The organism is Streptomyces sp. NBC_01003, assembly GCF_045162695.1.
GTDB lineage: Bacteria > Actinomycetota > Actinomycetes > Streptomycetales > Streptomycetaceae > Streptomyces.
Window position 1 is genome coordinate 5,831,354 of the sequence record NZ_CP108707.1, and the last position, 113,536, is coordinate 5,944,889.

The following is a 113,536-nucleotide window of genomic DNA, read 5'->3' on the forward strand; positions in this document are numbered from 1 at the left end:
GTCGGACTGGGCGGACGTGGGTAAGGCTCTTGGTCGCACCGGTGACATGAGGCGGTTCATGTACCACACGGCCTTTCCGCGCCGAGACCTCAAGGTCTTTTCCCGAGGCGTTCGGATCAAGCCTGCCCTCGCTCTGGGCACGCACGTGTCCTTCGTCCGGTACGCAGACCACGGCACGCTCATGATGGGGGACACCGTCGTCACCGAGCGTGAGCTGCAGCATTTCTGTGACGTCCTGCAAAAGCGGGGAATCATGCTGACCGCCGTCCACAAGCATCTGCTGGCACATGATCCGGATGTCTGGTGGGTTCATCTGCATGCTCACGGCCACGATCCAGTCGCTGTAGCTCGCGGTGTACGCGCGGCATTGGACTCCACAAGTACCCCGTCTGCCGAACCCGTCACCGTCTCGCCGCCCGTCGACCTGGACACTGCCTCGATCGATGCCGCCATGGGCGTCAAGGGGGCTGTCAGCGGCGAGATCTACACGTGCACCTACATCCGCCGCGAGACCATCGCCGACGGCAGTTTGGCCTTGCCTCCGGGGCTGGGCGCCACCACCTCCGTCAACTTTCAGCCGCTCGGCGGCGGAAAGGCCGCGGTCAGCGGCGATCTGGTCATGATCGCCAGCGAGGTCCAGCCCGCCCTCGTGGCCCTGCGGCGCGGCGGGGTCGAACTCGTCGAGGTGCATCACCACCACCTCAATGACGACCCTCACCTGTTCTTCGTCCACTACTGGGCTGTCGGCGATGCCGTCAGGCTCGCCCAGGCCATTCGCCGGGCCGTGGGCGTCACCAACGTTGTACCGATGCCTGGAGTCGCCAGCTAGGAGCGCGTCCCAGCAACAGGACTGTCCAACCAACTGTGCACAGTCCCCCACGGCAGCCCGAGGCGGGGTTGTCCCGGTGCCGGACGGACAAGTACCCGTCGATCAGGGCCTGCTGGGCCTCGACGCGGTCTCCCTCGTGCTCCTCGAGCGTGGTGGCGTGGTGCTCGGCCAGTTCGCCGACCGCGTGGATGACCGCCTCGTCGATCAGAGCCTCCTTGGAGGCGAACTGCTTGTAGAAGCCGCCGTGCGTCAGGCCGGCCGCCTTCATCAGATCCGCGACGCTCACGCCCGTGCCCTGTTCGCGGAACAGCTGCGAGGCCCGCTCCATGACCTGCCGGCGGTTCGCCTGTGCCTGTGCATGTGAGACGCGCCCCATAGGGCAACTCCTTTTTGGATGTCGGCCGACATCTATCGTACGGTCTATTTAGATCACTCACATCATCTATTTTGGGCGCTCCCCTTCCCCTCATCCAAGGGCGCGCCCCCTTCACGGGAGACACTTCATGGCCACTCGCCTCGGCCCGGCCGCCGAAGCCGACCTGACCACCGCCTCCTCGACCGCGCCACCGGTCCGGCTCTGGCTCCAGCCGGCCGTGATCGCCCTGGTCGTCGTGGCGGCCTTCGTCGGCTGCTACGTCGGTCTGCAGCGCAACCCCCAGCCGCACCAGGTGCCGGTGGCTGTCGCCGGGCAGGAGCTTTCGGGCGAGATACGCCAGGTCCTCGGTGACAGCGTCGATGTCCATCCTGTCGCCGACGCCGCCACGGGGCGGGCTGAGCTGGAGCGCCGCGATGTCGTGGCCGCGCTCAGCGGCCGCGCGGACTCCGACCGGTTGCGCCTGGAGGTCGGCGGAGCCAACGGGCAGTCGACGACGACGGCCGTCAAGAGCCTGATCGGCGCCTATGCCCACGGGTCGAGCCAGCGCCTGACCACGGTGGACGTCGTCCCGTTCGCCCGTTTCGACTCCCGTGGACTGGCCGGGTTCTACATGGCGTTCGGCGTCACGCTGGCCGGCTTCGTCCTCGCCCAGAACGCCCTCGGGCTCGCGAACCGTCTGCACCTGCGCCACCGGTTCTGGCTGCTGTCCGGCGTCTCTGTGGCCATCGGCATCGTCGCCACCGTCATCGCCGGACCCATCCTCGGGGCGGTGCCCGCGCCGGTGGTGCCGCTGGCCTTCGGCTTGACCCTGCTTGCCGCGGCAGCCGCGTTCACCACCAAGCTGCTGGGCACCTACCTCGGCCCGGTCGGCGTGCCGGTCGCCACCCTTTTGCTGCTCACGGTCGGCAACTCCACCAGCGGAGCCACCATCGGCCCGGACCTCCTGCCCTCCGCAGCTCGCGCCGTCTCCGCCCTGCTGCCGCCGGGCGCGGCCGTCCGCGCCGTGACCGACCTGAGCTACTTCCACGGCGCGCAGGCGGTGCAGCCATTGGCCACCCTCGCGCTGTGGGCGGTGATCGCCGCGGTCCTGGTGAGCCTGCGCCCCCACCTGAGCCGGCGGCGCACTCGAGTGACCACCTGACCCACGGTCAGGGTGAAGGTCGTGCCACAGGCGGGCCACTGCGGTGCCCGCAGGGTCCTTCTCGAACACCGAAGGGCCGGCCGGGAGAAACCCCTCCTGAGCTGGCCCTCCTCACTGGACCCCCGGCAGGATTCGAACCTGCGACACCCGCTTCAGGAGCGAGGGTTGTGATCACAGGCGTAACCCGCGGACTCCCCGTCTCAGGCTGAGTCGGCCGAACCACCCCTGCGGACCCCGGTTCCCCGTGAGTCCCCGTCCGTTCTGGCACGAGAGTGGCACGACAGAGTGCGGCGCCAGGGATGCCTTACATGGCCCAGAACCTGATCGGCCCATTCGCCTGGACGGTGCACTCAGCGCACATCACCTGCTGCGGGACGTCGGCTGATGCCCCTCCAGGCCTGTCACGTACCCAGCGCGCAGGAGGAGAGCCATGAACCGGCGTGTCGTCTACACACGTGGCGGGTCGCCCGCCGACGTCCTGACCGTCATCGAGGAGCCGGAGCCGGCAGCGCCCGGGCGAGGCCAGGTCCTCATCCGCACCACGGCCTTCCCGGTACACCCAGGTGATCTCCACCCCATCGAGACCTACCCGGGGGAGGCTGTGGAACCGGTGACGCCGGGCATTGAGGCCACCGGCGTGGTGGAGGCGATCGGCCCAGGCACGCGCGTGGCACCGGGTGTCGAGGTCGGCGGCCGCGTGACGGTCTTCCCCCAGCCGGGGTCCTGGTCCCAGTGGTTCGTTGCGGATGCCGAGGCGGTCGTCGCCGTTCCAGAAGGGTTGCCGGACGAGGTCGCTGCACAGATGCTGGCGAACCCGCTCACCGCGGTGATGCTGCGACGCGAGGCGCAGGAGCATGTTGCTTTCGGTTACGACGGCCTTCTGGTGCAGACTGCCGCGGGTTCGTCGGTCGGGCGGCTGGTCACAGGCGTGGCCCAGTTCCACAACTTCGCGCTCATCAACATCGTCCGCAGTGAGCGCGGCGCCGCCGAGCTGCGCAAGCGGTTCCCGGATGTGCCGGTGGTGGCGACGGAACATCCGGGCTGGGCCGACGAGGTCCGCAAGGCGGCCGGAGGCCGTCCGGTGAGTGTGGCCCTCGACCCGATCGGAGGGAAGATGGCGGGCAGCCTTGTGGACCTCCTGGCGCCGGGCGGGAAGCTGGTCAGCTACGGAATGATCGCCGAGGAGCCGATCTCGGTGCCTGCGTCGACGCTGGTGAGTAAGTCCCTGACGCTGCAGGGCAAGAACATCATCAGCGGGTGGCCTTCGGAGGCATCCCCCGAGAAGCGGGCATCCGACATCGCCACCGCGAAGCAGATCGCGCTGGCGCTCACGGACCAGTTCGACGTGGCCGCCACGTACGGCCTCGGCGAGCTGGCGGACGCCGTGGCGCACGCGGTACAGCCTGGCAAGGTCGGCACCGTCCTCGTCCGCCCCTGGTAGCGGCGGCGGAGACCGGTGGAGTCTCCATGACTGAGTCAAGGGGACGGGCGCCGACCATCAGCGAGGACGGCGCCCGTGCCGGCCACAGGCTTTGCGGTCCTACGTCATCCTCATCAGGCCGATCATGGGGGGCTTGTGGGGTTGGCCGACCCGCTCCGGTACTCGACCGACCGTCCGCTGAGGTTCGGTGTCGACCGCCTGTGTCCGCCCGAAGTTGCCGGCGTCCGGCACCGTTGATGTCAGCCGTCGATGTCAGGCGACACTGCCTGGTCGGTTACGGACGGCGGTAGGCGGCACGGTCGGTTCCGGGTACCGGGTACCGAGGCCAAGGGTCCCGGGCTCACGTGCCGGGGGAGCGGAAGGCGACTTGCCGACGGGCGGCCTCGTCGATCTCGTCGAGGGTGAGGAGAGGGGTGGCCCGGGTGTGGAGGGCTCCGCTGGCCTTGACGGTGAGGCTGACGGCGGCCATGGAGACCGGGTCGGGGAAGTCGACGATAAGCACGATGTCGTCCTCCCCGAAGGCGAAGTACATGGCCTCGACCTGCCCGCCGAGGTTGGTGACGACATGGTCGACGGCAGCGCGACGGCTACTCGCGCCTTCCTTGAGCAGGCCCTTGGTGCCCTCGGGCGTGTAGGTGGCCTGGATGAGGAACTTCGGCATAGGGATGCTTCCTGCCCATCGTTTGTCCGGTGTGGAATGGCCTTCCCGCTGTCACATCGGCCGCTACGCGCGGAACGGCTGGGTTCACTCGTTAGAACATGAACTTTTCCGCTGACCGCGGCATCATGAATTGCAGTGGTGGCTCTGTCTGCTGACGGCGGGGTGTCAACCGACGGTCGGTCAAGCAGCGGCGAAGAGACCTTCGCCTTCCCTGCACGGGCTACGCGCCGGATTCCACCGGTTGGGCCGGCACGTGAGAGCGGCGAGCCCCCTTTGTCTGTGCCCCGGCAGGATTCGAACCTGCGACACCCGCTTCAGGAGCGAGGTTGGGCGGTTGCTGGGGTGAGCTGCGGTGACGTGTTCCAGGGCAGCTTCCGGCGAGAGCGCCGGGATTGTCGGTGAGTCTCCGTGGGTCCCCGCTCGTTCTGGCACGGCGGTGGCACGGTTTCAGTCGCCCTGGAACCACAGATAGCTGCCGGGAGTGCCTGCGCACTGAGGTAGTTGTGTCCCGCCGCCCGGTCGGGCCTGAGGGCGCCGGTCATTCCGGCCGACCCGATGGACGGCGCGCGGTTGCTCCGTTCGCACGATCTGATGCGCGCCCCCGGCTCAATGCCGGCTGCGGACCGCGAAGACCGGCGACCATCTGTTGGACCGGCCTGCCAGGGAGTCCTGAGCGGTTCGCCCATCATCGAGCCGGATAAAAAGCAGGGCCATTTGACCCATTAATCATTTATATAGATCGTGTCGAATTCTTCCATTTCGGCGAAACCACCCGGAGAGGCCGCAATTCGGTTGCCTTTCTGCGTAATATGCCAGCCGCAGAATCTTATTCTGCGCGGCTGGGAATCTCCATGATCATTCTCCCCAAGGAGTTGCCCCCTCAATGACGCTGAATATCCCTGACGCGCCTCTTCGGCGCACATTTTCCGTGTGGGTCGCGGCGGTGGCGGCCGTGGTGCTCGCCGCTGCCCTCCTCGCGATGTCGCCGACACGCGCACAGGCTGAAGCCAACCCTGTGGGCCTGGGCACAGCGGCCGATTTCGGAGTTCTGGCCGGCTCCACAGTCACCAACACCGGTTCCACGGTGGTCAACGGTCTCAACGTCGGCGTGAGCCCGGGGACGGCCATCACCGGGTTCTTCCCTCCGACCCCGCCCCCCTCCGGCATTGTGACCCCGCCCGGGGTTCAGCATGCTGGCGATGCCGAGGCGGCCCAAGCCAAGGCCGACCTGACCACGGCGTACAACTCGGCCGCCGGACAGACTTCGCCGGATGAGGTGTACACCGACGATCCCCATGAGTTCGGTGACCAGACGCTGATGCCAGGCCTCTACAAGGCGGACGTCTCCGCCGGGATCACCGGCACACTCACCCTGGACGCCGAGAACAACCCCGCTGCCGTCTGGGTGTTCCAGATCGGTTCGACGCTGACGACGGCAGAGAACAGCACAGTGAGTTTCATCAATGGCGCCTCGCCGTGCAACGTGTACTGGCAGGTCGGCAGCTCGGCCACGCTCGGTACCAACTCCACGTTCGTGGGCACCATCCTGGCCCACACCTCGATCACCGCCACCACGGGGGCGAACATCAACGGCCGACTGCTGGCCGGTGCGGGCCCCAGCGGTAACGGCGCCGTGACGCTGGACTCCAACACGATCGGCCTGTCGGGTTGTGGGTCTGCCACGACGGGTGAGACCACGGGCGCCACGACCGGCGCCACGACGGGTGAGACCACGGGCGCCACGACCGGCGCCACGACGGGTGAGACCACGGGCGCCACGACCGGCGCCACGACGGGTGAGACCACGGGCGCCACGACCGGCGCCACGACGGGTGAGACCACGGGCGCCACGACCGGCGCCACGACGGGTGAGACCACGGGCGCCACGACCGGCACCACGACGGGTGAGACCACCGGCGCCACGACCGGCACCACGACGGGTGAGACCACCGGCACCACGACGGGTGAGACCACGGGCGCCACCACTGGCGAGACCACGGGCACCACCACCGGCGAAACGACCGGTGAGACCACCGGCGAAACGACCGGCGAAACCACAGGCAGCCACGACCACGACTGCAAGCCCGATAAGCACAAGGGGTATGGCGACAGCGGCTATGGCGGCAAGGACGACGGCTACGGCTGTGATGCTGCCTAGCGCGATCGTCGGCGCGGCACGGAGCGAATCCCGCACGACCTGCGGTTCGTGAAGGCGTAGCTGCATCACGTGATGGAACCGTCCGGCGGGGTGCCTGCTCGGGGGCAGCCGCCCGCGTGCGGGAGTAGGACAGGCGGCGCGCGGCGCGGATCGTCAACGATTCCGTCGCGCGCCGCCGGTAAAAGTTCAGGAGAAGCAGGTGAGAGAAGTCGAGACGGACAGGCCGGATGGGCCCGTACAGGGTGGCGTGGCATCAGCGGATGCAGACGAATCGGACCGGACCGAGGCTGAGCCGACTGCACAGAACGGGGGCGGGAGCCCCCTTGCGCTCCAAGGGCCTGCAGAGCCGCCCGTCGCGCTGAAGGCCGGAGTTCGCATCGCCGTGGTCCTGTGTCTGGCGACCGCACTGACGCACGTGCTCCTGGTATTCCTGCAGGTGGCACCACCGAATCCGCTCTCCCGGCAGTACAGCCGGCAGGTCAACGCCTGGGTCTTCCCGTTGTTCGAGCAGAACTGGCAGCTCTTCGCCCCGGACCCGGAGTCGGTCAACCGGCAGATTTCGGCAAGGACCATGCACACCGCCCCCAACGGCACCACCCAGGTCAGCGGCTGGTTCGATCTGACCGCCGTCGACACAGCCGCAGTGAAACACGACCCCTTTCCGAGCCACACAGCGCAGAACATGCTGCGCCGGGCCTGGAATTCCTACCTCAAGACGCACGGCAGCGACGACCACCCGCGCTCGCAACGCGCTCTGATGATCCAGCAGTACCTGCGCAACATCGCAGCGGATCGCGTCGCCGCCCATCGTCACGGCGCATTCGAGTCCATCCAGCTGCGGGTGATCATCCTGCCCATCGCCGGGCCGTCCGCAGCGGGCGGCCCCGGTCCCGGCGCGGCCGCACCAAGGCCCGCCGGCACCCGTTACCTGCCCTGGTGGAAGGTGGCCCGCCATGCAGCAGGCTGAGCAGACATCGACTTCGGCGACATCGCCGTCGCGACCCGGACTCGGCGACGAGCGGGCGAGCGCACGCACGCCGCAGCGAATGCCCGTCCGCATCGGTATGCTCCTCACTCTCCTGCTGGAGCGGCCCATCTCCCTGTACGCTGCGGCGGTTCTGCGCATCGGCTACGGGTTCCTCTACCTCGCCTTCCTGCTACGCGAGTTTCCCCACCGCAACGAGATCTGGGGTCCCGGCTCACCGTGGACGCCGGCACTGGCCAGGCAACTCTTCGACCAGACCGGGTGGGCCAGCATCCTCACGCTGTCCGACAGCCGGGCCTACTTCGACGTCTGTTACGCGGCAGCCCTCGTCACCTCCGCGCTGTTCATGTTGGGCTGGCGGACCAGAGCGGTGTCCGTGCTGTTCGCGGTCGTAGTGACGTCGTTCCACGCCAGGGCGATCTACCTGACGGACGGAGGGGACACCCTCATCCTCCTCGTGGTCCTCTACCTCGTCGTCACCGCATGCGGCCGACGCTGGTCCCTCGACGCGCGCAGGACCCGGCTCCGAGCATCCGCCGGCAAGGCAGTCCGGCTTCCGCTGGACCAGGCATCCGGCGAGCTGCGACGCCACCTCCGCGACGCGCGGCTGACAGTGATCACCGTGCTGCACAACTGCGGCATGCTCGTCATCGCCGCACAGGTCTGCTTCCTCTACGGATCCGCAGGCCTGTACAAGGTTCAGGGCGCCGCCTGGGACAACGGCACCGCTCTCCACTACGCCCTGAACCTCGACGTGTTCCAGCCCTGGCCTGGGCTCTCCGCCATGGCGGACGAACACGACGTACTGCTCGCCATCGCCTGCTACCTGACCGTGCTGTTGCAGGTGGCTTTCCCGTTCGTCCTGTTCGGCAGGCTCAAGTACCCCGTGTTGACGATGCTGTTGGGCATGCACGTGGGTATCGCGGTGTTCCTGGGCCTGCCGCTCTTCTCCGGCGCCATGATCGTCGCGGACGCCGCGTTCCTCCCTGACCGCTTCTACCGGTCTCTGGGACGGCTGTGGCGACGCCCCGTCCGGGGCTCGGGATCCGGAGGAATGGCCGACGCGTCCCGGGCGCCCCGCGCACTGGTACCTGCTCAGAGCGAACGGGCCGGCTGAGGCGCCACCCTCACCCCACTCACCCCCAGCTCCCATCCCGTCCGCTCGGCTTTGCCCGGGTCGATGGTGGACGGGACGGGAGCTCCTCAGCGCAAGCCACGACGGCACCCGCGCACGGCGCCCCCTACGGGCAACATTCACGCCGCGTCCGGTGCGAGCCTGCGAGAGCTGATGACGCGGATGGGTCACAGCACGCCTCGTGCAGCGTTGATCTATCAGCACATGGTCAACGGGCGTGACCGAGAGATCGCTGATCGGCTCGGCTCGATGATCCGCGAGATTCGGGGCGACGCGGAGGCTCAGCGGACCTTCTGGCACGCGTGTGGCACGACCGTGATCATGACGAAGGGCCAGTTCGAGAGGATCAAGCCTCCGAACTGGCCCTTCTGTCGGTGCCCCCGGCAGGATTCGAACCTGCGACACCCGCTTTAGGAGAGCGGTGCTCTATCCCCTGAGCTACGAAGGCGGGGATCTGTCAGAAAACGTGTCCGAAAGTCTGCCGAGGTGGGCGGACTGCTCAGGCGTGCTTGGCGACAGGTCGTGGTGGCAGCCCGTGAGGGCGCAGCCACCGCGGTCAGTGTAGCGGGTGGTGCCTGATCCGAGGGCGGAGAGATGCGCGTACGGGCTCAGGCCGCGGGCGCGTGGGTGATCTTGGCTCGGGGGACGGAGTCGCTCAGCCGGGCGCAGCCGATGTGGATCAGCAGGGACCCTCCTGTGGGGCTGGCGGCGGCCGACGTGGGTGTCCGGCGGGATCTGCCTCAGGTGCTCGGTGCGGTCCCGGTTTCGCCGGCTCGCGCCCACTGGCCGGCGAAACCGGCACCGTTGTCACGGATTCAGGTATCCATCAGTGGCAGACCGGGCAGCACCTTCTCGATGGTGATGGGGAAGTCGCGCACACGCACGCCGGTGGCGTTGAACACCGCGTTCGCGATCGACGCACCGGCCCCGCAGATGCCCAGCTCGCCGACGCCCTTCGCGCCCAGGACATTGGCCTTGTCGTCGTACCCGTCAAGGACGACCGCGTCGACGTCGGGGACGTCGGCGTGCACCGGCACCAGGTATTGCGCGAAGTCCCGGTTGACGAAGGCGCCGGATCGCAGGTCGACCACGGCCTCTTCTTCGAGCGCCGCGCCGGCTCCCCAGATCATGCCGCCCATCAGCTGCGAGCGAGCCGTCTTCGCGTTGAGCACGCGGCCCACCGAGAACACGCCGAGCATCCGCCGCAGACGGATCTCGGCGGTGTCCGCGTCGACCCCCACTTCAGCGAAATGGGCCCCGTAGGTGTTGATCGAGTAGTCCGTGTAGTTCGGATCATCGCCCATGAAGCGGGTACCGCCCTCCGCCTCGAACCCTTCCGGACGGTTGCGCGCGACGATCTCGCTCAGCGCCTCGGACGCTCCGCCGACAACCACGTTGCCGTCCGAGAACACGGCGTCTGCCGGGTCCAGGCCATGCAACGGCGAGCTCGTGTCGCCGCGCGCCGCGGCCAGGAGCTGCTCGCGCAGGGCCATACACGCACCATGCACCGCATTGCTCGAGCTGGCGGCGCCCCACGAGCCGCCGGACCCCCAGCTGGTGGGAAACTCGGAACGCCCGAGCTCGATCCGCACCCGATCGGGCGGCAGTCCGAGCCCCTCGGCCGCGACCTGGGTCAGGACGGTGTACGTGCCCGTGCCGAGGTCGGTCATGTCCGACTGGACGACGGCGGTGCCGTCGGCCTCCAACCGCACGCGCACCGCTGTCGGCCCTTGGAAGTGCCCACGGATGGCGGCCGACATGCCGTAGCCCACCAACCACCGCCCGTCGCGCACGCTCGCCGGACTGGCGGGGCGGTGCTCCCAGCCGAACCGGCGCGCGCCTTCGCGCAGGCAGTCGACCAGGTGCCGGTCGCTGTACGGCACGTCTCGCTCGGGATCGACGGTGGGCTCGTTGAGGATCCGCAGCTCGACGGGGTCCATCCCGAGCGCATGCGCCAGCTCGTCCATCGCCGACTCGACCGCCAGCATGCCCGGCGCCTCGCCCGGCGCGCGTACGTCCGTCCCGGGCGGCAGATCGAGCGGCGCCAGCCGGTGGCTGGTCAACCGGTGGGGCGCGGCGTAGAGGCTGCGGGTCGTGGCGGCGGTCTGCTCGGCGTACTCCACGTCGGGGTTGGTGTGCATGGTGACGTCATGGGCGATCGCGGTCAGCTGTCCGTCCTGCTCCGCGCCCAGTCGAACCCGCTGGCTGGATGTGGGGCGGTTGCCGACGAGCTGGAAGATCTGCTGCCTGGTCATCGCGACCTTGACCGGTTGGCGCAGCTCGCGAGCGGCGAGCGCGGCCAGGATCGTCTCGGAATGGATGCCCAGCTTGGAGCCGAATCCCCCGCCGACGAAGGGGGTGACGACGTGGACCCGCTCCGGGTCGATCCGAAGCGTGGCGGCGACCGAGGCCCGCGCCGCGTCGACGATCTGGCAGCTGACATAGACGGTCAGGTCCTCGTCTCGCGGTTCCGCCAGACACGCGTGCGGTTCCATCGGCATCGAGAGCTCGTACGGCGTCGTGTACTGCTGGTCGACCTTGACCGCCGCGCTGTCGAACCCGGCATCGAAATCACCGACCGCGGTGTCGGTGGGGAGACCGGCGTTCACCACCTTCGGGATGTACACCTCGTCTTCCTGCTCGGCGAAGTTGAAACGTCCCCGCCCGCCGGTGTACTCGACTTCGACCAGATCGGCCGCCGCTCGGGCCTGCTCGAAGGTCGTGGCGACGACGAGTGCCACCGGCTCGCCGTAGTAGTGGATGTCGGGGCCGGTCAGCACCGGCTGGGCGCGCCAGTATTCGAAAGGAATGGACTCATCACGGACACCCTGCGTGGGGGCATTGTGATGGGTCATCACCATCTTTACGCCGGGTGCGCGTTCGGCGCTCTCGGTGTCGATCCGGGTGATGCGGCCTTTGCCGATCGTCGCGCCCACGATGAACCCGTAGAGAGGTTGGCCGGCCCCCCACTGCTCGTAGGCGTAGGTGGCCCGGCCTGCGACCTTCAACGGGCCGTCGACGCGGTTCAGAGCTTGCCCGATCATTTCGTCTCCTCAGCTCGCCCGGGCCGCTTGCGCCAGCGTGCGGCACAGCGTGCGCCTGGCCAGCTCGATCTTGAAGTCGTTGTGCCCCTGCCCCACGGCGTCGCGCATCGCGGCCTCGGCGGCGGCGCGATAGGTGGCCATCGTGGCGGGACGGCCGGTCAACGCGGCCTCCGCCTCGATGGACCGCCAGGGCTTGTGCGCCACACCGCCGAAAGCCACCCGCGCCTCGCTGATCGCTCCCTGATCGGTCGAGACGACAGCCGCCACGGAGACCAGCGCGAACTCGTACGACGCCCGGTCCCGCACCTTGCGGTAGATCTGCCGGCCCGACGGGGGCGGGGGCAGGAGCACGCTCGTGATCATCTCGCCAGGACGCAGCACGGTCTCGATGTGCGGCGTGTGGCCCGGCAGCCGGTAGAAGTCTGCGATGGCGACGCGGCGTACCGACCCGTCGGCGTCGAGCAGTTCGATCTCCGCCTCCAGCGCGGTCATCGCGACGGCCATGTCCGAGGGGTGGGTGGCGATGCAGGAGGCATCGGCGCCGAGGATCGCGTGAATCCGGTTGAATCCGCCGATCGCCGAGCATCCGGAACCGGGATTCCGTTTGTTGCAGCCCGCAGCCGTGTCGTAGAAGTAGGGGCAGCGAGTGCGCTGCAACAGGTTTCCCCCGGTGGACGCCTTGTTGCGCAGCTGGCCCGAGGCTCCGGCCACCAGTGCCTCCGACAGCACCGGGTAGCGGGTACGCACTCGGGAGTCGGCGGCCACATCGGAATTCGCCGCCTGGGCCCCGATACGCAGTCCGCCGTCCGGGAGCTCCTCGATGTCCCGCAACGGAAGCCGACTGATGTCGACCAGGTGGCTGGGCTTCTCGATGTCGAGCTTCATCAGGTCGAGCAGATTGGTGCCGCCGCTGATGAACTTCGCGCCGGTTCTGGACACCGCTGCGACGGCGGCCTGTGCGTCCGTCGCCCGCTCGTACGTGAAGGATCTCATTCCGGGTCTCCCACAGCGATGCCACGGATGGCCGCGACGATGTTCGGATAGGCGGCGCACCGACAGATGTTGCCGCTCATCCGCTCGCGGATCTCCTCATCGGTCAACGCGATCCGCGTCGAGGTCACGTCAGCGGTGGCGTGGCTGGGCCAGCCCGCCTCCACCTCGGCGATCATGCCGACAGCCGAACAGATCTGGCCGGGAGTGCAGTAGCCACATTGGAAGCCGTCACGCTCGACGAAGGCACGTTGCATGGGGTGCAGGCCATCGGGATCGCCCAGGCCTTCGATCGTCACGATCTCGTCGTCCTCATGCATCACGGCGAGCGTCAAACAGGAGTTGACGCGCCGGCCGTTGATCAGCACCGTGCAGGCGCCGCACTGCCCGTGATCACACCCCTTCTTGGTCCCGCTCAGGCGCAGGTGCTCGCGCAGCGCGTCGAGCAGCGAGGTCCGAGGATCCACCTCAAGCCGTCGCACCTGATCGTTGACATTCAACTCGATCGCCGAGAGCTGGGCCGTCTCGCCCTGGCTCCGCCCTGCGGCGCCCGTATCCAAATCACTCACCACAGCCCGCCTTCCTCGCTGGGTGCGGGTGTCACCCTGGATATGCGTCGCCCCTGTGGGGCGCACTTCTCCTCAAGATCTCGCAGAAACCGATGCACCGCGCGTCGGAAGGCGCTCAACCGCGACCGCCTCACTCGACCGGGCGCTTCCGCGCGGCAGCCCGGCGCACATCCCGCGCAGCCACTCCGCGGACCGGCGCGGGGCGGCGAAGACGGGCCGGCGGCGTGTCCGTGCAGGAGGTCTCGGGGAAATCCTGGGGAAGCCCCTGTGGCACGCGCCACCGGCGACGTAGCGTCCGTAACGCTTGTAGATCGGGAACGAAGGCCAGTAGATCGGGAACGAAGGCCAGTAGATCGTGAACGAACGCCTGTAGATCGTGTTCGGCCAGTTGGAAGGGGCCTTGTCCATGGAGCCGCAATCAGCCGACCCCGTCGTCGACCTGCTCACCTCGCCCGGTGCCCCCTTCGCCGTCGTGCGGAGCGAGAGCGGTGAGCTCGAGTACGCCGACGGGCCGCGGACCCTGCGTGAATTCGTCGAGACGACCTGGGCCTTCGGGGATACGCCCTTTCTGATCGCCGGGAGTGGGCGGCTCAGCTACGGGGAGTTCTTCGCCGAGGCCTGCGCGCTCGCCCGTCGGTTCGTCGACGTGTACGGGCTGCGGCCCGGTGACCGTGCGGTGGTCGCCATGCGCAACCACCCCGAGTGGCAAATCGCCTTCTGGGCCGCCCAGTTGGCGGGCCTCGTCGCCGTTCCGCTCAATGCCTGGTGGACCGCCGACGAGTTCACGTACGCCCTCGACGACTGTGAGCCGGGCGTGCTCCTCGTCGACGGCGAGCGGCTGGAGCGCGTCGAGCCGTGGCTGGCCCGGAAGGGTGGGCCGCGGCCTTGGACCCTTGTCTTCCACCATGACGGCGACCTCCCCGACGACCGCTTCGAGCGGTACGAGGACCTGCCCGCCGCCGATCCCTCGCTCGGGCCGCCCGATGTCGACGTTCAGCCCGACGACGACGCCACCATCATTTACACCTCCGGGACCACCGGGCGGCCCAAGGGCGCCGTCGCCACGCACCGCGCGCATGTCGGGGCGATCGCCAACCCCCGCTATTTCGCGGCCGTTTCGGCCTTGCGGCGCGGGCAGATTCCCGGGCAGGGGCCCACGCCCGTCGCGCTGCTCACCTTCCCCTTCTTCCATGTCGCCGCGTTCACCGGCTTCTACGCGGCGATGGCGGCCGGCGGCACCCTCGTCCTGCTGCGCAAGTGGGACGCGGCCAAGGCGCTCCAGGCGATCGGGGAGCACGGGATCACCAACTACGGCGGTGTGCCGGCGACCGCGCTGCAACTGCTCGACGCCGCCGAGGCCGCGGGTGACGACATGCCGACGCTCGCCATGTTCAACACCGGAGGCGCCGCCGCGCCGCCCGACCTCGTGGCCCGGCTCACCGCCCGGTTCGGGGAGCGCGTGGAGCCCCGTAACGGATACGGGCTGACCGAGACGCTCGGCGGCGTCACCGCCAACTTCGGCGCGGAGTACCGGGCCCACCCGGAGAGCGTGGGCAGGCCCGCGCCTGCCGTGGAGGTGCGGATCGCCGGGCCCGGCGGCGAGGCTGGCGCCGACGGTGAGGTGGGGGAGCTGTGGCTGCGCGGGCAGTCGGTGATCCGCGGTTACTGGCGCGACGAGGCGGCGACGGCCGCGGCGTTCGCGCCGGGCGGCTGGTTCAGGACCGGGGATCTGGCGACGCTGCGGGACGGGCGGGTCAGCGTGGTCGACCGGATCAAGGACATGGTGATCCGGGGCGGCGAGAACGTGTACTGCGTGGAGGTGGAGGCCGTCCTGCACGACCATCCGGACGTCCTGGACGCGGCGGTGCTCGGTGTGCCGCACCCGGTGCTCGGCGAGGAGGTCGCCGCGGTCGTGCAGGTGCGGCCCGGGTCGGAGCTGGACGCCGACGCGGTCAGGGCACACGTCGCCAAGTCGCTCGCCGCGTTCAAGGTGCCGGCGCACGTGCTCCTGCGGGACGCCCCGCTCCCGCGCAACGCGACCGGCAAGCTCCTCAAGCGGGAGCTGCGCGGACCGGTGGGGGAGGCCGTCCACCCGGCGCCGGGTACCACCCCGGCCGGCTCCGCATAGGCGACGTCACTTCCGCGTGACCAGCACCCGATAGCCGCCCTTCGGATCCGCCCCCGCGACCTTGATCTTCACCCCTGTCTTGGGGTCCTTGAAGGTCTCGCCCGGGGTGAACGCGGCGTCGGAGAGTTCCGCGTGGACGTTCGGGCTGCGGGTGCAGCCGCCGCTGTCCTTGGTGGCGTCCTCGACGGTGATCGGGCCGAGGCCGGTGTCGACGTCGGCGTTGACCCGGTAGATGAGGACGCCGGGCCGGCACACCGTCTCGTCGTTGCCCTTGCGCGTGCGGACCTCGATCGCGAACCCCGTCTTCGCGGTGAGCGGTGCGAAGATGAGCTTCGGGCCGCCCTTGAGGCCGAGCGGGGACAGGGCGTGCTCGCTCGTGCCGTGCGCCGACACGCAGGTGACCTGGTTGTCGGCGAGCCAGCCCAGCTTCCACTTGTGCCAGCCGAGGAGGTCGTTGCCGGCGCCCCAGTCCTCGCTCATGATGTCCCAGTGGCCGACGGCGCCGCCGCCGTCCTGGGTGTAGAGGTCGGGCAGGCCGAAGGTGTGGCCGTTCTCGTGGGGCAGTACGCGGTAGCCGGTCTCGGCGTACGAGCCCGAGCCGTCGTCCTGGCGGCTGTACACGAACGACGCGTTGGCGACGTGGACGCCGTCGGCGACCGGCGCCTCGTGGTTGCCGGCGAACGTCACGGACAGCACGGTGTCCAGGGCGGAGGGGCCCGCGTTCGGGGTGACCAGGATGTTGAGCAGGTCGTAGTCGCGGAAGTCCACGTCCGGGTCGGCCTTGGCCACGATGTCGTCGACCAGGTCGCGGTAGCCGGGGTCGAACGGGGCGCCCCGTTCTATCCCGTACTCGGCGAACGTCTTCGGCATGCGCAGCCAGTGCTTGATCGGCGCCTCCGGGCGGTAGTCGAGCTTCCCGTACGAGGCGGTGCGGAACCAGTCCTTGGTCTGCGGGAAGAACTCGCCGAGGCGGTCGAGCGCGGTGCCCTGGCCGGGGGCGTCGGAGAAGTCGACCATGAGGTTCAGGGCGTGGACGGTGCCCGTGGAGCGTGCGTAACCCGGCTGTGTGGGCACGCCTTCCGACATCTGTACGCCCAGTGCGCCCTGGATCATGCAGGGGTTCAGCGCGGCCGGCCGGGAGAGGGACGCGGGGCCCGAGCCGGACGGGGACGGGGACTGTTCCAAGAGGCGGCCCGTACTCGCAGACGTGGTGACGGCGAGGGCCACGGCGGTGAGCCCCGCGAGCCCCGCGCTGCGCCGGGCCCTGCGTATGCGCTGCCGCAATGAGATCGCCTCACCCTCGGTCCCCGGCAGTCCCGGAAGCGGGCTGCGTCCTTCGATCACCCTGTGACGGGGTGTGCCGGGCCGCTCGTTGAGTGCGCCGATCGTGGGGTTTTCGGCAATGTGGCCCAGGTCACACGAATGGCGGGAAATAACCGGGGAGGCCTTCCCCGTTTAGCCCTGTGTCCGCAAGAAACGGGGACTTGCTCCCCGGAACGAGCAGACCTCGGAGAATGACCGCAACGTCCGCCGGAAGGAGCCAGAACCGTGAGTGCCGCAGCCGCCACCACTGCACCCGCGACGGGGAAGCGCGTGCCCAAGCCGCGCGCCGACGCCCTGCGCAACCGGGAGCGGATCGTCGCTGCCGCTCGCGAGATGGTCGTCGAGTTCGGGGCCGAGGTGCCGATCGACGAGATCGCCCGCCGCGCGGGCGTCGGAAACGCCACGGTCTACCGGCACTTCGCGGACCGCGCCGACCTGCTCCGGCACGTCGTCCTCTCCGTCATGGACAGCGTCACCGAACACGCCGAACGGGCGCTCGCCGTCGCGGACGCCGACCCGGACGCCTCCTTCGGAGCGCTGCGCACGTTCGTGCACGCGGCCGCGGACGAGCGGATCGGCGCCCTGTGCCCGATGCTCACGGCCGGCTTCGACAAGGACCATCCCGATCTGCTGGCCGCCCGCGACCGGCTCGAGGCCGGCACCGAGGGCCTCATGGAGCGGGCCCGCGCGGCCGGGCAGCTGCGCACCGACATCGCCGTCGGAGATCTGATGGTCGCCCTCTCCCAGCTCACCAGGCCCCTGCCCGGCATCGCCTGCCTGGACATCGACCGCTTCGTCCACCGCCATCTGCAGCTGTTCCTCGACGGCCTGATGGCACCGGCCCGCTCGGAGCTTCCGGGTGCGCCCGCGACTCTGGAGGACCTCCGGCAGGCCTGATCCGCCCGCGCCCCGCCGCCGTCGGCTCGCCGGCGGAGCCCACAGACATCTTCAGCAGCTTCCGTAACACCCGATATTTCACGCTTATTCGAGACTTGGAGTGCCGTCGTGGCTACCCCTTTGCCAAAAATGGATCTGCCCAAGGCAGACCCCATGCGCTGGAAGGCACTCGTCTTCATCGCGCTCGCCCAGCTGATGGTCGTGCTCGACGCGACCATCGTGAACATCGCCCTGCCGTGGGCCCAGCAGGACCTCGGCATCTCCGACGGAAACAAGCAGTGGGTCATCACGGCCTACGCGCTCGCCTTCGGCGGACTGCTCCTGTTCGGCGGCCGCATCGCCGACATGTGGGGCCGTAAGCGGACCTTCGTCACCGGCCTGCTCGGCTTCGCCTTCGCGTCCGCGCTCGGCGGTGCGGCCCAGGGCGAGGCCATGATGCTCGGCGCCCGCGCCCTCCAGGGCGTGTTCGGCGCGCTGCTCGCGCCCGCCGCGCTCTCCCTGCTCGCGGTGATGTTCACCGACGCCAAGGAGCGCGCCAAGGCGTTCGGCATCTACGGTGCGATCGCCGGTGGCGGTGGCGCCGTCGGCCTGATCCTCGGCGGCTTCCTCACCGAGTACCTGGACTGGCGCTGGACGTTCTTCGTCAACATCCCGTTCGCGATCATCGCGGCCGCGGGTGCCTACTTCGTCATCCGTGAGCCGGCCGGTTCCCGTAACCGCTCGTCGCTCGACATCCCGGGCGTCGTCCTGTCGACCCTCGGCCTGGTCTCCCTGGTCTACGGCTTCACGCGCGCCGAGTCCAACGGCTGGTCCGACGCCATGACGGTCGGCCTGTTCGTGGCCTCCGCCGTGCTGCTGCTCGGGTTCGTCTTCACCGAGTCCAAGGTCCGCTCGCCGCTGCTGCCGCTGCGCGTCCTGCTCGACCGCAACCGCGGCGGCGTCTACATGTCGCTCGGTCTCGCCGTCATCTCGATGTTCGGCCTGTTCCTCTTCCTGACGTACTACCTCCAGGTCGTCCGCGGCTACTCGCCGGTGACCACCGGCTTCGCGTTCCTGCCGATGATCGTCGGCATGATCACGGGCTCCACGCAGATCGGCGCCCGGCTGATGACGCGGGTCCCCCCGCGGCTGCTCATGGGCCCCGGCTTCCTGGTCGCGGCGCTCGGCATGCTGCTCCTGACGCAGCTGGAGATCGACTCCTCGTACCCGTTCCTGATCCTGCCGGCGCAGCTGCTGCTGGGCCTCGGCATGGGTACGGCGTTCATGCCCGCCATGTCCCTGGCCACGCACGGTGTCGAGCCGCGTGACGCCGGTGTCGCCTCCGCGATGGTCAACACCTCGCAGCAGGTCGGCGGCGCGATCGGCACGGCCCTGCTGAACACGATCGCCGCGTCGGCGACCACCGCCTACGTCGCCTCGCACGCGGCCGGCGCCACCAACGCCAAGCTCCTCCAGGCGCAGGCCATGGTGAACGGCTACACCCACGCCATCTGGTGGGCCGTCGGCATCCTGGCCGTGGCGGCCACGATCGCCCTCACCCTCATCAACACGGGTGTCCCGGGCAGCGCCGCCCCGAAGGCCTCCGGTTCCACGGAGGACGCGCAGGACGAGGTGCAGATCCCGGTGATCGCGCACTAACCCCAACCAGCCCCGAAGCAGATTCAGGGCACTACCGGAGCCAGGGGAGATCCGCCCCCGCCTCCTTCGGCTGAAGTCCCTCGGCGACGATCCTCATGATCTCGCCGAGGGACTTCTGCTGTTCCGGGGAGAGCCGGTCGAAGAGCGCCTGCCGCACGGCGGTGACATGGCCGGGCGCCGTCCGCGCCAGGACCTCGTGCCCCTCGTCCGTGAGGCACGCCAGCTGGCCGCGCTTGTCGGACGGGCAGTCCTCGCGGCGCACCCAGCCGTTCTTCTCCAGGCGCGCGATGGCGTGCGAGAGGCGGGAGCGGGTGATCTTCGCGTTCATGGCCAGCTCGGTCATGCGCAGGCGGCGGCGCGGCGCCTCGGAGAGCTGGACGAGCAGCCCGTAGTAGATGTGCGGCATGCCCGCGTCCCGCTGGAGCTGGCGGTCGAGGTGGTCCTCCAGCAGCGTGGTCGCATGGAGATACGCCTGCCAGGTGCGCTGCTCCTCGTCCGTGAGCCAGCGAGGGGCTTGGGTGGGTGCCGTCGTCATGGGGTCCACTGTACGTACCTCCTTCTTGAAGATTAAACAATTGGGCACTACTCTGTCAGTACAGCTTGAGGTTTCAAGTAATTCGTTCCGGGGTCCCGTCGTCCAGGAGTGTCGCCATGCGTATGCCCGCTCTCTACCTCAGCCACGGCGCGCCGCCGCTCGCCGACGACGACCTGTGGACCGGCCAGCTCGCCGCGTGGTCGGCCGAACTGCCGCGCCCCAGGGCCATCCTGATGGTCTCCGCGCACTGGGAGGAGGCCCCGCTCGCCCTCGGCGCCACCGAGACGGTGCCGCTCGTCTACGACTTCTGGGGCTTCCCCGAGCACTACTACCAGGTGCGGTACGAGGCCCCCGGGGCCCCCGAACTGGCCGATTCCGTACGGAAATTGCTGCACGGCCCCGGCATCCCGGTCCAGGACATCCCGGAACGTGGCCTCGACCACGGGGCATACGTCCCGCTCGTCGAGATGTACCCCGGCGCCGACATCCCGGTCCTGCAGATCTCCATGCCGACGCTCGACCCGCAGAAGCTGATGGACATCGGGCGCAAGCTCGCGCCGCTGCGGGACGAGGGGGTCCTGATCGTCGGCTCGGGCTTCTTCACGCACAACCTCGCCGCGCTGCGGCAGGGCGGGGTCCCGGCCTGGTCTGCCGAGTTCGACGACTGGGGGCACCGCGCCCTGGAGAGCGGCGACGTCGACGCCCTGCTCGACTTCACCCGAAAGTCCCCGGCCGGGCAGCTCGCCCACCCGCGCACGGAGCACTTCGCTCCGCTGTTCGTGACGATGGGGGCGGCCGACGCCTTTGGCGGGCTGGATGGGCAGCGGAGCGTCATTGACGGGTTCTGGATGGGGCTGGCCAAGCGGTCGGTGCAGTTCGGCTAGGTGCCGCTCGGTCAGGTGCCGCTGTTGACCGGGCGCTCGTACCAGGCCACGTCCCAGTAGCGGCCGAACTTGCGGCCGACCTCGCGGTACGTGCCCACGTAGGTGAAGCCGAAGCGGGCGTGCAGGCGGGCCGAGGCCTCGTTCGGCTGGGTGATGCCCGCGTACGCGCGGTGGACGTCCTCGCCCGCGAGCGCCTCGAAGAGCGCCTTGTAGAGCAGGGTGCCGATGCCGCGGCCGCCCGCGTCGGGCGCGCAGTAGGCGCTGACCTCCACCGAGGTGTCGTACGCCGCCTTCGGGCGGAAGGGGCCCGAGGTCGCGTAGCCGAGGATGCGGCCGGAATCGCGCTCCTGGGCAACCAGCAGCCGGTGCCGGCCGTCTTCAAGGTGGGAGAGCAGCCACGGACGGCGCTCCTGCGGGGTGAAGGCGGCCGTGTCGAAGGTGATCGGCGTCTCGCGCACATAGTGGTTGTAGAGGTCGGTGAGCGCGTCGAGGTCTGCTTCGACGCCGGGCCTGACCAGCACTTCTGTGGAATCCGTCACCTTGTGGACCTCTCTGTGTCCGGCCGATCGCGGCACAGGGTACTGCATGATCACGAAAATCGATGGGCACCTTGGGAATTCTGTCCGGATTCCAGTCGTTGTTTCCATCGGATGCAGGGCACCCGGGAGGGTGTGCCTGGCACCACAGGACCACAGGACCTGTCCACCGCAGGCCCCCGCCCACCATCGCAAGGGAGCACGCATGGCAACCCGTGCCGTCGCCCGTCGTAAGTCCGCCGCCTCCGGCGAGACCGACGGCGCACGCAGTGTTCGCGCCGTAGGCGGCGAGATCGCCGACCGCGACCTGGTCGGCATGTACCTCGACGAGATCGCGCGTACGCCGCTGCTCGACGCCGCCAAGGAAGTCGAACTTTCCCAGACCATCGAGGCGGGCGTGTACGCCCGGCAGATCCTCGACGGCGAGGCGGAGAGCGAAGCCGCGGGCAAGGCGTCCCGCGAGGAGCTCGAAGCGCTCGTCGCCGCGGGTGAGCGGGCCAAGGACGTCTTCATCAAGTCCAATCTGCGCCTGGTCGTGGCCGTCGCGCGCCGCTACCCGAGGAGCGGTCTCCCGCTCCTCGACCTCATCCAGGAGGGGAACGCGGGCCTGGTGCGCGCGGTCGAGAAGTTCGACTACCGCAAGGGCTTCAAGTTCTCCACGTACGCGACGTGGTGGATCAGGCAGGCCATCACGCGCTCGATAGCCGACCAGTCGCGCACGATCCGGCTCCCCGTCCACCTGGTGGAGGAGCTGGGCCGCATCCGGCGCGTGCAGCGCGAGTTCAACCGGAAGAACGGGCGGGACCCCGAGCCCGAGGAGATCGCCGCCGAGCTCGACTCCAAGCCCGCTCGCGTCGTCGACGTCCTGGACTGGGCCCGCGACCCGGTCTCGCTGAACATGCCGGTGGACGACGAGGGCGATACCCAGTTCGGCGACCTTCTGGAGGACACGTCCGCCGTGTCGCCCGAGCAGTCCGTCCTCACGCTGCTGCGCAGCGAGGAGCTGGACGACCTCATCGGCCGCCTCGACCAGCGCACGGCGTCCATCATCAAGATGCGGTACGGGATCGACGACGGCCGTGAGCGCACGCTCACCGAGGTCGGCAAGGAGCACGGGCTGACGCGCGAGCGGATCCGGCAGATCGAGAAGCACGCGCTTCTCGAGCTCAAGAAGCTGGCCCGGGACACCGGGTTCGATGCCGCCGCGTGAGGTTCCGGGGGCGGCTGCCCCCGGGCCCCGCGTCCCTTGCCCTCAAGCGCCGGACGGGCCGGTTTTCACCGGCCCGTCCGTAGCGCGGGCGAGACGGCTGCTCAACTCCCTGAGATAGTCCGCCAGTTGGTCCGGCCCGTGCACCGTGAACTCACAGTCCACCAGCGCGAGCCGCAGCGCCAGCCACTCCACCGAGTCGGTCGCCGTCGCGCGCAGCCGGCACGTTCCGTCGGGCTGCGCCTCGGGCGCGCCGAGCGCCGAGGGCAGCCGCGCCACCACGAAGTCCGCCGGCGCTTCGAACGTCACATCGATGTCGTACGAGGGTCGGCCGCGCCCCGACATGGAGCGCCGCAGATACTCCGCCGCGTCCCCCGTCGGCAGCTCCCGCGGAGCGAACCGCGCACCCGTGGCGAACGGCTCCGCGACCCGGTCCACGCGGAAGGTGCGCCAGTCGTCCCGGTCTATGTCGTACGCCACCAGATACCAGCGCCGCCCCGTCGACACCATCCGGTACGGCTCCGTCAGACGGCGTGACTCCGTGCCGTCGCCCGAGCGGTAGCGAAACCTCAGCCGCTCCTGCCCCGCCGTCGCCGACGCGAGGACCGTGAGCGTGTCCGTCGCGATGGACGCCCCGTCCCCGCCGGTCAGCGGCATCGTGGCGGCCTGGAGCGTGGAGACCCGGTGCCGCAGGCGCGAGGGCAGCACCTGCTCCAGCTTGGCGAGGGCCCGTACGGACGCCTCCTCCACGCCCTCGACGGCGTGCCCCGCCCCGGCCCGCAGACCGACCGCGATCGCCACCGCCTCCTCGTCGTCCAGGACCAGCGGCGGCAGCGCCTTGCCCGCGACCAGGCGGTAGCCGCCCTCCGCGCCCATCGACGCCTGCACGGGATAGCCGAGATCACGCAGCCGGTCGACGTCCCGGCGCACCGTGCGCCGCGAGACGCTCAGGCGCGCGGCGAGCTCGCCGCCGGGCCACTCGCGCGGGGTCTGGAGCAGGGAGAGCAGTTGAAGCAGCCGGGCCGGGGTGTCGGTGGTCATGGTGCGTCCCCTCTCGTTCGCGTCCCGTTATCGTGTCCGTCCCGTTCGCGGCGCCCTCGCTCGTGGCTTTCGCGGCGCATTCGTTATCGGGAGATTCCAGGGTGCGCGCCATATAGGACACAGCCTGACCTACATGCCTCCTAGTCTCCCCGTATGACTTCACCCGTGACCACCCCCGACAGGCGACGCTGGTTCGCCCTGGCCATCGTGATGACTGCCGCCTTCATGGACCTGGTCGACGTCACGATCGTCAACATCGCGATCCCGTCCATCCAGCGCGACGCGGGCGCCACCGTGAGCCAGGTCCAGTGGATCACCGCCGGCTACGCGCTGGCGTTCGCCGCGGGCCTGATCACCGGCGGGCGGCTCGGCGACATCTACGGCCGCAAGCGGCTCTTCCTGATAGGGATCGCCGGCTTCACGCTCGCCTCGGCGCTCTGCGGCTTCGCCGCGAACCCCGAGATGCTGGTCGCCTCGCGCATCCTCCAGGGCGGCATGGCCGCGATGATGGTGCCGCAGGTCCTGTCGATCGTGCACGCCACGTTCCCTGCGGAGGAGCGCGGCAAGGTCTTCGGCCTCTTCGGCATGATCGTCGGCCTGGGCGCGGTCTCGGGCCCACTGCTCGGCGCGCTGCTCACCGAGTGGAACCTGTTCGGTCTCGAATGGCGCCCGATCTTCCTGATCAACCTGCCGGTCGGCATCGCCGGACTGCTCCTCGGCCGCAGGTTCATCAGCGAGTCCAAGGCGCCCCGCGCCCTCAAGCTCGACCTCGTCGGCGTCGTGCTGGTCACGCTCGGCCTGCTCATGCTGATCTACCCGCTTACGCGTGGCCGCGAGCTGGGCTGGCCCGTGTGGGGCCACGTCGTGATGGGCTCCAGCGTCCTCGTCTTCGGCGCGCTCGTCGCGTACGAGAAGTACAAGACGCGGCGCGACGGTTCGCCGCTGGTCGAGCTGTCGCTGTTCAAGGTGAAGAGCTTCGCTGCCGGTATCGCCGTGCAGGTCGTCTTCGGTGTCGCGCTCGGCGTGTTCTTCCTGGTGTGGACGATGTACATGCAGGTCGGCCTCGGGTGGACGGCGCTGCACGCGGGCCTGACCGGCGTGCCGTTCTCCATCGCCGTGTCGGCGGCGGCCGGAATCTCCGTACAGAAGCTCGTGCCGAGGTTCGGGCGCAAGGTGCTCCAGGCCGGCGCGCTGGCGATGATGACCGGGGTGCTGCTCTACATCTGGGAGGCCGGGCGTTACGGCACCGGGATCATGTCCTGGCAGATGGCGCTGCCGCTCGTCGTGATGGGCGTCGGCATGGGCCTCATCGTCGCCCCGCTGACCGACGCGGTGCTCTCCGGCGTGCCGCGCGAGCACGCCGGTTCGGCGTCCGGGCTGATCAACACCACGCAGCAGATGGGTACGGCGCTCGGGCTCGGCCTGGTCGCCGTGGTGTTCTTCGGGACGATCGACGACCACCTCGTGCCGGCCGAGGTCGGCCAGGCGTTCATCGACGCGTTCCGCAACTCGCTCTGGTACGTCACCGGCGTGCTCGCCGTGATCTTCCTGCTGATGTTCGCGCTGCCGGGGCGGCCCGCGCAGCACGTCGAGGGGGGCGCGCAGGACGCGGACCCGGCGGCCGGACCGGTGGAGAAGGCGCCGGAACTGGTGTAGTTCCCGCGGGACTTCGAGTGGGCGGGCCCCCGCGCTGCGGCGCGGGGGCCCGCCCATCTGCCGTTCAGTTCGCCGAGCGCATCTCCGCGCGGCTCGCCGTCGTGTCCAGGGTCTGGAGCACCTCGCGCGGATCGCCGCCCCGGACGACCGCCGAGCCGATGTCCTCGCGGATCGCGGCCCGCACGTCGGGCCAGGACGCCTGGTTCACCGGCTGGAACTCCGCCCGCGGCATCTGGTCGATGAACTTCCACAGCGGGCGCTGCGCGGAGTCGGAGCGCAGGGAGTCCGACGCGGAGGCCGTCACGGGCAGCGCCGCCTGGCCGCCCCCGTACGTCCTGGCCGACTTACGGCTGTAGAGGTACGTCAGGAACTCGCCGCACTCGGCCTTGTGGCCGTTCTGGTTGAACGCGAGCAGCCAGTCGCTCAGCCCGACCGGCGCCGCCGCGCCCCCGTCCCGCTGCGGGAACGCCGCGTGCGCGTAGGGGACCTTCGCCTGGTCGGCGGCGCCCATCAGGACCGGGTGGGCGATCATCATGCCGATCTGCCCGCGCAGGAACTGCTCGTACGCGGCCGTCCGGTCGAGGAGCTGCGGCGCGGCGCCCGCCAGGCCCTCGCCGACGAGGCGGTCGCGCAGCCAGGTCAGCGTCTCGATGTTGCTGGTGGTCGCGAAGTCGTAGCCGGTGACGCCCGCGTAGGTGCCGCCGCCGGCCAGCAGCCAGGCGAGGGCCTCGTCCTCGGCGGCCTCGGGGCCGAGCTGGAGCCCGTACGGAGTCTTCACGCCGATCGCCCTCAACGCCTTTGCCGCGGCGTGCAGTTCGTCCCACGAGGTGGGCGCCGAGACGCCCGCCCGCTCGAACAGCTTCGTGTTGTAGAAGAGGCGCGGCGTGCTCGCCATGAACGGGATGCCGTACTGGACGTAGTGGGCCGTCCCCGCCTGCGTGAACGACTGCGTGAAGTCGGCCTGTGTGGGGATGTCGAAGAGCTCGGACACCGGGTAGAGCTTGCGCTGGTCGGCGAACGTCGCGAAGACGTTGGACTGCGCGATGTCCGGCGCCTTGCCGTCCTTCACCCGCTGGGCGAGAGTCCGGTCCAGCTTGGCGAACGGGATCCGCTCCACATGGACCGTGACGTCCGGCTTCACCTTCTTGTACGCCTTGACGACCTGGTCCCACTGGTCGCCGATCGAGGATCCGACGCTCTGGTCGTAGCTCGCCACCATCAGCTTGAGGGAGGCCTTCGACGAGCCGGAACCGCAGCCGCTGAGCCCGTAGGCCGCGGCGCCGGTGAGCCCGGCCGCCTGAAGAAGGAAACGTCGCCGCCGCACTGCTCTCGCCCACCCCTTGGTTGCACGCCAGGTCGGTGGCAGATTCTGCCACATAGGCATACCATGACTTCATGCCCGGTAGCTCTACGACTGAGACGCTGACGGAACGACGCAAGGCCGCCACGCGCCTCGACATCGCCCGCACGGCGGCGGCGCTCTTCGTGGAGGACGGCCTGCGCGCCACCCGCGCCGAGGACATCGCCCGCGCGGCGGGGGTCGCCCCGCGCACCTTCTACCGCTACTTCGCGACCAAGGAGGAAGCGGTCGCCCCGCTCTTCGCCGCGGGAGCCCAGCAGTGGGCGGAGGCCGTTCGCGACGCCCCGGCCGCGCTGTCCGTGCCCGAGGCGCTGCGGCACGCGGTCGCCCGATCGCTCACCGCGGACGACGCGGCGAACGTGGAATCCCTGGAGTGGGTCAGGTCCCTGCTGCGCATGGCGGCGGAGAGCCCGGCTCTGCAAGCGGTGTGGGGCACCGCCTGCCACGCGTCGGAGGCGACGCTGCTCGCGGTGCTTGCGGAGCGGGTGGGGGTGATCGCTTCGGGTGCTTCGGGTGCTTCGGGTGCTTCGGGTGGCGCTGGTGACTCGGGTGACTCGGGTGCTTCGGGCGCTTCGGGTGGCGCTGGTGACTCGGGTGGCTCGGGTGCCTTGGGTGGCTCGGGTGGTGCCGGTGATTCCGATGGCTCTGGCGCTCCTCAGGCCCCCGCCTCGCTCGCCCTGCGCATGGCCGCCGGGGTCGCCTGCACGGCCATTCGCGTAGGCGTGGAGACCTGGGCCGCGAGTGACGCCCCGGCGGACGGCGAGCTCGGGCCCGCGGCGCTCGCCGCGCGCTGCCTCGCCTCGCTGGGCGACTTCCCGTGGGCCCCCGCCTGACCCTCCGTCCACGCCCGCACCTCTCGAACTCCCTTGTTCCACCCTCGACTTCTTCTGGAGCAACCATGAACAACCTCACCGGCAAGACCGTCCTCGTCACCGGCGGAGCCCGCGGCATCGGCGCCGAGATCGCGCGCCGCGCCGTTGAGGCCGGTGCCAACGTCGTCGTCACCGATGTCCTGGAGGACGAGGGCAAGGCCCTCGCCGCCGAGCTCGGCGACCGCGCCCGCTTCATGCGGCACGACGTGACGTCGGAGGAGGACTGGACGGCCGCCGCCGCGTTCGCCACCGCCGAGTTCGGCGGGATCGACGGCCTGGTCAACAACGCGGGCATCTCCACCGGCCAGCCCCTGGAGACGGAGACCGTCGAGCACTTCCGCAAGGTCCTCGACATCAACCTCACCGGCGTCTTCATCGGCATGAAGACGGCCATCAACGCGATGAAGGACAACGGCGGCGGCTCCATCGTCAACATCTCCTCCGCCGCCGGCCTCATGGGCCTCGCCCTCACCGGCTCCTACGGCGCCTCCAAGTGGGGCGTGCGTGGCCTGACCAAGCTCGCCGCGGTGGAGCAGGGCACGGCGAAGATCCGCGTGAACTCGGTCCACCCCGGCATGATCTACACCCCGATGACGGCCCAGCTCGGCATCCAGCAGGGCGACGGGGGCTACCCGAACACCCCGATGGGCCGTGTCGGCGAGGCGGAAGAGATCGCCAAGGCGACCGTGTTCCTGCTCTCGGACGACTCCTCGTACGTCACTGGCGCCGAGCTCGCCGTGGACGGCGGCTGGACCACGGGCCCGACGGTCAAGTACGTGATGGGCCAGTAGGCGCCCCAGGCACCCCCGAAGGGCCCGGTTCTCCGCGAGGAGGCCGGGCCCTTTTGCCTACCGGGTGGGACGTCGGAGGCAAACGGACATGTACGCACCGGAGCGTCAGCAGGAGATCCTCCGCGCTCGCCGACTCCGCCGAATACGGGCAGCGTCACTTCGCCCGAACCGTGCTACTCGGGCCGAATGTCGTCCAGACTGTTGACGATTATTACGGACGGCGGCTGCGCGGGTGCAGGTACCTGAATGAGAATGGGGACATAGGCTATATCGCCGTGCCTGAACTCGGCTTTCGCTGAAAATCGGTAGCATACGATCGCGTTCGGACTGCTGCGCGTCGCATAACACTGAAGCGTCGACTTCGTTGGCGCAGCCTGCGATTTCTGTGACAGGGAACCTGATTCACTCGCTGATGCGCCCCATTCGCCGAGCGCCAAACAGCAGGTGGCTGCGGCTATAACGCTGACACTCCGCAATGCTGCCTTCTTCATCCTCATCACCCCGAAAGCTGCGAGTGAACTGAGTTGTTCTATCGTCGCATGCCGGCAAGAGACGCGCGAGGCGCTTAGGGTCCGTCGCGCGTGAGCGCGTCCTGCGCCTGGCTTCCTCGACCCAATGTGAGGCACCCGGACCGAAGTGGTCCGGTTCGAAGTGCCACTCCGAAGTGCCACTCCGAAGTGCCACTTCGAAGGACGCGCGCCTCAAAACGCCTGGATGGCCGCTGGATAGAAGTGCACACAGGCGACCTATATGGTGACCCCGCATTTACACGCTGTGCCGACACCGTTTCGGGAGCGTTAATTGAATGACCGCTGTCGTAGAGACCCAGGAACTTCAGAGCTCGTAAAGGCTCTTGCTGGAGTTACCCGGATGATGTGCTTCGACCTGGGCGGCCCGATCCGTGCGCGGCCGGCTCTTCACCAGGACCGAGCGCGAGAACGGCCGGCCCGGGTGCTCGGCGCCTCGTTCATCACGGAGGGTGCGCGATCCCGTTCGCCGCGGCGGACCCGCTGCGCGTCATCCCCGCCTCGATGGCGGCCGGCGCGGTAACCGGCGCCCTGTCGATGGCCTTCGGCTGCACCCTGCGCGCCCCGCACGGCGGCATCTTCGTGGTCCTGAAGGGGATGCGGAAGTCCGGCCCCGAGGGCGGGGGGCGGGTGACGCATCCGCGGTGAAGGAAGACGAGCCGAAGATACATACCGGTAGCCGCCTGACAGTTCGGAACTGTCCACTCATGCGAGATACGTCACGGTCCGGGATCAAAGTCCCGGACCGTGGTGTTGACTGGGCCCATGCCTGAGCACCTGTCGTACTTCCAGCAGATAGGCGTGGCGTTCCTCGCGGCCGCCACCGTGGTGTGGGTGGTCGGTCTCGTCCGGCTGGTCCGCCATGTGGGCTGGGGCGCCGAGCGGCCCCTCGCCTCGCTGCCGGGGCAGGGCGGGCCGCCCGCTCTGGAGTCCGCGCCGCTGACGCCGGACGAGCGCGACGCGTTCGCGGGACTGGTACGGCAGTTCAGCCGCCGATAGTTGCCGGCCGGGGGCTGTACGCGGCTAGCCGCAGCTGGGGCGGGAGCGGTCGGTGGCGCGGCGCTTCATCGCCGCGCGGGCCTCGTCCTGTGTGGCATACACCTCGCACATGTGACGGCCGTCCGGCGTCGCCGTGTGCTCGATCTCCCAGAGGCTGATCTCGCTGCCGTCGTGCAGCAGGAACGCGTGCTCGTACAGCGTGAATCCGAGGCGCGGGCGGCCGAACGCCTGCGTGATCTGGTGCGCGCACGCGGTGTGCAGGAGCCCGGCCGTGCCGGGTCCCGGGCGGTCCTCGTTCTCCGCACGGCGCAGCAGGCGGCGGGCGTGGTCCGCCGAGTCGTCGGCCGCGTAACTGCGGCGCGGCTCGGGGATCGACGGGAGCTGGAGCGGGAGCGGCAGCTCGAAGTCGGGGGCGGCCTCGCGGGGCAGCGGGAGGCGGTCCGTCGCCAGGTGCAGGTCGTCCTCCGAGGTGTACACCTCGTGCTGGGTCCCCCGGCCGGGCAGCGTGTTGTGGACGAGCTCCCACAGGGTGAGCGCGCTGCCGTCCGCGAGCAGCCACGTGTGCCGGTACGTCTCGCGGTGCAGGCCCGCGCTGTGGTGCGCGGAGTGCAGCGAACTGTCGTACGCGAGCGCGCAGTCGAGGCGGGCGAGCGCCTCGTCGGGCAGCTCGAAGGAGTTCAGGGCCCGGCCCAGCAGGCGTCCGAGGTGCTCATCCGGCTGGTGCGTGCCGTCCGGCTGACGCGACTCGTGCGACTCGGGTGGCTCGTACGCTGCGGTGTCGTACGGAACGCTCAAGGCATCTCCCGGCGTTGCTACATGTCACCTTGTGGGTGCATACCGTAGCCCCTAGGTCGGACATCATGTCCTCGAAATCAGAAACGAGCGGGCCGCGCGGGGAAGTTCCCGCGCGGCCCGCTCTTGTGCCTGCTTTTTTCGGCGGCCCGCTGTTCGGGTGCCTGCCTTTCGGCGGGCGCCCGTGGGGCTCAGGGCGGGCTCAGGCCGCGCTGCCCGCCGTCCACTGGCTCCACGACATGTTCCAGCCGTTGAGGCCGTTGTCGGGCGCGATGGTGGTGTCGGGGGAGTGTTCGACGGTCACCACGTCACCGACGAGCGAGTTGTCGTAGAACCACTTGGCGATCGTCGCGCCGCCCGCGCCCTGGACGTCCGCGAGGCCGATGCAGCCATGGCTGGTGCCGGAGCGGCCGAAGGGCGGATTGCCCTTCGGGTACCAGTAGTTGCCGTGGATGAATGTCCCGGACGAGGACAGGCGCATCGCGTGCGGGACGTCGGGGATGTCGTACTCGCCGCCGAAGCCGACCGTCGAGCCGTTCATCCGGGTCTGCACGAACTTCTCGGAGATCACCATCTGCCCGTTGTACGTGGTGTGCTGGGCGCTGCCGGCCGAGATCGGGATCGACTTGATGGTCTTGCCGTCCCGCACGACCGTCATCGTCTGGGTGTTCACGTCGACTGTGGAGACCTGGGAACGGCCCACGGTGAAGCTGACCGTCTTGTTCTGGACGCCCGTCACGCCGTTCGCGCCCTCCACGCCGTCCAGGTCGATCTTCATCGTGACCTTGGAGCCGGCCTTCCAGTACTCCTCCGGGCGGAAGTCGAGCCGCTGCGCGCCGAACCAGTGGCCCACGATCTGCTGGCCGCTGCTGGAGGAGACCGTGATGTGCGACTGCACGGCCTTCTTGTTCGTGATCGCCTTGTCGAACGTGAATGAGACCGGCATGCCGACGCCGACCGTGGTGCCGCCGTCCGGCGTGTACGTGCCGATGAAGCTGCCCGACGTGGTGACCGTCGTGAAGATCGAGTTGGCGGCGGCGGGGCGGCCCTCGGAGTCCTTCGCGGTGGCCGAGATGCGGTACTTCGTCCCTCGCTCCAGCTGTTCCTTGGGCTTCCACGCCGAGCCGTTGGCGGTGAGCGAGCCGGGCACGGTCTTCCCGCTGTCGGGCTCCGTCATCGTCACGTCGGTGAGCTTGCCGGACTTGACCTTCACGCCCGTCGCGTTGATGGACGCGCCCGTCGAACCGTCCTTGGCGGAGATCGTGATCTGAGCGGCGGACGAGCCCTTGTCCTTGCTGTCGCCGTTCTTGCCGTCTGCGTTCTCCGCGCTGGCGTTGCCGCCGCAGGCGGTGAGGGCGAGCGCGCCGACGGCGAGCGCGGCCGTCGCCACCAGGACCCGCCGCGCGGTGTTCCTGCGGCCCCGCTCGGGCTGCCGGGGATGCTGCTGGTGCGCGGCTGTGTCCGGGGTTGTCACGAGATGCTCCAGGATTCGTCAGTTACTCCAGTGTGGGTAGAGAGGGAGAACTGACCGGAAAGGTTCCTTCGGGGCGATGTGAACGGAGACACAGGTCACGTCAGGAACCGGGCGGGCCGCCCGCTACGTGAGGCCTGGGCTCCGTAAGTCATGGGGCGCCCTGGGTGTCTTGGCGCGCCCCGTGCCTCAACTCCCGTACAGATCCCGGTACGAGAGGAACGTCCCGCCCGGCCCCCGCACCGAATCCGCCGTGAGCACCGCCCGCACGATCGCCCGCGTCACCATGTCCGCGCCCGCCGCGAGGATGTCGTTCAGCGCGAGGGGGTTGGCCTCGTCGAGCGGGCGGGCGCCGGTCGCGACGGCGAAGACGGTGTCCCCGTCGTTGAGGAGATGCACCGGACGGACGGCTCGCGCGATGCCGTCGTGAGAGGTGCCCGCGAGCTTGTGCGCCTCGGAACGGGTGAGCACCGCGTCCGTGGCGACGACGGCGAGCGTGGTGTTCATCGGCGGCGGCGCCTGTCCGGCGGCCTCCTCCTTGGCCTGTGCGATCCGTTCCCGCGCCGCCGCGTGCGCCTCGGGCGAGGGGTGCGGGTACGGGTGCGGGTGCGGTTCGCCGTTCCGCGCGGAGGCAGAGGCGGAGGCAGAGGCGGAGGCGGAGTCCGGGTCGAAGAGCTGCCCGTAGAGCGCGCCCGTCGCCGGATCGACCGCGGAGCCCACCGCGTTGGCCACGACCAGCGCCGCGACCGTGATGCCCGAGTCGAGCACCGTGCTCGCCGTGCCCACGCCGCCCTTGAGCCCGCCGATCACCGCGCCCGTGCCCGCGCCCACCGAACCCTCCGCCACGGGCGAGCCCGGTGCGGAAGCGGCCGCCGCCTCCACCGCTACGCGGCCCGTCGCCGCGTCAGGCCTGGCCCCGAACTCCCCGCCGCGCCTCAGGTCGAAGACGCACGCGGCGGGGACGACCGGCACCACCTCGCGCGGCCCGGCCCCCACCCGTACGCCCCGGCCCTGCTCCTCCAGCCACGCCATGACACCCGACGCGGCGTCCAGGCCGTAGGCACTGCCGCCCGTCAGGGTCACGGCGTCGATGCGCCGGACCACGTTGCGCGGGTCGAGCGCGTCCGTCTCTTTCGTGCCCGGGCCGCCACCGCGCACGTCCACGGCAGCGGTCATCCCGCCCTCGGGCGCGAGCACCACCGTCGTCCCGGTCAGCCAGCCGCCCTCGCCGGTGCGGGTGGCATGACCGACCCGCAGGCCGGCGACATCGGTCAGGGCATTGCGCGTGGGCGTCGTCATACGGCATGCGTATCACGTGAGTTGGGCCCCGGGGCCGCCTCCGCGCGGGCCCCAGTGCCGGGCGCCGGGCCGCGTGCGCGGCCGTGATCCCCGCGGCCGTCAGCGTGATCCCCGCCGCCTCGGCTCGCGCAAAGCACGAGCTCGGCCTGCACACCGCCCTCGGCACCTCGGGCTTCCTCGGCGTGCGCGCCACCGACGCGCTGCCGCGGGGTGTCGACCTCGTCCTGCTCGACCGGCACCTCGGGCTTCCTCGGCGTGCGCGCCACCGACGCGCTGCCGCGGGGTGTCGACCTCGTCCTGCTCGACCGGCACCTCGGGCTTCCTCGGCGTGCGCGCCACCGACGCGCTGCCGCGGGGCGTCGACCTCGTCCTGCTCGACATCAAGTCCTGGGACCCCGAGACCTACCGCAAGGTCACCGGACGCCCCCTGCGCCCGAGCCTCGACTTCGCGTATCGCCTCGCCGACCTCGGCAAGAACGTCTGGGTGCGCTTCGTCCCAGCGCCCGGCCTGACCGACGAACCGGAGAGGAGCGAGGGCGTCACTGCCTTCGCGGGCTCCCTCCGCAGCGTCTCCCGCGTCGACGTCCTGCCCTCCCACAGGCTGGGTGAGCCCAAGTGGCAGGGCCTCGGCAAGCCCTTCCCGCCGCACGACACCCCGACGCCCACCCGCGAGCAGCTGGCCACGGCCAGGAACATCTTCACGGAGCACGGCCTCACCACGGTCCGAACGGCCCGCACCTCGGCAGCCGGCCCCCCGACGGACGTACGCTGGAGGCATGAGCACCGCCCCCGCCCCCGAACCGCGCGATCCGAAGAACGCGCTGGTCTTCGACGATCCGCTGAGCACGCAGTCCTCGGACGACACGGACCGAGGGTGGGGCGAGCGGCCCACCACCGGCGGCGACAGCGCCGCCGACCTGGCACGCTTCCTCGACGAGAAGCCGCCCCACCACCTCTGAGCCGAGGCTACTGCTCGCTGTGCCCAGAGCCGCGCTGCGCCACCAGGGCGTCGCGGATCTCCTTCAGGACCTCCAGCTCGGACAGCTCGACGACCTCCGCGGCGCCTTCCTTCGCGGCATCCCGGGCCGCCTTCTTGGCCAGGTACTTGGCCATCGGCAGCACCATCAGGAAGTACACGACCGCGGCCGTGATCAGGAACGTGAGAGTGGCGCTGAGCACCGTGCCCCACAGGATCTCGATGCCGTCGTCGCCCGGGCACGTGCCCTTCAGGCACGACTTGTAGCCGTCCAGGTCCTTCGTGCCGAATGCGCCGACCAGCGGGTTGATGACGCCCTTCACGACGGCGTTCACGATGTTGGTGAACGCGGCTCCGATGACCACCGCGACAGCAAGGTCGATCACATTCCCGCGCATCAAGAAGGCTTTGAAGTCCTCCCACACGCTCGGCTTCTTCTCGCTCACCAGAAGGCCTCTCTTCACTTGTGCAGGACGTGGAGCAAACAGTTCCGCAACCTACGACAGCGCCTGGCGGGCCTGTCCAATTCGCCAACTCGAACGAGGGACTTGACTTCGAAACCGTGCGGACCGGCCCGTCCGGGGGCCCGAAAATGATCACCACAGCGTCACCGCCAGCCGCGAGGTGGCACCGGCCCCGGCGATCCGCGCCGCCGTCGCCCGAGGCACGGACAGCACGACCAGCGCACCACCCTCCGCGACAGCATCGCCGGCCGACTCGGGCGACTCCGGTACGGAGCTGACCCGCGCCCCCGCCGCCACGACCCTGCCCCCTTGGCCGCCGGAGCCCTGCCCATCACCGGCGCCGACGCCGGCTCCCGCGCCCGCCGCCACGACGTCGACCCGGTCGCCCGGCCGCAGCAGCCGCACCGCCGCCGCGTCCGCGATCCGCACCGGCGCGGACACCATCACGACCGACCGCCGCACCCGCTCCCGCCCGGACGCGGACTCTGCGGAGCCGGACCCGGCGCCGGACGACCCCGCCCCAGATGACCCAGCCCCTGAAGGCCCCGCCACCACCACCGCCGCCGTCACGGCGAGCCCCGCGGCGACCGCCCGCCGCCGGTGCCGGCCCGCACGGCGAGCCCGCCACCGCCCACCGCGCACCCGCAACGGCGCGAAATGCGGGACCTCGCACGTCGGGGGAGTGCTGAACGGGGACATGGGCGACCACCACCTGGATCGAGAGGCATCGAAAGTCTCGGAACGCGACGCAAGCTCGAAAGCTCGCCTCGCGCTCCACGATCCAGGCCCGCGTCGATTCCCGCTGAGCCCCGTGTACTACTCGCCGGTTGTGGACAACTCCCTCACCTGAAGGCGAAGTTCAGCCACCCTCCCCGCTGGTTACGGCAGCACGATCCCCGGATCCATCCCCCCGAGCGCCCTCATGCACAGGCAGTCCCGCTCGCCCTTCGCCGGCAGCTCCGCCACCGCGTCGAAGAGCACCGCCCGCAGCCGGTCCACATTGGCGGCGAAGACCTGGAGGACCTCGTCGTGCGAGACGCCCTCGCCCGACCCGGCGCCCGCGTCGAGGTCGGTGACCAGGGTCAACGACGTGTAGCAGAGCTCGAGTTCACGCGCGAGCATCGCCTCGGGGTGGCCGGTCATGCCGACCACCGACCAGCCCTGGGAGGCGTGCCAGCGGGACTCGGCGCGGGTCGAGAACCGCGGCCCCTCGACCACGACGAGCGTCCCGCCGTCCACCGGCTCCCAGTCGCGTCCGCGCGCCGCCTTCACGGCGACCCGGCGCCCGGCCGGACAGTACGGGTCGGCGGGCGACACGTGCACGACGTTCGGCACACTCCCGTCCGCCAGCGGCTCCCCGTCGAAGTACGTCTGCGCGCGGGCCTTCGTCCTGTCCACGAACTGGTCGGGCACCAGGAGCGTCCCCGGTCCGAGCTCGGGCCGGAGTCCGCCCACGGCGCACGGGCCGAGAACCTGCCGGACGCCCACGGAGCGCAGGGCCCAGAGGTTGGCGCGGTAGTTGATGCGGTGCGGCGGCAGATGGTGGCCGCGGCCGTGGCGGGGCAGAAAGGCGACCTTCCGGCCCGCGATCTCGCCGAGGAAGAGCGAGTCGCTCGGCGCTCCGTAAGGGGTGTCGACCTGGACCTCGGTCACGTCGTCCAGGAACGAGTAGAAGCCGGAGCCGCCGATGACTCCGATCTCGGCCGCGACCTGTGTGTTCGCCTTGTTCGCCGTGCCCGGAACTGTATTCGCCATGTCCGGCACAGTATCCGCCCGGGAACGCCGAAAACCCTGTCGTCACAGGACGACAGGGTTCCGTAAGAACTTGGCCGAAGCGGCCGAGCGGCCTTAGGCGGCGGAAGAGCTCGAGGACGAGCTCGAAGAAGAAGACGAAGCGGAGGCCGAGGACGTCGACGCGGAGGACGACTTGGAGTCCGAGGACGAAGACTTCGTGTCCGAGGTGGTCGACTTCGCGGACGACGACGCCGGCGAACTGCTCGACGAGGAGCCGCGGCTGTCGTTGCGGTAGAAGCCCGATCCCTTGAAGACGATGCCGACCGCCGAGAACACCTTCTTGAGGCGTCCGTCGCAGCTCGGGCACACGGTCAGGGCGTCATCGGTGAACTTCTGCACCGCCTCGAGGCCCTCGCCACACTCGGTGCACTGGTACTGGTACGTCGGCACTTGCTTCCTCCTGGCACTCTCACTCGATGAGTGCTAACGACAATCCATAGTGACGTATTCCGCGAGATCAGTCCACTGACACGGGCACTCGGTGACCGATACCACGTGCCACGGTCCGGCCGGTCGACGGCGGGACGAGGCGGGACCGCAGGGTCGCGAGGAGCAGTACGGCGAGCACTGTGCCGCCCATCGGGACGAGGAATCCGGCGCCGTCCCAGAGGCGGTCCTCCAGCTGGCCGGCGACCGTGACGGCCGCTGCCTGGCCGAGCGCAACCGCGCCCGTGAGCCACGTGAAGGCCTCGGTGCGGGCGGTCGGCGGGACCAGCTTCTCGACGAGCGTGTAGCCCGTGATCAGGGCCGGGGCGATGCACGTGCCCACCAGCAGGCCGATCCCGGCGAGCAGCAGCACCGACTGCGCGGCCCAGAGGCCGGAGGCGGTCACGGCGAGCGCGGTGTAGGCGAGCAGGAGTCGGCGCTGCGGCGCGATCTTCCAGGCGACGGCTCCGCAGACGATGCCGGAGAGCATGTTGCCCGCGGCGAACGTCCCGTAGAGGACACCGTTCAGGCCGGGCTCGCCGATCGACTCGGTGAAGGCGGCCAGGGCGACCTGCATGCCGCCGAAGACGGAGCCGATGCCGAGGAACGCCACGATCAGGACGCGTACTCCAGGGATCCGCAGCGCGGAAACGTGCTCCACGCGTGCGTGGATCTCGCCGGCGGTGCGGGAGGGCTGGGGCTGCGTGCCGCGCTGCGCGGCGAACAGGAGGCCGCCCACGAGCGTCAGGGCCGCCTCGGTGACGAGACCGGCGGCGGGGTGCACACCGGTACACAGGGCGGTCGCGAACAGCGGGCCGAGGACGAACGTGAACTCGTCCGTGACCGACTCGAAGGCGGCGGCCGTGGTCATGAGGGGCGAGCCCTGGAGCTTGACGCCCCAGCGGGCCCGCACCATGGGACCGATCTGCGGGGTGGAGGCGCCGGTCGGGACCGCCGCGACGAACAGGGCCCACAGGGGGGCGTCGGTGAGCGCGAGCACCGTCAGCAGGAGCACGGACGCCGTGTGCAGCAGGACGCCGGGCACGAGGACGTCGCGCTGCCCGAAGCGGTCGGCGAGCTTGCCCGTGAAGGGGGCGAACAGCGCCATGGAGACGCCGGTGGTGGCGGAGACGGCGCCGGCGGTGCCGTACGAGCCGGTGGTGTGCTGCACGAGCAGGACCGTCGAGATGGTGAGCATCGCGAACGGCTGCCGGGCGGCGAAGCCGGGGAGCAGGAACGTCCAGGCGCCGCGGGTGCGCAGCAGTCGGCCGTATCCGGGGCGCTTGTCGGTGACCGTGGCCGTGTAATTCTCTGGCACGGCCCTTGCCTTTCTGCCGCCTGGTAGCGCTGCCCCGGTAGGGGTGTGCGCCGAGAGCCGTCCTCATGCGCCGGGAACCGAGTGATACCGGGGTCCGCGCCAGGAGGGCCTGGGCCATGCAGGGTATGCAAGGGAACCGCGGCCGCTTTGCGGTCGCGCCGGCTCTACATCAGGCAGAGTCGGTGGAACTTCAAGTGTGTACCGACCATGCTAACGGCCGGACGGGCCGCTTTCTTCCGCGTAGCGGAACTTCATCCACCGGTCATCGACCCGCCATCCACCCGCCGGCTCCCTCCCTGAGCCCCGGCGCCCCTGCTCTCCGCGTACGCGCTACGGCGCTACTGCGCCCGCCGTGCGCGTGCCGGGCCGCCGTTTCCCGCCAGCCATCCGGCCAGCTTGCCGCCCTGTGCCACGGCCCGCAGCCGGGCCTCGGCCTTGTCCCGTACCTGGTCCGTCGCGACCACGAGCAGTTCGTCGCCGTGCCGCAGGACGGTCGTCGGCAGCGGTACGAAGGACTGCTTCTCGCGCACGACGAGCGTGACGGCGGCGCCCGGGGGCATTCGCAGCTCGCTGACCTCGACGCCGTGCATCCGGGACTCCTTGGGGATCGACACGGACAGCAGATGTCCGCGCAGCCGCTCCAGAGGCGCCGATTCGATGCCGAGGTCGGCGGCGGAAGCGGAGTCGCTGCCCAGCCGCAGCTTCCGGGCGAGCCAGGGCAGCGTCGGTCCCTGGATGAGCGTGTAGACGACGACGAGGACGAAGACGATGTTGAAGATCCGGGTGCTGTCCTCGACGCCGCTCACCATCGGGATGGTCGCCAGGATGATGGGCACCGCGCCGCGCAGTCCGGCCCAGGACATGAGGGCCTTCTCCTGCCAGGGCATCCGGAACGGCAGAAGGCTCAGGACGACACTGAGGGGGCGCGCCACCATCGTCAGGACGAGGCCGATGAGGATCGCGGGCCATGCGTCGTCCACGAGGTCGTGCGGGGTGACGAGCAGGCCGAGCAGGACGAACATGCCGATCTGCGCGATCCAGCCGAGCCCTTCGGCGAAGCCGCGGGTGGCGGGCCAGTGCGGCAGTTTCGCGTTGCCGAGGACCATCGAGGCGAGGTAGACGGCGAGGAACCCGCTGCCGTGGGCCATGGCTCCGGCGGCGTACGCGGTGACGGCGATGGCCATGACGGCGATCGGGTAGAGGCCGGAGGCGGGCAGCGCGACGTGCCGCAGGCCGAGGGAGCCGAGCCAGCCCACCGCGATCCCGATCGCGGCGCCGATCGCGAGTTCGAGGGCGATCTCGCCGATGAGGGCGTACCAGTGCTCGACGGATCCCGCCGTGGAGAAGGCCACCACCAGAATCACCACAGGGGCGTCGTTGAAGCCGGACTCGGCCTCGAGGACGCCTGTCACGCGGGACGGCAGCGGCACCTTGCGCAGCACGGAGAAGACGGCCGCGGCGTCCGTCGAGGACACCACCGCGCCGATGATGAGCGCATGCCGCCACTCCAGGCCCACGACGTAGTGCGCCCCGGCGGCCGTCACACCCACGCTGACGGCGACGCCGACCAGCGACAGCATGACGGCGGCCGGCAGCGCCGGTTCGATCTCTTTCCACTTCGTGCCGAGGCCGCCCTCGGCCAGGATCACGACGAGGGCCGCGTAGCCGATGACCTGCGTCAGTTCGGCGTTGCTGAACGACACGTTGCCGACGCCGTCCTGACCCATCGCCACCCCGATGCCGAGGTAGAGGAGCAGGCTCGGCAGACCGCTGCGCGAGGAGATGCGCACGGCTGCGACGGCGATCAGCAGGACCAGCGAACAGACGAGCAGGAGCTGGTTGAGGTGGTGGACAGTCAGGGGCTGTTTCCTTCCTCCGAAGGTCGTACGGGATGGCCCGTACGGATGTACGGGACGCTGCGGAACGACCAGGTACTTCGTTACCTTACCTAACCGTTAACGCTTTCTTGACGCCCTCCAGGGTGACCTCGGGCGGGTTGGGGCCCCGGGTTCTTGACACCGCGTCCGAGGCCGCCGTGCCCTGCGCCTATGGTTGCTCCAGCGCTCCGTGACCCCACAGCCCGCCTGCAGCCCGCTCTGCCGCTCGCGAAGGACAGCAAGGACAGCGATGCCCTCGAACACCAACGCCTCTTCCGGCCATTCGTCCGGCAAGAAGAAGAAGGGGCGCAGAGCCCGACTGATCGTGATCGTGCTGGTCCTGGCCATTGTCGCGGGCATCGGTTACGGCACGTACTGGAGTATCAGTACCGTGCGTGACTCCTTCCCGCAGACAAAGGGCTCGATCAAGCTCGACGGGCTCTCCGGTCCCGTGGACGTCAAGCGGGACTCCTACGGGATCCCTCAGGTCTATGCCTCGTCCGACGAGGACCTTTTCATGGCCCAGGGCTATGTGCAGGCACAGGACCGCTTCTGGGAGATGGACGTCCGCCGCCATATGACCTCCGGCCGGCTCTCCGAGATGTTCGGCAAGAGCCAGGTCAAGACCGATGAGTTCCTGCGGACGCTCGGCTGGCACCGGGTGGCGCAGAAGGAGTACGACTCCAAGCTCTCGCCCGAGACGAAGAAGTACCTCCAGGCGTACGCCAAGGGAGTCAACGCCTACCTCGCCGGCAAGGACGGCGGGGACATCTCCGTCGAGTACGCGGCGCTCGGGTTCACCAACGACTATGCGCCCCAGAAGTGGACGCCGGCCGACTCCGTGGCCTGGCTCAAGGCGATGGCGTGGGACCTGCGCGGCAACATGCAGGAAGAGATCGACCGCTCCCTGATGACGAGCCGCCTCGGCCCGCAGCAGATCGCGGACCTGTACCCGGACTACCCGTACGACCGGAACAAGGCCATCGTCCAGTCCGGCTCCTACGACAGCGCGACCGGCTCCTACGGGGAGGGCTCCGGCGGGTCCGGAAATCAAACCGGCACGGGAACAGGCACCGGAACGGGTACCTCCACAGGCACCGGAACCGGCACCGGCACCGGCACGCAAGGCGCCACCGGCACCGGTCTCGCGGGCAACACCGAGGCTCCCGACGGCCTCCAGAGCCAGCTGACCGGGCTCTCCGACGCCCTGGACCAGGTCCCCGCGGCCGTCGGCCCGAACGGCAACGGCATCGGCTCCAACTCGTGGGTGGTCTCCGGAGCGCACACGATCACCGGGAAACCGCTGCTCGCCAACGACCCGCACCTGTCGCCGCAGCTCCCGTCGGTCTGGTACCAGATGGGCCTGCACTGCCGGAGCCTGTCGGCCTCGTGCCAGTACGACGTCACGGGCTACACGTTCTCCGGGATGCCCGGCGTGATAATCGGCCACAACCAGGACATCTCCTGGGGCATGACGAACCTGGGCGCCGACGTCACGGACCTGTACCTGGAGAAGCTCAACAGCGGCGGCGGGTACCAGTACGACGGCAAGACGGTGCCCTTCGAGACCCGCAAGGAGACCATCAAGGTCGCCGGCGGCGACGACAAGACCATCACCGTCCGCGAGACCAACAACGGTCCGCTGATCTCGGACCGGGACGACGAGCTGGTCAAGGTCGGCAAGAAGGCGAAGGTCGACGCCGCTGCCCCCGACCGGGGTGACGGCTACGGGGTCTCGCTGCGCTGGACCGCGCTGACCCCCGGCAAGTCCATGGACGCCGTCTTCGAGCTGAACAAGGCGAAGGGCTGGACCCAGTTCCGCAAGGCCGCCGCCGACTTCGAGGTGCCCTCGCAGAACCTGATCTACGCCGACACCAAGGGCAACATCGGCTACCAGGCACCCGGCAAGATCCCGGTCCGGGGCAAGGGCGACGGTTCGCTGCCCGCGCCCGGCTGGGACGCCGAGTACCGCTGGAAGAGCTACATCCCGCAGTCCGCGCTGCCGTACGAGTACAACCCCAAGCGCGGCTACATCGTGACCGCCAACCAGGCCGTCATCGACAAGGACAAGTACCCGTACCACCTCACCTCCGACTGGGGCTACGGCACGCGCAGCCAGCGCATCACCGATCTGATCGAGTCGAAGATCGCCGGCGGCGGCAAGATCTCCACCGACGACATGCGCACCATGCAGATGGACAACAGCAGTGAGATCGCCAAGCTGCTCGTGCCCAAGCTGCTCAAGATCGACGTCTCGGACAAGTACGTCCGCGAGGCGCAGAAGCTCCTGGAGAACTGGGACTACACCCAGAACCCGGACTCGGCGGCGGCCGCGTACTTCAACTCGGTCTGGCGCAACATCCTCAAGCTGTCCTTCGGCAACAAGCTCCCCAAGGAGCTGCGGGTCGAGGGCCAGTGCCTGAGCGTGGAGCCTGCCGGTGACACCGGCCCGGCGGACGAGGACCGGCGGGTGCGCGAGTGCGGCGAGCGCGACGCGGACTCGGCGCAGCCGGACGGCGGCGACCGCTGGTTCGAGGTCGTCCGCAAGATCATCAACGACGAGAACAACGACTGGTGGAAGGCCCCGGCCACCCGCACCGACGCCGAGACCAAGACCCGTGACCAGCTGTTCGCGCGGGCCATGGAGGACGCGCGCTGGGACGTCACGGCCAAGCTCGGCAAGGACGTCGACACCTGGAGCTGGGGCCGGCTGCACCAGCTGAGCCTGAAGAACCAGACCCTCGGCACGGACGGGCCCGGCTGGCTCCAGTACGTGCTCAACCGCGGCCCGTGGAAGCTCGGCGGCGGCGAGGCGGCCGTGGACGCGACCGGCTGGAACGCGGCCGGCGGCTACGGCGTCATCTGGGTCCCGTCGATGCGCATGGTGGTCAACCTCGCTGACCTCGACAAGTCCAAGTGGATCAACCTCACCGGCGCCTCGGGGCACGCGTTCAGCGCGCACTACACCGACCAGACGGAGAAGTGGTCCAAGGGCGAACTCGTCCCGTGGGTCTCTTCGGAGAAGGCGGTCGGCAAGAACACGAAGGACACCCTGGTGTTGCGGCCCTGACGACGGGCGACACCTTCTGAAAGGGCCCTCCACGCACGCGTGGAGGGCCCTTTCACGTTCCTGAGGGCAGGCCGCTCGTTCCTGAGGGCAAGCCGCTCGCCAGGCCGCTCAGCGAGCCCCTCACCGGAAGCGGCGCACTCCCGAAGGCGTCACCACGGCGTGCACGGGACGGTCGTGCGGCTCCTCGGGGACGCGCTCGACGACCTCACCGTCGTACAGGAGCACCACGAGCGCCGGATCCGCGTCCGCGCGCCCGAGCCGCGCGAGGACCCGGTCGTACGAGCCGCCGCCGCGGCCGAGCCGCATGCCGCGCCCGTCGACGGCGAGGCCCGGCAGCAGCACCGCGTCGGCCTCCACGACGGCCTCCGTGCCGAGCGGCTCCCCGGAGGGCTCCAACAGGGCCATCTTTCCCGCATGTTGCACGCGCGCCAGGGACCCCTGTCCGTCGTAGGCGCCCCAGTCGAGGTCGTTGTCGTCGAGGAGTACGGGAAGCAGGACGCGCACCCCGCGCGCGTGGAGCGCGTCGAGCAGTGCGCGGGTGCCCGGTTCACGGCCTACGGAGACGTACGCCGCGACGGTCCGTGCCCCGGCCAGCTCCGGAAGTTCAAGGGCCCGAAGGGCGAGCGCCCCGGCCGCCGTCTCGACGTCATCGGCGGGCAACCCGGATCTCACCTGGAGGAGTTCTGCCCGCAACGCGTTCTTGTCAGCCTTTGACAAACACATAGCCAGCTCACAAACCCCTCATATAGGCACCAAGTTAACTGGAAGCCAATCTTCCGCCCAGACGCTACGGATATGGTTCACCGCATGACTGAGTCGCACCCCAGGATCAGCAAGGCTGTCATCCCCGCCGCGGGCCTCGGCACCCGGTTCCTGCCGGCCACCAAGGCAACGCCCAAGGAGATGCTGCCGGTCGTCGACAAGCCGGCGATCCAGTACGTCGTCGAGGAGGCCGCGGCTGCCGGTCTCGACGACGTACTGATGATCACAGGCCGCAACAAGCGGCCCCTGGAGGACCATTTCGACCGCAATTACGAGCTCGAGTCGGCTCTCCAGAAGAAGGGCGACGCCGGCCGCCTCGCCAAGGTCCAGGAGTCCAGCGACCTCGCGACCATGCACTACGTCCGCCAGGGCGACCCCAAGGGCCTCGGCCACGCCGTCCTGTGCGCGGCCCCGCACGTCGGCCAGGAGCCCTTCGCGGTCCTCCTCGGCGACGACCTGATCGACCCGCGCGACCCCCTGCTCGCCCGCATGGTCGAGGTCCAGGAGCAGCGCGGCGGCAGCGTCATCGCGCTCATGGAGGTCGAGCCCTCGCAGATCCACCTCTACGGCTGCGCCGCCGTCGAGGCGACCGAGGACGGCGACGTCGTCAAGATCACCGGCCTGGTCGAGAAGCCCGACCCGGCGGACGCCCCGTCGAACTACGCGATCATCGGCCGCTACGTCCTCGACCCCGCGATCTTCGACATACTCCGCCGGACCGAGCCGGGCCGCGGCGGCGAGATCCAGCTCACCGACGCCCTCCAGCAGCTCGCCGACGACGAGAAGGCCGGCGGCCCCGTCCACGGCGTCGTCTTCAAGGGCCGCCGGTATGACACCGGGGACCGCGGCGACTATCTGCGTGCCATTGTCAGACTCGCGTGCGAACGTGAGGACCTGGGCCCGGAGTTCCGGACCTGGCTTCGCAGTTACGTCACCGAGGAGATGTAGCACCTTGAGCAGCACGACCACGCACGTCACCGGTCAGGAGCACGTCTGGTCGGTGGCGGAGCACCTGGAGGACATCCTCGCCACGGTCCGCCCGCTGGAGCCCATCGAGCTCCAGCTCCTCGACGCACAGGGCTGTGTCCTCGTCGAGGACATCTCGGTGCCCGTCTCGCTGCCCCCCTTCGACAACAGCTCGATGGACGGGTACGCGGTCAGGGCCGCCGACGTGGCGGGCGCGAGCGAGGACTTCCCCGCGGTGCTCACGGTCGTGGGGGACGTCGCCGCGGGCCGGGCCGGGCTGCTCCACGTGGGGCCCGGCCAGGCCGCCCGCATCATGACCGGCGCCCCGCTCCCGCCCGGAGCCGAGGCCGTCGTCCCCGTCGAGTGGACCGACGGCGGCCTGGGCGAGGGCCCGGTCTCCGGGATGCGCGCCCACAGCGCCGCCCCCGAGGGTGCCTCCGGCGAGGTCCGCGTGCACCGCCCCGCCGAGGCACGCGCGCACGTGCGCGCCAAGGGCAGCGACGTGAAGGTGGGCGACCGCGCCCTGGAGGCCGGCACCGTCCTCGGCCCGCCCCAGATCGCCCTCCTCGCCGCGATCGGCCGCGGCACCGTACGAGTGCGCCCGCGCCCGCGCGTGGTCGTCATGTCCACCGGCAGCGAACTGATCCAGCCGGGCGAGGAGTTGGCCGAGGGCCAGATCTACGACTCCAACAGCTTCGCCCTCACCGCCGCCGCCCGCGACGCCGGAGCGATCTCCTACCGCGTCGGCGCGGTCGCCGACGACGCGGAGACACTGCGCTCCACCATCGAGGACCAGCTGATCCGCGCCGACCTCATCGTCACCACGGGCGGCGTCAGTGTCGGCGCGTACGACGTCGTGAAGGAGGCGCTGACCTCCGTCGGCGACTCCGAGGACGAGACCGGCATCGGCGCCGGCAGCGGCGTCGAGTTCCGCAAGCTCGCCATGCAGCCGGGCAAGCCCCAGGGCTTCGGCACCATCGGCCCCGAGCACACCCCGCTCCTCGCCCTGCCGGGCAACCCCGTCTCCTCGTACGTCTCCTTCGAGCTGTTCGTACGCCCCGCGGTGCGCACCCTCATGGGCCTGCCCGCCGCCGATGTCCACCGACCGTCGGCCCGCGCGGTCCTGAAGTCGGCCAAGGCCCTCAGCTCGCCCGCCGGACGACGCCAGTTCCTGCGCGGGACGTACGACGCCGAGGCCGGGACCGTCACCCCTGTGGGGGGCACCGGATCCCACCTCGTCGCGGCGCTCGCCCACGCGGACGCGCTGATCGTCCTGCCCGAGAAGACCACGTCGGCCGAGCCCGGTGCGGAAGTGGACGTGGTCCTCCTCGGCTGAGCGCGCCGTCCGCGCGATACCGTGTCGCGCACAGCAGGCCGCGCGCCGCACCGCGGCCCACGGACCGGGAGCGCCAGAGCACCATGAGCAGTTCGCAGGACCGACTGACGCACATCGACGAGGCGGGCGCGGCCCGCATGGTCGACGTGTCCGCCAAGGACGTGACCGCGCGCACCGCCCGTGCCAGCGGCCGCGTCCTCGTATCGCCCCGTGTGGTGGAGCTGCTGCGTGGCGAGGGAGTGCCCAAGGGCGACGCCCTCGCCACGGCGCGCATCGCCGGGATCATGGGTGCCAAGCGCACCCCGGACCTCATCCCGCTCTGCCACCCGCTGTCGGTGTCCGGGGTGAAACTGGACCTGTCCGTCGCCGACGACGCGGTCGAGATTCTCGCCACGGTGAAGACCACGGACCGCACGGGCGTCGAGATGGAGGCCCTGACGGCCGTCTCGGTGGCCGCGCTCACGGTGATCGACATGGTGAAGGCCGTCGACAAGGGCGCCGTCATCACGGACGTACGCGTCGAGGAGAAGACGGGCGGCAAGTCGGGCCACTGGACCCGTCCGGAGGCCGGGGAATGAGCCCCTACCGCGCTCTCGTCGTCACCGCCTCCAACCGCGCCGCCGCCGGGGTCTATGCCGACACCGGCGGCCCGCGGATCGCGAAGGGCCTCGAAGCCCTGGGCTTCCAGGTCGACGGGCCGCAGGTCGTGCCCGACGGGGACCCGGTGGCCGAGGCGCTGCGGGCCGGCGTCGACGCCGGGTACGACGTCATCCTCACCACCGGCGGCACCGGCATCTCGCCCACCGACCGGACCCCCGAGGCCACCCGCAGCGTGCTCGACCACGAGGTGCCGGGCATCCCCGAGGCCATTCGCGCGTTCGGACGGGAGAAGGTGCCCACGGCCGCGCTCTCCCGAGGCCTCGCCGGCGTCGCGGGACGCACGCTGATCGTGAACCTGCCCGGGTCGGCCGGCGGCGTCAAGGACGGCCTCGCCGTACTGGGTCCCCTGCTGACCCACGCCGTCGACCAGCTGCGCGGCGGCGACCACCCCAGACCCGACGGGGGTGCGAGCTGAACACCCCATCCTGGCCGGTCGAGCTGACGGACGGTGACGTCTGCCTGCGCCCGATAAAGCTGCGCGACCAGCGGGCCTGGCGCGAGGTCAACCGCCGCAACCGCGACTGGCTGCGCCCCTGGGAAGCGACCATCCCGCCGCCCACGCCCAGCGGCCCCATCGCCCACCGTCCGACGTACCGTCAGATGGTCCGCCATCTGCGCGCCGAGGCGAGCGCGGGGCGCATGCTGCCCTTCGTCATCGAGTACCAGGGGCGCCTGGTCGGGCAGTTGACGGTGGCCGGGATCACCTGGGGCTCGATGTGCTCCGGCCATGTCGGCTACTGGGTCGACGAGTCGGTGGCCGGGCGCGGAGTGATGCCGACTGCGGTGGCGCTCGCGGTCGACCACTGCTTCCGCACCGTGGGCCTGCACCGCATCGAGGTCTGTATTCGCCCGGAGAACGGGCCGAGCCGCAGGGTCGTCGAAAAACTCGGATTCCGCGAGGAAGGGCTGCGGCCCCGCTATCTCCACATCGACGGCGGCTGGCGCGACCATCTCGTCTTCGCGCTCACCGCTGAGGAGGTCCCAGAAGGCCTCCTGAGCCGCTGGCGTCACAAGCGTGGCGGCAACGCCGCTGGTCCGGGTGGTCCGAGCACCGCGGAGCGGCCGGGCACTTCGCCAAAATAAAATAAGTGTTCGAAATTGATCGGAGATCGTCCGGCGCAGGCATTAAATTCGCTCGACGGGCGGCGCGTTGATGCCTCAGTCGGAAAAAAAGTTCGAAATATCAGCCAGATCGTGCGACACACCGGCGCAATTGGCGGATGGCCTCACGCAAACCCCTCTACCGTGTGAGGCGTGAGCAGCAGCGGCCTCATCTACGCAGTCATCGTCGGGGCCTGGGCCGCCTACTTGGTGCCGATGTGGCTCCGTAGGCAGGACGAGCTGAACGAGGCCCGTCCGACGGAACGCTTCAGCACCGCCATCCGGCTGCTGTCCGGACGGGCGGGCATGGAGCGCCGATACGCCAAGGACCTGCAGGCGCGCTCGCCCGAAGGGGAGGAGCAGCGCAGCGACCCGTCCGTCCCGGACGCGGCCACCGACTCGGTGGACGTCCGGGCCTTCGCCGCGCCTCCGGTCCGCGGCGAGCGCAGGAGCGAGAACCGGGAGGCCCGCCACGAGCGGCACCCCGGATCCGAACCCCGCCCCGAGCCCCGGCCCCAGCCCAGGACCTCGCCCGCCCGGCAGACCCCCGACCGCCGGGTCTCCGCCCGGACCGCCCACGGTGAGCCGACGCACGACCGGCCGAACCGTGACCGGCCCGCCGGCGACCCGCACACGAACGGCAGGTCGGCAACCGGACGCGGCCCCGACCGCCAGCCGTCGGACCGCCAGCCGTCCGACCGTCCGCAGTCCGAGCGCTCCGCGTCCGAGCGGCAGGCCGCCTCGGCCGACGCCGCCGCCCGTGCCCGCCGCTCCAAGGTGCTCGCACGCAGGCGCCGTACGACCGTCATGCTCTTCCTCGCCTTCACGGCCGGCGCGGTCGTCGCCGCCGTCGGCGGGCTCGCGTTCCTGTGGGCGCCCGCCGTGCCCGCCGTGCTGCTCAGCTCGTACATCTTCTATCTGCGGGCCCAGGAGCGGCGTCGCTTCGCGTACACGATGGACCGGCGCCAGGCCGAGGTCGCGGCGCAGCGGCTGCGCGAGCGGCAGCCCCGCAGGCGGCAGCCCGCCGCGGGCCGGGCCGCCGCGGAGGAGGCCGAAGAGGGGCCTGCGCCAGAGGTGGCGACCGACCCCGGTCTTGAGGCGCTCGCGGCCGACCGGCGCGCGCTCGTCGAGCAGACCGACCACGCCGAGTGGGTCGACCAGCAGCGCGAGCGCCAGCGCGGCCCCGGCCACGGCGACAGCTGGGATCCGGTCCCGGTGCCCCTGCCGACGTATGTGACCGCCCCGGTCGCCCCGCGCGCCACGGGCAGCGTCGACCTCGGCGCCCCCGACGCGTGGAGCTCGGCCCGCTCCAGCACGGCGGGTGCGGCGCAGCAGGAGCCGGACGGGCGCACCGGCGAGGAGCCGGCAGCGGCGTCCGGGGACTGCGACGGCGCGGACGAGACGGGGGACGAGCGCTGTGACGCCCGCCGGGCCGCCTCCGCGCGCCGGTCGCGCGAGCGCGGCCGTACCCCGCTCTTCGACCAGTACGACGACGGCGGCCGCCCCCGCGCGGCCAACGAGTGAGACCCGTTCGGAACCACCCTGGCTGACCAGCCAGGACCGGATTTCCGAGCACCCGGATCGGGATGCTAGAGTTTCACTCGTTGCAAGGGCCTGTGGCGCAGTCTGGTAGCGCACCTCGTTCGCATCGAGGGGGTCTGGGGTTCAAATCCCCACAGGTCCACCGCAATTAAGAGCCCCACCGGATTCGTCCGGTGGGGCTCTTGCCTTGCCTGCTCGCTCCCTCCCCGTGGCACCCTTTGCGCGATGTCGCGCGCGTCACAGTGCCTTGGCGAAGCAGCGGCTCAGTTCCTCGAAGCGGTAGTGGCCGAACTTGGTGCAGGGCGTGTAGCCGCTCGACGCGTAGAGGGCGATGGCCTCCGGCTGCTTGAGGCCCGTCTCCAGAACCATGCGGGAACGGCCGGCTGTGCGGGCGTCGTCCTCCAGGGCCGCGAGTATGCGCCGGGCCAGACCCAGCCCTCGCGCCTCCGGTGTGACGTACATCCTCTTCAGCTCGGCGTCGCCGTCCGAATATCCCTCGTCGTTCTGGTCCTGCGTGCGCCAGCCGCCGGTGGCGAGCGGGGTGCCCCCGTCGTCGTACGCGATCAGGTAGAGGCCGCGCGGGGTGTCGAACATCGTCGGGTCGAGTGGGGTGACGTCGCCTTCGTCGCCGTAGCGCTCGGCGTATTCGAGCTGGACGCGGTCGTTCAGCTTGATCGCATCGGGGTGTCCGAAGGAGACGCGCTGGAGGGTGGGCGCCATGGGCTGGATAGTCATGCCAAGTATCGTATCTCTATGCTGACGGATGCGGCCGTTCGTTTTAAGTGTGCCGGTATCGTGCCCTGGTGCTGACTGTGACGAGTGTCAACGTGAACGGGCTGCGGGCCGCCGCCAAGAAGGGCTTCGTGGAGTGGCTGGCCGGGACCTCCGCGGATGTCCTGTGCCTCCAGGAGGTGCGGGCCGAGCCGGAGCAGCTGCCCGAAGAGGTGCGCGAGCCCGACGGGTGGCACGTCGTGCACGCCCCCGCCGGTGCGAAGGGGCGGGCCGGTGTGTCCCTCTACACGCGCCGCCGGCCGGAGCGCGTGCAGATCGGCTTCGGGTCCGAGGAGTTCGACGGGAGCGGGCGGTACGTGGAGGTGGACCTCCCCGGTGTCGTCGTCGCCAGCCTCTATCTGCCGTCCGGTGAGGTCGGGACCGAGCGGCAGGACGAGAAGATCCGCTTCATGGGCGAGTTCCTGGCCTATCTGAAGGGGCTGCGGGAGCGGGCCGCCGCCGAGGGCCGCGAGGTGCTCGTGTGCGGCGACTGGAACATCGCCCACCGCGAGGCCGACCTCAAGAACTGGAAGGCCAACAAGAAGAACTCCGGCTTCCTCCCCGAGGAGCGCGACTGGCTCGGACAGGTCCTCGACGAGGCCGACGGCGGCTACGTCGACGTGGTGCGCTCCCTGCACCCCGACGAGGAGGGTCCGTACTCGTGGTGGTCGTACCGGGGGCGGGCCTTCGACAACGATTCAGGGTGGAGGATCGACTACCACCTTTCGACGCCCGGGCTCGCCGGACGGGCGGTCAAGGGGTTCGTCGAGCGGGCCGCCACGCATGACGAGCGCTGGTCGGACCACGCGCCGGTGACGGTCGTCTACGAGTAGGCCCTTCAGGCGGGAGTGGCACCGGAGTCACGAGCAGGCCTGCGTCACAAAGTCCGGTAGAGGGCTGTCCCCGCGTCCGAGTGGCGTGGCAGATTTTGGCGCGCGCGTGCATGGTGAATGATCCGAGGGGTCAACCGGCAACCGTACGGGGGGACTTCATGGTCGCGTTTCCTTCCAGGCGTCGTGTGCTGCTCGGGGCTGCCGGGGCCGGGTTTGCGGCTGTGGTGGCGCCGGGGGTGGCTCGCGCGGTGGCCCTGGGGGCGCCTGCGGTCATGGTCACCGAGCAGGCGAGCAAGCGGGTTCTTGTGCTCGATCCCGGGCGGTCCACCTGGGATCCGGCGGCCGATCCTTCCTGCGTGCGGTGGGAGTTCTCGCCGGTCGGGGATCCGCGGTACCGGGATCTCGTGCCGGACGAGAGCTGGGTGTACCCCGCCGAGGCCAAGGTGCGGATGCATCGCGGGCGGACGTATCTGCTGACCACGGCGTCGTTCGGGTTCGCGGCCGTCGTCTCGTATCCGTCGGGCCGGCGGTACTGGGGTGCGACGCTCGGGCCCGGCGACGATCTCTTCAACCCGCACAGCATCGAGATCCTGCCGGACGGGAACGTGGCCGTCGCGTGCAGTACGGGGGCGCTCGTAAGGCTCTACGCCGCGTCGCTCGGTCCGCGCTCGGAGCGGTTTGCCGAGGTGACGCTGAAGGGCGCGCACGGGCTGCACTGGGACGCCCGGCGTGAGGTGCTGTGGGCGCTCGGGGATGACGAGCTGGTCGCGTATCGGGTGGGTGGCAGTCGGGTGCGGCCCGCGCTGACGCGCCTTTCGTCGGTGGGGCTGCCGGTCGCCAAGCCGGGGAAGTCGCCCGGCGGGCACGACCTGTTCCCGGTGGCGGGGCGCCCGGGGCGGCTGTGGGTGACGACGAGCGCTTCCGTGTTCCAGTACGACATCGCGGGCGGGGCCTTCGTGCAGGACTTCGCCGGTGCGGCCGAGATCGCGCGGCCCGGGGTGAAGGCGATCGGGAACGATCCGCGGACCGGGCAGGCGCTCAGCACCGTGCCGGAGAGCGGCCTGGGTGAGACGTGGTGGACGACGAAGGTGAGCGTGCACCGGCCGCCGGCCTCGTACACCCTCGTCAACGGCGGGATCTACAAGGCGCGTTGGTGGTTGCCGAGGTAGGCGGAGGTCTGCCTACTCTTCCGGCTTTCTGGCCAGGGTGCGGTCCAGGGCCAGGGACAGTTCCGCCTCGACCACGCTCTTGGCGAGCGGGCGCAGGCGCTGGAGGTCCTGTTCCGACGCGTGGGAGAGGACCAGGTCGGTGAAGAGTTCGGCCAGGTCCTCCGCGTGGGCGCGGACGCGCTTGGCGGCCGCGAGGACGTCGGCGAGCGGGACACCCTCGCGGACCAGGGCGGCCGATACGTCGAGCAGGCGCCGGCTGACGTGCACGATCTCCTCGCCGTCGACGCCGACGTAGCCGAGGTCCATCGCGGCTTCGAGGTTGTCCGGGGTGACCTGGCCCGCGAAGTAGTCGGCCAGCTCCTCGGGGGTGAAGCGGACGGGGGTCTCCTCGGACGGTTCGCCGAGGCCGAGGAGTTCACCGACGTCGCGGCCGCGGTCGAAGGCCTCGGAGAGTTCGGCGATGCCGCTGAGGGTGTGGCCGCGTTCCAGGAGGGCGGCGATGGTGCGCAGGCGGGCCAGGTGGCTCTCGTCGTACCAGGCGATGCGGCCCTCGCGGCGCGGGGGCGGGATCAGCTTGCGTTCGCGGTAGAAGCGCAGGGTGCGCACGGTGATGCCGGCCTCCCGCGCGAGCTCCTCCATGCGGAACTCCCGGGTGCCGGGGTCTTTCGCCGTCGCCCTGGCCACGTCCTTCGCCACTTCCTTCGCCACATGAGAACCCTATGTTGTACCGCCGGTAACTTTCGTGGTCCCGACCCCTACCCATCAGTACGCACCTGCTCTACGCTCCCCATTGCGCCAGTGTTCACTGGCAGGGTCGCGCGGCAGGGAGGCGCCGGGATGACTGAGCACGAGCATGAGCACGTACGGGTGGCGGTGATCGGGTCCGGGTTCGGCGGCCTCGGGGCCGCGGTCCGGCTGCGGCGCGAAGGCGTCACCGACTTCGTGGTCCTGGAGCGGGCGAGCGCCGTCGGCGGCACCTGGCGCGACAACAGCTACCCGGGGTGCGCGTGCGACGTGCCCTCCCATCTGTACTCCTTCTCCTTCGCGCCCAACCCCGACTGGCCGCGCACCTTCTCCGGCCAGGAGCGCATCCGGGACTACCTGGAGGGCGTCGCCGACACCTTCCGGCTGCGCCCGCACATCCGCTTCGACCACGAGGTGAAGCAGGCGCGCTGGGACACCGAGAAGCTGTGGTGGGTGGTCGAGACCTCGCAGGGGACGCTCACCGCCGACGTCGTCATCTCGGCGACCGGCCCGCTGTCCGACCCGAAGATGCCGGACATCAAGGGCCTCGACGCCTTCCCCGGCAAGGTCTTCCACTCCGCGCGCTGGGACCACGACTACGACCTGCGCGGCAAGCGCGTCGCCGTGATCGGCACCGGCGCCTCCGCCATCCAGATCGTGCCGGCCATCCAGCGGGACGTGGCGAAGCTGACGCTGTTCCAGCGCACCCCGCCGTGGGTCATGCCGCGCGCCGACCGCGCCATCACCGGCGCCGAGCGCTGGCTGCACCGCCGGCTGCCGTTCACCACGCAGGCCCGCCGCGGACTGCTGTGGGGCATCCGTGAGCTCCAGGTGCAGGCGTTCACGAAGCGGCCCAACGAGCTGGGCCTGGTCGAGCAGCTGGCCAAGCGCAACATCCACCGGTCCATCAAGGACCCGGCCCTGCGCGCCAAACTCACGCCGAACTACCGCATCGGCTGCAAGCGCATCCTGCTGTCCAACGCCTACTACCCGGCCCTCGCGCAGCCGAATGTCGACGTCGTGGCCTCCGGGCTCAGCGAGATCCGCGGCTCCACGCTGGTCGCCACCGACGGCAGCGAGGTCGAGGTCGACGCGATCGTCTTCAGCACCGGCTTCCACGTCACGGACATGCCGATCGCCGACCGGGTCGTGGGCGCCGAGGGGCACACGCTCATGGAGTCCTGGAAGGACGGCATGAAGGCGCTGCGCGGCGCGACGGCGGCCGGGTTCCCGAACTTCATGACCGTCATCGGGCCCAACACCGGCCTCGGGAACTCCTCGATGATCCTGATGATCGAGTCCCAGCTGAACTATCTGGCCGACTACGTACGCCAGTTGGACGTGCTCGGCGGCCGCGTCGCGCTCGACCCGCGTGCGTCTGCCGTGAACGCGTGGAACCGCCGCGTGCAGGACCGGATGGAGCGCACGGTGTGGAGCTCCGGCGGCTGCAGCAGCTGGTACCTCGACGAGAGCGGCGTGAACACCACGCTGTGGCCGGGCACGACGACCGAGTTCCGGTCCGCCACGCGCCGGGTCGACCTCGGCGAGTACGAGGTGGTCCGGGCGCCGGCGGCCAAACCGGCCGCGGTACCCGCAGCACGTACGAAGAAGGGCCGTGGTGGCAAGGTGGAGGCGGGAGCGGCATGAGCAGGCTGATGCATGTGGTGAGTGGACCCTACGCGCCGCCGGCGGCCGCGCGTGAGCTGACGGCGGTCTCCGCCGACGGCGCCCGGCTGCACGTCGAGGTGCACGGAACCGTCGACGATGCCGCGGCGCCCACCGTGGTGCTCGCCCACGGGTGGACGTGCTCGACCGCGTTCTGGGCCGCGCAGATACGTTCCCTTGCCGCCGACCACCGGGTCGTCGCGTACGACCAGCGCGGCCATGGGCGCAGTCCGGCGGCGCAGGCCCCGTACTCGACACAGATGCTCGCCGACGACCTGGAGGCCGTGCTCGGCGCGACGCTCGCGCCGGGTGAGAAGGCCGTGCTCGTCGGGCACTCCATGGGCGGCATGACGATGATGGCCGCGTCGCAGCGGGCGAAGTTCCGCGAGCACGCGGCCGCGGTCCTGCTGTGCAGCACGGGCAGTTCGCGACTGGTGGCCGAGTCGGCCGTGCTGCCGCTGCGGCCCGGGCGGCTGCGGACCCGGATCACGACGGCCGTGCTCGGTGCGAGGGCGCCGCTCGGGCCCGTCACGCCGCTCGGCAAGAAGGTCCTGCGCTACGCGACCATGGGCCCGGGGTCGTCGCCGGACAAGGTCGAGGCCTGCGCCCGCATCGTGCACGCCTGCCCCACCAAGGTGCGCCACCACTGGTCGCACGTCCTCGCCGAGCTCGAACTCGACGACGGTGTGGCCGAGTTGCGGGTGCCCACGGCGGTCATCGCGGGTACCGCCGACCGGCTCACACCCGTCGTGCACGCACGTCGCCTGGCGGCGACGCTGCCGGAGTGCGTGGGGCTCACCGAACTCACCGGTCTCGGGCACATGACGCCCGTCGAAGCACCCGACCTGGTCACCGAGCGTATCCGCGAACTGGCCGAGTACGTCACGAACGACGAGACGAACGACGAGTTGAAGGGAGCGGCATCCGCATGAGCAGGGTCAGTCTCGAAGGACAGGTAGCGGTCGTCACGGGCGCCGCACGCGGCGTGGGCGAGCTGCTCGCGCGCAAGCTGGCGGCGCGCGGCGCCAAAATCGCGCTGGTCGGCCTGGAGCCGGACGAGCTGAAGGCAGTGTCCGAACGCCTCGACACCGACAGCGACTTCTGGCACGCCGATGTCACCGACCATGTCGCGATGGCGCAGGTCGCCGAGGAGGTCAAGCAGCGCTTCGGCAAGGTCGACATCGTCGTCGCGAACGCGGGCGTCGCCAACGGCGGCCCGTTCCTCGACTCCGACCCGGTCGCCTGGCGCCGCGTCATCGAGGTCAACCTGATCGGGTCCGCGGTCACGGCGCGGGCGTTCCTGCCGGTGCTCATGGAGAGCCGCGGGTATCTGCTCCAGATAGCGTCGCTCGCCGCGATCACGCCGGCGCCCATGATGACCGCGTACTGCGCGTCGAAGTCGGGCGTCGAGGCGTACGCGCACAGCCTGCGCGCCGAGGTCGGCTACAAGGGCGTACGGGTCGGGGTCGGGTATCTGTCGTGGACCGACACCGACATGGTGCGCGGCGCCGACCAGGACGACGTGATGCGCGAGCTGCGGCAGCGGCTGCCGTGGCCGTCGAACAAGACGTATCCGCTGGGCCCGGCCGTGGACCGGATCGTGGCGGGCATCGAGCGGCGGTCCTCGCACGTGTACGCGCAGTGGTGGCTGCGGGGCATGCAGGGCATCCGCGGATATCTGCCCGGGGTCATCGGGGCGGTCGGGCAGCGCGAGATGCGGCGGTTCGAGCCGCGCCTGAAGAGCGTCTCGACGGGGCTCGTCGGGGCGGGCGGCGCTGCTGACGAATCGGTAAGGGGTGGCTGACGGTCCCTCAGCGGCTCTGACCTGCGGTTTCGAGGGTTGAGTACGGTCCGTCACTGATCGAAATGCGCGCTCTGTCCTGGCATGTAACTCTGGTCGAGGCCCGACCCCCTCACCCAAAAACGGGAGTGAAATCGCATGGGCATGAAGGACCAGTTCCAGGACAAGGCCGAGCAGCTCGCCAACCAGGCCAAGAAGCGGTCCGGTCAAGGCCAGGACCGCCGGGACGAGGCGAGCACGCGCTCTCCGCAGACTCAGGGCGGCGTTCGTGAGCGTGGCTCGCAGTCCGAGGACTCCGAGCGCCGGCGGCAGGAAGCGCAGCACAGGGTCGATCAGGACTACGACGCCTGACGCTTCGCTTCGCTGAGCCAGTAGTACGAGGGCCACCCGGGACGCCGGGTGGCCCTCGTTGTTTGGTGTGTGGGCCGGCGCCTGAACGGTGCTTCAGCTGCCCACAGTTGTCGGTGACTGATGGCGCGAGTGGTCGGGGTCAGCGCGGCGGGAGCTTCGGTCGGGCGTGGTTCGGGGTGTTCGTGTAGTCCGGGGGAGTTTTGGCCGGGGATGCCACCAGGAGGTCCAGGGCCAGATAGACCGCGTCGTCGAGTTGGGCGTGGCGGCCCTCCGCCCAGTCCAGGGGGGTGCGCAGGACCTCGAAGTCCGGTTCCACGCCCTTGTTCTCGATCGACCAGCCGTACTCGGGGAACCAGGCCGCGTTCATGGGGACCGTGATGACCGTGCCGTCGCCGAGTGTGTGGCGGCCCGTCATGCCGACGACGCCTCCCCAGGTGCGCTGGCCCACGACGGGGCCGAGCCCGAGGAGCTTGAACGCCGCGGTGATCATGTCGCCGTCGGACGAGGTCGCCTCGTCGGCCAGGGCGACGACCGGACCGCGCGGGGCGTTCGACGCGTACGAGACGGGCTGGGCGTCGCGGGTCAGGTCCCAGCCGAGGATCTTGCGGGTGAGCTTCTCGATGACGAGCTCGCTGATGTGGCCGCCCGCGTTGCCGCGCACGTCGACGATGAGGGCGGGCCGGGAGACCTCCATGCGCACGTCACGGTTGAACTGCGCCCAGCCGGAGCCGCCCATGTCGGGGATGTGCAGATAGCCGCAATGGCCGCCGCTCAGCTCCCGTACCACCGCGCGGCGCTTGGCCACCCAGTCCTGGTAGCGCAGCGGGCGCTCGTCGATGAGGGGGACGACCGCGACGCGGCGGGGGCGGCCGTCTCCCTCCGCGGGCCGGAACGTCAGCTCGACCGTCGTGCCGCCCGAGCCCGCGAGCAGGGGGAACGGGCCGGTGACCGGGTCGACCGGGCGCCCGTCGACATGCGTGAGGACGGCGCCCTCGCGGATGCCGCTGCCGGCCAGCGGGGAACGCGCCTTGGAGTCCGACGAGTCGCCGGGCAGGATACGGACGAGCTGCCAGCCCTCGTCGCGGTGCACGAAGTTGGCGCCGAGGAGGCCCTGGGCGCGCTGGTAGTGGGGCGGGCCCTCGTTGCGGCGGGCGGCGGCGACGTAGGCGTGCGAGGTGCAGAGTTCGCCGAGCACCTCGCGCAGCAGGTCGGCGAACTCGTCCGGGGACGCGACCCGTTCGACGAGCGGCCGGTACTGGGCGAGCACCGCGTCCCAGTCGACGTGGCACATCTTCGGGTCCCAGTAGTAGGCGCGGATGATCCGGCCTGCCTCGTCGTACGCCTGGCGCCACTCGGCGGCCGGGTCGACCTCGTGCAGGATGCGGCGCAGGTCGATCCAGACGGTGCTGTCGCTGTCGCCGGCCTCGGTGGAGGGGACGGCCCGCAGGTCGCCCTCGTCGACGACGACGAGGCGGGTGCCGTCGCCGCTGACCGCGAACCAGTCGAGGTGGGTGACGAGTTCGGTCTTCTTGCCCTTGCTGAGGTTGAAGTACTCCAGGGTGGGGCGGCCCGAGGTGTCGGCCGGGTTCACGAACGTCTCGCCGAGCGCGCCGGAGATCGGCCAGCGCAGCCAGACGAGGCCGCCGCCCGAGACCGGGTACAGCGCCGAGTACTTGGAGGCCGAGACGGGGAACGGCACGACACGGTTCGCCAGGCCCTCGATCTCCACGCTCGGCGCCCCGTCGGCCCCCGAGTCCTCGGTCGGGTCGAGCCCGCCGGCGGCCGTGCGCCCGTGGGGTGAGAGGGCGAACGGGGAGGGCGTCGCGGACGACAGCGGTACGAGGTAGGGGCGGCAGCCGAGCGGGAAGGACAGGTCGCCCGTGTGCACGTCGTAGACCGGGTCGAAGCCGCGCCAGGAGAGGAAGGCGAGATAGCGGCCGTCGCGCGTGAAGACCGGATTCTCGTCCTCGAAACGGCCGTTGGTGACGTCGACGATCGTCCGGTCCTTGATCCGGGCCATCTTGATCTGCCGCAGGGAGCGCCCGATGCCCGGGTGGGACCAGGTGAGCCAGGCGCCGTCAGGCGAGAAGGCCAGGTCGCGCACGGGCCCGTTGATCGACCGGATCAGCTCGATGACCCCGTCCCCGGTCTGTTCCCCTCCCCCTTCTTCTTCCTCCTCGGCCGTGTCGATGAGCAGCAGGCGGCCGTCGTTCGACGCGATGGCGAGGCGCTCGCCGTCCGGGTCGCTGACCATTTCGAGGACCCGCCCGAGCTCCCCGGACGCGAGGCGGCGCGGCTCGCGCTCACCACTCGCGCGCGGCAGGTACGAGATCTCGATCGCGTCCTCGCCCTCCGCGTCGGTGACGTACGCGACCTGCCCGCCGGAGCCGAGCATCTCGGGCTGCCTGACCCGCACGCCCGGGGTGTCCGCGATGGTCCGGGCGGGGCCGTCGCGGTGGGTGAGCCAGTACAGGCTGCCGCGGACGACGACGGCGCTGGCCCGGCCCGTCTCGTCGACGGAGAGCCCGTCGACGTGATGGGCGGCCGGCACCTGGTAGGGGCGGCGCCCGACGCGCGGGCCGCCGAGGCGCACGTCCAGCTTGCGCGGCACGGAGCCGGCGGAGAGGTCGTCGATGATCCAGAGGTCGCCGGCGCACTGGTAGACGATCCGGGTCCCGTCGCTGGAGGCGTTGCGGGCATAGAACGCGTCGTGGTCGGAGTGGCGGCGCAGGTCGGAGCCGTCGGGCAGGCAGGAGTACACATTGCCGATGCCCTGGTGGTCGGAGAGGAACGCGATGCGTCCCGCCACGAACATCGGTGCCTCCAGATGCCCGTCCAGGTCGGCGACGAGCTGCTCGCCGTGCAGCCACAGGCGGCCCTGGGCGCCGCCCCGGTACCGCTTCCAGGCGGCCGGCTCGTGCGGGGGAGTGCCGGTCAGGAGCAGGGTCTTGCGCTCGCCGTCGATCTCGGCGACCGCGATGTCGGAGACGGGGCCCCAGGGCAGCCTGCCGCCGGGGGAGCCGTCGGTGGGGACGTCGTAGGCCCAGGTGAAGTACGAGAAGGGCTGGCCGTGCGAGGCCACCGCGAGGATGACGGTCCGCCCGTCCTTGTCGGGCGGTGTCCAGCCGCGGACCTGGGTGTCCGTACTGCCCCAGTAGGTGAGCCGCCGGGCGGGTCCGCCGTCCACCGGCGCAAGATGGATCTCGGGGTCCAGGCTGCGCCAGGTCGTGTACGCGATGTGGCGGCCGTCCGGTGAGAACCGTGGGCTGCTCACCTTGGTCCGGTCGACCGTGACCCGCCAGGCCCGGCCCGGCCGGTCGAGCGGGGCGACCCAGAGGTCGTCCTCGGTCTCGAAGCAGAGCCGGTCCTCGTGCAGATGGGGAAACCGCAGGTACGCGTTGTCGCTCACCTACCCATGCTTTTCCGCTGAACGGCCCCCGGCAACTTGTGGTTCGCCCGCTTGCGGGTGCGGCTTGTGGCGCAGGACACGTACGAAACGGTTTCGTTTCGTTAAGCGCGGTCGTACAGTACTTCTGTACGAAACGGTTTCGTACGCACTGTCTGGACCGGAACAGGAGTGACCCATGGCTGAAGCCGCGACGACGCGTCGCAGCCGGATCACGCCCGAGCGCGAGGCCGAGCTGTACGGCGCCGTGCTCGAACTGCTCCGCGAGGTCGGTTACGACGCCCTGACCATGGACGCCGTGGCCGCCCGCACCCGGTCGAGCAAGGCCACGCTCTACCGCCAGTGGGGCAGCAAGGCCGAGCTGGTCGTGAAGGCGCTGCGGCACCAGAAGCCGTCACGCCTGAGCGAGATCGACACCGGGTCGCTGCGGGGCGACTTCCACGCACTGGTCCTCCGTGAGGACGACTGCGAGATGGCCCAGGGGTCCGCGCTGATGCGTGGCCTGGCCATGGCGGTCCACGAGAACCCGGATCTCCTGCGCGCCTTCCGCGAGCTGCTGATCGAACCCGAGATGGAGGAGCTCCGGCATGTGCTGGCGCGCGCCGTCGACCGGGGCGAGATCCGTGCGGACAACCCGGCGCTCGACTACGTCCTCCACATGATCGTCGGCGCCTTCACGGCCCGGACCCTCATCGACGAACAGCCGCCCACCCAGGCCTTCGTCGCCTCCTACATCGACGCCGTGGTCCTCCCCGCTCTCGGCGCCTGACCTCTCCACCCAAGACCCGTCACACCCAAGTTCCTGACGCGACCGCTCACGTCGTCGGGCTGATCCCTCCTGCCCCCATACGACTGACGGGGAGTACGCCCTCGTGGCCACGTTCCTCTACAAACTCGGCAAGCTCGCCTTCCGCCGAAGGCACTTCGTCGCCCTGATCTGGGTGGCGCTGCTCACCCTCGCGGGGGTGGGCGCCGCCTCCGCGCCCACGGCGGCGTCCAGTTCCTTCTCCATCCCGGGGACGGAGGCCCAGAAGGCCTTCGACCTGCTCGACCAGCGCTTCCCGGGCTCCAGCGCCGACGGCGCCACCGCGCGCGTCGTCTTCCGGGCGCCCGACGGCGAGAAGATCACGTCCGCGGCCAACAAGGCCGAGGTCACCAAGACCGTCGCGGACCTCGGGTCCGGTTCGAAGGAGGTCGCCGCGGCGGCCGACCCGTTCGTCGCGAAGACCGTCAGCAAGGACGGCACGATCGCGTACTCCTCGGTCTCCTACAAGGTCTCCTCGATGGAGCTGAAGGACGCCGACCGGGACGCGCTCCAGAAGACCGTCGACGAGGCGCGCGACTCAGGGCTGACCGTCGAGGTCGGCGGTGACGCGCTCCAGGCCATGCCGGAGACCGGCGCCACCGAGATCATCGGTGTGGCGATCGCCGCCGTCGTCCTCGTGATCACCTTCGGCTCGCTCGTCGCGGCCGGGCTTCCGCTGCTCACCGCGCTGATCGGCGTCGGCATCGGCGTCTCGTCGATCACCGCGCTGGCCAACGCGCTCGACCTCGGCACCACCACCTCGACGCTGGCCATGATGATCGGCCTCGCGGTCGGCATCGACTACGCGCTGTTCATCGTCTCCCGCTTCCGCGCCGAGCTGGCCGAGGGCCGCGACCGCGAGGAGGCGGCCGGACGGGCCGTCGGCACCGCGGGATCCGCCGTGGTCTTCGCCGGTCTGACCGTCGTCATCGCCCTCGTCGGGCTCGCCGTCGTCAACATCCCGATGCTGACGAAGATGGGCATCGCCGCCGCCGGCACGGTCGCCATCGCCGTCCTCATCGCGCTCACCCTCATCCCGGCGCTGCTCGGCTACGCCGGCATTGGGGCCTCCCCTGCTCGAGCGAAGCCGAGAGCTTGGGGAAGGGTCCACGGCCGCAAGGCCCGTAAGGCCCAGGCCGCCGAGAAGAAGCCCGAGCCGAAGACGAACATGGGCACCCGCTGGGCGCGCTTCGTGCTGCGCCGGCCGGTGGCCGTGCTGCTCACCGCGGTGGTCGGGCTCGGCGTGATGGCCGTGCCGGTGTCCTCGCTGGAGCTGGGCCTGCCCGACGACGGGGTCCAGCCCACCGACACCACGCAGCGCAAGGCGTACGACCTGCTCTCCGAGGGCTTCGGGCCCGGCTTCAACGGTCCGCTGGTGGCGGTCGTCGACGTGAAGCACTCGCAGGACCCGAAGAACGCGGTCGCCCGCGTCTCCAAGGACATCGCGGCGACCGACGGCGTCAAGACGGTCACCCCGCCCGCGTTCAACAAGGCCGGTGACACGGCGACGATCACCGTCGTGCCGTCGTTCAAGCCCAGCTCCACGCAGACCGAGGACGTCGTCCACACGATCCGCGACAAGGGTGCGGACATCAAGGCGGACACCCGCGCCGAGGTCCTGGTCACCGGCACCACGGCCATGAACATCGACGTGTCGCAGAAGCTGAACGACGCGCTCGTGCCGTACCTGGCGCTCGTCGTGGGCCTCGCGTTCCTGCTCCTGATGGTGGTCTTCCGGTCGGTCCTGGTCCCGCTGAAGGCGGCGCTCGGCTTCCTGCTCTCGGTGGTCGCCGCGCTCGGCGCCGTCGTCGCGGTCTACCAGTGGGGCTGGCTCGGCTCGCTGTTCGGCGTGGAGCAGACCGGGCCGATCATGTCGATGATGCCGATCTTCATGGTGGGTGTGGTCTTCGGCCTCGCGATGGACTACGAGGTCTTCCTCGTGACGCGCATGCGAGAGGCGTACGTCCATGGGGAGCGGCCCGCGCAGGCCATCGTCACCGGCTTCCGGCACGGGGCCCGGGTGGTCACGGCGGCGGCCGTCATCATGATCGCTGTCTTCGCGGGCTTCATCGGCTCAAGCGAGCAGATGGTCAAGATGATCGGCTTCGGGCTCGCGATCGCGGTGTTCTTCGACGCGTTCCTGGTGCGCATGACGATCGTGCCGGCCGTCCTCGCGCTGCTCGGCAAGCGGGCGTGGTGGCTGCCGAAGTGGCTCGACCGGATCCTGCCGAACGTGGACGTGGAGGGCGAGGGCCTGAAGGCGGTCTCCGGCGACGACTCCGCGGAGGAGGACCGGGAGCTGGTCCGCGTGTGACCGGGTCCCAGCCTTGACCGGCAGTTCGACCGGCTCTCAGTGAGCCACCGGGGTGGCGGCCGTGTACGTCCGGCGAAGGAAGCGCACCAGTGCCTTCTTCTCGAACTGCACGACCGCCACCCCTTTCGGCGAGTGGAACTCCATGACGGCCTGGACGCGGCCGCACGGCCAGATGTGGACGTCGCCCACGGTGGTCGGGGCGCGCAGCCCCTGTTCCAGGAGCTCGCGGGTGAAGTACCAGTCACCCTCTTCGGGGACGGTGACGTGGATGCGGCCGTCGTAGCTCAGGACCGCGGGGACTGCCGGCGTCTCGTCGGGGGAGTCCGTGACGATGTGGGCTGGTGCGTACTGCTCGACGTCAGACATCGGAGACTCCTCGCCGTCTTTTGTGCGTACTGTCATCTAATGTCCCATATAAGCCATATGTCCGGCTATGCATCCAGGGTTTGATTCGGTCTTAATCGTGCGCCCAGCGCTCTTGCAACCAGTTCGCAACAAGGCACTATCATCGAACGGTCAACCAAGCCTGTCGTGTGCCCCGAAGCGGAGCTTTCACCCATGCATGTCCCCGACGGATTCATCAACGCCCCCGTATCGGCGGCCGCAGGTGTCGTCGCCGCGGGCGCCGTGGCCGTCAGCCTCCGAGGCGCGCGGCGCGAACTCGACGAGCGGACGGCCCCCCTCGCGGGCCTGGTCGCCGCGTTCATCTTCGCCGTGCAGATGCTGAACTTCCCCGTCGCGGCGGGCACCAGCGGCCACCTCCTGGGCGGCGCACTGGCCGCGATACTCGTCGGCCCCTATACCGGCGTCCTCTGTGTGTCCGTGGTGCTCCTGATGCAGGGCGTGCTCTTCGCCGACGGCGGGCTGACCGCGCTCGGCGTGAACATCACCGACATGGCGATCACCACGACCGTCGTCGCCTACCTCGCCTTCCGCGGCCTGGTGAAGGTGCTGCCCCGGGGGCGCCGCTCCATCACCGTCGCCTCCTTCGTCGCGGCGCTCCTGTCCGTCCCGGCCGCGGCCGTCGTCTTCACCCTGATCTACGCGATCGGCGGCACCACCGACGTCTCGATCGGCAAGGTCGCCACCGCGATGGTCGGCGTGCACGTCCTCATCGGCATCGGCGAGGCCGTCATCACCGCGCTGACCGTCGGCGCCGTCGTCGCCGTCCGCCCCGACCTCGTGTACGGCGCCCGCGGCCTGCACCGGCCGCTCAAGCTCCGCGTCGGCGGGGAACTCGTCGACGCCCCGGACACCGCGCCCGCGCCCGTCGCCGCACGCTCCCACCGCAAGGTCTGGATCACCGGTCTCGTCACCTCCCTCGTCCTCGCCGGCTTCGTCTCCTTCTACGCCTCCGCCAACCCGGACGGCCTGGAGAAGGTCGCCCACGACAAGGGCATCGACACGAAGACCGAGAAGCACGCCTCCGACGGCTCCCCGCTCGCCGGCTACGGCGTCAAGGACGTCGGCGACGCCCGGCTCTCCGGCGGCCTCGCCGGCGTGATCGGCGTCGGCGTCACCGTCGTCGCGGGCAGCGGCATCTTCTGGGTGCTGCGCAGGCGCCGCACCGCGGACACCTCCCCGAGCGAGATCACGGAGACCGTCTGACATGGGTGCGGGGCACGCGCACAAGCTCTACCGGCACGGGCACTCGCCCGTGCACGGCCTGCCGCCGCACACCAAGCTCGCCGCCGTCTTCTGCTTCGTGATCGTGGTCGTCTCCACGCCCCGCGAGGCGATGTGGGCGTTCGCCCTGTACGCGGTGCTGCTCGCGGCCGTCGCGTACGCGGCCAGGGTCCCGGCCGCCTTCCTCCTCAAGCGGCTCCTCATCGAGATCCCCTTCGTCGCCTTCGCCGTCCTCATGCCGTTCGTGGCGCAGGGCGAGCGCGTGGATGTCCTCGGGATGTCCCTCAGTGTCAACGGCCTGTGGGGCGCCTGGAACGTCCTCGCCAAGGGCACCCTCGGCGTCGCCGCGTCCGTCCTGCTCGCCTCCACGACGGAGCTGCGCGAACTGCTGCTCGGCCTGCAACGGCTCAAGCTGCCGCCGCTCCTGGTCCAGATCGCGTCGTTCATGATCCGCTACGGCGATGTGATCACCGACGAGATGCGCCGCATGAAGATCGCCCGGGAGTCGCGCGGCTTCGAGGCGAGCGGCGTGAAGCACTGGGGCGTCCTCGCCAAGTCCGCCGGAGCCCTCTTCATCCGTTCCTACGAGCGCGGCGAGCGCGTGCATCTGGCCATGGTCAGCCGCGGGTACGCCGGATCGATGCCGGTCATCGACGACGTGAGCGCGTCCCGCACGCAGTGGTCGTACGCCCTCACCCTCCCCTGTGCCGCTCTTGTCGTCTGTCTGCTGGGATGGCTGCTGTGACTGTTTCCCCCGCCTCGCTCTCGTCGCCTTCCCTCGCCTCTCTCGAGGTCAGCGGCCTCGCCTACGCCTACCCCGACGGGCACCAGGCCCTCTTCGGCGTCGACCTGACCATCGGCCGCGGTGAGCGCGTCGCCCTGCTCGGGCCCAACGGCGCGGGCAAGACGACCCTCGTGCTGCATCTCAACGGCATCCTCACCGGCGGCGCCGGCACCGTGACCGTCGCCGGTCTGCCCGTCGGCAAGCAGCACATGGCCGAGATCCGGCGCAAGGTCGGCATCGTCTTCCAGGACCCCGACGACCAGCTCTTCATGCCGACCGTCCGAGAGGACGTGGCCTTCGGTCCCGCCGCGGCCGGGGTGAAGGGGCCCGAACTCGAGGCCCGCGTGCACAAGGCCCTCGCCCAGGTCGGTATGGCCGACTTCGCCGACCGGCCGCCGCACCACCTCTCCTTCGGGCAGCGCCGCCGCGTCGCGGTCGCCACCGTCCTCGTCATGGAGCCCGAGATCCTCGTCCTGGACGAGCCCTCGTCGAACCTCGACCCGGCCTCGCGCCGCGAACTCGCCGACATCCTGCGGTCGTTGGACGTCACCGTCCTGATGGTCACGCACGACCTGCCGTACGCGCTCGAACTCTGCCCGCGCTCGGTGATCCTCAGCGAGGGCGTGATCGCGGCCGACGGGACGACCGGCGACCTCCTCGCCGACGAGGACCTCATGCGCGCCCACCGCCTGGAGCTCCCCTTCGGCTTCGACCCGAAGTCCGTGAAGGTCTGAGCGGCCGAGGAATCCTCAGCGATCCATGGCTGTTGCACCCGATGTGAGTGACATGAACGGCACAGTGGCCACCGGGTTCGAACCGGTCAGGGACGCCTTCGCGCACAACTTCGCCGCGCTCGGCGAGCGCGGCGCGGGCGTGGTCGTCTACCGCGACGGACACAAGGTCGTCGACCTGTGGGCCGGCACCCGCGACGTGAGCGGCGGCGCCCCCTGGGAGCGCGGCACCGCCCAGATCATGCGCTCCGCCACGAAGGGCGTGGCCGCCGCCGCGCTGCTCCTCCTGCACCAGCGGGGAGAGCTCGACCTGGACGCGCCGGTCAGCGCCTACTGGCCCGAGTTCAAGGAGCACGGCAAGGAGCACGTCCTCGTCCGTGACGTCCTCGCGCACCGCGCCGGGGTGCCCGCGCTCGACCGCCCGCTGACCCCCGCCGAGGCCGCCGACCCCGACACCGGCGCCGCGGCCGTCGCCGCCCAGGCCCCCGCCTGGGAACCCGGCACCGACCACGGCTATCACGCGCAGACCTACAGCTGGCTCACCGGCGAGCTCGTGCGCCGCGTCACCGGCCGCACCGTCGGCGCCTGGACCGCCGAGCACATAGCCGCCCCCGTCGGCGCCGACCTCTGGGTCGGGCTGCCCGACGCCGAGGCGCACCGCGCCGGTCTCATCGGCCCCGTCGAACCCCCGGCAGTGCCCGGCGGCGGCCTGCGCACCCGCCCCAGGAAGAACGTCGCCGACGCGTACTCCGACCCCGGCTCCCTCACCCGCCGCGCCTTCGGCGCCATCGCCCCCGCGCCCGACGAGAACGCCCCGGCCTACCGCGCGGCCGAGCTCCCCGCCTCGAACGGCGTCGGCACGGCGGAGGGACTCGCCCGTTTCTACGCGTCCCTGATCGGCGAAGTCGACGGCGGTACCCGCCTGTTCACACCGGACACGGCTCAGGCGGCCCGCACGGAGGCGTCCGAGGGCGCCGACCGGGTCCTCGTCGTCCCGACCCTCTTCGGACTCGGCTACATGCTCCACGGGGTCGCCTCCCCCCTCCTCGGCCCCGGCTCCTTCGGCCACCCCGGGCGGGGCGGTCCGCTCGGCTTCGCGGACCCCGAGTCCGGGATCGCCTTCGGGTACGTCACGAACGGCATGCAGAAGGGCGTCACCGCCGACCCGCGCGCTCAGGCGCTGGTACGGGCCGTGCGCGCCTCGCTCGCCGGATAACCGCCGTGTGCCCCGGACGCGCGCCGGGTAGCGTCGGCCCATGAGGCGCTTCGAGGGGTACGGGGTCATGATCACCGGCGCGGCGCGCGGCATCGGCGCCGCCACCGCGCACAGGTTCGCCGCAGAGGGGGCGCAGGTCGCCGTCACCGATGTGGATCCGCAGGCAGCCGAGAAGACAGCTGCCGGGATTCGCGAACAGGGCGGCGCGGCAACGGCGTTCACCTGCGACGTCTCGTCACGCGAGTCGGTGGAGGCGGCGGTCGCGGCCGTCGTGGAGGAGTTCGGCCGCCTCGACGTGCTCGTCAACAACGCCTACGCGTGTGCCCCGGACGCCGCTCTCTTCGAGGACGAGCCCGACGAGGTGTGGGCCCGCGACCTCGACATCACGCTCACCGGCGCGTACCGCTGCTGCCGTGCCGCGCTGCCGTACCTGGTGGCGTCGGGCCGCGGCGCGATCGTGAGCATCGGATCCGTCAACGGCCTTCAGGACTACGGCAATCACGCGTACAGCGCCGCGAAGGCGGGACTCGGTTCGCTGACCCGCACCCTCGCCGGGCACGCGGGCCCGCGCGGCGTCCGCGTCAACCTCGTCGCGCCGGGCACGGTGCGCACCCCCGCCTGGTCGGGCCGGGGCGCCGCCCTGGACGCCGTCAGCGGCCTCTACCCGCTGGGGCGGGTCGGTGAGCCGGAGGACATCGCGGCGGCCGTCACGTTCCTCGCCTCGCCGGACGCGGCATGGATCACCGGGGTCACACTCCCGGTCGACGGCGGCCTGACCTCGGCGAGCCTGGGATTCCGCGCCCAGCTCCAGTGACGCACCGCTCAGCCCGCGGTGTGCAGCATCAGCCCGATCCCCGCCACCATCAGCCCCGCCGCCACCATCCGCGGCGTCCCGAAGCGCTCCTTGAAGAACACCGTCCCGATCGCCGCGCCCACGATGATCGACGACTCGCGCAGGGCCGAGATCGGGGCGAGGTCCGCCCGTGTCTGCGCCCACAGGACGAGCCCGTACGCGGACACGGACAGCGCAGCGCCGAGCAGCCCGACCGCCGCGAACGGCCGCAGCCGGGCGGCCAGTTCACCGCGCCACGTCCAGGCCGCGTAGACGGGGACGCCGAGGCCGCCGAGCATCATCAGCCACGCGATGTAGCCGAGCGAGTTCCCGGAGGCGCGCACGCCGAGGCCGTCCACCACCGTGTACGCGGCGATGGACACGCCCGTCGCGACGGCCGCCCCCACGGCCGCCCAGTCGGGCCTGCGCCCAGAGCCCCGTATGCCCCACAGCGCGAGCCCGGTCAGGCCCGCGCACGAGACCGCGACGCCCGCCGCCTGCCAGCCGTCGGGGATCTCGCCCGCGAACACCGCGGCGAGCACGGTCACCACGAGGGGCGCCGTGCCGCGCGCGATCGGGTACGCCTGGCCGAAGTCGCCGAGCCTGAACGACCGCATGAGCAGGGCGTAGTAGGCGACGTGGAGGAGTGCGGAGAAGATCAGATACGGCCAGGCCGCGGCGTGCGGGAACGGCACGAAGGGCGCGCACACGAGCCCGATGAGCGCGCCGCCGCCCGAGATCAGCGTGAAGCCGACCAGCTTGTCGGTGATGTGGTGGGCGATCGCGTTCCAGCTCGCGTGCGTGACGGCCGCGAGGAGCACGGCCGCCGCGACGAGTGGGGTCACTGAGCGCTCTCGCGCACGTCCACGAGGGTCGCACCGGCGTGTGTGATCAGCGACTTGGGGTCCATGGGGAACACGGCGTACGGGGTGCCGGCGGCGGCCCACACGGTGTCGTGGTCCAGGAGTGAACGGTCGGCGAGGACCCGGGTCCTGGTGAGGTGTCCGAAGGGCGGGATGCCGCCGATCGCGTATCCGGTCGTCGCGCGCACGACGTCCGCCTTGGCGCGGGTGACCTTCTCGGCGCCCAGCTCGCGCCGGACCAGCTCCACGTCCACCCGCGACGCGCCGTCCATCAGCACAAGCACCGGAACATTGTCCGCGGCGAAGATCAGCGACTTGCAGATCTGGCTGAGTTCGCAGCCGATCGCGGCCGCGGCCTCCTGCGCGGTCCGGGTCGCCTCCGGGAAGCGGCGGACGAGCGGGAGTACGTCGGCCAGGCCCAGCTCGGTGAGGGCCTCGGCGAAACGGGGGTGCGCGTGGGTGGCGGCGGATGCGGCAGGTTCCGGGGTGCTCATGGCGGCACCGTAGCGCTCCGTGTACCCGCCACGCGACCAGGTATCGCCCCGACGTTCAGTCCCCGGCGAGCAGCATCTGCCGCACCACGGGACCCGCCGAGTCACCGCCGTGGCCGCCCTGCTGGACGACCGCCGCCGAGGCCAGGTCACCGCGCCAGGCCGTGAACCAGCCGTTCGGCTCCTTCTGCCCGTCGACCTCCGCCGAGCCGGTCTTCGCGCCCATGTCGGTGCCGAGCCCCGACATCGGCTCGACCGCCGTACCGGCGACCGCCGTGTAGTGCAGCAACTCGCGCAGGGCGCTCACAGTCGACGGGGACAGCTTGCGGGACGCCGTGGCGAGCGTGCGGTGGTCGAATTCGGGCGAGACGAGGTAGGGCTGCTTGAACTCGCCCGTCTTGGCGGTGGCGACGACCGACGCCATGTTGAGCGGGTTCATCCGCACCCCGCCCTGCCCGATCAGCGAGGCCGCCATCTGCGCCTGCGACTGCACCGGGACCGCGCCGTCGAAGCTGGGCACGCCGATCGACCAGTTGTCGCGGCCGAGCCCGAAGACCTCCTGCGCCTGCTTCGTCAGGTCGCCGTCCTCCAGCTCCTTGGCCTGGCTGATGAAGGCGGTGTTGCACGAGCGCGCGAAGCTGGCCCGGAACGTGCCGTCCTTGATCTCGAACTTGTCGTCGTTCTGGAACTTCCAGCCGCCGTATGTCACGTACTTGGGGCACGGGTGCTTCTTGTCGACGCCCGCGAGGTTCTTCTCCAGGAGCATCGACGACGTCACGATCTTCATCGTGGAGCCGGGCGCGAGGGAGCCCTGGAAGGCCGTGTTGAAGCCTTCGGGGCGGGAGTTGGCGACCGCGAGGATCTCTCCGGTCGACGGCTTGATGACGACGACCGAGGCTTTCTCCCGCTTGGCGACCTCGCGTTCGGCGACGGCCTGCGACGTCGGGCTGATCGTCGTACGCAGGGTGCCGGGCGTGCCCTTGGCGAGCGTGACGAGCGTCTTGTCGGGCGTGTGCTCGCTCTCCTTGCCGCTCTCCTTGTGGACGACGCGCAGCTCGATGCCCGCCGTGCCGCCGGCCTTCTTGCCGTACTTCTCGCGCAGCCCGTCGATGACGGTGCCGAGCGAGGGGTACTCGGCCGCGGTCAGCTCGTTCCCGGAGCGGTCCGTCGCCTTGATCGGGGGGTCACCGGCCGCGCCCGTGACGAGCCGGTCACCGTCCTTGAGGTCCGGGTGCACGACGGACGCCTGCCACCCGACGAGCGGCTTGCCGTCCTTCACCCTCCGCACGACGGTCAGTTCGGAGCCGTACGCGAACGGCTTCGACTTTCCCCCGTACGAGACGGTCGCCGACACCGCGAACGGCATCTTCGCCCCGGCGCGCTTCCCGGGCGTCAGCTTCACCCCGGACAGATGGGCGTCCTTGCCGTACGAGGTGAGGGCGGCCGTCGCCGCGGTGGCGTCGTCCGTGGCGGCCGCAGCCTTCGCGGTGTCGCCCGCGGCCCAGGCGGTCAGGAACCGGTCGGCCGCGGTGCGGACCTCGGCCGCGGTGACGGGACCCGTCTTGACGTGGGGCTTGTCGTCGGCCGCGGTCGTCCGGTCCGAGTCGCCGCTGAAGAGGGCGTAGGCGCTGACTCCGGCGCCGAGCACCACGACGGCGACCACGCCGCCGATCACGGCCGCGTTCGCCTTCTTGCGCTCGGGTTGCCTGCCTCTGCTGCCCACCGGTCCTCCGTCGTTGCCTGTCTGCCCGGTCCACTGGGTTCCTCGCGGACGGCTCAGACTAAGGCGTCTTGATAAGTGCCCCCGACGTCGGCTCAGCTACCCGCCCGTAGCACCGCCGCCACGATAGGGCCCGCGGCGTCGCCGCCGTGGCCGCCCTCCTCGGTGACCGCGGCCGCCGCGACATCCCCGCGGTAGCCGGTGAACCAGCTGTTCGACTTGGTCTGGCCGGTGACCTCGGCCGAGCCGGTCTTGGCGCCGATCTCCGGGCCGAGACCCGCCATGACCTGTGCCGCGGTGCCGACCGTCGCCGTGCGGTACATCATCTGCCGCAGTTGCGCGGCGGTGTTCGGGGGCAGGCCGCGGGCGGTGGCGAGCTCCCGGTCGTCGACGGAGCGCGGCACGATCACGGGCTGCCGGAAGACGCCCGTCTTCGCGGTCGCCGTGACGGACGCCATGTTCAGCGGGTTCATCTGGATCTGGCCCTGCCCGATGGCGTTGGCCGCGCGGTCGGGTCCGCCGGACGCCGGAATCTTGCCGTCCGCGGACGCGATGCCGGTCTTCCAGTTGTCCTGGCCCAGACCGAAGCGGTCCTGCGCCTCGCGCGTCAACGACTCGTCCGTCAGCGGCTTCTCGTCGATGAGCTTCACGAACGCCGTGTTGCACGACCGCGCGAAGCTGTCCGCGAGGTTGGCGCCCTCGTTGGCCTTCATGCCCGGAAGGTTGTGGAACGTCTGGCTCTGCCAGGTCGCGGTGTCCGGGCAGGGCGCGGGGCTGCTGACCGACGCGACACCGTTGTCGATGAGCATCGCCGTGGTGACGATCTTCATCGTGGAGCCGGGGGCCTGCTCGCCCTGGAAGGCGGCGTTGAAGCCGTCCTGGCGGTGGTTGGCGACCGCGAGGACCTGGCCCGTGCTCGGCTGCACGGCCACCACGGACGACTCGTCGAAGCTCTTCACGGCCTTCTCCGCCGCCGCCTGCGCGGTCGCGCTGAGCGTCGTGTGCAGCTCGCCGGCCCTGCCCTTCACGAGCGTGAGCAGCGTCTTGGTCCCGGCGTCCTCGTTCTCGGGCTGGATGTACGTCTCCACACCCGCGCGGCCGCCGGCCGAGTCGCCGTACTTCTCGCGCAGCTGGTCCAGGATCGGCCCGAGCGAGGGGTACTTCTCCTTCGTCAGGACGGCGCCCGAGCGGTCCACGGCCTCGATCGGCGGCGCCGAGGCCTCGCCCGTGACGAGGGTGTCGCCCCTGCGCATGTCCGGGTGCACGACGGACGCCTGCCAGTCGACCAGCGCCCGGCCGGTGTTGAGCCCCCGCACGACCTTCAGCGACGAGTCGTACGAGAGGGTCTTCTTCTTCCCCTCGAACGACACCGTGGCCTTCACCTCGAACGGCACCTGCGCCCCCGAGGGCGCCCCCGCCGTCAGCGTGGTCTGCGTGACGTGCGCGTCGTCGTGCCAGCCGGTCAGCGCCGAGAGCGCAGACTCCGCGTTGTTCGTGTACGTCGACGCGGTGCCCGGGTCGGACTTCGCCCACGCCGCGAGGAACTTCTGCGACACGTCCTTGATATCGTCCGCCGTCGGCGGCCCGGTCCTGCGCGGCGAGGGTGCCCCCGCCGTACTCGATCCGCCCGAACCGGTCACGGCCGTCACCACGTTGTACGCGCCGTATCCCGCGCCCCCGACCATGATGGCGAACACCCCGCCGATCACAGCCGTCTTGGCCCCCTTGCGCATGCTGCGTCCCCTCCCCAGGTTCCGGTGGGGAACTTTAGGCGGCAGCCGTGCCCGGTGTGACGAGAGTGCGCAGATGTTGTCCGAACTTGTCCGAACGGAGACCGCTTGCGCGGGGTCGGGTCGTCCGAGGTCAGACCCAGGAGTCCAGCCACATCCGGGACTGCCAGGAGTGGAACGGGATCGCCTGGCCGGTATAGATCGGCCAGAAGTAGACGAAGTTCCACACGATCAGCAGCACGAGCACGCCCGCGCCCGCCGCGCCCACGACTCTGCGCCGCTCCCCGGAGCCCGGTGGCCCGAGGATCGCGCCGACCAGCATCGCGACGGCGAGACAGAGGAAGGGCACGAAGACGACCGCGTAGAAGAAGAAGATCGTGCGTTCCTGGTAGTTGAACCAGGGCAGATAGCCCGCGGCGATGGCGCACGCGATGGCTCCCGCCCGCCAGTCGCGGCGGAAGAACCAGCGCCACAGCAGATACAGCACGGCGAACGCCGCCGCCCACCACAGCAGCGGGGTGCCGAGCGCGAGGACCTCGCGGGCGCACTTGTCGCCCGCGTCGGCCGGGCAGCCGTCCTTGCCGGGCAGCGGGGACTCGTAGAAGTACGAGACCGGCCTGCCGTCGACGAGCCAGCTCCACGGGTTCGACTGGTAGATGTGCGGGGAGCTGAGCCCCACGTTGAACTTGTAGACCTCGTGCTCGTAGTGCCACAGGCTGCGCACCCAGTCGGGGAACAGCCAGGTCCAGGAGCCGCCCCGGCCGTCGGTCGCCGCCCAGTTGCGGAAGTAGCCGCCGGTCCCGTCGGCAGGAGAAAGGATCCAGCCGAGCCAGGACAGGACGTATGTGCCGACCGCGACCGGCACCGTCGACAGGAACGCCCAGCCGAGGTCCCGCTTGAGCACGGTGACGTACGGCCGGCCGGCCCCGGCGACGCGGCGCGCGCCGACGTCCCACAGGACCGTGAGGATGCCGAACGCGGCCACATAGATGAAGCCGTTCCACTTCGTGCCCGCGGCGAGACCCAGGCACAGGCCGGCCAGCAGCCGCCACGGGCGCCAGCCGAGGCGCAGCGTCTCGGCGATGTGCACGTCGGGGCGCGGCACGCCGTCCTCGCCCCTCGGGAGCGCGGCAGCGAGCTTCCCGCGCGCCTTGTCACGGTCCACGACGAGGCAGCCGAACGCGGCGACGACGAAGAACACGAGGATCGAGTCGAGGAGCGCCGTGCGGCTCATGACGAACGCGAGGCCGTCCACGGCGAGCAGCAGACCGGCCAGGCAGCCGAGGAACGTCGAGCGGAACAGCCGCCGCCCGATGCGGCACACCAGCAGTACGCACAGCGTGCCGAGCACCGCCGTCATGAACCGCCAGCCGAACGGGTTGAATCCGAACAGCCACTCGCCGATCCCGATGACGTACTTGCCGACCGGCGGATGCACGACGTACGCGGCGTCGTGCGGGATCGGCACATGACCGTCGGTCTTGAGGATCAGGTCGTTGGCGTTCTTGTCCCAGTTGACCTCGAAGCCGCGGTGGATCAGCGCCCACGCGTCCTTCGCGTAGTACGTCTCGTCGAATATCACGGCCTTCGGGCTGCCGAGATGCCAGAACCGCATCAGGCCCGCGACCAGCGTCACGAGCAGCGGACCGAGCCAGCCCGACCAGCGCGTCACGCCCCGCGCGACACGGTCGGAGAGGCCGAGCGTCGTCCACAGCCGCGACGACGGCGGCGCGTACGGCGGCACGAGCCGCGTGCCCACGTCGCCTCTGGGCCGCGCCACGTGACCGAACCGCCGCAGCCGGCGCTCCCACGTCGACGGCTGCCGCCCCTCGCCGGGGTTCTGGCCCGGCGGGGCGCTGGTCGAGGGCGAGTGCGGCGAGGACGCAGTACTGGTCACCGCGCCATCGTAGGGAACGTCCTTGTGCGAGTCCCGTGTGCGGCCCGACCGAGTCGGCCGGTCCCCGCCCCTGCGAGGATGGATCCGTGACATCAAGCCCAGAATCCCCCGGAACGCTCGTGCTCGCGGGCACGCCCATCGGAGACGTGTCGGACGCGCCGCCCCGGCTCAGCAAGGAGCTGGCCGGCGCCGACGTCATCGCCGCCGAGGACACCCGCAGGCTGCGGCGCCTGACGCAGGCGCTCGGGGTGACCCCGGGCGGGCGCGTCGTGTCGTACTTCGAGGGGAACGAGTCCGCCCGCACGCCCGAGCTGGTCGAGGCGCTAGCGGGCGGGGCCCGGGTGCTGCTCGTGACCGACGCGGGGATGCCGTCCGTGTCCGACCCCGGGTACCGGCTCGTCGCGGCCGCCGTCGAGCGGGACATCAAGGTCACCGCCGTGCCCGGTCCGTCCGCGGTGCTCACCGCGCTCGCGCTGTCCGGGCTGCCCGTCGACCGGTTCTGCTTCGAGGGCTTCCTGCCCCGCAAGGCCGGCGAGCGCATGGGCCGGCTCAAGGAAGTGGCGGAGGAACGCCGCACCCTCGTCTATTTCGAGGCCCCGCACCGCCTCGACGACACCCTCGCCGCGATGGCCGAGGCATTCGGCGCCGACCGCAGGGCGGCCGTGTGCCGCGAGCTCACCAAGACGTACGAGGAAGTGAAGCGGGGCCCGCTCGGGGAACTCGCGAAATGGGCCGCTGAAGGCGTACGCGGCGAAATCACCGTCGTCGTCGAGGGTGCCCCGGAGAAGGGCGCGGAGTCACTCGACGCCTCCGAGCTGGTACGCAGGGTGCAGGTGCGCGAGGAGGCGGGGGAGCGGCGCAAGGAAGCAATCGCCGCCGTGGCCGCCGAAGCGGGGCTACCCAAGCGCGAGGTCTTCGATGCCGTGGTGGCGGCAAAGAATGCCGCTCGGGGCGCCCCATCGGAGGGCAAAGGACTATCGTGAAAAGCAAAGCGCAGGCCGAGCATCGGGCCTCTTCCGATAAGGAAAGGCCAAATCGGATCCAATAGTCGACAGGCCTGATGCGATCGCGCCGGGAGAAGCGTCCACTGGTTGAAGGGACGCACCCGTCCCACGCTTCAGGGTGGATGTAATGCCCCGCCCGGAGGTGCCTTGTCCAGCGGACAAGAGGAGCAGGCATGAGTGAGATCGCAGGCGCCGTACCGACACCGGCCGGTGCTGCCGCACCCCAGATACCCAACCGGAGCGCGGCCACAGCCATCGCCCACGAGTCGTACGCCTTCGCCTGCATGCGGTGCGGTCACGGCTGGGAGCAGAGTTTCGAGATCGAGCACCACATCGACGGCGACGGCGCCGAGTTCGTGATGTACGTGGTGGGCGGCGAGCGCGTCCCGTCGCCGCTGACCCGGCCCACGTGCCTCAACTGCGGCGGCCATGTCGTACGGATCATGAGGGCGGGGCGGGTCTCGTCGATCCGCGGCGTGATGGAGCGCGAGGGAATCATGCCGGGGGAGCAGCGCGAGGGCGAGGACCACCCCGCGAAGGGCCACCCTGCGAAGGACCACCCCGCCAAGGACCACCACTGGCACCTCTCCGACCTGCTGCATCCCTTCCAGAACCGCAAAACCGACTGAGCACCGACCAAGCGCCGACTGAGCACAGGCTGAGCGGTAACCGCACCCCGACGACCCCGGTGACCCCGGCTTCGTAAAATCGGGGCATGAGCTCTGACCGTTCGAAGGACGTCACCCCGCCGCCGCTGCCCGCGCCCCTCACGGTGCCGGTCGCCGACTCGCACACCCACCTCGACATGCAGTCGGGCACGGTGGAGGAGGGCCTCGCCAAGGCCGCGTCGGTGGGTGTGACGACCGTCGTCCAGGTCGGCTGCGACGTGAACGGGTCCCGCTGGGCCGCCGACACCGCGGCCGCGCACCCGAGCGTGCACGCCACCGTCGCCCTGCACCCGAACGAGGCGCCCCGCATCGTCCTCGGCGACCCCGACGGCTGGTCGCGGCAGGGGGAGCGGCCGGCCGGTGGCGACGCGGCCCTCGACGAGGCGCTCGCGGAGATCGACCGGCTCGCGGCCCTCCCGCACGTCAAGGGCGTCGGCGAGACCGGACTCGACCACTTCCGTACGGGACCTGAAGGCATCGCCGCGCAGGAGCGCTCCTTCCGGGCCCACATCGAGATCGCCAAGCGGCACGGCAAGGCGCTCGTGATTCACGACCGCGACGCCCACGACGACGTGCTGCGGATCCTCAAGGAGGAGGGCGCCCCCGAGCGCACCGTCTTCCACTGCTACTCCGGAGACGCGGAGATGGCCCGGATCTGCGCCGAGAACGGCTACTTCATGTCGTTCGCCGGGAACATCACCTTCAAGAACGCGCAGCCCCTGCGCGACGCGCTCGCCGTCGCCCCGCGCGAGCTCGTCCTGGTCGAGACCGACGCGCCCTTCCTGACCCCCGCGCCCTACCGCGGACGGCCTAATGCCCCGTATCTCATTCCGGTCACGCTGCGCGCGATGGCCGCGGTGAAGGGCCTCGACGAGGACGCCCTCGCGGCGGCCGTCTCCGCCAACACGGCCCGCGCCTTCGGCTACTGAACGACCACGCTCCCGGGACGGCGCCCGGCGGGTGAGGCCGGCAACGCGTCGCGACACAGCGTAGTGGCGATGCTTTGGAGAGTGACGATGCTCCGCTAGGTTCTCCTCGCCCGATCCGGACCCAGGAGCGTCGTCGTGAGCAATTCGCCGTACGGGACGTATGAGCCGCAGGAAACGCTCGACGCGCTCGGGACATACGAGCCGCCGCCCGGCCCGCAGCCTTACGGGGACGCCTACCGCCCCGGCTACGAGTCGATGGAGACCCAGCCGGCCTGGCAGGTGCCCGAAGTACTGCTGCCGCTCCAGTCCGCCCCGGCCGCGGGGCGCGCCGAGGCCCGCAGGGCGGCCCGGCGCAGGAAACGGCCCGAGCGGCCCGAGACCCTCAGACGCCTGCTGCCGCAGGCCCTCGTCGTCGTGTTCCTGGCCGGCGGCACCACCGCGTTCGTCGCCGCCGACAAGGCGGTCCAGCTCAGCGTCGAAGGCAGGCCGCGCACCCTGCACACCTTCGCGGACGACGTCAGTGAGCTGCTCGCCGACGAGGGGGTCGACGTCGGCCCGCACGATGTCGTCGTGCCCGCCCCCGGCACCGCCCTGGCCAGCGGGGACGAGGTCACCGTGCGTTACGGCAGGCCCGTCCACCTCACCATCGACAGGGAGCGCCGCCGGGTGTGGACCACCGCGGGCACCGTCGACGGCGCGCTGCACCAGCTGGGCGTGCGCGCCGAGGGCGCTTACGTCTCCACGTCCCGCTCCCGCCGCATCGCCCGCGACGGCCTCGCGTTCGACGTCCGCACGGAACGCAGCGTCACGGTCATGGCCGACGGGCGCGAGCGCACCATCCGTACCAACGCCGCCACCGTCCGGGACGCCGTGGACGAGGCGGGCATCTCGCTGCACGGCCAGGACACCACGTCCGTGCCGCAGGACAGCTTCCCGCGCGACGGGCAGACGATCACCGTCATGCGGATCAAGGGCAGCAAGGAGGTGCGCGAGGAAGTCATCGAGTACGCCGTGGAGCGCACCCAGGACCCGACGCTGTTCCGCGGCACCGAGGTCGTCGAACGGGCGGGCCGCCAGGGCGCCCGCCGCGTCACCTACGCCCTGCGCACCGTCAACGGCGTCAAGCAGAAGCCGCGCCGCATGAGCGCCGAGGTCGTGCGGCGGCCGCGCAGCCAGGTCGTGAAGGTCGGCACCAAGCCGCTGCCGCCCTCCGTCGCAGGCGCCGACGGCCTGAACTGGAGCGGGCTCGCCCGGTGCGAGTCCGGCGGGCGCCCCGCCGCGACCGACGCCACCGGCACCTACGGCGGCCTCTACCAGTTCGACGTACAGACCTGGCACAGCCTGGGCGGCGGCGGCCGGCCCCAGGACGCGTCCGCCTCCGAGCAGACGTACCGGGCGAAGAAGCTCTACGTGCGGCGCGGCGCGAGCCCCTGGCCGCACTGCGGGGGCCGCCTGCACGGATAGGGCCTGTCGGTCGGATCAGGCTGGGCTCGCGGGGTCCGGCAGGCACTCCCCCGAGCTCTCGGCTCCGCTCGAGCAGGGGGACCCCCATGACCCCGCTCCCTGATCCAGCCCGATCCAGACGAAGGCCCCGGGCTCCCGCGGGGCCCCGCGGTCCGGTCGGGACCCGGCCGCGGCGCCCCGTACCCTGAGACCGTGAGCACCACTGATCCCCAGGGCCCCCTGCTTGGCCCCGCCGACATCCGCGAACTGGCGGCAGCCCTGGGCGTGCGGCCCACGAAACAGCGCGGCCAGAACTTCGTCATCGACGCCAACACGGTCCGCCGTATCGTCCGCACCGCGCAGGTCACCCCCGAGGACAACGTCGTCGAGGTCGGCCCAGGCCTCGGCTCGCTGACCCTGGCGCTCCTGGAGGCGGCGGCCCACGTCACCGCCGTCGAGATCGACGACGTGCTCGCCGCCGCGCTGCCCGCGACGATCGGGGCCCGCCTCCCGCAGAAGAAGGACGCCTTCTCGCTCGTCCACTCCGACGCGATGCAGGTACGCGAACTGCCGGGCCCCGCGCCCACGGCGCTCGTCGCGAACCTGCCGTACAACGTCGCCGTGCCGGTCCTGCTCCACATGCTCGACACCTTCCCCACCATCGAGCGCACGCTCGTCATGGTGCAGGCCGAGGTCGCCGACCGCCTCGCCGCCGCCCCCGGCTCGAAGGTCTACGGCGTCCCGTCGGTCAAGGCCAACTGGTACGCGGACGTGAAGCGCGCCGGCTCCATCGGGCGGAACGTCTTCTGGCCCGCGCCGAACGTCGACAGCGGCCTCGTCGCCCTGGTCAAGCGCGCCGAACCCGTGGCGACCACCGCCTCCAAGCGCGAGGTCTTCGCCGTGGTCGACGCGGCCTTCGCCCAGCGCCGCAAGACCCTGCGCGCCGCCCTGTCCGGCTGGGCCGGATCGGCCGCCGCCGCCGAGGCCGCCCTGGTAGCGGCCGGTGTCTCCCCGCAGGCGCGCGGCGAGGCCATCACGGTCGAGGAGTTCGCACGGATCGCGGAGAACAAGCAGTGAGCGTGACGGTACGGGTCCCCGCCAAGGTCAACGTCCAGCTCGCGGTGGGCGCCGCCCGCCCCGACGGCTTCCACGACCTCGCCAACGTCTTCCTCGCCGTCGGCCTGCACGACGACGTCACGGCGACCGCGGCCGGCGAACTGACCCTCACCTGCGAGGGCCCCGGCGCGGACCAGGTCCCCCTCGACCGGACGAACCTGGCGGCCCGCGCCGCGATCGCGCTCGGCGAGCGGTACGGGATCGAGCCCCGCGTCCACCTCCACATCGACAAGGACATCCCCGTCGCCGGCGGCATGGCGGGCGGCTCCGCGGACGCGGCCGGCGCGCTCGTGGCCTGCGACGCGCTGTGGGGCACCGGCGCCACCCGGGACGAACTCCTGGAGATCTGCGCCGAGTTGGGCAGCGATGTGCCGTTCAGCCTGGTCGGCGGGGCGGCGCTCGGCACCGGACGCGGCGAGAAGCTTCAACTCCTCGATGTGGGCGGGGAGTTCTGGTGGGTGTTCGCCGCCGCCGACGGGGGGCTCTCGACGCCCGCCGTGTACGGGGAGTTCGACCGCCTCGCCGAAGGCCGCGCCGTCCCCGAGCCGGAGGCCTCGCCCGCCCTGCTCGACGCGCTGCGCTCCGGCGACACGACGGCGCTGGCCGCGACGCTCACGAACGACCTCCAGCCCGCCGCGCTCTCCCTCTTCCCCGCGCTGAAGGACACCCTCGACGCGGGCACGGCGGCGGGCGCCCTCGCGGGCCTGGTCTCCGGCTCGGGCCCGACCACGGCGTACCTCTGCGCGGACGAGGCGTCGGCGCAGGCGGTAGCCGCTGCCCTCACGGCGTCCGGCACCTGCCGCTCCGTACGGGTCACGACGTCTCCCGCGCCGGGCGCGACGGTCGTCCAGCGCTGACGCAGCCGGATGTACTCACGGGTAACTGAGTACGTCCGCGCTGCCGGCCACCACGGGCGCTGCGGCACCGTGGTCGCCATGACCACCGACACCACGAGCGCCCGGCACCGGCGCCGCAGACGCCGCATCGGCAGCGCCGTCGTCCCGCTCGGCGCGATCGCCCTCGTCGGGCTGCACTCCGCGCTCGCCACCCGCGGTCACCTCCTGCCCCCGCCCGCCGGTGGCGGCTGGCAGGGCAGGGTCGTACGGCCGCGCGAGGTCGCCGCGGTCCTCAGCCGGGCAGGCGCAGGTCCCCGCAGCCGTGCCGCCCGACGGCGCGCCGCACGAAGGCCCTGAACGCGGCCGTCGCGAACTTCTCGTCGTGGGGCGCGCCCCCGCACCCCCGTCCGTCCCGCCCGTGTCCGGGCCGTCACAAGAAGGCGCACGCTGTCGGACCCCTCGCGGCGACTACGCTGGAAGACTGATCCATCCCCTTGTCAGGAGCGAAATGGCAGTCAACCTGGTCAATGTCGAGGCAGTCAGCAAGGTGTACGGCACCCGTGCCCTGCTCGACGGCGTATCGCTCGGCGTGTCCGAGGGGGACAGGATCGGTGTCGTCGGGCGTAACGGCGACGGCAAGACCACCCTCATCCGGATGCTCGCCAAGCTGGAGGAGGCCGACACCGGCCGCGTCACCCACAGCGGCGGCCTGCGCCTCGGTGTCCTCACGCAGCACGACTCCCTCGACCCCGAGGCGACGGTCCGGCACGAGGTCATCGGTGACCTCGCCGACCACGAGTGGGCGGGCAACGCCAAGATCCGCGACGTGCTCACCGGCCTCTTCGGCGGACTCGACCTGCCCGGCTTCCCGCAGGGCCTCGACACGGTCATCGCCCCGCTGTCCGGCGGCGAGCGCCGCCGCATCGCGCTCGCGAAACTCCTCATCGGCGAGCCCGACCTGATCGTCCTCGACGAGCCCACCAACCACCTCGACGTCGAGGGCATCTCCTGGCTGGCGGGCCACCTCCGGGCCCGCCGCTCCGCCCTCGTCTGCGTGACCCACGACCGCTGGTTCCTCGACCAGGTCTGCACCCGCATGTGGGACGTGCAGAAGGGCGACGTCTTCGAGTACGAGGGCGGCTACAGCGACTACGTCTTCGCGCGCGCCGAGCGCGAGCGCATCGCGGCGACCGAGGAGACCAAGCGGCAGAACCTGATGCGCAAGGAGCTGGCCTGGCTGCGCCGCGGCGCCCCGGCCCGCACCTCCAAGCCCCGCTACCGCATCGAGGCGGCGAACGAGCTCATCGCCGATGTGCCGGAGCCGCGCGACAAGAGCGAGCTGATGAAGTTCGCAAGCTCCCGGCTCGGCAAGACCGTCTTCGACCTCGAGGACGTCACCGTGCAGGCCGGGCCCAAGGTCCTCCTCAAGCATCTGACCTGGCAGCTCGGCCCCGGCGACCGCATCGGCCTCGTCGGTGTGAACGGCGCCGGCAAGACCTCCCTCCTGCGGGCCATGGCGCAGGCCGCCCGCACCGGCGGCGAGGAGCAGCCCGCGGCCGGCCGCGTCGCCGTCGGCAAGACCGTGAAGCTCGCCTACCTCTCCCAGGAGGTCGCCGAGCTCAACCCCGAACTGCGCGTCATCCAGGCCGTGCAGCAGGTCCGCGACCGCGTCGACCTCGGCAAGGGCCGCGAGATGACCGCGGGCCAGCTCTGCGAGACGTTCGGCTTCAACAAGGAGAAGCAGTGGACGCCCGTCGGCGACCTCTCCGGCGGTGAGCGCCGCCGCCTCCAGATCCTGCGCCTCCTCATGGACGAGCCGAACGTCCTCTTCCTCGACGAGCCGACGAACGACCTCGACATCGAGACCCTCACGCAGCTGGAGGACCTCCTCGACGGCTGGCCCGGCTCCATGGTCGTGATCTCCCACGACCGGTTCTTCATCGAGCGCACCACGGACCGGGTGTTCGCGCTGCTCGGCGACGCCACGCTGCGGATGCTGCCGCGCGGCATCGACGAGTACCTGGAGCGCCGCCGCCGGATGGAGGAGGCCGTCGCCGCCTCGATGACGGCCGCCGCCCCGGCCCCCGCCACGGGCACGCCGGACAAGACGGTGTCCGCCGCCGACGCCCGCGCCGCGAAGAAGGAACTCCAGAAGATCGAGCGGCAGCTGGACAAGATGTCCGAGAAGGAGACCAAGCTGCACGCACAGATCGCCGATAACGCCACGGACTTCGCGAAGGTGGCCAAGCTGGACGGCGAGCTGCGCGAACTGGTCGGGGAGCGCGAGGAGTTGGAGATGCGCTGGCTCGAGCTTGCGGAGGACGCGTGAAGCTCCCGTAACAGACCCATCACGGGCCGGTGCTCCCTTGGGAACAGGGGAGCGACCGGCCCGATGTGCTACTGCACAGGGTGATAGAAAGGGCGCTCTAGGTTGCCTGAGAACGACCAGAGAACGTCCTGAAATCGACCAGGCGAGCAGACACATCAGTGAAGACGGGGGGAGCGCTGATGACTCAGCCGCCCAACCAGCCGCCGCAAGGCGGCTTCGGAGCACCACAGGATCCGCAGCAGCCACCGGCCCAGCCGCCGCAGCCTCCGGGCCGGCCGCCGCAGACGCCGCCGGCCCCGCAGCCCGGATACGGCTACCCGCAGCAGCCGGGCCCGTACGGCCAGCCCCCGCAGGGCGGCCCCTACGGTCAGCCCCAGCAGCCGGGTCCCTACGGACAGCCGCAGCAGCAGCCCGGACCGTACGGCCAGCAGCCCCAGTACGGCTATCCGCAGCAGCAGCCCCAGTACGGCTACCCGCAGCAGCAGCCTCCGTTCCCCGGTGGCCCCGCGGGCCCGGGTGGCGGCGGCAAGAACCCCTTCAAGGGCCGGACCGGGATCATCGTGGCCGCCGCCGTGGCCGTCGTCGTGATCGCCGGCGGTGTGGTGTGGGCGGTCGTGGGCGGCGGTGACGACAAGAAGAAGGACCCCGTCGCCGACAAGAGCCAGGACCCCAAGCCCACCGGCTCCGCGCCGGTCGACCCGGGTGACGGCTCCGGTGACGGACGCGACGGCAAGGAGGACCTCAACGCGGGCCGCCAGGCCGGTGAGTCGAAGGTCCTCTGGTACAAGACGGCCCCCAAGGCCCCCGGCGACGGCGCGGACGCGCCCGGCATGTGGGTCACCGACACGCTCGCCGCGAAGGCGGTCTACAACGAGCTCGTCGCGTACAACATCTCGGACGGCAAGCCGAGTTGGCCGACCATCAAGCTCCCGCAGAAGATCTGCGGCGCCAGCGTGCAGAAGTCGGACGACGACAAGGTCGCCATCGCGTACATGAGCGGTGTCACCGACCGCGCCAAGTGCAACCAGGTCCAGCAGATCGACCTGAAGACCGGCAAGAAGGACTGGGAGAAGAAGATCCCCGAGGGGGACCTCTTCGACGGCACCGGCAGCGGTGTCGAACTCACCTACGCGGGCAGCACGTTGATGGTCGGCCGCCAGATGTCCGGCCTCGGCCTGAGCGTCAGCGACGGCAAGCAGCTCTTCGAGAAGAAGAAGTACGGCGCGGCCTGCTTCCCCGGCGCCTTCGCCGGCGGCGAGCGCCTCCTGGCCGTCTCCTCCTGCGGTGCCTCCACGGACAAGGAGCACGACGAGATCCAGGAGCTGGACCCGGCGACGGGCAAGGCGAAGTGGACCAAGCCGTTCCCCAAGGGCTGGAAGGTGGCCCGCGCCTACTCCGTCTCGCCGGTCGTCCTCTACCTCACCAACGAGGACAAGAAGCAGTGGAACATCACCACGCTGAAGAACGGCAGCAGCGCGGTGCGTTCCGAGGTCTCGGTCGACGAGGACTTCGCGCCCGAGTGCGGCTGGGCCATCCTCGACCGTGACCTCCAGGGCTGCACGGGCGTCGCCGCCGACACCAACACGCTGTACCTGCCGACCAAGGCGACCAGCGGCAGCGCCAACGAGGTCGTCGCGATCAGCCTGGAGAACGGCAAGGAGCGCTGGCGCGCGAAGTCGCCGGTGGCCCAGAACATGCTGCCGCTGAAGACCGAGGGCGGCGCCGTGATCGCCTACGTCAACGCCTCGTACGACGCCGGAGGCAGGGTCGTGTCGATCGCGACGGCGGGCTCGCACGCGCCGAAGACCCTGCTGCAGAACCCGGCGGGAACCGCGCAGATCGAGAACGGCTTCTACTCCAAGGCGGTCGACTACGTCGACGGGCGCTTCTACATCTCCACGACGCGCCTGTCCGGCACGGCCAAGGGCGAGGAGAAACTGATGCTGGCGTACGGCAAGTGACCGCCGCACCCCCAGTGACCGCCCACCGCACCGCCGCCCGCTCCTTCTCCCCGTCACCCGAGGTACAGACGTCATGACGCAGCCGCCCCAGCCGCCCAACGAGCCGCCGCAGGGCCCGCCGCAGGGCCCCCCGCCGGTGGGCTTCGGCAAGCCGCAGGATCCCCCGTCCGGAGGGTTCGGCGCACCGCAGGATCCCCCGCCCGGAGGGTTCGGCGCGCCCACGCCGCCGCCCCCGCCCGCGCAGCAGCCCGGCTACGGCTACCCGCAGGCGCCCCAGACCCCACCCCCGGCCCAGCCGCCGACGCCGCCGCAGGGCCAGCCCGGGGGCTACGGCCACCCGCAGCCCCCTGCCCCCAACTACGGCTACCCGCAGGCCCCTCAGGGCCAGCCGCCGACGCCCCCGCAGGGCTACGGCTACCCGGGCCAGCAGCCGCCGCAGTACGGCGCCTACCCGCCGCCCGGCACCGTGCCCATGCAGGCGGCGGGCGGCGCCGGCAAGAAGATCAGCTCCCAGATGATGATCATCATCGGCGCTGTCGTCGCGGTCGCCCTGATCATCGGCGGCGGCGTCTGGTACTCGGCGTCCTCGGGCGACGACAAGACCGACGCCAGCACCGCGGGCCCGACCGGTGGCACCGGCGGCAAGGGCGGCGACGAGAACAAGGGCGGCTCCGGCGGCACCACCACCGGCGGCGCGAGCAAGGAGAAGGTCCCGGGGAACACCAGCTCCCAGGTCCTCTTCCAGCTGCCCCAGCACGAGGTGCCCAAGGACGAGGTGTTCAGCACCAAGGGCTCCTGGCTCACGGACACGACGTACGCCAAGGCGGGTGTGGGCGAGATCAACGGCTACGCCGCGGACACCGGCAAGAAGTCCTGGACGCTCCCGCTGCCCGGCCAGACGTGCGGCGGGGCCCCCGAGGTCACCCAGGACGGCCTGAGCGCGGTCATCAGCGAGGAGGCCCCGCGCAAGCCCAAGGAGTACGACTACCAGCCGTGCACCAAGATCACGGTCTTCAACGTCGACACGGGCAAGAAGCTGTGGACGAAGAGCGTCGGCACCGGCGGGCGTGACATCCCGTTCAAGGAGCTGTCGATCACCGGCTCCACGCTGGCGGCCGGCGGCGGCTACGACGGTGGCGCGGCCCTCGACATCAAGTCGGGCAAGATCCTGTGGCAGCCGCAGGCCGGCTCCTGCGAGGACCTCGGCTACCGCGGCGGCGAGCAGCTGGTCGCCGTCCGCAAGTGCGGTGACTACGGCGACGAGAAGCACCAGGTGCAGCTCCTCGACCCGGCGACGGGCAAGCCGAAGTGGACCTACAAGATCCCGGCCGACGTGAACGTCATCTCCGTCGTCTCCAGCAAGCCGGTCACCTTCGTGATCGCCACCGGCGAGGAGGTCGAGATGTCGGACCTGTTCTCCCTCGACGACACCGGCAAGCTGCGCGCCAAGGTCTCGCTGGAGAAGGACCGTTACGACTTCGACTGCGACGTCAGCGCGATGCACGGCTGCCGCGGCATCACGGTCGGCAACGACCGCGTCTACATGCCGACCCGCGAGCACGACGGCGGCGGCACGTCCGGCCAGACCAACGAGATCGTGTCGTTCTCCCTGGCGAACGGCCAGCTCACCGGTGACCGCGTCGACGGCGGGGAGTACACGCTCTTCCCGGTCCGCATGGACGGCGGGAACGTCCTGGCGTACAAGGACGGCCCCTACGACAAGGGCGCCGAGATCGTCACGATCGACCCGAAGACGCTGAAGCAGAAGACGCTCCTGGTCACTCCGGCGACGGAGACCGTGACCAGCGTCATCAGCAGCATGACCCCCACCCAGTCCGAACTGCTCTACACCAACGGCAGGCTGGCCATGGGCAAGGAACTCATCTCCAAGCCGTATTCGGCGGACGAGAAGGAGTACGAGGCCGTGGTCTTCGCGGCGAAGTAACTCCGGAGCCGCTCATCGCGGACTCAGGACGGCCCCGCACCCTCACCGGGTGCGGGGCCGTCGGCATATGCGCCCGCCGCCGAGAGATTCCGGCATTCCGGGTCACTTCTCACCAGTAGGGGAAGCGCAACGCCGAACGAGCGTGTAGCTTCCGGGAGATGGAGGAGGTCGGGGAGTCGGGGGGCTTTCCGCACCGAGGGGGTTCTGGGGGTCCCACGGGATCCCGGGGGATGTGGGGGGGTGGCTCTATGGGTGTGCGGCTCATGGTGGTCGACGACCATCGACTGCTCGCCGAGGCGCTCGCCTCGGCTCTCAAGCTGCGCGGGCACCGGGTGCTCGCGGCGGCCGCGCCCGCCGCGGGAGCGGCCGAGCTGGTGATCCAGCGGGCGCCCGAGGTCTGTCTCATCGGTACGGCGACGCCCGCGGAGCCGGGCATCTTCGACCCGATCGTGCGTATCAAGCGGGAGCGCCCGCAGGTGGCGGTGGTCGTCCTCGGGCCCGTGCCGTCACCGCGCGGGATCGCGGCGGCGTTCGCGGCCGGCGCCTGCGGCTACGTACGGCACGACGAGCGGATCGAGGGGGTCGAGCGCGCCCTGATGAAGGCGCGGGCGGGCGAGGCGGCCGTGGCGCCGCAGCTCCTACAGGGAGCCTTCAGCGAGCTGCTCAACCCGGCCGCGCAGCCCGACGACGAGGGGCAGCGGCTCCTGCAGATGCTGACGCCGCGTGAGGTCGAGGTCCTGGTCCGCGTCGCGGACGGCGAGGACACCCGGCTCATCGCGGCCGGAATGGGCATCGCCCCGAGCACGGCCCGTACGCATGTGCAGCGGGTCCTGATGAAGCTGGGCGTCGGCTCGCGCCTGGAGGCGGCGGCGCTGGCCGCGCGCACGGGGCTCCTCGACCGGGCGGGGCCGGTCCCGGCGGCTCCGGGCGTGCCGGATCCGGAGTCCTGAGCTAGAGTCGGTCTCGTGCTCGTCACCGCGACTCGTGGTGTGCGGGCCGTGCGTCGGTGGTCCAAGGAAAGGCGCCCCGCTTCCTGCGGGGAGATGCAGGTGCAAGGCCTGCTCGGCGCTCCACTCCAAGTCCCGTCCCGCTTCGGCGGGGCGGGACTTGTTTCGGTTACGGGGTGGGGCTCCGGTTCGCTTGCGGGCAGTTCCGGAACCATGCGGCCGAAGACGGCACGGGCATGGTCGGAGGTCTGCGACAAGCCCGGCACGTGATGGATGACCACCTCGTGCAGGAACAACGCGTGGTGCTCCGCTTCGGCCACGTCGGGGAAGACCGGCGGCGGTTACCCCGCGGTACTCCTCCCGCCGGCCGCGCGTGCGATCAGTGGCCATCACCACCAGGGCGTCGATCAATTGCCCGTCGCCGCAGGCGGAATGAGAGGCAGGCCTTCGGAGCTCGAAAGGGCCGGAGGCCACCACCCGTGGATGATGGCCTCCGGCCCGGGGCGAAGGGCTTACGCCTCGCCGTCCTGCGGTACCGGCGGAGCCGTCGGCCGCAGCTTCAGCCACACCAGGAAGAACAGCCCGAGGGCGAGCATGCCGAGGCCCGTCCACAGGTTGATGTTGATGTTCTCGGCCTTCTTCAGGTCGGCGTCGGACGCCGTGATGCCGGCGATCGTGACGATGACCCCGTACACCGCGAACAGTCCGCCGATGATGCGCCGGATGTCGAAGAGCCGCGCCGCCGTCGCCGACTTGCGTTCCAACTCGGAGACTTCGTTCTGGAGTTCAGACATGAGGGTTCGCGCCTCCGATCAGAGGGAGAAGGGGACGTAGCACAGCGCGGCGAGGACGATCGCGCCCCAGCCGAGCAAAGCGGGCTTGCGGTACCAGGCGTCGTCGCCCTCGGCGGGCGGCTCCTCCAGGCCCGGCGCCGTCGTCCCGTACACGAGGCCCGCGAGCTCGGCCTCCGGCTTGGGCGCGGTGAACAGCGTGACGACGACCATGACGACCGCGCCGGCGACGAAGCCGACGATCGCCGAGACGAAGTTGGCGCCCTGGTCGGTCGGGATGTCGATGACGCCCTGCTTGTAGATCCAGAAGTAGTTGACCATCGCGGCGGTCGTGCCCGCGAGCAGGCCCCACACGCCGGACTTCATCGAGGCGCGCTTCCAGAACATGCCGATGATGAAGACGACGAACATCGGGACGTTGAAGAAGGAGAACAGCGTCTGCAGGTAGCCCATGATGTTCGAGAACGACGAGGCGATGAACGCCGTGCCGATCGAGGCCAGGACGCCGACCGCCGTGATGAGGCGGCCGAACTTCAGGTAGTAACCGTCGGGCTTGCCGGTCTTCACGTACTTGGCCCAGATGTCGTACGTGAACACGGTGTTGAAGGACGACACGTTCGCCGCCATGCCCGCCATGAACGCGGCGAGCAGACCGGTCACCGCGATGCCGAGCACGCCGTTGGGCAGCAGCTCCTGCATCAGGTAGGGGATCGCGTCGTTGTACGTCAGGTCCGAACCGGCCATGCCGATCTTCGGCACCAGCACCGCGGCGACCATGCCCGGGATCATCACCAGGAAGACGATGAAGATCTTCGGGAACGCGGCGATGAGCGGGGTGCGCTGAGCGGCCGAGAGGTTCTTCGCGGACAGGGCGCGCTGCACCTCGGCGAAGTTCGTCGTCCAGTAGCCGAAGGAGAGCACGAAGCCCAGGCCGAGGATGATCGTCAGCCAGTTCGCGCCGAGCGGGTTGGCCTCACCGATGCCCGTACCGCCCCAGGCCGAGAGGAAGTTGTCGCCGTGCGCGCTCTTCAGGGAGTCGGTCATGCCGCCCCAGCCGCCGACCCGCTTGAGGCCGATGATGCAGAGGGGGATGAGCGCCGCGAGGATCACGAAGAACTGGAGGACCTCGTTGTAGATCGCCGAGGAGAGTCCGCCGATGGTGATGTACGCGAGCACGAACAGGCCGGCGACGACGATGGCCAGCCACTGCGGCCAGCCGAGCAGCGCCTCCACGACGATCGACAGGGCGTACAGGTTCACGCCCGCGATCAGGATCGCCGCGAAGGCGAAGAGTATGGAGCTCAGCAGGTGCGCGCTCTTGTCGAACCGCTGGAGCAGGTACTCGGGGACCGAGCGCACCTTGGAGCGGTAGTAGAAGGGCATCATCACGAGGCCCAGGAAGACCATCGCCGGGATGGCGCCGATCCAGTACCAGTGGACGACTGAGACGCCGTACTGCGCGCCGGTCGCTGCCATGCCGAGGATCTCGGTGGCGCCCAGGTTGGCTGCGACGAACGCCAGACCGGTGACCCAGGCGGGCAGGGAGCGGCCCGAGAGGAAGAAGTCGAGGCTGGTCTTCACGGAGCGCCGGGCGGCGAAGCCGATGCCGAGGACCACGACGAAGTAGATCGCCAGGATCGCGTAGTCGAGGCCGTTGGTGGGCAGCCGGAGCCCCGCGGCCAGGGTTTGTGTGGGGGACAGCATGGAGAACTCGCTTCGTTGCGCGAACTGATCAGACCGGAACCTACGCGTCTATGTTCAATAAATGAACACTTCTGCTGAGGTTCTTTGTTTGATTGTGATGCGAGTGACACGCCACGCACCGAAGGATGCGTCCGCGGCCTTGACCATCCCGTTGAAGCGTGCTTTGTTATGTTTGATTATGTTGAGTTGATGCGAATGAGGAGCATCGGACGTGAAGAAGACGTCGACCCGGCTCGCCGACGGTCGCGAGCTCATCTACTACGACTCGCGTGACGACGTCGTGCGGGACGCGGTGGACCGGCGTCCGCTGGACCCCGTCGCCTGCTCCTCGCAGGTCCGCCGCGACCCCCTCCTCGGGGACAGCGTCGCCATCGCCTCGCACCGCCAGGCCCGCACCTACCACCCGCCGGCCGACGAGTGCCCCCTGTGCCCGTCCGAGGGCGACCGGCTCAGCGAGATCCCCGACTCCTCGTACGACGTGGCGGTCTTCGAGAACCGCTTCCCCTCGCTCGCCGGGGACGCCGGGCGCTGCGAGGTCGTCTGCTTCACCTCCGACCACACGTCGTCCTTCGCCGACCTCACCGAGGAACAGGCCGGACTCGTCCTGGATGCCTGGACCGACCGCACCGCCGAGCTGTCCCACCTGCCCTCCGTGGAGCAGGTGTTCTGCTTCGAGAACCGCGGCGCCGAGATCGGCGTCACCCTCGGCCACCCGCACGGCCAGATCTACGGCTACCCCTTCACCACCCCGCGCACCGCCCTCATGCTGCGCTCGGTCGCCGAGCACAAGGAGCAGACCGGCGGCCGCAACCTCTTCGACGACGTGCTCGCCGAGGAGCGCACCGGCGAGCGCGTCGTCCTCGAGGGTGACCACTGGGTGGCGTTCGTCCCGTACGCGGCCCACTGGCCGTACGAGGTGCACCTCTACCCCAAGCGCCGCGTGCCCGACCTGCTCGCCCTCGAGGACGGCGCGCGCACAGAGTTCCCTCAGATTTATCTGGAACTCTTGAGGCGCTTCGACCGGCTCTTCGGAATGGAGGAGTCCCCGACGCCGTACATCGCCGCCTGGCACCAGGCGCCGTTCGGCACCTTGGACGACTTCCCCGGCGTCCAGCGGGACGACTTCGCCCTTCACCTCGAGCTTTTCACTATCCGCCGCACTTCCGGCAAGCTGAAGTTTCTCGCGGGTTCCGAATCCGGCATGAGTGTGTTCATCAACGACGTGCCGCCGGAGACCGCGGCCGAGCGACTGCGAGAGGTAGCGAGTACATGAGCGGGAAGTACCTGGTCACCGGCGGTGCGGGATATGTGGGCAGCGTGGTCGCGCAGCACCTGGTCGAGGCGGGGCACGACGTCACCGTCCTCGACAACCTCTCGACCGGGTTCCGCGAGGGCGTGCCCGCCGGGGCGACGTTCGTCGAGGGCGACATCCGCGACGCCGCCAAGTGGCTCGACCCGTCCTTCGACGCCGTCCTCCACTTCGCCGCGTTCTCCCAGGTCGGCGAGTCCGTCGTGAAGCCCGAGAAGTACTGGGACAACAACGTCGGCGGCACCATGGCGCTCCTCGCAGCGATGCGCTCGGCGGAGGTGCGCAAGCTCGTCTTCTCCTCCACCGCGGCGACGTACGGGGAGCCCGTCAGCACCCCCATCACCGAGTCCGACCCCACCGCCCCCACCTCCCCGTACGGCGCCTCCAAGCTCGCCGTCGACCACATGATCACCGGGGAGGCGGCCGCGCACGGCCTGGCCGCCGTGTCGCTGCGCTACTTCAACGTCGCGGGCGCCTACGGCAGCTGCGGCGAGCGCCACGACCCCGAGTCGCACCTCATCCCGCTCGTCCTCCAGGTCGCCCAGGGCCGGCGCGACGCGATCTCCGTCTACGGCGACGACTACCCGACGCCCGACGGCACCTGCGTGCGCGACTACATCCACGTCGCCGACCTCGCCGAGGCCCACCTGCTCGCCCTCGACGCCGCCCGCCCCGCCGAGCACCTCATCTGCAACCTCGGCAACGGCAACGGCTTCTCCGTGCGCGAGGTCATCGAGACCGTCCGCCAGGTGACCGGCCACCCGATCCCCGAGGTCACCGCCCCGCGCCGCGGCGGCGACCCGGCCGTCCTCGTCGCCTCCGCCGCCACCGCGCGCGAGCGCCTCGGCTGGAACCCGTCCCGCGCGGACCTCGCGGGAATCGTCGCCGACGCCTGGGCCTTCGCCCAGGCACGCCAGGAGGGGTAAGTCATGTCTGTCGCCTCGCAGTTCAGCGATCTGTACGGATACGAGCCCGAGGGGGTCTGGGCCGCGCCCGGACGCGTGAACCTCATCGGCGAGTACACCGACTTCAACGAGGGCTTCGTGATGCCGCTCGCGCTGCCGCACACCGCGGTGGCCGCCGTCGCGCGCCGCACCGACGGCGTCCTGCGGCTGCACTCCGCGGACATCGACGCGCCGATCGCCGAACTGCGGGCCGACGAACTGACCCCGCTCTCCGAGTTCGGGCAGGGCGGCTGGGCCGCGTACCTGGCGGGCGTCGTATGGGCGCTGCGCGAGGCCGGGCACACCGTCACGGGCGCCGACATCCACCTCGCGTCGACCGTGCCGACCGGCGCGGGCCTGTCCTCGTCGGCCGCACTCGAAGTCGTCACCGCGCTCGCGCTCAACGACCTCTTCGAACTGGGGCTCACCGGGCCCGAGTTGGCGCGGATCGCGCAGCGTGCCGAGAACGACTTCGTGCGCGTGCCCTGCGGGATCATGGACCAGATGGCGTCGGCCTGCGCCACCGAGGGCCACGTCCTGCACCTGGACTGCCGCGACCTGTCCACCCGCCAGGTCCCCTTCGACCTGGCCGCGCAGGGCCTCCAGCTGCTCGTCGTCGACACCCGCGTCAAGCACGAGCTGGGCGACGGCGCGTACGCGGAGCGCCGCGCGGGCTGCGAGGAGGGCGCCCGCGCGCTCGGGGTCTCGCACCTGCGTGACGTGTCGTACGCCGAACTGCCCGCAGCACTCGCCAAGTTGGCGGACCTGACCGACGAGCGGGTCGTGCGCTACGTCCGCCACATCGTCTGCGACGACCACCGCGTCGAGCGGGTCATCGAGCTTCTCGACGCCGGTGACGTACGGGCGATCGGCCCGGTCCTCACCGAGGGCCACGCCTCGCTCCGCGACGACCTGCGCATCTCCTGCGCCGAGCTGGACCTGGTCGTGGACACCGCGAACGCGTCGGGCGCGCTCGGCGCCCGGATGACCGGCGGTGGCTTCGGCGGCTCCGCGATCGTCCTGGTGGAGGAGTCGGACGCGGACGCGGTGACGAAGTCGATCACGGAGGCGTTCGCTTCGGCGGGCTGCACGGCCCCGCGCGTCTTCCCCGCGGTCCCGTCGGCGGGAGCCCACAAACTCACCCCAGCCGCTTGGTGAGCGTGAACTCCTTGATCCCTGGCGGGTAGTCGGGGCTGTGCCCAATGGTGCGCTCCGCGCACGGGCGCACGATTCGCGGCGTGGGCCGGGTGTGTTCACCCCAGCCGCTTGGTGAGCGTGAACTCCTTGATCCCTGGCGGGTAGTCGGGGATCACGCACATCAGCTCGTAGCCGTGCTGGCGGTAGAAGCCCGGCGCCTGGAAGTCCCATGTTTCCACTCGGGCGCCGTGGCAGGCGCGGTCCTCGTGGGCGATGCGTTCCGCCTCCGCGAGGAGGCGGGAGCCGAGGCCCTTCGCGCGGTGGCGGTCGTCCACCCAGAGCAGGTTCACGTGAAGCCAGGTCGCCCAGGTGTGCCCGTCCAGGCCGCCGGCGATCTCGCCGCTCTCGTCCAACGCCCAGACCTGGAGCGGCACTTCACGGTCGTCGGGCGTCCCCCGCAGCGACCTGAGCTCCGCCGACGCCGCGGTATTCGCCTCCCGCAGCCGGAAGTGAAGAAGATCGCGCCGCTGTTTGTCGACTTCTGTCTCAATACGAAACATACGCCTCACCATAAACGCGCAGGCCAACCAGTTCTGCAAATTGCCTTCCGCTCCTGGCCCGCGGCCCTACTCTGAGCACAGCGCCGGTGGGGGCCGGTGCTGATCAGGGGGCGAGACAGCCGGGTACGACGCCCGGAGCGGGGGGGGCGGTACGAGCACGGCGGCGGCCGTGCGGCCGCGACGACCTGCCTCTTCGGGCGCCGTACCCGTGCCGGACAGCCTCCCGGCGCCGGGGAATCCCCTGCTCCGCGAGGAGCTTGGGGGAGGGGGTTATACACGTGGTTCGCATCCGAGTCCTGGTCGTCGACGACCACCGCATCTTCGCCGAGTCGCTCGCCGCGGCTCTCGCCGCCGAGCCCGACGTGGACGTGTCCGCGGCCGGCAGCGGCCCCGCCGCACTGCGCTGCATGGACCGCGCGGCGGCGGAAGGGCGCCGGTTCGACGTCCTCCTCGTCGACGCCGATCTGGGAGCGGCCCTGCACGGCCCGCGCCCGGCGACGGCAGCGCCCGACACGGCGCCCGGCCAGGACGGCCTGGTCGACGGGATCTCCCTGGTGGCGGGCGTCCGTTCGGGCCAGCCCACCGTACGGACCGTGGTGCTCGCCGAGAAGGACGACCCGCGCCGCGCGGCCCTCGCGCTCCAGGCGGGCGCCTCCGGCTGGGTCGCCAAGGACTGCTCGCTCTCGCGGCTGCTCACGGTCATCCGGGGCGTCCTGCGCGACGAGACGCATCTGCCGCCCGCCCTGCTCACGAGCGTTCTGCGGGAGCTGACCGCGGCCCGCAAGCACCGCACCGACTCCGAGCGCCTGGTGGAGTCCCTGACGCCGCGTGAGCGCGAGGTGCTGCGCTGCATGGTCGCGGGCCTCGGCCGCAAGGCGGTCGCCGAGCGCCTCTTCCTGTCCCCGCACACGGTCCGTACACACATGCAGAACGTGCTGGGCAAGCTCGGGGTCCACTCCACGCTCGCGGCGGTGGCGCTGGCGCGCAGGGCCGGGGTCGGGCCCGCGGACCTGGAAGCGGCGTCCTAGGAAGAACCCGTACGACGGGGGCCCAGGGACTGACGGTCCTAGCCGGGGATGTTGTCGAACGGCGCGGTCAACTTCCGCAGCAGGCCCGCCAGTTCGCCGCGCTGGGTGCGGGACAGCTCCGCGAGGATCGCCCGCTCCTGCGCGAGGAGGCCGGCGAGCGCCTGGTCGGCGCGGTCCTGCCCCTCGGTGGTCAGTCGCACCAGGACGCCGCGTCGGTCGCTCGGGTCGGGGAGGCGCTCGACGAGACCCTTCTTGGCGAGCCGGTCGATACGGTTCGTCATCGTGCCGGAGGTGACGAGGGTCTGCGTGAGGAGCTGTCCGGGGGAGAGCTGGTAGGGGGCACCGGCCCGCCGCAGGGACGTCAGTACGTCGAACTCCCACGGCTCCAGCTGGTGCTCGGCGAAGGCCAGGCGCCGGGCCCGGTCAAGATGACGCGCCAGCCTGCTGACCCGACTGAGCACCTCTAGGGGCTCCACGTCGAGGTCAGGGCGCTCTCGACGCCACGCTGCGACCAGCCGGTCGACCTCGTCCTCCATGACGATCAGTCTAGTGGGTCCCTCGACATGAAGTCTCTTGAATTCAACTATCTTGACATCGAGATAAATCCGGGAGGATCCTGGCCGCCATGAGCACACCTACCTGGGACCCCCAGCAGTATCTCCGCCACGCGGACCACCGCACCCGTCCCTTCGCCGACCTCCTCGCCCGCGTCAAGGGCGACCCCGCGAGGATCGCCGACCTCGGCTGCGGCGCGGGCAACGTCACCGCCCTGCTCGCCCAGCGCTGGCCGAAGGCGAGGATCACCGGCTACGACAACTCCCCGCAGATGCTGGAGAAGGCCGCGGCCCACGCTACCGACCTCCTCGACTTCGCCCCCGCCGACGCGGCCACCTGGACCCCCGCCGAGCCCTTCGACCTGATCGTCTCCAACGCCCTGCTCCAATGGGTCCCCGGCCACACCGACCGCTTCCCCGACTGGCTGGCCGGCATCGCCCCCGGCGGCACGTTCGCCTTCCAGGTCCCCGGCAACTTCGACGCCCCCAGCCACGTACTGATGCGCGACCTCGCCCGGTCGGCGCGGTGGCGGGACCGGCTCGGCGACACACTGCGCCACGCGGACGCCGTCCACACCCCCGAGCAGTACCTGAACCAGCTCACCGCGCTCGGCTGCGACGCGGACGTCTGGGAGACGACGTATCTGCATCTCCTCCAGGGCGAGGACCCGGTCCTCGACTGGGTCAAGGGCACGGGCCTGCGCCCCGTCCTGACCGCCCTCGCGGACGACCCGCAGGCCACGGACGAATTCCTGACCGCCTACCGCGCCCAGCTCCGCACCGCATACCCCGCGACACCGCAGGGCACGGTCTTCCCCTTCCGCCGCCTGTTCGCGGTGGCCCGCAAACCGGCGGACGCCTGATGCTCCGGGCCCTGGACCACGTACAGCTCGCCGCCCCCGCGGGATCCGAGGACGCGCTGCGCCGGTTCTACGGGGACGCGCTCGGCATGACGGAGTCGCCGAAGCCCCCGGCGCTCGCGGCGCACGGGGGCTGCTGGTTCGAAGCGGGCCAGGTGCGGCTGCACCTGGGAATCGAGCGGGCCCCCGCCGGAGGCGGAAGCGGAAAATGTCGCAGTCGGCCGGCCCGCAAGGCCCACCCGGGGCTGCGGGTCACGGGGATCGAGACGTACGCGGCGCGGCTCGTGGCGCACGGCGTGAGGATCACCTGGGACGGGGACCTGCCGGGCCACCGCCGCTTCTACGCCGACGACCCGGTGGGCAACCGGCTCGAATTCCTCGAACCGGTCGCGCCCTGAGCCTGCGTGAGCCGAGACCCGGTCCGGTGGCGGGACACGCCGCCTCAGTGCGCATACATATCATCACGAAGCATGTGTTATTTGGTTATGAATACACATACGCGACGCAACGTGATCGCTGCCTCGCTCGCGGCCGTCGGTTCGGCAGCCCTGTCAGCCTGTTCCGGTTCCGGGGCCGACTCCGCGGCTCCTCACTCCGGGTTGACTCCTCACCCGGAGTCCGCTCCCCGTCCCGAGCCCGGTTCGCACGCGCGGACCGGGCTCTCAGACCACGGCAGACGCCCCTTCGTCCCCAAGGGGCCCAAGGGATACGTGAACCCGTCCGATCCCGAGGTTCTCGCTGCCGAGCGGGCCCGCGGGTCCGGCCCCCTCCGCAGGTACACGCTCACCGCCGCCGAGACGTCCCTCGACCTCGGCGGGCCGACCGTCAGGTCATGGGCGTACGGCGACTCGCTGCCCGGCAGGGAGGTCCGCATCACCGCGGGCGACGTCCTCGATCTCACGCTCGCCAACCACCTGCCCGTGGCGACGACCCTGCACTCGCACGGCGTCCGTATGCGCTGCGACATGGACGGCGTACCGGGCCTGACCCAGAACTCGATCCAGCCCGGCGCGGACTTCCACTACCGCTTCGCCGTGACGCACCCGGGCACGTACTGGATGCACTCGCACTCGGGACTGCAACTCGACCGCGGTCTGTACGCCCCGCTGATCGTCGAGGACCCCCGTGAGCCCTTGTCCTACGACAAGGAGTGGGTCGTCGTCCTCGACGACTGGGTCGACGGCGTGGGCGGCTCCACCCCGGACGGCGTGCTCGCACAGCTGCACCACGGCAGCGCGCGAATGGGCATGGACATGGGGGAGGGCGCCGAGGGTGACGGTTCCGGTCGCGACAGGTCCGGCGGCGCGCACACCTCGGGCCGCGGCAGGCCCGCCGGCCCCGACCGCGTCCTACGGCACTCCGGCAGCCGTCTGCTGCACAGTGTGGGCGGCAATGTCGACTACCCGTTCTACCTGGTCAACGGCCGCCTCGCGCAGGCTCCTTCGGTCTTCCGGGCCCGCCCCGGGGACCGCGTCCGGCTGCGCATCATCAACGCCGGGGGCGACACGGCCTTCCGGGTGGCACTGGGTGGCCACACGATGACGGTGACGCACACCGACGGCTACCCGGTCGAACCCATGGAGACGGACGCGTTGCTGCTCGGTATGGCCGAACGCTACGACGTGCTGATCACCGCGCAGGACGGGGTGTTCCCGCTGGTCGCGTTGGCCGAGGGTAAGGGCGCGAAGGCCCTGGCCGTCCTGCGCACCGGCAGCGGGGGCGCCCCCGGGCCCGGCGTACATCCGCAGGAGCTCGACGGCCGGATCGTGCCGGCCACACGCCTCGTGCCCCAGGATTCCGTAGCCCTCAGCGACCGCCGACCGGACCGCGAGATGCGCATCAAGCTGACCGGCGGCATGAGGAGATTCGACTGGGGCTTCGATCACCGGCCCTACTCCATCGAGCAACGCCGCCCTATCCGGAAGGATGAGCGGGTCCGCCTGGCCCTCATCAACACCACCGACATGTGGCACCCCGTGCACCTGCACGGCCATACCTTCGCCCTCAGTGGCATCGACGCATGCGGAGCCCGCAAGGACACCGCCTACGTGCGACCGCACCGCAAACTCGTGGTCGACTTCAACGCCGACAACCCGGGCCTGTGGATGCTCCACTGCCACAACCAGTACCACTCCGAATCCGGGATGATGACCATCCTCGGCTACCAGAAGTGACGGCGAAGTCCCGGACCGCAAGGTGGTCTAAGCCTTGCGCCGCCCGATCAGGTGCGGGTTCGCCTCCATGCCGTCCAGGCCGTGCCACGCCAGATTCACCAGGTGCGCCGCGACCTCGGCCTTCTCCGGCTTACGGGCGTCCAGCCACCACTGGCCCGTGAGCGCGACCATGCCGACCAGCGCCTGCGCGTACAGCGGCGCCAGCTTCGGGTCGAAGCCGCGGTTCTTGAACTCACGGCCCAGGATGTCCTCGACCTGCGTCGCGATGTCGGAGATCAGCGAGGCGAACGAGCCCGTGGACTGCGGGATCGGGGAGTCGCGGACCAGGATGCGGAAGCCGTCCGTGTACTCCTCGATGTAGTCGAGGAGCGCGAAGGCGGCCTGCTCGCACAGTTCGCGCGGGTGCCCGGCCGTCAGGGAGCTGGTCACCATGTCGAGGAGCTGGCGCATCTCACGGTCCACGACGACCGCGTACAGGCCCTCCTTGCCGCCGAAGTGCTCGTACACCACCGGCTTGGAGACCCCGGCCTTCGCCGCGATCTCCTCCACCGACGTGCCCTCGAAGCCCTTCGCGGCGAAGAGGGTGCGACCGATCTCGAGCAGCTGCTGGCGGCGTTCCGCACCGGTCATCCGGGTGCGGCGCGCGCGCCGGGGCTTGTCGTTGCCGGCTGGGCTCGCAGAGTTCGGATCGGTCGCCACGGGCTCCATCATGCCGCGTCAGCGGCCTGCGGCTTGCGGCGGGACTCGATCCGCTCCTTCGACGGCCAGCGCACGTCACGCGCCCAGCCCAGCTGCTCGAACCAGCGGATCAGCCGCGCGGACGAGTCCACCTGGCCGCGCATCACACCGTGCCGCGCCGACGTCGGGTCCGCGTGGTGCAGGTTGTGCCACGACTCGCCGCACGACAGGACGGCCAGCCACCACACGTTGCCGGACTTGTCACGCGACTTGAAGGGCCGCTTACCGACGGCGTGACAGATCGAGTTGATCGACCACGTGACGTGGTGCAGCAGCGCCACCCGCACCAGCGAACCCCAGAAGAAGCCCGTGAACGCGCCCCACCACGACATCGTCGCCAGGCCGCCGATCAGCGCCGGCAGAGCCAGCGAGAGCATCGTCCAGTAAATGAACTGACGCGAGATCGCCCTTATGGCCGGATCATTCACCAGATCGGGTGCGTACTTCTCCTGCGAAGTCTGCTCCTCGTCGAACATCCAGCCGATATGCGCCCACCACAAGCCCTTCATCAGCGCGGGCAGCGTCTCGCCGAACCGCCACGGCGAATGCGGGTCACCCTCCGCGTCGGAGAACTTGTGGTGCTTGCGGTGATCCGCCACCCAGCGCACGAGAGGACCTTCGACCGCCATCGAGCCGGCGACCGCCAGAGCGATCCGCAGCGGCCGCTTCGCCTTGAAGGAACCGTGCGTGAAATACCGGTGGAAGCCGATCGTGATGCCGTGGCAGCCCAGGTAGTAGAAGAACACCAGGAGGCCGAGGTCGAGCCAGCTCACACCCCAGCCCCAGGCCAGCGGCACCGCCGCGACCAGCGCCAGGAACGGAACGGTGATGAAGAGCAGCAACGCGAGCTGCTCCAGCGAACGCTTCTGCTCACCGCCGAGCGTGGCGGAGGGCAGCGGAGCGCCGCTCGAATCGCCCGACGACGCCTCCGGGGCGTCATCGATCAGATCGGGGCTTGGTGTCATGGGGCGTCCCCTGGGGGGTCGAGGGTTGCGAGAGGGCCGAGAGCCGGGGAGTCGTGCTGGGTACTTTTACTACGCGTCCGTAACCTACGGCGTCGTAAGTATGGCAGCGCGCAGGCGAGCGGCAAGAGGCCCGCAAACGGCCCTCACGGACGGACACCTATCCTTGGAAACGGTCGGACAGCGCGGTCCGCTCTGTATCTCCACCCGGGATTCATACCCGGTTCCCCGGGTTTCCCTCCCAGACGTGCTTCAACACTGCAAGGAGCCGCACCTGTGAGCAGTGCCGACGACCAGAGCCGTGAGGCCACATCCAGCGCCGAGCTGCGCGCCGACATCCGCCGACTCGGCGACCTCCTCGGCGAGACGCTCGTACGCCAGGAGGGCCCCGAGCTCCTCGAACTGGTCGAGAAGGTCCGCCGCCTCACCCGGGAGGACGGCGAGGCCGCCGCCCGCCTGCTCGGCGACACGGAACTGGAGACCGCGGCCAAGCTGGTCCGCGCCTTCTCGACGTACTTCCATCTGGCGAACGTGACCGAGCAGGTGCACCGTGGCCGCGAGCTGCGCGCCCGCCGCGCCGCCGAGGGCAGCCTCCTCGCCCGCACCGCCGACCGGCTCAAGGACGCCGACGCGGAGCACCTGCGCGAAACGGTCCAGCACCTGAACGTACGGCCGGTGTTCACCGCCCACCCGACCGAGGCCGCCCGGCGCTCCGTCCTCAACAAGCTGCGCCGCGTCGCCGAGCTCCTCGAGACCCCCGTCATCGAGGCCGACCGCCGCCGCTACGACACCCGCCTCGCCGAGAACATCGACCTGGTGTGGCAGACCGACGAGCTGCGCGTCGTACGCCCCGAGCCCACCGACGAGGCGCGCAACGCGATCTACTACCTCGACGAGCTGCACGCCGGCGCCGTCGGTGACGTCCTAGAGGACCTCACCGCCGAACTGCAGCGCGTCGGCGTCACCCTGCCCGACGCCACCCGCCCCCTCACCTTCGGCACCTGGATCGGCGGCGACCGCGACGGCAACCCGAACGTCACACCCGCCGTCACCTGGGACGTCCTGATCCTCCAGCACGAGCACGGCATCAACGACGCCCTGGAGCTCATCGACGAGCTGCGCGGCTTCCTGTCGAACTCGATCCGCTACACCGGCGCCACCGAGGAACTCCTCACCTCCCTCCAGAACGACCTGGAGCGCCTCCCGGAGATCAGCCCCCGCTACAAGCGCCTCAACTCCGAAGAGCCCTACCGGCTCAAGGCCACCTGCATCCGGCAGAAGCTGGAGAACACCAAGGAGCGCCTCGCCAGGGGCACCGCGCACGTGGACGGCCGCGATTACCTCGGCACCGGCGAGCTCCTCCACGACCTCACGCTCATCCAGACGTCCCTGCGCGAGCACCGCGGCGCCCTGTTCGCCGACGGCCGGATGAACCGCACCATCCGCACGCTCGCCGCGTTCGGCCTCCAGCTCGCCACCATGGACGTACGCGAGCACGCCGACGCCCACCACCACGCGCTCGGCCAGCTCTTCGACCGGCTCGGCGAGGAGTCCTGGCGCTACGCCGACATGCCCCGCGAGTACCGCCAGAAGCTCCTCGCCAAGGAGCTCAGGTCCCGCAGGCCGCTCGCCCCCTCGCCCGCCCCCCTCGACGCCGCGGGCGAGAAGACCCTCGGCGTCTTCCACACCGTCAAGCGCGCCCTCGACGTCTTCGGACCCGAGGTCATCGAGTCGTACATCATCTCGATGTGCCAGGGCGCCGACGACGTGTTCGCCGCCGCCGTCCTCGCCCGCGAGGCCGGACTCATCGACCTGCACGGCGGCTGGGCCAAGATCGGCATCGTGCCGCTCCTGGAGACCACCGACGAGCTGCGCGCCGCCGACGTCATCCTCGACGAGATGCTCGCCGACCCGTCCTACCGGCGCCTCGTCGCCCTGCGCGGCGACGTCCAGGAAGTCATGCTCGGCTACTCGGACTCCTCCAAGTTCGGCGGCATCACCACCTCCCAGTGGGAGATCCACCGCGCCCAGCGCCGGCTGCGCGACGTCGCCCACCGCTACGGCGTGCGCCTGCGCCTCTTCCACGGCCGCGGAGGCACCGTCGGCCGCGGCGGCGGCCCCTCGCACGACGCGATCCTCGCCCAGCCGTGGGGCACCCTCGAGGGCGAGATCAAGGTGACCGAGCAGGGCGAGGTCATCTCCGACAAGTACCTCGTGCCGTCCCTGGCCCGCGAGAACCTCGAACTGACCGTCGCCGCCACCCTCCAGGCGTCCGCGCTGCACACCGCGCCCCGCCAGTCCGACGAGGCCCTCGCCCGCTGGGACGCGGCCATGGACGTCGTCTCCGACGCCGCGCACGCCGCGTACCGCAAGCTGGTCGAGGACCCGGACCTGCCGACGTACTTCCTCGCCTCCACCCCGGTGGACCAGCTCGCCGACCTGCACCTGGGCTCGCGGCCCTCCCGCCGCCCCGGCTCGGGCGTCTCGCTCGACGGCCTGCGCGCCATCCCGTGGGTGTTCGGCTGGACCCAGTCGCGGCAGATCGTGCCCGGCTGGTTCGGCGTCGGCTCCGGCCTCAAGGCACTGCGCGAGGCCGGCCTCGGCACCGTGCTCGACGAGATGAGCGAGCACTGGCACTTCTTCCGCAACTTCCTGTCGAACGTCGAGATGACCCTCGCCAAGACGGACCTGCGGATCGCGCGGCACTACGTCGACACGCTCGTCCCCGACGAGCTGAAGCACGTCTTCGCCGACATCGAGGCCGAGCACGAGCTGACCGTCCGAGAGGTACTGCGCATCACCGGCGGCCAGGAACTCCTGGACACACAGCCGGTGCTCCAGCAGACCTTCTCGATCCGTGACGCCTACCTGGACCCGATCTCGTACCTCCAGGTGGCCCTGCTCAAGCGCCAGCGCGACGACGCGGCCGCCGGCAACGAGCCGGACCCGCTGCTCGGACGGGCACTCCTGCTCACCGTCAACGGCGTCGCGGCGGGCCTGCGCAACACCGGCTGATCCGGTCCCGCACGACGACGAAAGCCTGAAGGGCGCCTCCCGACGGGAGGCGCCCTTCAGGGCTTTCATCCGCTACGGACAACCGGCGCGAGGCGGGCCGCTCAGCTCTGCCGGCCGGCCGCCCTGCGACGCCGCACGAGCAGCGCGCCACCGGCCGCCACCAGCAATGCGGCGACCGTGGCCAGCAGGCCGACGGGCGCGCTGCTGCCGGTCTCCGCCAGATCGCCGCCCGTCTGAGAGGACGGCTTCGAGGACGCCTGCGACGACGGGGCCGTCGACGCGGGCTCGACCGCACCCGGCGACGCGGAGCCCGACGCGGACGCGCTGGGCTGCGCCGTCGTGCTCTCGGCCGGGGACGCGGACGGCTTGCCGCCCGGGTTCTCGTTGCCGTTGTCCGAGGAGCAGTCCGTCCAGAACACCTTGTGCTTGGCCGAGCCGTGCTCGCCGTCGAAGTTCCAGAACAGCTTGTAGTGCCCGTCGGGCAGCGACAGATCGTCGGTGCGGCCGTGTCCGTCCGAACCGAGCGTCAGCGAACCGGACTTGACCGTCTCGCCCTTCGCGTCGGCGGTCGGCGCCCAGGCCTCGATGTGCCAGTCGACCGCCTGGCCGTCGTCGAAACCGAAGGCGTCGAGGTAGAAGGTGCAGACGTGGGGCTCGTTCTTGCGGAGTTCGTCCCCGGTCGTGGCATCGTGGATCTTCACGGTGCCGTTGTCGCCGTGGGCGCCGGTGGCGTATGCGGAAGGGGTGAGCAGCAGCGCGGCGGAAGCCGCCACTGCGATCGCGCCTGCGGATGTGAGGGTGCGCATGGGCCGTCCATCTTCGGATGAGATGCGAGTGACAGGAAAGCCTGTGGGGGGCCTGAGAGATAGGCGCTCAGATTCCTGTGGCCGTGACACCCCGTCAAGCCAAAGTTCGCCCCGTGTGTGCTGTCTGTAGCGCCATGCCGGAAAAGTCACGCATAACGATCGGAGAAACCCGGGCCCTCGCGGGCGGTACGAGCCTTCACGCCGTCAGAACGAGAGCGCCACGAACGACGCCGTCAGGAGCACCCCGCCGACGCACGCCGAGATCCACGCCAGCCTCTTGCGACGCAGCCCGCCCGCGATCACCACCGCGGCCAGCAGCAACGCACCGCCCAGCGGGACCCACGCGTGGAAGAACCCCGCAGCCCCCGTGCGCACCACCTCGCCCGTGCCAGGCTTCACCACCACGGGGATACGCGCGCCCTTCTTCTCCGTGATCGACCGGTCGATGACGACACGGGCGCGGGGCTGCGAACCCGGCGACAGAGGGGCGTAAGGGCCGGTGCACGTGTCGTCGGTGCACCGCGTCACCGTCATCGTGCCGCGCTCACGGCCCTTGCTGAGCATCACGTGCTGCGCCGACGCCCAGGACGCCCGGACGCCCGCGATCAGGATCAACAGGGCCACGATGGCCATCGCGGCCCGCCGGGTGTACGAGAGCATGGCGGCGATCCTTGGCCATGGCCCCGCGAAGAGTCAAGAAAAGCGGGCAGGTCCCGGTCGAGATGCCCGTGACCTGCCGAGATGCCCGGTCAACTCACTCGACAGGTCAGGAGTTGTACGCGCTCTGCGCCCGCTCCAGACCCTCCGTGACCAGACACTCCACCGAGTCCGCCGCCCGGTCCACCAGGTAGTCCAGCTCCTTGCGCTCCGTCGACGAGAAGTCCTTCAGAACGAAGTCCGCCACCTGCATACGCCCCGGCGGACGCCCGATCCCGAACCGCACCCGGTGATAGTCCGCACCCATCGACTTCGTGATCGACTTCAGACCGTTGTGCCCGTTGTCGCCACCGCCCAGCTTCAGCCGCATCGTCCCGTAGTCGATGTCCAGCTCGTCATGGATCGCCACGATGTTGCCGACCGGCACCTTGTAGAAATCCCGCAGACCCGTCACCGGACCACCCGACACATTCATGAACGACATCGGCTTCGCCAGGATCACCCGGCGGTTCTGCGGACCCGGCGCACCGATCCGCCCCTCGAGCACCTGCGCCTGAGCCTTCCCGGCCCGCTTGAACTTGCCGCCGATCCGCTCCGCGAGCAGATCGGCCACCATGAAGCCCACGTTGTGCCGGTTCATCGCGTACTCGGGCCCGGGGTTCCCGAGACCCACGATGAGCCAGGGGGCAGTGGCATCGGTCGTCATCGGGACCGCGTCTCCTCACGTACAACAGACGGACACGAACATGAAAAAACGGGGTGGCGGGCCGCAGTGGCCCGCCACCCCGTCAAGCAGAGCGTACGGCTCAGGCCTCGGCGCCCTCGGCCTCGGCGGTCTCCGCAGCCGGCTCCTCGGCCTGCGCGGCCAGGATCTGGATGACGACCGCGTCGGGGTCCGTGACCAGGGTCGTACCGGCCGGCAGCGTGACGTCCTTGGCGTGGATGGCGTCGCCGCCCTCCAGGCCCGCGATGGACACGGTGACGGAGGTCGGGATGTGCGTGGCCTCGGTCTCGACGGAGAGCGTGTTCAGCACGTTCTCGACGAGGAAGCTGCCCGGAGCCAGGTCGCCCTCGGTCTCGACCGCAACCTCGACCGTGACCTTCTCGCCCTTCTTGACGGTCAGCAGGTCGACGTGGACCAGGTAACCCTTGATCGCGTCACGCTGGACGGCCTTCGGGATCGCCAGCTCGGTCTTGCCGTCGATGTCCAGGGACAGCAGGACGTTCGCGGTACGCAGGGCGAGCAGCAGCTCGTGGCCCGGCAGCGTCACGTGAACCGGCTCGGCGCCGTGACCGTAGATGACACCGGGAACCTTGTTCTCACGGCGGACGGCGCGGGCAGCACCCTTGCCGAACTCGGTACGGATCTCGGCGGCAAGCTTGATCTCAGCCATGTGCACTCCTCGTAGAAGAAGGGGATGGGGGTCCCCCCTGCTCGAGCGAAGTCGAGAGCTTGGGGGCGGTCACCCGGCCACGAACGGGCCTGCTACGAAGAGCGCGTCGATAACGGACCGCCGCACATAACAGTGCGGCCTCCCTCGCCGAGCAACTCCGTGAGTCTACCCGGCGGGAAGGCCGCCCCAAAATCGATCTAGAAGAGCCCCAGAGCCCTCAGAGCGACTACGCCTGCTCCTCGAACAGGCTCGTCACCGAACCGTCCTCGAAGACCTCACGCACCGCACGCGCGATCGTCGGCGCGATCGACAGCACCGTGATCTTGTCCAGCTCCAGCTCACCAGGCGTCGGCAGCGTGTCCGTGAACACGAACTCGCTCACCTTCGAGTTCTTCAGACGATCCGCCGCCGGACCCGAAAGCACACCGTGCGTCGCCGTCACAATGACGTCCTCCGCACCATGCGCGAACAACGCGTCCGCCGCGGCACAGATCGTGCCACCCGTGTCGATCATGTCGTCGACCAGGACACACACGCGCCCCTTCACATCACCGACGACCTCGTGCACGGTGACCTGGTTCGCCACGTCCTTGTCACGACGCTTGTGCACGATCGCCAGCGGCGCGCCGAGACGGTCGCACCAGCGGTCCGCCACACGCACACGGCCGGCGTCCGGAGACACCACCGTGAGCTTGGCGCGGTCGACCTTCGCCCCCACGTAGTCCGCCAGGATCGGCAGCGCGAACAGGTGGTCCACCGGGCCGTCGAAGAAGCCCTGGATCTGGTCCGTGTGCAGATCGACCGTCAGAATGCGGTCCGCACCCGCCGTCTTCATCAGGTCGGCCACCAGACGCGCCGAAATCGGTTCACGTCCACGGTGCTTCTTGTCCTGACGGGCGTAACCGTAGAACGGCACGATCACCGTGATGGAGCGGGCCGACGCACGCTTCAGCGCATCGATCATGATGAGCTGCTCCATGATCCACTTATTGATCGGAGCCGTGTGGCTCTGAATCAGGAAGCAGTCGGCACCGCGAGCGGACTCCTGATAGCGGACATAGATCTCGCCATTGGCGAAGTCGAATGCCTTGGTCGGAACGATCCCGACACCGAGAGCGTGCGCGACCTCCTCGGCAAGCTCGGGGTGGGCGCGGCCGGAGAAGAGCATCAGTTTCTTCTCGCCGGTCGTCTTGATCCCGCTCACAGCACTTGTCTCCTCAGACGCGTTCTTCCGCCGCTGCGCCCGCTCGTCCCATTAGCAGCGAGGCAGCCGAATCGTGTGCACCTATCACGGTACGCCGTGTCGGACGCACCTGTTTCCGGTCAGCCTTCGCTGCCGGCCCCCCGGGACGCCTCCTCAGCCGCCTTCGCAGCCGCACTCCCCGGACGCTTACGGGCCACCCAACCCTCGATATTCCGCTGCTGGCCACGGGCCACGGCCAACGAACCCGCCGGCACATCCTTCGTGATCACCGACCCCGCAGCGGTGTACGCACCGTCCCCGACCGTGACAGGTGCCACAAACATGTTGTCCGAACCCGTCTTGCAATGCGACCCGACCGTCGTGTGGTGCTTGGCCTCGCCGTCGTAGTTCACAAAGACGCTCGCAGCACCGATGTTCGTGTAGTCACCGATCGTCGCGTCACCGACGTAAGAGAGATGCGGGACCTTCGTGCCCTCGCCGATCGTCGAGTTCTTCGTCTCGACGTACGTACCGATCTTGGCCCTGAGACCCAGGCGGGTACCGGGGCGCAGATACGCGAACGGGCCGACCGACGCCCCCTCGCCCACCTCCGCGCCATCCGCCACCGTGTTGTCGACCCGCGCCCCCGCACCCACCCGCGTGTCCGTCAGCCGCGAGTTCGGACCCACCTCGGCACCCTCACCCAGCCACGACGCACCCAGCAGCTGCGTACCCGGATGCACGATCGCGTCCCGCTCGAAGCCCACCGTCACATCGACCCACGTCGACGCCGGATCCACGATCGTCACACCCGCCAGCATCGCCCGCTCCAGGAGCCGGTCGTTCAGCGTGCGACGCGCCTCGGCCAACTGCACACGGTTGTTGATACCCGCGATCTCACGGTGGTCGGCGGCGACCGAGGCACCCACGCGATGGCCCGCCTCCCGCAGGATGCCGAGCACGTCCGTGAGGTACTCCTCGCCCTGACTGTTGTCCGTACGCACCTTGCCCAGCGCATCCGCCAGCAACGCACCGTCGAACGCGAACACACCCGAGTTGATCTCACGAATCGCATGCTGCGACTCACTCGCGTCCTTGTGCTCGACGATCGCCGTCACCTCACCCGACGCCCCGTCCCGCACGATCCGGCCGTAACCGGTCGCATCCGGAACCTCGGCCGTCAGCACCGTCACGGCGTTCCCGTCACCGGTGTGCGTCGCCGACAGATGCTTCAGCGTCTCGCCCGTCAGCAGCGGAGTGTCACCGCACACCACGATCACCGTGCCGTCGACAGCGCCACCGAGCTCCTCGAGCCCCATACGCACGGCATGCCCCGTACCGTTCTGCTGCTCCTGCACGGCGGTACGGGCGTCCGGATCGATCCCGGCGAGGTGCTCACGCACCCGGTCCCGCTCGTGACCCACGACGACGACCAGGTTCTCGGGGCTCAACTCCCGCGCGGCGGCGAGCACATGCCCGACGAGCGAGCGCCCACTGATCTCATGCAGGACTTTGGGTGTGGCCGACTTCATACGGGTGCCCTCACCCGCTGCAAGAACGACGACGGCGGCCGGGCGGGGGCTGTTGGCGCTCACGGGTGTGCCCTTCGGCTTCGGATGCTTCATGGGGGGACATCCGCAGGATACCGGGGCGTTGTGGGGCGGAAATGGGGGCGGGGCCCGACCTGGTGGTCGGGCCCCGCCTCACCTGTGCTCCCGGGGAAGGAATCGAACCCTCATTCAATGGACCAAAACCATTTGTCCTGCCATTAGACGACCCGGGATGGTTCGTCCGCTATGTCCGAATCTGACGATCCGTACCGCGCGCGGACAACACTATGCCGTACCACCAGCCTTCAATGCGACGGTACAGATCGGCCCCCTGGAGAACGCGCACGAGCAAGCAGCCGTGATAGTCCGCGCCCACACGCTTGCGGTTGGTCTTCGGGTTGTGCTTTTTGAGTGAGGTCTTGCCGAACTGCGAGGGGTCGGCGCCGACCAGGGTGGCCCAGAACTTCTCGGCCGTCGCGATGTCGGCGGTCTCGTGGATCTGTACGTGGAACCTCAGTCGCTCCGGGTTGACTCCAAGGAGGCGGAGCCACGCCAGGTAGACCTGGATCATGTCCGGATCGCTGTTGACGAAGTCGACTCTTTCCTGGCGGCGATAGGCCTTCGCCTTCGAGCCCTCGGACCAGTAGAGCCCGACTCCCACCAGGAACAGCTCGCGGTCGGACAGGGTCCCGACCTCGTCGGCCGCCGCCTGCCTGGTCTGCTGGCGTCCTGCTTCCCGGCGCTGGAGGGTGGCTTCCCAGCCGCGCCTCGCGATCGCCGAAGCCTCCTCACGAGTGCGCTTGCGTTCCGGCTTCGGCAGATCCCGTACCCAGAGCGAGATCGAACCCTTCGAGCATCCGAGCTCGACCTGGATCTGGTCGTACGTCCATCCCTGGAGCCGTAGCTCCCGTGCCCGGTCCCGTAGGTCGTCCTTTGCGTTGGGGCGCTTCGTCCATTCCGGCGCGGGCTCACCATCGAGCAATCGGTTCAGGATGTCGTTGTTGTCGATGAAGAGGCGGTCCCGGATCTGGCGGCGGCTTAGCCCCTCCCGCCGCAGCGCGACCGCCCGCTCCCGCAGTCCCTCGAAGTCCGTGTATTTGCCTGTGGTCTGTGTCATAGGCACAGGCTCGTTCGGGATGGGGGCGGGTGGGTCGTATTTGCATATGGACCAACAGTTCGAGGGATACCGGCTGGTTTCGCTTCTGTTCGATTGGTGCCCGTGGCAGAGGGCTGTCGCGGAAACTCACCGGAAAAGGGGCACTCCCCGCCCGTAGGCTGGACGGCATGACCACGACGGGGGAAATGCACCGGACGGCCGGGGGGCCGTGGTGGTGGGAGCGGCGGCGTAGTGCCGTGCTCGATGTTGGGCTGGCCGTCGCGTCGGCGGTGGAGTGCGGGGTGGAGGGGGTCGGGTTCGCGCGGGACGCCGGGGTGCCGGCGGCCGTGGGTGTTGTTTTCGGGGTGCTTGCCGGGGCGATGCTGGTGCTGCGGCGGCGGTGGCCGATCGCGGTGGTGCTGATCGGGGTCGCGGTGACTCCGGCCCGGATGGGTGTGCTGCTGAGCGTGGTGGGTCTGTACACGCTGGCCGCGTCCGAGATGCCGCGGCGGATCATCGGTGCTCTGGCGGGGATGTCGTTCGTCGGGACGCTGATCGTGTCGGTGGTGCGGGCGCAGCAGGACGTGGGGCACGGGAATCTCGTGCGGGTGGGGGACTGGTTCGTTCCGTTCGTCGCCATCACGACGTCGTTGGGGGTGACGGCTCCGCCGTTGCTGCTGGGGCTTTATGTCGGTGCGCGGCGGCGTCTCATGGAGAGTCTGCGGGAGCGGGCGGATTCGCTGGAGCGGGAGCTTCAGTTGCTTGCTGAGCGGGCGGAGGAGCGGGCCGAGTGGGCGCGGGGTGAGGAGCGGACGCGGATCGCTCGGGAGATGCATGACGTGGTGGCGCACCGGGTGAGTCTGATGGTGGTGCATGCGGCGGCGTTGCAGGCGGTGGCCCGTAAGGATCCGGAGAAGGCCGTGAAGAACGCGGCGCTGGTGGGGGATATGGGCCGGCAGGCGTTGACCGAGTTGCGGGAGATGCTCGGGGTGATGCGGTCGGGTGGCGGTGGGCGTGAGCCTGGTGCGGGGGTGCCGTTGGCGGCGGTGGGTGTGGCGGCTGCGGCCGCGGCGTCGCGGGCTGTCGATGAGGAGGACGGGCCGTCTCTGGGTGATCTGGATGAGCTGGTGGGTCAGTCGCGGGCGGCGGGCATGGTGGTGGAGCTGCTGGTCGAGGGTGATTCGCGGTCGTATGTGGCGGCGGTGGAGCAGACGGCGTACCGGGTGGTGCAGGAGGCGCTGACGAACGTGCACAAGCATGCGGCGGGTGCGAAGACGTATGTGCGCCTGGCTCACCGGGTGTCGGAGTTCGCGATGCAGGTGGAGAACGAGCCGCCGGATGTGGATTCGGCGGCGGGTGTGCGGCTGCCGAGTGGGGGGAACGGGCTGGTCGGCATGAAGGAGCGGGTGACGGGCCTGGGTGGCGTGTTCGTGTGCGGGCCGACGGATGCGGGTGGGTATCGGGTGTCTGCGGTGTTGCCTGCGGCTTAGCGCTTGCGGTGGGGCGAGGCTGCCGGTGGTTCGCGCCAGCGTGGGCGTGGCGGGGCCGCGCCGGGATGTGCGTGCTCGCTGTTCTGCGGGGTGTCGTCACCGGGCCGGTCACCCGCGTGTGGTGCCGGCGGCTCCGCGCGCACATCCCGGTACATCCTCTTGTGTCTCGTACGTGCGTGGCGGCCGGTGGGGCCCGGGGGCGTTTGCCGTTGTGCGCCGGTGCTCTAGGCGGTCAGGCGGGTGGGCCGGGTGCCGTTGATGAGGGTTTCCAGGGCGTGGTCGATGTCGGGGCCGAGGTACCAGTCGCCGCTGTGGTCGAGGGCGTAGACGCGGCCTTCGGTGTCGATGGCGAGGAGGGCTTCGGAGCCGGATTCGGCGCCGAGGGGGCAGACCTCGGTGTCGAGGGCGCGGCCGAGGTCGCCGAGGGTGCGGGCCATGTGGAGGCCGTGGAGTGGGTCGAGGTGGGGCTGGGCGGGTGCTATCTGGCGGCCGGGGCCCTGTGGGGTGAGGTGGAGTCCGCCGAATTCGGCCCAGGCCTCGACGGCGGCGGGGAAGACGGTGTGGCGGTGGCCTGCGGGGGATACGTGGGTGCGCAGGGCGTCGGCCCAGAATTCGGCCTGTTTGATGTCCCAGCGGCCGGGCTGCCAGCCGGCGGCGCGCAGTGCGGCGTCGACGGGTGCGGTGAAGCGGGTGCGGTCGGCGGTCATGTGGGGTGGCCTCGTCCTGTTCTGCTGCTGCCTGCGGTGGTGCGTGGGTGTTCTGGTGCCGGTCAGCCGGTGGTGTCCGTGGCCGGGTCCACGACGTGGACGCCGAAGTGGGCGGTGAGCGCGGCGCAGGCGCGGCAGGGGCGGGCGAAGCCGCCGTGCAGGGGGTCGCCGTCCTCGCGGATGCGGCGGGTGGTGAGTTTGGCGTGTTTGAGGGCTTTGCGGGCTTCGCCGTTGGTCATGGGTTTGCGGCGGGCTCGTTTGGAGCGTTCCTCGTCGGCGGCCGTGAGGTGGCGGGAGATGAGGATCGTTTCGGCGCAGCGTCCGGTGAAGCGGTCGCGCTGGGCGCTGGTGAGGGTGTCGAGGAAGTCCTGGA

General features: G+C 70.3%; 99 protein-coding genes, 5 tRNA genes and 2 pseudogenes (2 of these 106 cut by a window edge). 58 read left to right on the plus strand and 48 right to left on the minus strand.

Annotated elements, in window-relative coordinates; all coding sequences use genetic code 11:
• A protein-coding gene (locus OG698_RS26735) for a DUF1259 domain-containing protein (protein WP_406111294.1) crosses the window boundary here: on the plus strand, positions 1 to 829 show its 3' portion. 11 nt of this gene lie to the left of the window's left edge; the window shows 829 of its 840 coding nt (coding positions 12-840); its start codon lies off the left edge, out of view; it ends in the stop codon at positions 827 to 829.
• A gap of 52 nt (positions 830 to 881) precedes the next feature.
• Here OG698_RS26735 and OG698_RS26740 read toward each other — a convergent pair.
• Positions 882 to 1,205, minus strand: a pseudogene (locus OG698_RS26740) (TetR/AcrR family transcriptional regulator); the annotation flags it as partial.
• A 127-nt stretch (positions 1,206 to 1,332) separates the two neighbouring features.
• On the opposite strand from OG698_RS26740, the gene OG698_RS26745 reads away from it, so the two are divergent.
• The gene (locus OG698_RS26745) at positions 1,333 to 2,346 is read left to right on the plus strand and encodes a hypothetical protein (protein ID WP_406105925.1); all 1,014 of its coding nucleotides are present in this window, start codon (positions 1,333 to 1,335) and stop codon (positions 2,344 to 2,346) included.
• A 117-nt stretch (positions 2,347 to 2,463) separates the two neighbouring features.
• On the opposite strand, the gene OG698_RS26750 is transcribed toward OG698_RS26745, so the two are convergent.
• Positions 2,464 to 2,527 (minus strand) — tRNA-Ser (locus OG698_RS26750).
• 249 nt (positions 2,528 to 2,776) lie between these two features.
• Between OG698_RS26750 and OG698_RS26755 the strand changes: the two genes are divergently transcribed.
• A complete protein-coding gene (locus OG698_RS26755) occupies positions 2,777 to 3,787 on the plus strand; it encodes a zinc-binding dehydrogenase (RefSeq protein WP_406105926.1) in 1,011 nt (336 codons plus the stop codon).
• A gap of 340 nt (positions 3,788 to 4,127) precedes the next feature.
• Here OG698_RS26755 and OG698_RS26760 read toward each other — a convergent pair whose 3' ends face one another.
• Positions 4,128 to 4,448 (minus strand): GYD domain-containing protein, encoded by a 321-nt coding sequence (locus tag OG698_RS26760; RefSeq protein WP_266677195.1) that lies wholly within the window; start codon positions 4,446 to 4,448, stop codon positions 4,128 to 4,130.
• A gap of 279 nt (positions 4,449 to 4,727) precedes the next feature.
• Positions 4,728 to 4,818, minus strand: a tRNA-OTHER gene (locus tag OG698_RS26765).
• 513 nt (positions 4,819 to 5,331) lie between these two features.
• Between OG698_RS26765 and OG698_RS26770 the strand changes: the two genes are divergently transcribed.
• The 3 genes from OG698_RS26770 (at position 5,332) to OG698_RS26780 (ending at position 8,708) form a co-directional block, all read left to right on the plus strand.
• Positions 5,332 to 6,606 (plus strand): ice-binding family protein, encoded by a 1,275-nt coding sequence (locus OG698_RS26770; protein WP_406105928.1) that lies wholly within the window; start codon positions 5,332 to 5,334, stop codon positions 6,604 to 6,606.
• A 415-nt stretch (positions 6,607 to 7,021) separates the two neighbouring features.
• Positions 7,022 to 7,573, plus strand: a complete 552-nt coding sequence (locus OG698_RS26775) for a DUF5819 family protein (RefSeq protein WP_406105929.1) — start codon at positions 7,022 to 7,024, stop codon at positions 7,571 to 7,573.
• A 97-nt stretch (positions 7,574 to 7,670) separates the two neighbouring features.
• Positions 7,671 to 8,708, plus strand: a complete 1,038-nt coding sequence (locus OG698_RS26780) for an HTTM domain-containing protein (protein WP_406111296.1) — start codon at positions 7,671 to 7,673, stop codon at positions 8,706 to 8,708.
• Positions 8,709 to 9,101: 393 nt separating this feature from the next.
• Here the strand turns inward: OG698_RS26780 and OG698_RS26785 are convergent.
• From OG698_RS26785 to OG698_RS26800, 4 genes are all read right to left on the minus strand, one after another.
• Positions 9,102 to 9,174, minus strand: a tRNA-Arg gene (locus OG698_RS26785).
• Between the two features lie 367 nt (positions 9,175 to 9,541).
• On the minus strand, positions 9,542 to 11,770 hold the full coding sequence (locus OG698_RS26790) for a molybdopterin cofactor-binding domain-containing protein (RefSeq protein ID WP_406105931.1): 2,229 nt from the start codon (positions 11,768 to 11,770) through the stop codon (positions 9,542 to 9,544).
• Positions 11,771 to 11,779: 9 nt separating this feature from the next.
• Positions 11,780 to 12,763: an FAD binding domain-containing protein gene (locus OG698_RS26795; RefSeq protein WP_406105933.1), complete on the minus strand. Its 984-nt coding sequence runs from the start codon at positions 12,761 to 12,763 to the stop codon at positions 11,780 to 11,782.
• Positions 12,760 to 13,329 carry a 2Fe-2S iron-sulfur cluster-binding protein gene (locus OG698_RS26800; RefSeq protein WP_406105934.1) on the minus strand — a complete coding sequence of 190 codons (570 nt, stop codon included), beginning with the start codon at positions 13,327 to 13,329 and terminating at the stop codon, positions 12,760 to 12,762. Before OG698_RS26800 ends, OG698_RS26795 begins: the two co-directional genes overlap by 4 nt.
• A 406-nt stretch (positions 13,330 to 13,735) precedes the next feature.
• Between OG698_RS26800 and OG698_RS26805 the strand changes: the two genes are divergently transcribed.
• On the plus strand, positions 13,736 to 15,457 hold the full coding sequence (locus OG698_RS26805; RefSeq protein ID WP_406105935.1) for a class I adenylate-forming enzyme family protein: 1,722 nt from the start codon (positions 13,736 to 13,738) through the stop codon (positions 15,455 to 15,457).
• Between the two features lie 6 nt (positions 15,458 to 15,463).
• On the opposite strand, the gene OG698_RS26810 is transcribed toward OG698_RS26805, so the two are convergent.
• Positions 15,464 to 16,741: a M6 family metalloprotease domain-containing protein gene (locus OG698_RS26810; RefSeq protein ID WP_406105936.1), complete on the minus strand. Its 1,278-nt coding sequence runs from the start codon at positions 16,739 to 16,741 to the stop codon at positions 15,464 to 15,466.
• Positions 16,742 to 17,005: 264 nt separating this feature from the next.
• Here OG698_RS26810 and OG698_RS26815 point away from each other — a divergent pair, with 264 nt between their 5' ends.
• Both OG698_RS26815 and OG698_RS26820 read left to right on the plus strand, forming a co-directional pair.
• Positions 17,006 to 17,677, plus strand: coding sequence for a TetR/AcrR family transcriptional regulator (locus OG698_RS26815; RefSeq protein ID WP_384245097.1), 672 nt, complete (start codon positions 17,006 to 17,008; stop codon positions 17,675 to 17,677).
• Positions 17,678 to 17,806: 129 nt separating this feature from the next.
• Positions 17,807 to 19,315, plus strand: a complete 1,509-nt coding sequence (locus tag OG698_RS26820; protein ID WP_406105937.1) for an MFS transporter — start codon at positions 17,807 to 17,809, stop codon at positions 19,313 to 19,315.
• 31 nt (positions 19,316 to 19,346) lie between these two features.
• Here the strand turns inward: OG698_RS26820 and OG698_RS26825 are convergent, their stop codons facing one another.
• Positions 19,347 to 19,859 carry a MarR family winged helix-turn-helix transcriptional regulator gene (locus tag OG698_RS26825; protein ID WP_399977495.1) on the minus strand — a complete coding sequence of 171 codons (513 nt, stop codon included), beginning with the start codon at positions 19,857 to 19,859 and terminating at the stop codon, positions 19,347 to 19,349.
• Positions 19,860 to 19,972: 113 nt separating this feature from the next.
• Between OG698_RS26825 and OG698_RS26830 the strand changes: the two genes are divergently transcribed.
• A complete protein-coding gene (locus OG698_RS26830) occupies positions 19,973 to 20,734 on the plus strand; it encodes a dioxygenase (RefSeq protein WP_406111298.1) in 762 nt (253 codons plus the stop codon).
• A gap of 11 nt (positions 20,735 to 20,745) precedes the next feature.
• Here OG698_RS26830 and OG698_RS26835 read toward each other — a convergent pair whose 3' ends face one another.
• Positions 20,746 to 21,273 (minus strand): GNAT family N-acetyltransferase, encoded by a 528-nt coding sequence (locus tag OG698_RS26835; RefSeq protein ID WP_399977499.1) that lies wholly within the window; start codon positions 21,271 to 21,273, stop codon positions 20,746 to 20,748.
• Positions 21,274 to 21,475: 202 nt separating this feature from the next.
• Here OG698_RS26835 and OG698_RS26840 point away from each other — a divergent pair, with 202 nt between their 5' ends.
• Positions 21,476 to 22,480: an RNA polymerase sigma factor RpoD/SigA gene (locus OG698_RS26840; protein ID WP_100596094.1), complete on the plus strand. Its 1,005-nt coding sequence runs from the start codon at positions 21,476 to 21,478 to the stop codon at positions 22,478 to 22,480.
• A gap of 42 nt (positions 22,481 to 22,522) precedes the next feature.
• On the opposite strand, the gene OG698_RS26845 is transcribed toward OG698_RS26840, so the two are convergent.
• Complete coding sequence (locus OG698_RS26845) at positions 22,523 to 23,518, minus strand: helix-turn-helix transcriptional regulator (RefSeq protein WP_406105938.1); 996 nt, start codon at positions 23,516 to 23,518, stop codon at positions 22,523 to 22,525.
• 153 nt (positions 23,519 to 23,671) lie between these two features.
• On the opposite strand from OG698_RS26845, the gene OG698_RS26850 reads away from it, so the two are divergent.
• The gene (locus OG698_RS26850) at positions 23,672 to 25,174 is read left to right on the plus strand and encodes an MFS transporter (RefSeq protein WP_406105940.1); all 1,503 of its coding nucleotides are present in this window, start codon (positions 23,672 to 23,674) and stop codon (positions 25,172 to 25,174) included.
• A 64-nt stretch (positions 25,175 to 25,238) separates the two neighbouring features.
• On the opposite strand, the gene OG698_RS26855 is transcribed toward OG698_RS26850, so the two are convergent.
• Positions 25,239 to 26,498 (minus strand): ABC transporter substrate-binding protein, encoded by a 1,260-nt coding sequence (locus OG698_RS26855; RefSeq protein WP_406105942.1) that lies wholly within the window; start codon positions 26,496 to 26,498, stop codon positions 25,239 to 25,241.
• Positions 26,499 to 26,569: 71 nt separating this feature from the next.
• On the opposite strand from OG698_RS26855, the gene OG698_RS26860 reads away from it, so the two are divergent.
• The 4 genes and pseudogenes from OG698_RS26860 to OG698_RS26875 all read left to right on the plus strand — a co-directional run bounded on the left by OG698_RS26860 (position 26,570) and on the right by OG698_RS26875 (position 29,723).
• On the plus strand, positions 26,570 to 27,367 hold the full coding sequence (locus OG698_RS26860) for a TetR family transcriptional regulator (RefSeq protein WP_406105944.1): 798 nt from the start codon (positions 26,570 to 26,572) through the stop codon (positions 27,365 to 27,367).
• A gap of 65 nt (positions 27,368 to 27,432) precedes the next feature.
• Positions 27,433 to 28,197, plus strand: coding sequence for a glucose 1-dehydrogenase (locus OG698_RS26865; protein WP_406105946.1), 765 nt, complete (start codon positions 27,433 to 27,435; stop codon positions 28,195 to 28,197).
• Positions 28,198 to 29,089: 892 nt separating this feature from the next.
• Positions 29,090 to 29,372 (plus strand): annotated as a pseudogene (locus OG698_RS26870) (PTS lactose transporter subunit IIC); the annotation flags it as partial.
• Between the two features lie 117 nt (positions 29,373 to 29,489).
• A complete protein-coding gene (locus tag OG698_RS26875; RefSeq protein ID WP_406105947.1) occupies positions 29,490 to 29,723 on the plus strand; it encodes a hypothetical protein in 234 nt (77 codons plus the stop codon).
• 24 nt (positions 29,724 to 29,747) lie between these two features.
• On the opposite strand, the gene OG698_RS26880 is transcribed toward OG698_RS26875, so the two are convergent.
• From OG698_RS26880 to OG698_RS26890, 3 genes are all read right to left on the minus strand, one after another.
• On the minus strand, positions 29,748 to 30,518 hold the full coding sequence (locus tag OG698_RS26880; RefSeq protein ID WP_406105949.1) for a DUF6227 family protein: 771 nt from the start codon (positions 30,516 to 30,518) through the stop codon (positions 29,748 to 29,750).
• Between the two features lie 199 nt (positions 30,519 to 30,717).
• Positions 30,718 to 31,989, minus strand: coding sequence for an Ig-like domain-containing protein (locus OG698_RS26885; RefSeq protein WP_406105951.1), 1,272 nt, complete (start codon positions 31,987 to 31,989; stop codon positions 30,718 to 30,720).
• A 186-nt stretch (positions 31,990 to 32,175) separates the two neighbouring features.
• Positions 32,176 to 33,285: a P1 family peptidase gene (locus tag OG698_RS26890; protein WP_406105953.1), complete on the minus strand. Its 1,110-nt coding sequence runs from the start codon at positions 33,283 to 33,285 to the stop codon at positions 32,176 to 32,178.
• Positions 33,286 to 34,061: 776 nt separating this feature from the next.
• Between OG698_RS26890 and OG698_RS26895 the strand changes: the two genes are divergently transcribed.
• On the plus strand, positions 34,062 to 34,244 hold the full coding sequence (locus OG698_RS26895) for a hypothetical protein (RefSeq protein WP_100596104.1): 183 nt from the start codon (positions 34,062 to 34,064) through the stop codon (positions 34,242 to 34,244).
• 7 nt (positions 34,245 to 34,251) lie between these two features.
• On the opposite strand, the gene mscL is transcribed toward OG698_RS26895, so the two are convergent.
• From mscL to OG698_RS26925, 6 genes are all read right to left on the minus strand, one after another.
• Positions 34,252 to 34,707 (minus strand): large conductance mechanosensitive channel protein MscL, encoded by a 456-nt coding sequence (gene mscL, locus OG698_RS26900; protein WP_406105955.1) that lies wholly within the window; start codon positions 34,705 to 34,707, stop codon positions 34,252 to 34,254.
• A 150-nt stretch (positions 34,708 to 34,857) separates the two neighbouring features.
• A complete protein-coding gene (locus OG698_RS26905; RefSeq protein WP_406105956.1) occupies positions 34,858 to 35,424 on the minus strand; it encodes an RcpC/CpaB family pilus assembly protein in 567 nt (188 codons plus the stop codon).
• A 180-nt stretch (positions 35,425 to 35,604) separates the two neighbouring features.
• A complete protein-coding gene (locus OG698_RS26910) occupies positions 35,605 to 36,480 on the minus strand; it encodes an S-methyl-5'-thioadenosine phosphorylase (protein ID WP_406105958.1) in 876 nt (291 codons plus the stop codon).
• A 93-nt stretch (positions 36,481 to 36,573) separates the two neighbouring features.
• A complete protein-coding gene (locus tag OG698_RS26915) occupies positions 36,574 to 36,909 on the minus strand; it encodes an FmdB family zinc ribbon protein (RefSeq protein ID WP_406105960.1) in 336 nt (111 codons plus the stop codon).
• Between the two features lie 67 nt (positions 36,910 to 36,976).
• Positions 36,977 to 38,263, minus strand: coding sequence for an MFS transporter (locus tag OG698_RS26920; RefSeq protein ID WP_406105962.1), 1,287 nt, complete (start codon positions 38,261 to 38,263; stop codon positions 36,977 to 36,979).
• A gap of 338 nt (positions 38,264 to 38,601) precedes the next feature.
• Entirely contained in the window at positions 38,602 to 40,122 is a 1,521-nt protein-coding gene (locus tag OG698_RS26925; RefSeq protein WP_406111300.1) for a potassium/proton antiporter, read from the minus strand.
• 268 nt (positions 40,123 to 40,390) lie between these two features.
• Between OG698_RS26925 and OG698_RS26930 the strand changes: the two genes are divergently transcribed.
• The gene (locus OG698_RS26930) at positions 40,391 to 43,210 is read left to right on the plus strand and encodes a penicillin acylase family protein (RefSeq protein ID WP_406105963.1); all 2,820 of its coding nucleotides are present in this window, start codon (positions 40,391 to 40,393) and stop codon (positions 43,208 to 43,210) included.
• A 120-nt stretch (positions 43,211 to 43,330) separates the two neighbouring features.
• Here the strand turns inward: OG698_RS26930 and OG698_RS26935 are convergent, their stop codons facing one another.
• Positions 43,331 to 43,933 carry a 5-formyltetrahydrofolate cyclo-ligase gene (locus tag OG698_RS26935; RefSeq protein WP_406105965.1) on the minus strand — a complete coding sequence of 201 codons (603 nt, stop codon included), beginning with the start codon at positions 43,931 to 43,933 and terminating at the stop codon, positions 43,331 to 43,333.
• A gap of 84 nt (positions 43,934 to 44,017) precedes the next feature.
• Here OG698_RS26935 and galU point away from each other — a divergent pair, with 84 nt between their 5' ends.
• The 7 genes from galU (at position 44,018) to OG698_RS26970 (ending at position 49,719) form a co-directional block, all read left to right on the plus strand.
• A complete protein-coding gene (gene galU / locus OG698_RS26940) occupies positions 44,018 to 44,920 on the plus strand; it encodes a UTP--glucose-1-phosphate uridylyltransferase GalU (protein WP_399977545.1) in 903 nt (300 codons plus the stop codon).
• Positions 44,921 to 44,924: 4 nt separating this feature from the next.
• The gene (glp, locus tag OG698_RS26945) at positions 44,925 to 46,274 is read left to right on the plus strand and encodes a gephyrin-like molybdotransferase Glp (RefSeq protein ID WP_406105966.1); all 1,350 of its coding nucleotides are present in this window, start codon (positions 44,925 to 44,927) and stop codon (positions 46,272 to 46,274) included.
• A gap of 83 nt (positions 46,275 to 46,357) precedes the next feature.
• Positions 46,358 to 46,852, plus strand: coding sequence for a cyclic pyranopterin monophosphate synthase MoaC (gene moaC / locus OG698_RS26950; RefSeq protein ID WP_116512507.1), 495 nt, complete (start codon positions 46,358 to 46,360; stop codon positions 46,850 to 46,852).
• The gene (locus tag OG698_RS26955; protein WP_406105967.1) at positions 46,849 to 47,349 is read left to right on the plus strand and encodes a molybdenum cofactor biosynthesis protein B; all 501 of its coding nucleotides are present in this window, start codon (positions 46,849 to 46,851) and stop codon (positions 47,347 to 47,349) included. Before moaC ends, OG698_RS26955 begins: the two co-directional genes overlap by 4 nt.
• The gene (locus tag OG698_RS26960) at positions 47,346 to 48,017 is read left to right on the plus strand and encodes a GNAT family N-acetyltransferase (protein ID WP_406111302.1); all 672 of its coding nucleotides are present in this window, start codon (positions 47,346 to 47,348) and stop codon (positions 48,015 to 48,017) included. Before OG698_RS26955 ends, OG698_RS26960 begins: the two co-directional genes overlap by 4 nt.
• 171 nt (positions 48,018 to 48,188) lie before the next feature.
• Positions 48,189 to 49,559, plus strand: coding sequence for a gephyrin-like molybdotransferase receptor GlpR (gene glpR, locus OG698_RS26965; protein WP_406105969.1), 1,371 nt, complete (start codon positions 48,189 to 48,191; stop codon positions 49,557 to 49,559).
• An 86-nt stretch (positions 49,560 to 49,645) separates the two neighbouring features.
• Positions 49,646 to 49,719: transfer RNA gene (locus tag OG698_RS26970), tRNA-Ala, on the plus strand.
• 95 nt (positions 49,720 to 49,814) lie between these two features.
• On the opposite strand, the gene OG698_RS26975 is transcribed toward OG698_RS26970, so the two are convergent.
• Positions 49,815 to 50,312, minus strand: a complete 498-nt coding sequence (locus OG698_RS26975) for a GNAT family N-acetyltransferase (protein ID WP_406105970.1) — start codon at positions 50,310 to 50,312, stop codon at positions 49,815 to 49,817.
• 68 nt (positions 50,313 to 50,380) lie between these two features.
• On the opposite strand from OG698_RS26975, the gene OG698_RS26980 reads away from it, so the two are divergent.
• Positions 50,381 to 51,181, plus strand: a complete 801-nt coding sequence (locus OG698_RS26980) for an exodeoxyribonuclease III (RefSeq protein WP_399977558.1) — start codon at positions 50,381 to 50,383, stop codon at positions 51,179 to 51,181.
• 236 nt (positions 51,182 to 51,417) lie between these two features.
• On the plus strand, positions 51,418 to 52,350 hold the full coding sequence (locus tag OG698_RS26985) for a DUF6528 family protein (RefSeq protein ID WP_406105971.1): 933 nt from the start codon (positions 51,418 to 51,420) through the stop codon (positions 52,348 to 52,350).
• Positions 52,351 to 52,362: 12 nt separating this feature from the next.
• On the opposite strand, the gene OG698_RS26990 is transcribed toward OG698_RS26985, so the two are convergent.
• Positions 52,363 to 52,989: a MerR family transcriptional regulator gene (locus tag OG698_RS26990; protein WP_406111304.1), complete on the minus strand. Its 627-nt coding sequence runs from the start codon at positions 52,987 to 52,989 to the stop codon at positions 52,363 to 52,365.
• 198 nt (positions 52,990 to 53,187) lie between these two features.
• On the opposite strand from OG698_RS26990, the gene OG698_RS26995 reads away from it, so the two are divergent.
• The 4 genes from OG698_RS26995 to OG698_RS27010 all read left to right on the plus strand — a co-directional run bounded on the left by OG698_RS26995 (position 53,188) and on the right by OG698_RS27010 (position 56,911).
• Complete coding sequence (locus OG698_RS26995; protein WP_406105972.1) at positions 53,188 to 54,741, plus strand: flavin-containing monooxygenase; 1,554 nt, start codon at positions 53,188 to 53,190, stop codon at positions 54,739 to 54,741.
• The gene (locus OG698_RS27000) at positions 54,738 to 55,691 is read left to right on the plus strand and encodes an alpha/beta fold hydrolase (RefSeq protein WP_406105974.1); all 954 of its coding nucleotides are present in this window, start codon (positions 54,738 to 54,740) and stop codon (positions 55,689 to 55,691) included. The genes OG698_RS26995 and OG698_RS27000 overlap by 4 nt, the downstream gene beginning before the upstream one ends.
• Entirely contained in the window at positions 55,688 to 56,563 is an 876-nt protein-coding gene (locus OG698_RS27005) for an SDR family oxidoreductase (protein ID WP_399977569.1), read from the plus strand. Before OG698_RS27000 ends, OG698_RS27005 begins: the two co-directional genes overlap by 4 nt.
• Before the next feature lie 135 nt (positions 56,564 to 56,698).
• A complete protein-coding gene (locus tag OG698_RS27010; protein ID WP_406105975.1) occupies positions 56,699 to 56,911 on the plus strand; it encodes a hypothetical protein in 213 nt (70 codons plus the stop codon).
• 139 nt (positions 56,912 to 57,050) lie between these two features.
• Here the strand turns inward: OG698_RS27010 and OG698_RS27015 are convergent, their stop codons facing one another.
• Positions 57,051 to 60,320 carry a S41 family peptidase gene (locus OG698_RS27015; RefSeq protein ID WP_406105976.1) on the minus strand — a complete coding sequence of 1,090 codons (3,270 nt, stop codon included), beginning with the start codon at positions 60,318 to 60,320 and terminating at the stop codon, positions 57,051 to 57,053.
• A gap of 175 nt (positions 60,321 to 60,495) precedes the next feature.
• On the opposite strand from OG698_RS27015, the gene OG698_RS27020 reads away from it, so the two are divergent.
• Both OG698_RS27020 and OG698_RS27025 read left to right on the plus strand, forming a co-directional pair.
• The gene (locus OG698_RS27020; RefSeq protein ID WP_100596127.1) at positions 60,496 to 61,086 is read left to right on the plus strand and encodes a TetR/AcrR family transcriptional regulator; all 591 of its coding nucleotides are present in this window, start codon (positions 60,496 to 60,498) and stop codon (positions 61,084 to 61,086) included.
• Between the two features lie 103 nt (positions 61,087 to 61,189).
• Positions 61,190 to 63,436, plus strand: coding sequence for an MMPL family transporter (locus OG698_RS27025; protein WP_406105978.1), 2,247 nt, complete (start codon positions 61,190 to 61,192; stop codon positions 63,434 to 63,436).
• Positions 63,437 to 63,472: 36 nt separating this feature from the next.
• Here the strand turns inward: OG698_RS27025 and OG698_RS27030 are convergent, their stop codons facing one another.
• Positions 63,473 to 63,802 (minus strand): SsgA family sporulation/cell division regulator, encoded by a 330-nt coding sequence (locus OG698_RS27030; protein WP_406105979.1) that lies wholly within the window; start codon positions 63,800 to 63,802, stop codon positions 63,473 to 63,475.
• Positions 63,803 to 63,994: 192 nt separating this feature from the next.
• On the opposite strand from OG698_RS27030, the gene OG698_RS27035 reads away from it, so the two are divergent.
• The 5 genes from OG698_RS27035 to OG698_RS27055 are packed head-to-tail and all read left to right on the plus strand — an operon-like array spanning position 63,995 to position 68,607.
• Complete coding sequence (locus OG698_RS27035; protein ID WP_406105981.1) at positions 63,995 to 65,044, plus strand: energy-coupling factor ABC transporter permease; 1,050 nt, start codon at positions 63,995 to 63,997, stop codon at positions 65,042 to 65,044.
• A 1-nt stretch (position 65,045) separates the two neighbouring features.
• Positions 65,046 to 65,807 carry a cobalt ECF transporter T component CbiQ gene (gene cbiQ / locus OG698_RS27040; RefSeq protein ID WP_100596131.1) on the plus strand — a complete coding sequence of 254 codons (762 nt, stop codon included), beginning with the start codon at positions 65,046 to 65,048 and terminating at the stop codon, positions 65,805 to 65,807.
• Positions 65,795 to 66,580: an energy-coupling factor ABC transporter ATP-binding protein gene (locus OG698_RS27045; RefSeq protein WP_406105984.1), complete on the plus strand. Its 786-nt coding sequence runs from the start codon at positions 65,795 to 65,797 to the stop codon at positions 66,578 to 66,580. Before cbiQ ends, OG698_RS27045 begins: the two co-directional genes overlap by 13 nt.
• 52 nt (positions 66,581 to 66,632) lie before the next feature.
• The gene (locus OG698_RS27050) at positions 66,633 to 67,793 is read left to right on the plus strand and encodes a serine hydrolase domain-containing protein (RefSeq protein ID WP_406105985.1); all 1,161 of its coding nucleotides are present in this window, start codon (positions 66,633 to 66,635) and stop codon (positions 67,791 to 67,793) included.
• A gap of 40 nt (positions 67,794 to 67,833) precedes the next feature.
• Positions 67,834 to 68,607, plus strand: a complete 774-nt coding sequence (locus OG698_RS27055; protein ID WP_406105987.1) for an SDR family NAD(P)-dependent oxidoreductase — start codon at positions 67,834 to 67,836, stop codon at positions 68,605 to 68,607.
• 8 nt (positions 68,608 to 68,615) lie between these two features.
• Here the strand turns inward: OG698_RS27055 and OG698_RS27060 are convergent, their stop codons facing one another.
• The 5 genes from OG698_RS27060 to OG698_RS27080 all read right to left on the minus strand — a co-directional run bounded on the left by OG698_RS27060 (position 68,616) and on the right by OG698_RS27080 (position 75,326).
• On the minus strand, positions 68,616 to 69,470 hold the full coding sequence (locus tag OG698_RS27060) for an EamA family transporter (RefSeq protein ID WP_406105989.1): 855 nt from the start codon (positions 69,468 to 69,470) through the stop codon (positions 68,616 to 68,618).
• The gene (locus OG698_RS27065; RefSeq protein WP_406105990.1) at positions 69,467 to 69,982 is read right to left on the minus strand and encodes a YbaK/EbsC family protein; all 516 of its coding nucleotides are present in this window, start codon (positions 69,980 to 69,982) and stop codon (positions 69,467 to 69,469) included. The genes OG698_RS27060 and OG698_RS27065 overlap by 4 nt, the downstream gene beginning before the upstream one ends.
• Positions 69,983 to 70,037: 55 nt before the next feature.
• A complete protein-coding gene (locus OG698_RS27070; protein WP_406105991.1) occupies positions 70,038 to 71,702 on the minus strand; it encodes a penicillin-binding transpeptidase domain-containing protein in 1,665 nt (554 codons plus the stop codon).
• Between the two features lie 92 nt (positions 71,703 to 71,794).
• Positions 71,795 to 73,432 carry a penicillin-binding transpeptidase domain-containing protein gene (locus tag OG698_RS27075; RefSeq protein ID WP_406105992.1) on the minus strand — a complete coding sequence of 546 codons (1,638 nt, stop codon included), beginning with the start codon at positions 73,430 to 73,432 and terminating at the stop codon, positions 71,795 to 71,797.
• Positions 73,433 to 73,562: 130 nt separating this feature from the next.
• Positions 73,563 to 75,326, minus strand: a complete 1,764-nt coding sequence (locus tag OG698_RS27080; RefSeq protein ID WP_406105994.1) for a dolichyl-phosphate-mannose--protein mannosyltransferase — start codon at positions 75,324 to 75,326, stop codon at positions 73,563 to 73,565.
• Positions 75,327 to 75,412: 86 nt separating this feature from the next.
• On the opposite strand from OG698_RS27080, the gene rsmI reads away from it, so the two are divergent.
• The 11 genes from rsmI to OG698_RS27135 all read left to right on the plus strand — a co-directional run bounded on the left by rsmI (position 75,413) and on the right by OG698_RS27135 (position 88,507).
• Positions 75,413 to 76,309 carry a 16S rRNA (cytidine(1402)-2'-O)-methyltransferase gene (rsmI, locus tag OG698_RS27085; protein ID WP_100596189.1) on the plus strand — a complete coding sequence of 299 codons (897 nt, stop codon included), beginning with the start codon at positions 75,413 to 75,415 and terminating at the stop codon, positions 76,307 to 76,309.
• Between the two features lie 194 nt (positions 76,310 to 76,503).
• Complete coding sequence (locus OG698_RS27090) at positions 76,504 to 76,959, plus strand: hypothetical protein (protein ID WP_406105996.1); 456 nt, start codon at positions 76,504 to 76,506, stop codon at positions 76,957 to 76,959.
• Positions 76,960 to 77,045: 86 nt separating this feature from the next.
• Positions 77,046 to 77,927 carry a TatD family hydrolase gene (locus OG698_RS27095; RefSeq protein ID WP_406105998.1) on the plus strand — a complete coding sequence of 294 codons (882 nt, stop codon included), beginning with the start codon at positions 77,046 to 77,048 and terminating at the stop codon, positions 77,925 to 77,927.
• 135 nt (positions 77,928 to 78,062) lie between these two features.
• The gene (locus OG698_RS27100; protein WP_406105999.1) at positions 78,063 to 79,391 is read left to right on the plus strand and encodes a ubiquitin-like domain-containing protein; all 1,329 of its coding nucleotides are present in this window, start codon (positions 78,063 to 78,065) and stop codon (positions 79,389 to 79,391) included.
• A 192-nt stretch (positions 79,392 to 79,583) separates the two neighbouring features.
• Positions 79,584 to 80,447, plus strand: a complete 864-nt coding sequence (gene rsmA / locus OG698_RS27105; RefSeq protein WP_406106001.1) for a 16S rRNA (adenine(1518)-N(6)/adenine(1519)-N(6))-dimethyltransferase RsmA — start codon at positions 79,584 to 79,586, stop codon at positions 80,445 to 80,447.
• Positions 80,444 to 81,343, plus strand: coding sequence for a 4-(cytidine 5'-diphospho)-2-C-methyl-D-erythritol kinase (locus OG698_RS27110; protein ID WP_406106003.1), 900 nt, complete (start codon positions 80,444 to 80,446; stop codon positions 81,341 to 81,343). Before rsmA ends, OG698_RS27110 begins: the two co-directional genes overlap by 4 nt.
• A 78-nt stretch (positions 81,344 to 81,421) precedes the next feature.
• Entirely contained in the window at positions 81,422 to 81,679 is a 258-nt protein-coding gene (locus tag OG698_RS27115; RefSeq protein ID WP_406106005.1) for a hypothetical protein, read from the plus strand.
• 151 nt (positions 81,680 to 81,830) lie between these two features.
• Positions 81,831 to 83,651, plus strand: a complete 1,821-nt coding sequence (locus OG698_RS27120) for an ABC-F family ATP-binding cassette domain-containing protein (RefSeq protein WP_406106006.1) — start codon at positions 81,831 to 81,833, stop codon at positions 83,649 to 83,651.
• Positions 83,652 to 83,830: 179 nt separating this feature from the next.
• Positions 83,831 to 85,612 carry a PQQ-binding-like beta-propeller repeat protein gene (locus tag OG698_RS27125; protein ID WP_406106008.1) on the plus strand — a complete coding sequence of 594 codons (1,782 nt, stop codon included), beginning with the start codon at positions 83,831 to 83,833 and terminating at the stop codon, positions 85,610 to 85,612.
• 73 nt (positions 85,613 to 85,685) lie between these two features.
• Positions 85,686 to 87,557: a PQQ-binding-like beta-propeller repeat protein gene (locus tag OG698_RS27130; protein WP_406106010.1), complete on the plus strand. Its 1,872-nt coding sequence runs from the start codon at positions 85,686 to 85,688 to the stop codon at positions 87,555 to 87,557.
• A 248-nt stretch (positions 87,558 to 87,805) separates the two neighbouring features.
• On the plus strand, positions 87,806 to 88,507 hold the full coding sequence (locus OG698_RS27135) for a response regulator transcription factor (protein WP_329573002.1): 702 nt from the start codon (positions 87,806 to 87,808) through the stop codon (positions 88,505 to 88,507).
• Positions 88,508 to 89,016: 509 nt separating this feature from the next.
• Here the strand turns inward: OG698_RS27135 and OG698_RS27140 are convergent.
• Positions 89,017 to 89,298, minus strand: a complete 282-nt coding sequence (locus OG698_RS27140) for a hypothetical protein (RefSeq protein ID WP_399977632.1) — start codon at positions 89,296 to 89,298, stop codon at positions 89,017 to 89,019.
• A gap of 18 nt (positions 89,299 to 89,316) precedes the next feature.
• Complete coding sequence (locus OG698_RS27145; protein ID WP_356275754.1) at positions 89,317 to 90,999, minus strand: sodium:solute symporter family protein; 1,683 nt, start codon at positions 90,997 to 90,999, stop codon at positions 89,317 to 89,319.
• Positions 91,000 to 91,210: 211 nt separating this feature from the next.
• Between OG698_RS27145 and galT the strand changes: the two genes are divergently transcribed.
• From galT to galK, 3 genes are read left to right on the plus strand one after another with little or no spacing between them, the layout of a single operon-like run.
• Positions 91,211 to 92,272, plus strand: coding sequence for a galactose-1-phosphate uridylyltransferase (gene galT / locus OG698_RS27150; protein WP_406106012.1), 1,062 nt, complete (start codon positions 91,211 to 91,213; stop codon positions 92,270 to 92,272).
• The gene (galE, locus tag OG698_RS27155; protein WP_406106014.1) at positions 92,269 to 93,234 is read left to right on the plus strand and encodes a UDP-glucose 4-epimerase GalE; all 966 of its coding nucleotides are present in this window, start codon (positions 92,269 to 92,271) and stop codon (positions 93,232 to 93,234) included. Before galT ends, galE begins: the two co-directional genes overlap by 4 nt.
• A 3-nt stretch (positions 93,235 to 93,237) precedes the next feature.
• Positions 93,238 to 94,410 carry a galactokinase gene (gene galK, locus OG698_RS27160; protein ID WP_406106015.1) on the plus strand — a complete coding sequence of 391 codons (1,173 nt, stop codon included), beginning with the start codon at positions 93,238 to 93,240 and terminating at the stop codon, positions 94,408 to 94,410.
• 95 nt (positions 94,411 to 94,505) lie between these two features.
• Here the strand turns inward: galK and OG698_RS27165 are convergent, their stop codons facing one another.
• On the minus strand, positions 94,506 to 94,961 hold the full coding sequence (locus OG698_RS27165) for a GNAT family N-acetyltransferase (protein ID WP_406106017.1): 456 nt from the start codon (positions 94,959 to 94,961) through the stop codon (positions 94,506 to 94,508).
• Positions 94,962 to 95,227: 266 nt separating this feature from the next.
• On the opposite strand from OG698_RS27165, the gene OG698_RS27170 reads away from it, so the two are divergent.
• Entirely contained in the window at positions 95,228 to 95,977 is a 750-nt protein-coding gene (locus OG698_RS27170) for a LuxR C-terminal-related transcriptional regulator (protein WP_406106018.1), read from the plus strand.
• A gap of 38 nt (positions 95,978 to 96,015) precedes the next feature.
• Here the strand turns inward: OG698_RS27170 and OG698_RS27175 are convergent, their stop codons facing one another.
• A complete protein-coding gene (locus OG698_RS27175) occupies positions 96,016 to 96,513 on the minus strand; it encodes a MarR family winged helix-turn-helix transcriptional regulator (RefSeq protein ID WP_406106019.1) in 498 nt (165 codons plus the stop codon).
• Between the two features lie 89 nt (positions 96,514 to 96,602).
• On the opposite strand from OG698_RS27175, the gene OG698_RS27180 reads away from it, so the two are divergent.
• The 3 genes from OG698_RS27180 to OG698_RS27190 all read left to right on the plus strand — a co-directional run bounded on the left by OG698_RS27180 (position 96,603) and on the right by OG698_RS27190 (position 99,565).
• Positions 96,603 to 97,394, plus strand: coding sequence for a trans-aconitate 2-methyltransferase (locus tag OG698_RS27180; protein WP_406106021.1), 792 nt, complete (start codon positions 96,603 to 96,605; stop codon positions 97,392 to 97,394).
• A complete protein-coding gene (locus OG698_RS27185; protein ID WP_406106022.1) occupies positions 97,394 to 97,789 on the plus strand; it encodes a VOC family protein in 396 nt (131 codons plus the stop codon). The genes OG698_RS27180 and OG698_RS27185 overlap by 1 nt, the downstream gene beginning before the upstream one ends.
• 87 nt (positions 97,790 to 97,876) lie before the next feature.
• Complete coding sequence (locus OG698_RS27190; protein ID WP_406106023.1) at positions 97,877 to 99,565, plus strand: multicopper oxidase family protein; 1,689 nt, start codon at positions 97,877 to 97,879, stop codon at positions 99,563 to 99,565.
• A 27-nt stretch (positions 99,566 to 99,592) separates the two neighbouring features.
• On the opposite strand, the gene OG698_RS27195 is transcribed toward OG698_RS27190, so the two are convergent.
• Entirely contained in the window at positions 99,593 to 100,276 is a 684-nt protein-coding gene (locus OG698_RS27195) for a TetR family transcriptional regulator (protein ID WP_406106025.1), read from the minus strand.
• Positions 100,273 to 101,268, minus strand: coding sequence for an acyl-CoA desaturase (locus tag OG698_RS27200; RefSeq protein ID WP_406106026.1), 996 nt, complete (start codon positions 101,266 to 101,268; stop codon positions 100,273 to 100,275). Before OG698_RS27200 ends, OG698_RS27195 begins: the two co-directional genes overlap by 4 nt.
• A gap of 273 nt (positions 101,269 to 101,541) precedes the next feature.
• On the opposite strand from OG698_RS27200, the gene ppc reads away from it, so the two are divergent.
• A complete protein-coding gene (gene ppc, locus OG698_RS27205) occupies positions 101,542 to 104,280 on the plus strand; it encodes a phosphoenolpyruvate carboxylase (protein ID WP_406106027.1) in 2,739 nt (912 codons plus the stop codon).
• Positions 104,281 to 104,381: 101 nt separating this feature from the next.
• Here ppc and OG698_RS27210 read toward each other — a convergent pair whose 3' ends face one another.
• From OG698_RS27210 to OG698_RS27245, 8 genes are all read right to left on the minus strand, one after another.
• Positions 104,382 to 105,086 (minus strand): LPXTG cell wall anchor domain-containing protein, encoded by a 705-nt coding sequence (locus OG698_RS27210; RefSeq protein ID WP_406106029.1) that lies wholly within the window; start codon positions 105,084 to 105,086, stop codon positions 104,382 to 104,384.
• A gap of 204 nt (positions 105,087 to 105,290) precedes the next feature.
• A complete protein-coding gene (locus OG698_RS27215; RefSeq protein WP_406106031.1) occupies positions 105,291 to 105,746 on the minus strand; it encodes a hypothetical protein in 456 nt (151 codons plus the stop codon).
• 106 nt (positions 105,747 to 105,852) lie between these two features.
• Positions 105,853 to 106,449 carry an aminoacyl-tRNA hydrolase gene (gene pth, locus OG698_RS27220; RefSeq protein WP_227295189.1) on the minus strand — a complete coding sequence of 199 codons (597 nt, stop codon included), beginning with the start codon at positions 106,447 to 106,449 and terminating at the stop codon, positions 105,853 to 105,855.
• 100 nt (positions 106,450 to 106,549) lie between these two features.
• A complete protein-coding gene (locus OG698_RS27225; protein ID WP_406106032.1) occupies positions 106,550 to 107,137 on the minus strand; it encodes a 50S ribosomal protein L25/general stress protein Ctc in 588 nt (195 codons plus the stop codon).
• Positions 107,138 to 107,363: 226 nt separating this feature from the next.
• The gene (locus OG698_RS27230; protein ID WP_100596162.1) at positions 107,364 to 108,341 is read right to left on the minus strand and encodes a ribose-phosphate diphosphokinase; all 978 of its coding nucleotides are present in this window, start codon (positions 108,339 to 108,341) and stop codon (positions 107,364 to 107,366) included.
• Positions 108,342 to 108,460: 119 nt separating this feature from the next.
• The gene (gene glmU, locus OG698_RS27235; RefSeq protein ID WP_406106033.1) at positions 108,461 to 109,945 is read right to left on the minus strand and encodes a bifunctional UDP-N-acetylglucosamine diphosphorylase/glucosamine-1-phosphate N-acetyltransferase GlmU; all 1,485 of its coding nucleotides are present in this window, start codon (positions 109,943 to 109,945) and stop codon (positions 108,461 to 108,463) included.
• An 87-nt stretch (positions 109,946 to 110,032) separates the two neighbouring features.
• A tRNA-Gln gene (locus tag OG698_RS27240) sits at positions 110,033 to 110,103 on the minus strand.
• Between the two features lie 11 nt (positions 110,104 to 110,114).
• Positions 110,115 to 110,987 carry a hypothetical protein gene (locus OG698_RS27245; RefSeq protein ID WP_406106034.1) on the minus strand — a complete coding sequence of 291 codons (873 nt, stop codon included), beginning with the start codon at positions 110,985 to 110,987 and terminating at the stop codon, positions 110,115 to 110,117.
• A 167-nt stretch (positions 110,988 to 111,154) separates the two neighbouring features.
• Here OG698_RS27245 and OG698_RS27250 point away from each other — a divergent pair, with 167 nt between their 5' ends.
• Positions 111,155 to 112,456, plus strand: a complete 1,302-nt coding sequence (locus OG698_RS27250) for a sensor histidine kinase (RefSeq protein ID WP_406106036.1) — start codon at positions 111,155 to 111,157, stop codon at positions 112,454 to 112,456.
• A gap of 224 nt (positions 112,457 to 112,680) precedes the next feature.
• Here OG698_RS27250 and OG698_RS27255 read toward each other — a convergent pair whose 3' ends face one another.
• Together OG698_RS27255 and OG698_RS27260 are read right to left on the minus strand one after the other, a co-directional pair.
• Positions 112,681 to 113,163: an SUKH-3 domain-containing protein gene (locus tag OG698_RS27255; protein ID WP_399977678.1), complete on the minus strand. Its 483-nt coding sequence runs from the start codon at positions 113,161 to 113,163 to the stop codon at positions 112,681 to 112,683.
• A 62-nt stretch (positions 113,164 to 113,225) separates the two neighbouring features.
• Positions 113,226 to 113,536: the 3' portion of a YwqJ-related putative deaminase gene (locus OG698_RS27260; RefSeq protein WP_399977681.1), read on the minus strand. It continues 262 nt past the right edge of the window; only the last 311 of its 573 coding nucleotides appear in the window; its start codon lies beyond the right edge, outside the window; its stop codon occupies positions 113,226 to 113,228.

What these genes read in the sequence shown, in the direction of transcription:
- OG698_RS26745 (WP_406105925.1), top strand. Translation starts at nt 1,333, where the DNA reads ATGGCCACTCGCCTCGGCCCGGCCGCCGAAGCCGACCTGACCACCGCC.
- OG698_RS26755 (WP_406105926.1), top strand. Translation starts at nt 2,777, where the DNA reads ATGAACCGGCGTGTCGTCTACACACGTGGCGGGTCGCCCGCCGACGTC.
- OG698_RS26760 (WP_266677195.1), bottom strand. Translation starts at nt 4,448, where the DNA reads ATGCCGAAGTTCCTCATCCAGGCCACCTACACGCCCGAGGGCACCAAG.
- OG698_RS26770 (WP_406105928.1), top strand. Translation starts at nt 5,332, where the DNA reads ATGACGCTGAATATCCCTGACGCGCCTCTTCGGCGCACATTTTCCGTG.
- OG698_RS26780 (WP_406111296.1), top strand. Translation starts at nt 7,671, where the DNA reads ATGCTCCTCACTCTCCTGCTGGAGCGGCCCATCTCCCTGTACGCTGCG.
- OG698_RS26790 (WP_406105931.1), bottom strand. Translation starts at nt 11,770, where the DNA reads ATGATCGGGCAAGCTCTGAACCGCGTCGACGGCCCGTTGAAGGTCGCA.
- OG698_RS26795 (WP_406105933.1), bottom strand. Translation starts at nt 12,763, where the DNA reads ATGAGATCCTTCACGTACGAGCGGGCGACGGACGCACAGGCCGCCGTC.
- OG698_RS26805 (WP_406105935.1), top strand. Translation starts at nt 13,736, where the DNA reads ATGGAGCCGCAATCAGCCGACCCCGTCGTCGACCTGCTCACCTCGCCC.
- OG698_RS26820 (WP_406105937.1), top strand. Translation starts at nt 17,807, where the DNA reads ATGGATCTGCCCAAGGCAGACCCCATGCGCTGGAAGGCACTCGTCTTC.
- OG698_RS26830 (WP_406111298.1), top strand. Translation starts at nt 19,973, where the DNA reads ATGCCCGCTCTCTACCTCAGCCACGGCGCGCCGCCGCTCGCCGACGAC.
- OG698_RS26840 (WP_100596094.1), top strand. Translation starts at nt 21,476, where the DNA reads ATGGCAACCCGTGCCGTCGCCCGTCGTAAGTCCGCCGCCTCCGGCGAG.
- OG698_RS26845 (WP_406105938.1), bottom strand. Translation starts at nt 23,518, where the DNA reads ATGACCACCGACACCCCGGCCCGGCTGCTTCAACTGCTCTCCCTGCTC.
- OG698_RS26850 (WP_406105940.1), top strand. Translation starts at nt 23,672, where the DNA reads ATGACTTCACCCGTGACCACCCCCGACAGGCGACGCTGGTTCGCCCTG.
- OG698_RS26860 (WP_406105944.1), top strand. Translation starts at nt 26,570, where the DNA reads ATGCCCGGTAGCTCTACGACTGAGACGCTGACGGAACGACGCAAGGCC.
- OG698_RS26865 (WP_406105946.1), top strand. Translation starts at nt 27,433, where the DNA reads ATGAACAACCTCACCGGCAAGACCGTCCTCGTCACCGGCGGAGCCCGC.
- OG698_RS26875 (WP_406105947.1), top strand. Translation starts at nt 29,490, where the DNA reads ATGCCTGAGCACCTGTCGTACTTCCAGCAGATAGGCGTGGCGTTCCTC.
- OG698_RS26890 (WP_406105953.1), bottom strand. Translation starts at nt 33,285, where the DNA reads ATGACGACGCCCACGCGCAATGCCCTGACCGATGTCGCCGGCCTGCGG.
- OG698_RS26895 (WP_100596104.1), top strand. Translation starts at nt 34,062, where the DNA reads ATGAGCACCGCCCCCGCCCCCGAACCGCGCGATCCGAAGAACGCGCTG.
- OG698_RS26905 (WP_406105956.1), bottom strand. Translation starts at nt 35,424, where the DNA reads ATGTCCCCGTTCAGCACTCCCCCGACGTGCGAGGTCCCGCATTTCGCG.
- OG698_RS26910 (WP_406105958.1), bottom strand. Translation starts at nt 36,480, where the DNA reads ATGGCGAATACAGTTCCGGGCACGGCGAACAAGGCGAACACACAGGTC.
- OG698_RS26930 (WP_406105963.1), top strand. Translation starts at nt 40,391, where the DNA reads ATGCCCTCGAACACCAACGCCTCTTCCGGCCATTCGTCCGGCAAGAAG.
- OG698_RS26935 (WP_406105965.1), bottom strand. Translation starts at nt 43,933, where the DNA reads ATGTGTTTGTCAAAGGCTGACAAGAACGCGTTGCGGGCAGAACTCCTC.
- galU (WP_399977545.1), top strand. Translation starts at nt 44,018, where the DNA reads ATGACTGAGTCGCACCCCAGGATCAGCAAGGCTGTCATCCCCGCCGCG.
- moaC (WP_116512507.1), top strand. Translation starts at nt 46,358, where the DNA reads ATGAGCAGTTCGCAGGACCGACTGACGCACATCGACGAGGCGGGCGCG.
- OG698_RS26955 (WP_406105967.1), top strand. Translation starts at nt 46,849, where the DNA reads ATGAGCCCCTACCGCGCTCTCGTCGTCACCGCCTCCAACCGCGCCGCC.
- OG698_RS26975 (WP_406105970.1), bottom strand. Translation starts at nt 50,312, where the DNA reads ATGACTATCCAGCCCATGGCGCCCACCCTCCAGCGCGTCTCCTTCGGA.
- OG698_RS26990 (WP_406111304.1), bottom strand. Translation starts at nt 52,989, where the DNA reads ATGGAGGAGCTCGCGCGGGAGGCCGGCATCACCGTGCGCACCCTGCGC.
- OG698_RS26995 (WP_406105972.1), top strand. Translation starts at nt 53,188, where the DNA reads ATGACTGAGCACGAGCATGAGCACGTACGGGTGGCGGTGATCGGGTCC.
- OG698_RS27000 (WP_406105974.1), top strand. Translation starts at nt 54,738, where the DNA reads ATGAGCAGGCTGATGCATGTGGTGAGTGGACCCTACGCGCCGCCGGCG.
- OG698_RS27005 (WP_399977569.1), top strand. Translation starts at nt 55,688, where the DNA reads ATGAGCAGGGTCAGTCTCGAAGGACAGGTAGCGGTCGTCACGGGCGCC.
- OG698_RS27010 (WP_406105975.1), top strand. Translation starts at nt 56,699, where the DNA reads ATGGGCATGAAGGACCAGTTCCAGGACAAGGCCGAGCAGCTCGCCAAC.
- OG698_RS27020 (WP_100596127.1), top strand. Translation starts at nt 60,496, where the DNA reads ATGGCTGAAGCCGCGACGACGCGTCGCAGCCGGATCACGCCCGAGCGC.
- OG698_RS27030 (WP_406105979.1), bottom strand. Translation starts at nt 63,802, where the DNA reads ATGTCTGACGTCGAGCAGTACGCACCAGCCCACATCGTCACGGACTCC.
- OG698_RS27035 (WP_406105981.1), top strand. Translation starts at nt 63,995, where the DNA reads ATGCATGTCCCCGACGGATTCATCAACGCCCCCGTATCGGCGGCCGCA.
- cbiQ (WP_100596131.1), top strand. Translation starts at nt 65,046, where the DNA reads ATGGGTGCGGGGCACGCGCACAAGCTCTACCGGCACGGGCACTCGCCC.
- OG698_RS27045 (WP_406105984.1), top strand. Translation starts at nt 65,795, where the DNA reads ATGGCTGCTGTGACTGTTTCCCCCGCCTCGCTCTCGTCGCCTTCCCTC.
- OG698_RS27050 (WP_406105985.1), top strand. Translation starts at nt 66,633, where the DNA reads ATGAACGGCACAGTGGCCACCGGGTTCGAACCGGTCAGGGACGCCTTC.
- OG698_RS27055 (WP_406105987.1), top strand. Translation starts at nt 67,834, where the DNA reads ATGAGGCGCTTCGAGGGGTACGGGGTCATGATCACCGGCGCGGCGCGC.
- OG698_RS27065 (WP_406105990.1), bottom strand. Translation starts at nt 69,982, where the DNA reads ATGAGCACCCCGGAACCTGCCGCATCCGCCGCCACCCACGCGCACCCC.
- OG698_RS27075 (WP_406105992.1), bottom strand. Translation starts at nt 73,432, where the DNA reads ATGCGCAAGGGGGCCAAGACGGCTGTGATCGGCGGGGTGTTCGCCATC.
- OG698_RS27090 (WP_406105996.1), top strand. Translation starts at nt 76,504, where the DNA reads ATGAGTGAGATCGCAGGCGCCGTACCGACACCGGCCGGTGCTGCCGCA.
- OG698_RS27095 (WP_406105998.1), top strand. Translation starts at nt 77,046, where the DNA reads ATGAGCTCTGACCGTTCGAAGGACGTCACCCCGCCGCCGCTGCCCGCG.
- OG698_RS27115 (WP_406106005.1), top strand. Translation starts at nt 81,422, where the DNA reads ATGACCACCGACACCACGAGCGCCCGGCACCGGCGCCGCAGACGCCGC.
- OG698_RS27120 (WP_406106006.1), top strand. Translation starts at nt 81,831, where the DNA reads ATGGCAGTCAACCTGGTCAATGTCGAGGCAGTCAGCAAGGTGTACGGC.
- OG698_RS27125 (WP_406106008.1), top strand. Translation starts at nt 83,831, where the DNA reads ATGACTCAGCCGCCCAACCAGCCGCCGCAAGGCGGCTTCGGAGCACCA.
- OG698_RS27130 (WP_406106010.1), top strand. Translation starts at nt 85,686, where the DNA reads ATGACGCAGCCGCCCCAGCCGCCCAACGAGCCGCCGCAGGGCCCGCCG.
- OG698_RS27135 (WP_329573002.1), top strand. Translation starts at nt 87,806, where the DNA reads ATGGGTGTGCGGCTCATGGTGGTCGACGACCATCGACTGCTCGCCGAG.
- OG698_RS27140 (WP_399977632.1), bottom strand. Translation starts at nt 89,298, where the DNA reads ATGTCTGAACTCCAGAACGAAGTCTCCGAGTTGGAACGCAAGTCGGCG.
- OG698_RS27145 (WP_356275754.1), bottom strand. Translation starts at nt 90,999, where the DNA reads ATGCTGTCCCCCACACAAACCCTGGCCGCGGGGCTCCGGCTGCCCACC.
- galE (WP_406106014.1), top strand. Translation starts at nt 92,269, where the DNA reads ATGAGCGGGAAGTACCTGGTCACCGGCGGTGCGGGATATGTGGGCAGC.
- galK (WP_406106015.1), top strand. Translation starts at nt 93,238, where the DNA reads ATGTCTGTCGCCTCGCAGTTCAGCGATCTGTACGGATACGAGCCCGAG.
- OG698_RS27165 (WP_406106017.1), bottom strand. Translation starts at nt 94,961, where the DNA reads ATGGTGAGGCGTATGTTTCGTATTGAGACAGAAGTCGACAAACAGCGG.
- OG698_RS27175 (WP_406106019.1), bottom strand. Translation starts at nt 96,513, where the DNA reads ATGGAGGACGAGGTCGACCGGCTGGTCGCAGCGTGGCGTCGAGAGCGC.
- OG698_RS27180 (WP_406106021.1), top strand. Translation starts at nt 96,603, where the DNA reads ATGAGCACACCTACCTGGGACCCCCAGCAGTATCTCCGCCACGCGGAC.
- OG698_RS27185 (WP_406106022.1), top strand. Translation starts at nt 97,394, where the DNA reads ATGCTCCGGGCCCTGGACCACGTACAGCTCGCCGCCCCCGCGGGATCC.
- OG698_RS27190 (WP_406106023.1), top strand. Translation starts at nt 97,877, where the DNA reads ATGAATACACATACGCGACGCAACGTGATCGCTGCCTCGCTCGCGGCC.
- OG698_RS27195 (WP_406106025.1), bottom strand. Translation starts at nt 100,276, where the DNA reads ATGATGGAGCCCGTGGCGACCGATCCGAACTCTGCGAGCCCAGCCGGC.
- OG698_RS27200 (WP_406106026.1), bottom strand. Translation starts at nt 101,268, where the DNA reads ATGACACCAAGCCCCGATCTGATCGATGACGCCCCGGAGGCGTCGTCG.
- OG698_RS27210 (WP_406106029.1), bottom strand. Translation starts at nt 105,086, where the DNA reads ATGCGCACCCTCACATCCGCAGGCGCGATCGCAGTGGCGGCTTCCGCC.
- OG698_RS27215 (WP_406106031.1), bottom strand. Translation starts at nt 105,746, where the DNA reads ATGCTCTCGTACACCCGGCGGGCCGCGATGGCCATCGTGGCCCTGTTG.
- pth (WP_227295189.1), bottom strand. Translation starts at nt 106,449, where the DNA reads ATGACGACCGATGCCACTGCCCCCTGGCTCATCGTGGGTCTCGGGAAC.
- OG698_RS27225 (WP_406106032.1), bottom strand. Translation starts at nt 107,137, where the DNA reads ATGGCTGAGATCAAGCTTGCCGCCGAGATCCGTACCGAGTTCGGCAAG.
- glmU (WP_406106033.1), bottom strand. Translation starts at nt 109,945, where the DNA reads ATGAAGCATCCGAAGCCGAAGGGCACACCCGTGAGCGCCAACAGCCCC.
- OG698_RS27245 (WP_406106034.1), bottom strand. Translation starts at nt 110,987, where the DNA reads ATGACACAGACCACAGGCAAATACACGGACTTCGAGGGACTGCGGGAG.
- OG698_RS27250 (WP_406106036.1), top strand. Translation starts at nt 111,155, where the DNA reads ATGACCACGACGGGGGAAATGCACCGGACGGCCGGGGGGCCGTGGTGG.
- OG698_RS27255 (WP_399977678.1), bottom strand. Translation starts at nt 113,163, where the DNA reads ATGACCGCCGACCGCACCCGCTTCACCGCACCCGTCGACGCCGCACTG.